Here is a 115,343-nt window from a genome sequence, read left to right as displayed (position 1 = left end):
GAGCACGCAAATGGTCGAGCACTTTTTCTACTCCATGAGTTATGCCATGGGTATTACCCTACATATCGAAACCGAAGGCGATAACGATCATCATAAAGTGGAAAGCCTATTTAAAGCTTTTGCTCGAACGTTAAAACAAGCGATCAAAATCGAAAGTGATCGATTACCCAGTTCAAAAGGAGTGTTGTAATGAACATTGTGATTTTAGATACGGGTTGCGCTAATCTTTCTTCGGTTAAATATGCGATTGAAAGATTAGGATACCAACCTATTATCAGTCTGGAACCTGATGTCGTGCTTAACTCTGATAAGCTTTTGTTACCGGGTGTTGGTTCTGCTTCTGCTGCAATGCAGAAATTGAAAGAACGCAACTTAGTTGAGCTTATTAAAGTGTGTACCCAACCTGTTTTAGGCATTTGCCTTGGCATGCAATTATTGGCTCAGTATAGTAATGAAGGTCATGTTGACACATTGGGAATAATAAACGAAAAAGTTATTAAAATTCCCGATTGTGGACTACCACTACCTCATATGGGGTGGAATAAAGTCTACCCAAAAGCCGGACATCATCTATTTCGAGATATTCCAGATGGTGCTTATTTTTACTTTGTTCATGGATACGCGATGCCATTATGCTCAGCAACTATTGCAGAAACCAATTACGGCGAAAACTTTACCGCTGCCGTGCAAAAAGACAACTTTTACGGTGTACAATTTCATCCCGAGCGTTCTGGCTTAGCCGGTGCAAAATTACTCAAAAACTTTCTGGAGATGTAGTCATGAGTGCCTATCCTACTATCATACCTGCACTGGATTTAATCGATGGCTCCGTTGTTCGATTACATCAAGGTGATTATGATCTTAAACGTGATTATGGGAATAACCCATTATTAAGATTTCAAGATTATCAAAATCAAGGTGCTAAATTATTACATCTAGTTGATTTAACGGGTGCAAAAGATCCCAATGCACGCCAAATATCTTTGATTAAAACCTTAATTGCGGGTGTACAAGTTCCTGTTCAAGTTGGTGGTGGTATCCGTACAGAAGAGGATATCAAAGCCCTACTTGCCGCAGGCGCCACTCGAGTAGTCATCGGCTCAACAGCCATTAAACAACCTCAACTTGTTAAGCAATGGTTTAACACCTATGGTGCTGAAGCATTAGTGTTAGCGCTCGATGTACGAATTGATGAGCAAGGTAACAAATATGTGGCTATTCATGGTTGGCAAGAGAATTCGAATCAAACACTTGAGCAGGTCATTGAAGATTATCTACCTTATGGTTTGAAACATGTGCTTTGTACCGATATATCTAAAGATGGGACACTTAGCGGTTCCAATGTGAAACTTTATCAAGAAATAAGTCAACAATTTCCACAAATCGCATTTCAAGCATCGGGTGGAATCGGACAATTAACGGACGTACAAGCACTACAAGAAAGTGGTGTTGCCGGTGTAATTGTCGGTCGTGCATTGCTTGAAGGTAAATTTACAGTTCAGGAGGCAATTTCATGCTGGCAAAAAGGATAATCCCTTGTTTAGATGTTCGTGACGGTCAAGTGGTCAAAGGGGTACAGTTTCGCAATCATGAGATCATCGGCGATATTGTACCACTAGCAAAAAGATATGCTGAAGAAGGTGCTGACGAGTTGGTTTTTTATGACATAACAGCATCTTCTGACGGGCGTGTGGTCGATAAAAGTTGGGTTGCCAAAGTTGCAGAAGTGATTGATATTCCTTTTTGTGTGGCTGGAGGTATTAAAACCGTCGAAGATGCCGGGCAAATATTAAGTTTTGGTGCGGATAAGATATCAATTAACTCCCCTGCTTTAGCTAACCCCGATTTAATTACGGAGTTAGCCAATTGTTATGGTGTGCAGTGTATTGTAGTTGGAATAGATACTTGGTACGACCAAGAAACTGACAACTACCATGTCTATCAATTTACGGGCGATGAAAAACGTACCGTTGCAACAAAATGGAATACCCTAGATTGGGTTAAGGAAGTGCAGAAACGAGGCGCCGGTGAAATCGTTCTCAATATGATGAATCAAGATGGCGTTCGGCATGGCTATGATCTTAAACAACTCAAAGCGATACGCAAAATTTGTCATGTTCCATTAATTGCTTCAGGTGGTGCAGGCACAATGGCGCACTTTTTAGATGCTTTTCAAGATGCTGGTGTGGATGGTGCTTTGGCTGCGTCAGTATTTCATAAACAAATTATCAATATTGCAGAACTTAAACAGTATTTAGCTAACCACGGAGTAGAGATTCGATTATGTTAGTTTCCAATTCAGACAACCAATTAGACGCGAGTCAGCTTGATTGGCAAAAAGTAAATAACTTAATGCCTGTTATTATTCAACACTATGTTTCAGGTGATGTATTAATGCTTGGCTACATGACGCCAGAAGCCCTTAAACAAACCCAAACTAGTGGTAAAGTAACCTTCTATTCACGAACTAAAAATCGACTATGGACGAAAGGTGAAACCTCAGGACATTTTTTAAATGTAAAAAGCATTTCAACCGATTGTGATAATGATACCCTGCTGATTTTAGTGGATCCAATTGGCGCTACGTGTCATACAGGTAGCAACAGTTGCTTTGCTAAGGCAAAAACGGAATGGGGGTTTTTATATCAATTAGAACAGTTGCTTGCTGCACGTAAAAATGCCGATCCTCAGTCATCGTATACCGCAAAACTTTATCATGATGGCACAAAACGTATAGCACAAAAAGTGGGCGAAGAAGGCGTTGAAACTGCGCTGGCTGCCACCGTACATGACCGAGAAGAACTTAAAAATGAATCAGCGGATCTAATCTATCATTTGTTAGTTTTATTGCAAGATCAAAACCTGTCCCTTCAAGATGTTATCGGTATATTAAAAGCCAGACACAAATAAAACGATACAATAAAGTGCGAAAACCTCGCACTTTACTCAATATTTATTCGAAATAATTTACCGAATGTCAGCCATCAATGACCTAACAAATTGGCAATTTCACACCATTAAACATCGCTTGTACTTCAACATTGTTATCACAAAGAATCAGTCTATCAACCGTTTGTCTATTTAAATGGGGTGAAAATTGACTGATGAAATCGTACATATAGCTACGTAAAAAGAGTGACCGAGCAAAGGCAATATAAGTTGTACTATAAGGAAATATATGACCAGCATTAAGCACGACAAAATCGCTATCGATGTTTTCATTGACTGCCATTTTCGCCACAATGCCAACCCCAACACCCAATTTAACATAAGTTTTTATCAAATCCGCATCGGTTGTGCTAAATACAATATTGGGTAATTGTTTGGCATTAATAAATGCTTGATTTAAATCTGATCCATCATTAGAAAAATCATAGCTGACTAAAGGATATTTTGATAACTCTTCAATTGAAATCATATTACTTTTAGCCAAAGGATGATCCTTCATGACAATCACAGCTTGATTCCAATGGTAGCAAGGTAAAGCGATCATATCATCACTTAACTGCGAAAGATCGGTAATTATCGCAAAATCAGCTTGACCGGTTTGCGCTTGCAATAGACATTGTTGAGACGATCCTTGCTCCATGTGCAAAATAATATGCGGATATTGTTGCATGAACTTTTGGATGACAACTGGCAAGGTGTAACGGGCTTGCGTATAGGTTGTTGTGATGGTTAAAGAACCTTGATTTGGCTGACTGAACTCTTTAGCAATGATTTTGATATCTTTTGATTTATTGAGGATTTCTTTAGCTAATGCAATGATTTTTTCGCCTACCGGTGTCACTTCTGAAAGATGTTTTCCTACACGGGTAAAAATTTGTACGCCTAATTCATCCTCTAATAATTTAATCTGTTTGCTTATACCAGGCTGCGATGTATAAAGTTTTTCGGACGTTAGCGAAACATTGAGATCGTTGTTTACCACTTCGACAATATAACGTAATTGTTGCAATTTCATGACAAAGGCTCCTTTAACTCTATACACTTCCCTCTTGATTAATACGTATTAAAAAGAGGGAAATTATAAGGTAATTCCTTTCACACTTTAGCACAAACAAACCCACGACTTTATACTAAAACGTATACTTAACCTGAATGATATTAACAATTATTCAGGCGTTCTTACCTATTTTTTACTATTGATCCATTTGCCGTCGACGTATTGCATTACCCATCCAGTCGATTTGCCATTTACTTCTGATGTGACATATTGCTGTTTGCTTTTACGACTAAAACGCACAATTGATGGATTACCATCTGGATCTTTACTTGGTGCTTCTGTTAAATATATAAATTTTTCCGGTAAACGATCTTTAAAACGCTGTAACTCTTCAATTAATGGTGCACGTGTTTCCCTTGATTTTGGGAAGTTGTGCGCAGCAAGAAAGATTCCCGATGCGCCATCACGTAGTACAAAGTGTGCATCTGACTTAGTACATTTAAGTTCAGGTAAATCGACCGGATCTTCTTTTGGTGGTGCAACATCACCATTTTTTAAGATCTTACGCGTATTTTTACAATCTGGATTGGTACATCCCATGTATAGACCAAAACGTCCTGATTTGAGATGCATTTCAGATCCACATTTTTCACATTCAATAATAGGGCCTTCATAGCTTTTGACTTTGAAGTTACCTTTTTCAACAAGCGATCCATCACAAATTGGATTATTACCACAAATATGTAGTTTTCGCTCATTATCAAGCAGATAACTATCCATTGCCGTGTGACATTTAGGACAACGTTTACGAGCTCTTAACGCATCAGTTTCGGCTGTTTCTGACTCTTCTAAAATATTTAGTGTTTCATGTTCAGGGATTAAGTTAATTGTTTGCTTACAACGCTCTTTAGGCGGTAATGCATAACCGGAACAAGCAAGGAACACACCCGTTCCAGCCGTTTTAATGCCCATTTCACGTCCACAATTTGGACAGGTTATTTCTGGCGTTAAGACTAAAGGATTTAATTGCATTCCGCCTTTGTCTGGCGTTTGTTCAGCAATTTCCAGATGTTTACTAAAATCACTAAAAAACTGATCGAGTACTTCTCGCCATTCTTGTTTTTTATTGGCAATTTCATCCAGCGCATCTTCCATACGTGCCGTGAAATCATAGCTCATAAGATCATTAAAATTCTCATTTAAGCGATCTGTAACGATTTCACCGATTTTTTCAGCATAAAAACGACGATTATCTAAACGTACATAGCCCCGATCTTGAATAGTTGAAATGATCGTTGCATAAGTTGATGGTCGTCCTATTTCACGCTTTTCAAGCTCTTTTACTAATGACGCTTCATTATAACGTGCAGGTGGTTTAGTAAAGTGTTGATTCGGATTTAAGCTGATCAAATCCAATTTGTCATTAACATTAACCGCCGGTAAAATTTTATCGTCACTGTTTTTTGATAATTGAGGTTGCACTTTTGTCCAACCATCAAAACGTAATGTACGCCCCTTCGCTTTTAAAATAAAATCTCCCGCTTTTACGGTGATTGTGGTGGAATTGTATTCGGCAGCGGTCATTTGACAAGCAACGAACTGTCGCCAAATTAGCTGATATAGTTTGCACGCATCAGCGTCAACATCACTAAGCTTATCAGCCAGTATTGTTACATCGGATGGACGAATGGCTTCATGCGCTTCTTGCGAATTCTTTTTACTGCTGTAAACATTGGCAGATTTTGGCAGGTATTTATCCCCAAAATTCTGACCAATATAATCACGCACCATAGTCAATGCATCTTGACTTAAATTGGTTGAATCCGTACGCATATAGGTGATGTAACCCGCTTCATAAAGACGCTGAGCTAACATCATCGTCTTTTTAACACCAAATCCTAAACGGGTACTCGCTGCTTGTTGCAAAGTAGACGTAATAAAGGGTGCTGTCGGATTGCTTTTGGTTGGTTTTTCTTCAATATTGGTAACTTGATACTGGCTTTTATTAAGTTCAGCCAATGCAATATCGATCGCAACTTTATCTTTTGGCTCAAATGCTTCATTTTTATAATGTGTCACTTGTAACGTTAATTGCGCTTTATTCTGTGTCATTAAATCAGCATACAGATCCCAATACTCTTCGGGAATAAAGGCATGAATTTCACGCTCACGTTCAACGACAAGTCTAACAGCAACCGATTGAACACGCCCTGCTGATAAACCTCGAGCCACTTTTTTCCAAAGTAATGGCGAAAGCATAAAGCCCACAACCCGATCCATAAAGCGACGAGCCTGCTGAGCATTAACCCGATCCATATCTAACATAGATGGTTTATTAAATGCATTTTTAATGGCTGTTTTCGTAATTTCGTTAAATACCACACGGCGGTACTTATTGTCATCGCCACCAATCACATCTTTTAAATGCCAGGCGATAGCTTCCCCTTCTCTATCCAAGTCGGTTGCGAGGTAAATCATATCGGCATCTTTAGCCAATTTTTTAAGTTCTGATACAACACGTTCCTTACCGGGTAGAATCTCATAATGTGCTTTCCAACCATGGTAAGGATCCACGCTCATGCGACTGACTAACGCTTCTTTTTCTGAGCGTTTTACTTTCTTCTCGGCTTTATCTTTGGTCGTTTTCTCAGCGCGTTGGCTACTACCACTAACGGGTAAATCTCGAATATGCCCCACACTTGATTTTACAATATACTCTTTGCCAAGATATTTATTAATTGTTTTTGCTTTAGCTGGTGATTCCACAATAACAAGGGATTTTCCCATAATTAAACCTATTTATCCTGTAGTTTGTGTTATTTACTGTTACGCTTCACATCAAGAAGTGACAGTAAATCATCTTTAATTGTTGATACTTTTGTCGCATATTGTTCTTTTTGCTCAGCATCTTCAATTAGTTGCGTAATGGTTTGTGACAACGTACAACCACGGCGTTTAGCTAAATTCGCTAAGCGTTGCCAAACTAAAAATTCCAAATCGATGGACTTCTTCCGTGTATATTGTTGTTCTGCGTTAAAATGTCGTTTTCGTTTTGCCCGTATAGTCTGCTTCATGCGATTATCTAAATCGGGATTCAAATGCGATTTTATCCAATCAACAACGCTTGTTGGATTATGTTCTAACAGTAATAATTCATTTACGGCATGTTGAGCAGCACTTTTTTCAATATAGCGAGTTATTGGCTCGCCCCCTAGATGTTTTTTTACTAAATAGTGCCACTTCCAACCACATTCAAGGTTTTCGAGTTGTTGATATTTCATTTGTTCACCTTGTGACGCTGTAACTATAGAGATTATATGTAGCATAATCGTTTTACACAATAAAGAAAATTATTGCATTTGACAAATTTTTTATAAATCTGGTATCGTTCACCTTTTATATCGTTCTTTATTTAAGGAATCAAAAATAATGGTTAAAGCTGATGTTATTTATATTAATGGCTATATTTATACAGCAGATAAAAAAGATACAGTTTGTGAAGCGATAGCAATCAAAAATGGGTACATAATAGCGACAGGCTCCACAGATGAAATAAATAGCCATCACTATGTTGATAATGATACAGCAATTTACGATCTTCATGGTAAAACGATGATGCCGGGAATAATCGATTCACACCTTCATACTTTTTGGGGTGGCATGCAATTGACCTCGTGTAATTTGAATTATCAAAGTTTGACCGTTGACGATACTTTAGCAATTATTCAAAAACACTTGGATAAAGACAGTCAAAATAATAACACACAATGGTTACAAGTTCGAGGCTGGTTAAGGCAAGAAGTGTTACCAATCGGTACCGATATTACCCGCTTCGATCTGGATAAACTCAATACTCAGCGACCCGTAATCCTTTTTTCTAACGATTGTCATACGTTAGTTGCTAATAGTATTGCGTTGCAAAAATTTGGTTTGGATAGAAACACACCTGAACCGACAGATGGAAAAATTGGCAGAACACAAGACGGTGAACTTAACGGCATTTTAGAAGATGCACCAGCTATGCGAGCTTTTGACAGTATATCGAAACTGACGGAAGAACAAGCCGCACATATTGCTAAATTAGCACAAGCCGAATTAAACAAACAAGGTGTAACAGCGGTTATGGACGCTCGAATAACCGAAACGCAAGCCGATGCCTTTTTAAAGTTGCAACAGCAAGATCAACTTACCATTCGGTTATTTGGTGCAAGAGAGTTACCGCCAGATGATGTGACATCCATTGAAGCTATTCCGGCATTACTCGAAAAAGTTAAACAGTTTGCAAGCCGTTATGATGATAAAAATTGGCAGCCTAAGCCCGGTATTAAAATTTCACACACTAAACTGTTTGTAGACGGGGTAATGCAAGCACCATTAATGACAGCAAGACTATTACAACCTTATCAACTTGAAGATGAAAAAGATCGTTATGGTGATTTGTACTATTCAACTGAGATGCTAAATGCTTTAATTTTAGAGTCCTCTCGTGCCGGTTTTCACCCTCATATGCATACTGTTGGTGAAGGTGCCATTGAAGTGGTGCTTAATGCAATCGAAAAAATGCGCCAAGCATTACCGGATGCCGATATCCGCCCTAGCACGGCGCACAATGAACTTAGTGCAGCACATCAATACGTAAGGTATAAGCAATTAAATGCTTGTGTAGTGTTTTCATTCCAATGGGCTGGCTGTAGCGACGCCATGGTTGAACAATACCAAACACTATTCGGCGAAAAGCGCTATAACGGTTTAGAAGCCCACGGGCAATATATCGATGCAAGTGTCAACTGCGCCTTTGGTAGCGATTGGCCAATTGATCCATTGAATGAATGGTATGATTTTCAAATAGCCATGACCCGACAAATTGATGCACAGCACCCACGTTTAAATAGTGATCGTAATTTAACTGCGACCGAAGTCTTACGCTGCGCAACCATTGGTGCTGCTTATGTGCTAAAACAAGATGAGTATATTGGCTCAATTGAAAAAGGTAAATTTGCTGATTTGATCATTCTAGATCGCAATCCATTTACCATTCCAGCAACCGATATGCAAAATGTGAAAGTGTTAACGACTATTGTCGGTGGTAAAACAGTTTATCAACAAGACTCGTAAAAACTATAGCTTTAGATAGTTTGAAAAATAGAGCCAACCTAACCGTTGGCTTTATTTTTGTTTAGTCATTACGTCTTTATCGTTTATATGAATAATAGGTACGTTAGCAAATAAGCAAGCTGTTCCCCCCACCTAGAACGGATAATTAGTTTCTTGTTAGTTTTAATAATTACTATATACATTAGCAATCAGTACTGAAAGTAAGAATAATGGTAAATGCTTTGGTTGCATATCTGTAACAAGGAAAATCAAAATTACTTTTTATTCAAATTTTCTTACATTTTAAAACATTCATCCAAAATATTACTGTTATTAGAAAAGCTTTAAAGAATAATTTTCCTATAAATATTTTTTCACTACTTTATATCAAATCCACAATAATCTCTTTTTTCTCCAATTTAAAATACAATATATTTTATGAACAAATTACCTTGGCTTTTTCAATTTTTTATCCTTCTATGCTTATCTATAATAGAACGCTGAACATAAATATAGGTCACGCCTATGAGTTTAAATAATCAATTTTTATTAAGATTTGTTTAGAAATAATTCATATTGAATGATCTAATTCAAAATTTGCATAATTTAATGTCAATATAATAAAAATTAACTTGCATAATTATAATAATATGGGAGAATTCCCTGCCGCTTTTAGCGGGTAAAAAGGCAAAACTATACTTAGTAGTTTTTTATTGTTTTTTGGGACAGAGGAGCAAAGTTAGTCATGTCCGCAATAAAAATGAAACGAGTTTTAACCACACCTGCATTGATTGCATTTGGTTTAGCTTATATGGTTCCTTTGGGGATCTTTACCACTTATGGGGAAGTCACTGTTACAAGTAATGGACACTTACCTATAGCCTATATTATCACTCTAGCAATGATCTTTTTCACAGCATTGAGCTATTGCCGCATGGCCAATAAGCTACCAATTGCTGGTTCAGCCTATTCGTATGTTCAACGTACTTTTGGTGGAAAAGTCGGTTTTTTGGTTGGTTGGGCTCAAATTTTAGATTACCTTTTTTTACCAATTTTAAATTATTTGGTTTTAGGTATTTATTTAAACGAAGCGTTTCCAGCGATTCCTGCACCCGTATTTGTTTTAGGATCTTTAATTGGCGTAAGTTTACTCAATTATTTGGGAATCAAATTAATTAACTCGGTTAATTTCACTTTGATCATCATTCAAATGATTTTTATCGGTTTATTTATCTTTTTGACATTTACAAACGTTAATTTAACGCCTGATGCTATGATGAAACCATTATTAGTTAATGCTGGCGATTTTAGCGGATTACTTTCTGGTGCAGCAATATTATGTCTGGCTTTTTTAGGGTTTGATGCTATTGCGACATTAGCAGAAGAATCGAATGATGCCCAAAAATCGTTACCAAGAGCAATTATCTGGACTGTCCTTATTGCTGGATGTATCTTCTTAATCGTTTCTTATTGTGCTCATTTAGCCTATCCAAATTGGACTGATTTTGCAGAGAATAAAGATACCGCAAGTTTAGATGTTGTTCGTCGTGTGGGCGATATTAGCCGGTTAGGTGGAGAGTTTATGTATAACTTCTTCCAAGCGGCTTATTTAACTGGTGTATTTGCCTCTGCAATGACTGCACAAACCAGTGTTTCACGAATCTTCTATGCAATGGGTCGTGAAGGTGTATTACCAAAGCAGATCTTTTATCGTATTCACCCTCGTTTTAGAACACCTTATTTATCTATAATATTTGTGGCATGTTTTTCATTATTATCGTTGGTGTTAAGTTTAACATTGGTTGTTTCAATGATTAGCTTTGGGGCGTTAGTCGCATTTACTTTTGTCAATTTATGTGTAATTAAAAGCTATTTAGGTGAAGGTCAAACCAAAACATTCGCGTTAATCATCAAATATGGCCTTTTACCGGCAATTGGTGTTTTACTTTCTTTATGGTTGTGGACTAGTTTAGATGCGACAGCCATGATAGTTGGTTTAATTTGGCTCGCTATTGGATTTTTCTATCTGATATATTTAACTAAGGGTTTTACAAAATTATTGCCATCTATTGATCCACACGAATTAAATTCAATCATCAAAGATTAGCTTAATTCTTTTAAATAGTTCTACTTAAAAGTATTCAGTTCTCGCCCTTTTAAAACCATTCCGTCGACCTAAGTCGACGGAATAGATATGTTTATAACATTCTGTTTTGATAAAGATTTATCAATTATTCACCAAAACCAGTAGCAAATAATTCGCGGATTTCATCCATTGCAGCTTGCTCGTCTTCTCCATCACAGATGATTTCAACAGTTGAACCACCTTTTACACCTGCTCCTAGCAGCCCCATCATACTTTTTAGTTTAATTGCTTTGTCGTTATAAACAAGCTCAATTGATGATTTATAGCGACCGGCTAATTTAACTAATGCCGTTACAGGGCGCGCATGAAGACCGGTTGAATTTTTTACTACCATTTGCTCTTTTAACATACTAAGTCCTTCTTTCTATCTTAAGTTAATACAATACCTAGTATTTATATCATAAAATAATCTGTTTTGCTCATTTTTAGATATAAATTTTTATAATTTATACAAAGCTTTTTATTAATTTAAACTTAATACTATTTTATGCCCAATAATATCTGACTACATGAAAGAAAACAGGCGCTGCAAAACAGATTGAATCGAAACGATCAAGTACACCACCATGTCCGCCAATTAGGTTACCCCAATCTTTTACCCCCCTATCACGCTTTATGGCAGACATAACTAATCCGCCAAAAAATCCTAGCAAGGTGATCATGAGTGAAATTAAACCAGCTTGAATAAAACTAAATGGCGTAATCCAAAACAGACAACTACCAATAAAACTGGCTGTAACTATACCACCAATAAATCCTTCCACTGTTTTGGATGGTGATAGATTTGGGCTAATTTTATGTTTACCAAATAATTTACCAAAGACATACTGCAAAACATCTGACATTTGAACAACTAACACCAAAAAAGCAATAAGTAATAAATTTCGGTCGTGATAGTTATCAATTTGGAGTGACAATAAGGCAGGCACACAAGATATATTATATACGGTGATGACTAATCCCCATTGTACTTCGGCCGTTCTGTCTAAGAATTTAAATGAGGATCCGGTAATTGTGGCTAAAATCGATAGAATTAAAAAACCGTATACTGGAATGAATATGCTAAATAGACCATACCATGAAACAGCGACTAAAATATATTGCGTTGGCAACGCTATTCCAAAAGCAAATATTAAAACATAATAATCATCTCGGCTAATGCTGGTCAGATTAAGAAACTCGCGTAATGCTAAACCCGATATCACGAAAAATAAAAAAATAACGGCTAATTTTCCTAATAAAAAAGCGATACCTAAAATAGCAACCATAACCCACCACGCTTTAATGCGAGTATTTAAATTATCAATAACGCTATTAGGTGATTGAATTCGGTGTTTTAACAGGATTCCAATTAACGAAGCTATTATCAAAAATATGCCAATCCCCAAAAATAACAATAAAGTATGGTATTGATAATTAGACATCTATTTCCTCGAATTGCTGATTTTTTAATATATTAAAGCAGAATGTTTTGACCATTTTAAAATAAATTACAAATAATATGACTGGCAAATCCGCCTATAAATAGTAAAAGTTGAATCATCACTGTCACTATTTGAATTTTGAAAAGTCTTAATGTCCCTTTTTCGCGCTCATACATTGTTCGAGATTTAGTAAGATCAGATTTAATTAAACGCAATTTTACAAGTGCATGATCTAACTCTTTTAACACGATTGACGGGTGATTGATATATTGACTCAAATATTCAAAAAGTTTTGTATCAAAATTAGTTCTAAGTGCATAATATTGACTTATTAAGCCTAAAATAAAAACAAAAAAACAGATTAAACTTATCAGATTTGAATCATTAATTGCCAAATAAGTAAAACCAATGATCAACGCAGAAATTGTTATTAACCCAGAAAAAATATTAATTTGCTTACTTAAAGAAAGCAAACTACACAATGTCACAATTTCAGTTTGGTTGGTCTGAAATTGTGTTCTATTATTTTCAGATCTCAGCATGTAGATTTCTGCTCCATTCTATTAATATTAACCGTTGTCTAGTCGAAATAACAATATTACGCCGACATAGTCTTACCTTAGCTATCGCATCATCAACATTCTTGGCTCGATGAGTCCACAATAACCATGCGATAACTGCTGTCGCACTTCTTGAATAACCTAATGCACAGCAGACTAGCAATCGACCTTGCAGTCGATATTGTTCAATGATTTCAGCCGTCATTTGACATTGCGCTTGCGTGAGCGGTGTCATATCTAAAATTGGCATTAGCGTATAATTACCTTTAAATTGACCTATCGGCAGTTCTGCACATAAATCAACAATAGATGTAAATTGAACGTGTTTCAGATAGTAGGTTGAAGGAATTCTACCTAAATAGACATTTTCATCAATAAAATTGCTTGGTTGGTGCTTAATCGTCCATAAACGGGAATTAATCCACATAATTAGAAAATAGGGCAAATATAATAATGCAATTACTAATGCATAATGCCCATTAGATTGTTTTTGAAACCCTTTTGCACCTATCAATAAATAATTAACTGCTACTAACAAAAATGCACCGGATAGCCAAAATAGCCAAAGCCCCCACCCCTTCGTATAAAAGGCTAAACTTATGGTTAACAGAGTTAAACAAAAATAAATAATCGCCCAACGGTACTGTTTTGATAAAAACGCTAATTTTAGGGGAGATATACCATCATTAGGCCATAACCATATACATAAACACCCCACCCATACACCAGTTGGGATATCAAAAAAATGATGTTGCCAGGTTGTTAATACCGATAGCGCAATTAACACACACCAAATATGCAAAATATAACGGAAAATAGTCTGAAAATAGCTAGCATAGAACTGCCATAAAATAATAAGCAATGTGATATGTAATGATGGTGCTTGATTAAATGGTTTATCAAATCCCATTAAAATATCAAAAAGTAAACCAAAAAATCCGTCCATAGCTGGACGATCAAAACTGAATTTAAGTGGGAAAAGCAGAAAACAACAGACACAAATAATTTGTGCGGTTAATAATCTAAAGCAAAGTATTTTTAATGACTGATTCGATTTTGCTAGTAATATAGCTAGTCCATACATTAAATCTATCGACCAATAGGGCACAATCGTCCATGACCAAAGTGGTATGATCGTTTCCCAATCAAAAACAATGCTACTAACATCATTACGTTCAGCTGTGAATGCATTGCTAAAATTGTAACTAGCAAAGAAAAATACCGTTAACCCGATAAGCCATAAACATTTGTTAATGCTTAATTGAATAGAACACTGCTTCATCATGGCGTTAATCAATTAATCAATGCGCTGAGCTAATGACACCGTAAAAATCCCCCACTGATCAATACGCATTGTGACTTTTCGAAAGCCTGCTGCCATGACAAGTTGATCCATTTCAAGTTGTGTCCGTCTGCGCATTACCCATGGTTGCCCGTCACGATGTGAAGTTAATGCTCGGGCAATAAACTCAAGTTGAGGATGCCAAGGTTGATTGGTATAAATTAAATATCCACCTTTGGGGATAGCATCCGCTAATCCCGATAAAGATTCACGTAATAATGAATTATCACTAAACAATTCATACAAACCAGAAACGACAGCGAGTGTTGGTTTAGGCGATAACTCAGCTAACTGCTGTCTATTAAAGGCATCGCCCTTTTCAAACTGTACAAGGTGACTTAAGCCTAATTCATTAATCAAATTTTGACCATCACGAATATTAATATCGCTATAATCTCTAAGGAGTACTGAATCAGGTTTGTTGGCTAACTGATTAATTGTCTCAAGAATATAACGTCCATGGCCTGCTGCTATATCAACAATATTGACGATATTATCGTCTTTTTGTAATTGCGATATGGCTAATTTTAATAATTCTTCAAGATGTATTTTACGTTGTCGAATTCCTCGCCACCCCATTGATTGCAAATAAATATAGTCAAAAAACTGACCTAATTTTGAACTTCCTGAAGGTTGATTACGATAAACATAATCCAATGTGCTACCTGAGTCGAAACCCGTTTCAACTCCAAGTTTAATACCATCAGAAATTTTACTGGCATATTTTAAATTAGCTTTGATGAATTTCCAGTAAAGGGGTTTAACTATTCCCTTAACAGGCAATGATAAATTATCGGCTTCTTGCTTAGTATAACCAACAAGATCTGCGTTAACCAAAGAAGGAGTATTCGGTTGATTTGCAAAGCAGCCTATAATAAAACGTCTTGCTCTTTCAATAGCAATATGGCGTTCTTGTTCACCAAATGTGTCATGATAAAAATTAGGCAAAATATGAAATTCTTTTTGAGTGGTACCTAAATTTTCATAAAACTGTTTTTGAGGTTTGCGTCTGACAACAAAATCAGAACCGGAAACAAGTATTTGAGTCGGCACTGTTATGGCATTAGCATCTTTAACAATACGATCTGCTACAGAATATAAATCAAGTAACAATCTGACTGAAATTGGTCGAGTGATTAATGGATCTTGATTAAATGATTCTGCTCGTTGTTTGTCATGAGTCAATAATCCAGATTTAACGTAACTATTAACAAAAAAATTACCTTTCAGATTATATAATAATTTTAAACCAGGCACTGCCAAAGGAACATAAAGTTTTACACGAAAAGCAGGCGCTCCTAGTACTAAGGCTCGAATATTAGGGGTATAGTCATGTGCCCATGCACTTGCAATGACAGCCCCCACACTTTGTGCAATTATTGCAATATCTTGTTGTCTTAAACTATATTCTTGGGTAATGTGTTCAATAAAAGCATTCGCATCCTTGATCAACGTGGCAAAATTTGGGGCATCGCCTCGTTCACCTTCTGATTGTCCATTACCTCGAGCATCCCATGCGAAAATTTGAAAATTAGGTAATTCAAGTTCGTCGGCAAGATGCGCTATTCGACCAGAATGTTCATGTCCACGATGAAAAAGCACAATCGCTTGTTTGGGTTGAATATCGCCATCTATTGCCGGCCAATAGCGATAAAATATTTGGCATCCATCATGGCTTGTGAATGTTTTTTGTTGCTGTTGACGCATCGACAACTCCTTGTTAAATTTTAGCTTCTTGCAAACCTTTTCGAATTCGATTTACAGTCGTCCATATGAGTAAAAAAATAATTATCCCTAATAACGTATTTATCCAATTCAATGGTAACAAACCGGTAGCAATGCCTAAACTGATTAAACTAAAAATAAAAGCTCTATCGCTTTTGCCCATTGGACCGTCATACCGTCTGGATGCACCAATAAGTAACCCTAAAACGCCACTATATTCAGTTAAAAAAGACAGTAACACAATCAATATCACTAAACCAGTATAGACACTTGGCACCTGAATAAAGACCAATAATAGCGCACAATCGGAAATAACATCCGCCATCTCATTTAAATAAGCGCCTAAATTAGATTTTTGATGATACTCTCGTGCTAACATGCCATCTATGGCATTGAGCGCCATTCGAATAAACATCCATACTGGAATCAAGAAAAATATCCAATGATATTCAATAAAATAACTCACAATTAAGGCGATAAAAATAGAGCCTATACAAGCGAATAAGGTGACCTGATTAGCGGTAATGTTCGCATTATAGAATTTCTCAACGCAGGGACGAAGTAACGATTGAAATCGGGATTTTAATTGATAAATTGATAACACAAACAATCCTTTTATAAATTATCTTTTTACTATTACTTACACTGAATCGTCATGTACTTTAACATTTAAACAATCCGTTGTAACTGGGTATACTTTAATGAACTTACCATAAAATGCAAACGATTAAGCACATTTACTTCGCCTGCGCCATCATCAAAGTCTAAATAGAGTAAGTTAAGTTTTGGGTTAAGATCTCGCATTCGTTTTTCAACGCCTTTAGATACAACATGATTTGCAATACAACCAAATGGTTGCAGGCTGATAACATTATTAATTCCCTGTTCAGCAAATGTCATAATGCCAGCAGGAATCAACCAACCTTCACCATATTGATTCGCCAGATTTAAAATTTCTTCAGCCTTTTTAGACATATCACGTATACTATGGAAAGGTTGATAATACTTAAATTGGGACAAAATTTTATTTGTTTTATCAATATATCGATGTGCAATCTTTTCAAAAAAGGACATTAGATAAGAGATATAACTCTTTGATGAGAGAAAATTATTGACATTACTATCATAATTAACAAAACATTGCGCAAAAAACTCAATCATTGGAGGAATAACCGGTTCAATACCCTGCTCGACTAGCCATTCAACACTATGTTGATTACCAAAACTATTATATTTAACGTAAATTTCTCCCACTATACCGATTTGTGGACAATCTTTAGGGTGTGTTTCAATTTGATTAAAATCCGCAACAGCTCGCGTTAATAGTTCAAATATGGCCTTTTTACCTTGCTTTTGTTGAATAAGTTGTTGCAATTTATGCATATAAAGCGTTTTAAGCTGATTAGCTTGTTGTTTAACTTTCGCTCTTGGCGCAATGGCGTAATACATTTTTGATAGTGAATCAGCAAAAAGCATCGCAAAAAAAGTTATAGGTAATGTTTTAAACCAATTTAGCTTAAAGCCAGGTTGTTCTATTTCATTAATATTTCCTGTACTAAGTGAAATAATGGGAATATCTTCAAAACCATTACTAATCATCGCTTTTTTGATCAACGATAAATAACTACTGGCTCGACATTGTCCACCCGTTTGAGTTATCCCTATTGCCACATCATTACGATCATATTTACCTGAATGCAGTGCTTTAATTATATCCCCAACAATAATTGTCGCCGGATAACAGATTTCGTTATTGCTGTATTTTAATCCCCATTCGACTGAACGCTTATCTGGTTTAGGTAAGGTTTCCAGTTTATAACCCGATAACGCAAAAATAGGCGTTAAAAGCGGAGAATAAAAATCGGAGATAAACGGCGCTAAAATGGTTCGACGCTGCTTATCTTGCTTGCTAAAAATAGCCGTTTTTTTACGTTCAACTGTTTTTAGCGGTTGCTGATGATTCATTCGTATTGATTCAATAATCGATCGTAAACGTAATCTGACAGAACCCGTTGCAGTAATTTCGTCAACACGAATTATCGTACCGGTTTTACCTTTTGATTCTAAAATTGCTTTACACTCATCGGTCACAATAGCATCAGGCCCACAACCAAATGAATTAAGCTGAACAAATTGGATATTATTGGGTTGCTCTGCAACGAATGAAGCGGCTGCATATAAACGATTCGGGTAGCTCCATTGTGAACAAATTTGAAGTTCTGGCGATAACAGGCTAATGCCACCTAATACAGAATCTTCAGTAATCACATCACAACCAAGCGCATTTAAGATTTCAGGCGTTTTATGGTTTATTAAACTATCACTATGATAAGGCCGTCCTGCTAAAATAAATACATATCGCCCTGTTTGTTTGGCATTATCTAATACTTCAATCGCTTTGTTGTAAAGATTCTGTTTAAACTGGGACTGTGCCATTAATGCTGCCGAAAAGGCGTTATCAATGACTTTTTTCGCTATACCTAATGACCGTAAATATTGAACACAACTTTTTTTGAGTAACTTCACATCCGTGAAATTCATCACAGGATAATCAATCGGAATACCATATTTTAATTCTGGATTGATAGCACTATGTATGACTTCTGCATAACTACTCACAATAGGACAATTATAACTATTTACTGCATTATCAAACTGGGATGATTCAAATACCACCATAGGCATAAAAATACGATCCACTTTTTGATCGACCAATTCCATAATATGCCCATGTACTAATTTAGCAGGAAAACAGATACTATCAGACATCACTGTACCTGCTCCTTGTTCATAAATTTTATGGGTCGAATATGGTGAAAGTATTACGTTGATACCACTTTGGCTCAATAACGTATGCCAAAAAGGAAAATTTTCATACTGTCCAAGAACGCGAGGTATACCTATATTAATTTTTGCTTGAGGATTTTCGACAGTGATTCGATCAAACAAAAGCGCATTTTTATAATCAAACATGTTAAATGCATGATTATCTTTATATTGATTATTACTTAAAAATCGTTCACATTTATTGCCGGAATAATATTTTTGCCCATTGGCAAAACGGTAGATCATAATATCACAATTATTTTCGCATCCTTTACATCGAGAAGGTTTAGCTTTGTTATCTTCAGCTTTTGCTAAGTTATCCAGCCCAATAAATTGTGAAGGTGTATTATTTTCTAAAAAATGATTTTTTGCCACTAAAGCTGAGCCATAGGCGCCCATTAATTCAGGGATATTTGAGCTGGTAATTTGCGCACCTGTTAATTGCTCTAAGGCTCGAAAAACAGCAGGATTCTTAAAGGTTCCACCTTGTACGACGATATTATTACCTAATTTACGCATATCGTGCAGTTTGAGCACTTTATGAATTGCATTTTTAATCACTGAAAAAGCAAGTCCAGCCGAAATATCCCCCATGCTGGCATTTTCGCGTAAGGCTTGTTTAACCTTAGAGTTCATAAACACAGTACAGCGTGTACCTAAATCACAAGGATGAGTTGATTGACAGGCAGCATTGGCAAAATCAATGGTATTTGAGTTTAATGATTTAGCAAAAGTTTCAATGAATGAACCACACCCTGATGAACAAGCTTCATTAAGTTCGATATGATTAACCACACCATTAGCAATAAAAATGGCTTTCATATCTTGACCACCGATATCCATAATAAAACTGACATTTGGATCAATATGCTTAGCTGCGGCAAAATGCGCCATTGTTTCAACTAAACCATCATCAATACCAAATGCAGCTCTTAATAACTCTTCTCCATAACCAGTGACACCCGTCCGCAAAATCACAATATCTTTATTGGATGTCTCAATTTCTTTTTTTAATAGAGATAATCCTTTAATCAGTGCACTAATTGAATGACCGTTATTGGGGGCATAGTAAGTAAACAGTAGTTCATCATCTTCACTAATTAACGTAATTTTGGTTGTCGTTGAACCACTATCTATACCCAAAAAAGCATTTTGTTTTTTATAATCAGCGATGTTTAATCGTGGAATATCGATATATCTTCGTTTTTTTTTCCAGTCGTCAAATGATAAGGCTTCATTAAAAAGGGGAGATAATCGAAAAGATTGATTCACTGCAATTTTTGTTGAAGCATTTAATTTCTCGATAAAACTATTAATTGAAAGCTCAGCACGTTCAATGGGATGAATTGCCGCCCCCCAAGCAGATAACAATGTTGGATAAGGCGTTTCAACTAGCTGGCTTTCATCTAATTTCAACGTATTAAGCGCTGCTTTACCTAAGGTTGGAATAAAAGAAAATGGACCACCAATTAACATCACTTTTGGAACGATATCATAACCACGTGCTAAGGTATTAACGAGTTGAATACAAACAGCATGTAAAACAGAATAGGCGATATTTTCTTTTGAGACGTTACGACTAATGAGATTTTGGACGTCGGTTTTGGCAAAAACGCCACAACGAGAAGCTATAGGAAAGATTTTGTCATGATGTAGAGCGAGTTGATCAAATTGTTGAACAGGCGTGTTTAATAAGGTTGCCATTTGATCGATAAACGCCCCTGTCCCACCAGCACAGCTTCCGTTCATTCGAATATCGGGCGGGCGATCGGGAAAGAAGAAAATCATCTTACTATCTTCACCGCCAATATCAATTAACGTTCTGACTTCGGGATAGTTGCGCTGCACGACTTCAGATGCCGCCACCACTTCTTGGATAAAAGGAATATCGGCTTTTTCAGATATTCCCATGCCAGCCGAACCTGTTACCTTAACAGATAGACAAATATCATTGCCAAACTTTTGTTTAATTTCATTAAGTAAATCGAGGACTGTCGCCACAATATGTGTATTATGACGAACGTAATTGGTATAAACAAAATTGTTATACTCATCAAGTACAACACATTTCGCTGTTGTGGAACCCACATCTAAACCAAATTTAAATAATTTTGACATAAGCAGCACATAATCCCCAAAGCATCCATTACTTTTTAATCGATATAATAAATATCGCTTTATTTTTTATGTGTAATAATTATAGCCGAATCTTACTTCTTTTTAATCAATTTGGTTAAAAAATATCTTGTTTTAAAGTTGCGTTTTTGAAATCCTATTGATTTAATCCCTAATATAGAAAAGAGTTAGCTACCAACCATTTTTAATGGTATGAAGTAACTAACTATTTTTTTGCGTCTTTTAATGAGGATAATAATATGGATTAACTCATTTTTTCTAATCCCTGCTTGGCGATCGCGATAACATTTTTTAAATCGACACCTTGCGCTTTAGCAGCAAAAATACAACCACAATAACATTGTCGATAAACATCATATTCTTTGCAAAGCTCGATAGAACGTTTATAACCATTATTTTTTTTAAAATCGGAAGGGAGATAATTCACCGAAAAAATTTCTTGAATTTCAAAACCCAGTTGATTGATTTTTTGGCTATTTTTTTTAGGACTTAACGTCAATGCACTCGCAAAATAATCAAATCCCAATTCTTGCGCTTTAATCGCTGCCAAATCTAACCGCATTTTATAGCAGAGATGACAACGCTCTCCTCCTTCGGGTTCATCACGCAAATGCCCAACTTGTTTAACAAACTCTGCCGGTTGGTAAGGCGCTTCTAAAAACTGGACATTATGCCCTGTTTTCAGATTAAAATCGTTGATGAATTTTTGTTGAACCAAACTACGATGTTCATATTCAACTCTTGGATGAATATTCGAATTGGCAAAATAGATAGTAATATCAGCATACTGCGCTAAATACTCTAAAACATAGGTACTACATGGTGCACAGCAACTATGAATCAATAATTTAGGGCGAACAGCTTCTTGCTGCCAATCCGCAATGACTTCTTGTAAAACAGAATCGTAATTGATTTTGTTATGAGGATTTAATTTTTCCAGTATATTTTTAGCATTAATTAACATGATGACTCGTTTATAATTTTGATGATTAAAGTCTTTTAAAGCTGCGCTATGATATAGCGATAAACGTAACCATTCAAGCTTAGTATGTAATTTTTTATACTGAAACAAAGGTAATAACCAAAACTTTTTGACAATCTAATTATGACGTCAATACCGCGCTTTAACTCAAAAGTCCTTAAACGTGAAGATTAGTCAATTAACTATCCTTATTTATTGGTTATCTTAATGAAAAACAATCTGTTAAACTGAATAATTATTCATCTCAAAATCGAGATAAATAATATTAGTGCCCTGATACTTTAGAAAATAAGTTTATAATAATTACCCCAAACATGATAAATCCCATACCGATTACTGCCGCTAAATCCAAAGTTTGTTTCATAAAGATCCAAGCAATTAAACTGATAAGCACAATACCAATTCCTGACCAAATTGCATAGGCAATACCTACGGGAATGGTTTTTAATGCTAAGGAAAGAATATAAAATGATGCGCTATAACCAACAATTGTAATAATAGAATAGATAAGATGGGTAAACCCATTCGATAATTTTAATGAAGATGTGGCGATAACTTCACAAATAATAGCGAAAAAAAGATAAAGATATGCATTCATAATAGTACCTATAGTCATTTGAAAAACAAATTTATTGGTTAAGTCTAAAACCTTAACGTTTTGATGTTTTATTAACCTATCACACCTTAATCAATAATATTAAAGCTTAATTATGGTTTCATTTCATCATGCTAATTTGAACAAACAGGTAAACTTGAAAGCTATCAAAGCTAGAAAATTATGAAAAAGGAATATTAAATGGTGGGTTGTGAGGGGATCGAACCCGCGACCAATTGATTAAGAGTGTCGAATTCTGGAAAATCAATAAACCATTAAATTAATATAAATCAATAAACTATAGAGGTTAGCCACCCCGGAAAATGTAAAGTTTTAACATTATTTTAGTTTATTTTATATTATTTACGACACAAATGTGTCACACACTCTAAATTATCCTATCAATAATCCTTTCAAATTTACTCATCAATTTTATCACCACACCAATAAAATATCATTTACATTTACATTATCATTCTTTACATTGCTAACACGTGCGCCTTTCTAAATATATCATCTACAAAACCATCTGATAAATTTAAAACCTGTTGAACGGTTTTGACAATAGCAGAATCCCGATCAAAATCGGGGAGTGTATCCCACGCTGTTTTTAGCAATATTGCCGCGTCATTTTCGCCGATCTGATTTTTCAAATGATCATCAATAATTTCGTATAACGTTTTACCCTCAGACGATTTTGTTACCATTAATATAGCCATCATCTGGAATCTGCTAATGGTATACGGCACAGTTTTAATTTCCTCTAACAACCGTTTTTTAGCAGTTGCTAACAGCGTTGACTTAGCAACCGCTGCCGTAATGGGGGTATATTCTGGTGGGGCGATTACATCATCTTCGTATATAAATATCTGGTTATCAGCGCTTTTATAGTATTTCATGTGGTCACCTCAATTCTGCCCAATAAATTATATTCTCGCATTCAGTTTTATACGATGAGCCGTCCGGGATTATCAATGAAGTTGAAAAACTTTCGCCAGCTTTTAGTCCTTTGTCATTCCCTCCGTGGTTGTAAAAACGACAATCGTCTATAATTATAGGCACACGCGATTTATAAGAATTTGCCGGGCGACTAACTGTAATGTTAATCATAATAGGCTTTCCTGTATTATTCGTGTATGTTGCTTCAGACAACCGATCTCTTGTGACTTCATACCAACGTTGACCAACCCCTAACCCTGATGATGGGACACTGCCCCGTATGAGCTTGCCATCTCGATCAAATAGAAATGCCCAATCATTTTTTGGGGTATACCAAACCCCACACGATCCATCATTACGAACCTGTAAAAATGCCTCTCGGTTTTCTGATGACATCTCAGTACGTCCATGCTCCCGATCATTAGCCACATAAATATGGTCGCATATCGGATTAACTCGCTCGTTTAAAATTTTCACAGCACGAGAGGTGGCGGCTGTGGTTATTGAATCGTTATCTAAAGCGGAGCTTAAAGGGATGGCAGGTCCCGGTATTCCTTGTGGACCAGGATCGCCCTTTTCCCCCTGCGGACCCTGCGGACCTTCGGGACCTCGCTGTCCGGGTATCCCTTGTGGTCCGGGTATTCCCTGTGGTCCTTGTTCGCCTTGTTCGCCTTGCGGACCTTTCGGACCCTGTGGACCATCCAGACCGCGAACTCGTCCTAAATTTATTACTTTACTCATATTTATTATCCTAAACTGTATATATTAAATCACCATCGACGATTGAGAAATTGGGAGGATTATCTCCATCAGCACAACGCAATAATAAATCTCCTCCGTCCGATATTGAAAAAGCGATGTAGCCGTTATTAATGGGGGTCATAACGCCGCTTTCACCACGATCACCCCTATCTCCTTTATCCCCTTTGTCCCCTTTATCTCCCTTTGGACCCCTTATACCTTGTGGACCTTGAGCGCCCGGCGGTCCTTGTAGATAATCTAATTGTGTTATTTGATTATGTAATGACACAAAATAATCATCTAATACGCGTTTCGTTACTGCATCCTGAGGACCCTGTGGGTTTGCCAGATTGACTATTTTTCGGTTTTCAGCATTATACGCCCCACCACTGAGGGGGTGCAGCAATGCGCAACGAATATCAGCATCTGTACCTTGCAATGCCTGCCATATGCGATCAAAGTCGCTGTTGACGGTTGAGGCGATAAAATCCCCATTAGTTTGGTATTCTGTTTCCCGAAGTAGTGAAACTCGACGAAACAGTATTACCCGGCTTCCCTGTTGAGGAGGAACGTCAAAAATCACATTGCCCCCTCGCTCTTCATTAATTCCGGTTATTATATAGTTGTTGACATGGTGGTCATCAACAGTTACAAACAAATCGGATTCACGAATCACACGACACAGAAACGGGAAAAGCCGTGTATTCCCGTCCGCTCGGTATTCGAAAATAATTTGTTGGACAGATACAGCCATTAATCACCTCGTTTTTCACACATAAATAATGTATTGTTTTTTGGCGCTATTTCACCGCAATAATATTTTTGCCACCCCTCAATTAGGGTTTGGTTATATCTAATTGCATTGGTGAGATGGTAATAATCTTGTTCAACAGATCTTGCAAGTCGTAGGGCTTTGTTAGCAATATCGCCGGTGGCGGTACTATCTCGTTCGACGGATTCAACTTTGATGCGCAACTCGACAAGACCGTTATCAATATCATTGCGCAAAGCATCTGTTTTAGCATACCCATTTTTTATTGCCTCAATAATGTTTGATTCAATTTTTTTTACCTCGTTGTTGTCTGACAAATATTTTTCATGCTTAGCTTCTGCTCTATCTGCTCTAATCACGGCACGCCTTTCATTTAGCCAACAGTGATAGGAAAAATATAACGCCATGATAGTAATACATGCTAAGATCAACGGCGATAATTTATAAATCAGTGTAAGTTTCTCTTTCATACCAGCCCGTTTTTATAAATTGTTTTACCATCATTCTTAATCGCTGTTAGGACGATTTGACGATTGTTTGTTGGACTAAACCCGATATGAACCCACTGATTATGCTCCTGAATAAGCTTATCAAACTGTATATCGGCATCTATCAATCGTTGACAGATTTGTTTCGGTGTGCCGAATGGTGAACGAAAATCAACGGCTAAGCCTTGGGTGTGTGCACTCGTAGACACGCCACCAACACAGGCATTTAATTTAGGGCAACGATACCCGGATGTGATAATAACAGATCGCCCTAACAATGCTGTTCGTACCTCCTCCAACTTGCGGGCTGTCAATTGAATATTATTCATTAATTCTTCCGGGATCGTATTGTCGATGTTTAACCGCTCCGCTGTTGTTGATCGGGTAAATTCGTCAAGATTAAAATGTTCGGTTAGTTTCATTGTTCATTGTTTCCTTTAGCTTTCTTTATCAACCGCTCCTCAAGTGCTTTAATTAAATTTGCACCCGACCAACCAGCTAAACCGGCAACACCGCCGGCGAGTTCAAACTCCCAATTAAAAAAGCTGGCAGCCAGCACCACCAGTGCCCCGGCAAATGTTGAAATAAATATCTGAGAGATTAATGTCCCTATTCGAAATTTGTCACCATTTAGAATGTGATAGCAGTAACTCGCCAATGAACCTAATGTTGTGACGAGAAATAAATATACGATAACTGTCCATTTAATGTTATCCGGATCTTTAATTGGCATGGATTTGCTCTTTAATAATTTATTTTTGCTTTTAATTGACCGCTATTAGGTCGCCAGTCACCAATACTAATTGATTTTCCGGTGCGTTTTTGCACTGATTTAGCAATTCGTATTGGCGTGTTGAGTACCGCACCAGCCAAACAATCGATATAATCATCTGGCTGATCTTTAATTTCGGGGTTAAAGTCCCGCATCTGATCAAATGCTGGACAGGTGTCTTTATCGGCGACACTCACATGCGCCCACAAGAACCGCGATTGTAGCGGAGCGTCTAATGCTTCCAAAATTCTAATTTGTTTGTTACGGGTTTCATGGTGTTCAATAACCCCACAATTCAGACCGCGAAGTTTTAGCGCCTGCCTTAACAGGGTAGGTGCAAACCCCCCTATGCCATTTGTTTCGATAATGACAGACGGAATACTATACTTAGCAACATAATCACAAATCTGCATTACCTGCCCGCCGTTTATTCGCCCCCCATCAAGTCGCTCATTTTCAAAAGTCGCAATCTCGCCTTTTAACCCTGCGCAGACATGCCAATACAAATGCCCTGAGGCATCCGTAAACAACAGGCTAAATGCGCTCGCATCTGATTTGATTTTACCGGCTGACGGGTCCCACACCGCAGACGCGCCTATTATTCGGGTGTTGCCTAACATCATAGTCACTTCGCCGTTAGCATCGATAATGTGAGGCTCGACATCATAAAGCCGAATACGATCAGGATCTAATCGTTTCTTTGTGATAGGTTTTGCATGTAGTTGATATTGGCTATCCCATGCGTTTATTGTACGCGTTTCACGACGACGGATTAAAATATCAGCACGCGTAAAACGCTCAGCCCATGACACCCCAGCATAACAATCGATGATACCATTATAATCGGCGCCAAAAGTAATATATTCTCCCTCTACACTATAATGTACAGTCTCCTCTAATAACTCGGCAGTCTCATATATTCCAATAAAAACATATTCAGCCTTAAAACCGATACGATATCTTTCACCAGCTTTTATGCAAGTAAGACGCTCTTCGCTAGAGAAAAGACGAATGGTTAATACATCCGCCCCTTTGCGTTCATAATCGACATATAATGAATCATAGGTGTGTGGCGTCCCTATGAAAAGCTTTTCTCCTCCCGGTTTGAGTATATGGGTTTGCTCATCCAGACGATCGCGTAACTTTTCCCTAAGTTCTGGGGTTGCAATGTTTCGTGGCACTTCGACATCATCATTTTGCGCTTGATCGGCACGTGACCCTGTTACATTTGACAACACCCCTTTTGCCAACATGCTACTATGCAACGGATCGGATAGCGTATCAACATCGTTAATGTTCCAACGCTCCACATCCATTTTGCCGGAGGGGATCATGCCTTTTGTTAATGGGTGCCTACGCAAAATACTTTGCGTTGCCCGGCTTATTTTTCTGGCAGATGGATCGGATTCCGATTGATGCATAATCTGAAAATTAGGATCATTATAAAATCGCCATGCGTTATAGGGTGCCAGCGTGCTTGATTTGCCAATACCTCGATGACATAACAATACCTTAACAGGTGCAAATTTATTTAACCAATCAGCCATTATAAGATGACAATCCGGTGTGTCTCGATTTAGGTGTTCATTCCACATCATGAGAAACGCCGGAAATGAAATTTTACCCAATGCCTAAACGCTCCAATCGTTTTTTTGCCGCATTCTCAAACTGAATAATTTTACTCTCTACATTCTGCACAACCTCAGTATTGGGCGTCGTATTTTTACGTTCACATAATGCGATCAATGTTTCTAATTTAACAGCGGTGGTGATAGCCTGATTCGCATTTTTTTTGCACCAATAGCGATCCCCTCGTTCCTGATCGGTCATTTCGTCAAGAGTTTTATTTGCACCAGCCCAAGTGCTTGGATCAGCCTCAGCAATAACTACATCTATCATTTTTTCTGACAATTTTTTTAATTGCTCAATCTGATTCATTATTTCGCTCCCGGTATAACTTCATCGGGACGCCACCAAAACTCACGCCCATACGTGGACTGTTGCCGTTTGGTGTATTTTTTGAGATACCCCGGACTAACTGCCTCTTGTAATTGGTTAAATAACAAATGATCGGTTACCGCCTTTGTGTACCAAAGGTTAGCGCCCGGTGTAAGCCCTTTAACAAATCTGACTGCATCCGCGCCCACATGAGTGTCCTCACCCGATAATGCCCGTCTGGTATTACCTAACGTTAGATCGGCTAACTGGGCTAAGCTTGACCCTAACGGACCTATCGCCATTTCTCCCATAGTTGCACCATAACTATTTTTATCGGAAAAGATAAAATCCCCAAAAACACCAAGCGCCCCACCTTTAAGCATAGCCTCGATCCAGAAGCTGGTATCACTCATATCTTGCGGTTTTCTGCCTGAAAAAATATTGTTCAACTGTAATGCGGCTGCACCGAATAATGTTGTAGCTAAAAGCAAAGCACCGCCAAAATACGATTTTTGTAATCGATTGGGTAGTGCATTACCTCGCGCCCACATTCTGGCGACCAAGGCAAAAGGGAACGCCTTAAACTGTGCTATAGAGCGAGCGATTTCTCCGCTTGCAGTACCGCGTTGTAATCCTGCCCCTGTTCGTAAACGGTCACGGGTCCCCGGCGTAATTACCGCCATGTCCGCCTCCTCCGCCAACATACCGATAAGTTTCCGGGTTGCATCAAACTTAATTTTTTCCGGATCTCCAAGGTGGGCCAGTTTTTCATTTTTGATGGCCATAATACTTTCGGGTGTTAATAAGTTTTTAACCCCTGCATGTGTATCTAGCTTGGCTTGTTTCCACACGTTAAAATCGGTTTCGCTTACGCCATGCCGCCTGATCAATTCGGCATCAAATTTACTGGTTTTAGTTAACATAGCTAAATCGCTATTTGAGCTAACGACATGGCCAAGCGATGACATCATCGAGGCGGCATACCCTTCTTTTGCGGCGTCGGAAATTTTCATTAATCCTGACAGGCGTAACACGGTCGATGCGGCCTTGCTCGTCCAATTAGTTTGCATATTATCTATACTCCACCGATTCATGCTGGATAACGCACTTTCCAACGCAAACCCGTTGCGTAGAGCGAAACGTTTATCTCTTTGATTAAATGGGTTAAGCGACGATAACATGGCTTTATACATCGGACCAAGAGCCATACCATTAGTTATGGCCATTAATAATAATGTTCCCTGATCCGTGATGGCTGTGATCGCTGCACTGCCTAATCGTGACGCAGTGAGAAGATTACGTAGACTGTCAAAAAATCTAGCTATTAGTGAGCTGGCAATGGGTTTGTAGTTACCCGTTACAAAGTCGTAAAGATCGCTAGTTTTTTTCGCATAGTTTTTCAACTTGCCTTCATTAACCCTGTTCGCCAAAATTGACTTTTGGGTGACATCCTCCAATATCGATCTAAATGTCAAGTTTGGATTGGGTCCGAATGTTTCTATAGCAGAAATATCACGACTGAGACTAGTTATATGCCCCACCATAATATCAAATATGCCTCGGTCACCGTATTTTTCATGGTAGCGCATAAAGCTATCAGCATCTTTGAAAAAAATTTGACGAGATTCACCATGTCTATTAGCCGTCATGCTGGAGCGCTTTTGACCTGATGCCTGGAGTTTATTAACTCCTCCCGTTGAAATGGTATCGTAAATAGCAGTAAATAGCGTTTTAACCTCATCATCGTTCATCAGCTCGCCATCAGATTTGACATATTTGTTTCGGTCTATTTCGGGTAATATATCGTCCAGCCATTGATCCAATCCCGCTCTTGCCGATTTAATTTGTGAATGCTCCTGTGGCAGGCTCCAGTTATCTAATTTACCAATATCACCGCCGGCGTTATTAAATGCTCGCCTGAGCTGGTCGGCGGATTTAGCCCATATCTCGGCGGCTTTTTTTGCGCCTTCGTTGCCGGTGCTCTCTCCATACATTTCTCGGACAAGATCTTTTATTTGTCCTTCTTTTTCAAACAAACTTAACAGCCCTGCTTCATCCATTTCAGCCAGCAATGGACCCAGAAACATATTCTTGGTTGAGTTAGCCCGTGTGTCCATAGCCTGAAACCCGGTTTTATTATCGGGCTGATAGGCTAATAATCGATTGAGGGCATCAATATGATTTTTAGCATCGCCTCTATTCACCATATCATTAATTTGTTTATCAATTCGATTACGGGACATAATAGTTAATGCGGCTCGCTGACGTTTTAATTCCTGTTGATGCAGGGCTTCATTAACCCCATATTCCGCAGCCTGTCGCAATCGTTCCTCGGCGGAGTAGGTGTGCCAGTCGGGATTATTTCTCGCTAACAATTCCTGATTTTTAAAAATATTGTCAAATATATTTTGAATTTCTGCCTTGCTTAAATTACGCCCCGATGCGGCATTAATAACGGATTGATAACATCTTTTCATTATATGCTCCCCAATATGCACGCCACAGCAGCGTCATATAGTTTTTTATCTGATTTAGTTTTTTCAATATCCCGATCTATTGATTCGATAAGATCTTTGGCATTTATCATTATTTCATTGCCGCTTTCATCCAAATAATTGATATGCATGTTGGGATTGTCTTTAAGGATCTGACTGACAATATCCCCCCCTGATTGATCATCGTAGGTCGCATTTTGGCGCATAGATTCAAATTCAATATCGCTAACCTCGGCTTGACGTTGGTAAATATCGAAAGATTCGGAAATGTCGCTAGCTTTAAGACCGGTTTTATCCATGACTTTTTGGGTTAAATGTTTCGGTATTATGCCGTTATTTAAATTAGCAATATCCTGTTTGTCTCGACGACTTAACTTAGGCTTGTTTGTTATTTCGGTTTTAATCTCATCAATGATCTTGCCGGGTATAGGTGTTCCGTTTTTTGTGTAATAAATAGCTTCATCGGGAAAATGTTTAACAATGGCTTGGGTTAGTGCATTTTGCCAATCAACATCGTGTTTGATAATAAATCGACCATCGCTTAGAATAGCAGACACATCAACAGGGCGATCATTGATCATGTCATCAAACGCCTTATTAAAGGCTTTATCATGCATATTTAGAGATTCGATATCTGACGGCACACCCATAGCCGCATCGTTTTGGTGCAATTGATTGTTTTTAGCGAGAGCAGCATCTAAATATCGTTGCTGTTTGATTTCAGCGAATTTACCCACACCACCAAAGAAAATGCCCAGTATTGCATCAACAGTTATTGCCTCAGTATCCAGCGCGTGGTACTGTGATGCCATTTCGTGATAACCGTTCGACGCCAATATGTCATGAGTAAATCCCCGATAACCTGCGCCAGTAGCAACATTCGCCCCGGTGGTATACATAATGTCCTTTAGTGCAAGCCTGCCATAGGCATAGGTTTTCGACAGTTTAGTCTGCGCATTTATAAAGCTTTTCATTTCTGATGTGAACCGAAAGCCCATTGTCATGGGCATATACCCACCTAATGCAATTGAACCGCCATGTACAAACGCTTTTTGTGCCGCGGTGTGATTATCCAAACCTTCAGACAATCCAGCCTCATAATCTGCATACCCCTGTATGCCACCAGCTAATAATGCCGTTCCTCCCGTTGATTTGGCAAATTTACCCAGTCCCACAAATGAACTGATCACATCAAACGCAGAAAATAATGTTGCGGATAACATCCCGGAATTTTGAGCAGTCTCTTGCATGAGTTGGGTATGTTTGACTGTGTCCGCCAGCGAATTTTTTAGGTACTGTGTTACTGCGCTATCAGTAGGCTGATCCGTTAATTGGTCGATTTTCTCCATCGTATAAACCATTGCCCCACCTAAAACCGTAGAGGGTTTGGCTAATAAACCGACGTACGCCCCGGATAATGCCGATCTGGCTCCGTTCCAAATGTGGTCTGACAGGGTGGGAGTGTAATCATAAAAATCAACACCGTTAGCGATAGCTTCATTGTATAGTTGTTTAAATGTCATTCTGGTATGCTCTTTATTTCACGATAGGGTTGTAATGTATTAATAATGACGGGTAAGCCGTTGTTATCTCTCAAAAATCCGTTACCAGCCTTGAGAAAATAACGACCATCTGGTAAGCCGTTAGTGTTTGATGGTATCAACCGAAATCGGTCAATTAACTGCCTGCGTGTTAGCCTATACGGATCGTGTGGGTCATGAAGATATTTTGTTAACGTTTCAGATTCTACCCACCCATTTTTGACTGCAATTGCATCGTACTGTTGCTCTATATGATTTGAAAAAGTATCCTCATCCATTCCCCACGGCATACGTACGTTATATTTTCTCGATGTTTCGCCTGCTACTGCGTTAATTGATTCCTCTAAAAGATCGGGGTCTATTTCACGAGTGTTTGCGTAATTTCCCTGAGAGATGGATTTACCTACATAGTAACTCATCGCAGCACTGTATACTTGCTGTCTAACTTTCGGAACGTCAGCGAAAAACTCACCCGTCAATTTATCAAACTCTTCAAGAGATTTAGGCGGTAGTGTAATGTCCTTGATAGACGGATCACCTTTTTTAGAAGGTTTAAGCGCATCGGCTCCCTTCAATATAAAGTTCGCAACCGTCTGCCGATCCCTTACTTCATTAGCTGTAAATATGTTTTTTTCAACAACAACACTTCGCCCAGCCGGGCTATTAAGCATTTCACCAGCAAGAGCAAACCCGGGATTTTCTAAACCTACAGTCTTCAAAATGGCATTATACGCATTGTTATCATCGTCGGTTGCCTCTGAAAAAACTTTCAAAAATTGAGACTGTTGATCCGCACCCGCATCTTCTAATACTCGTGTTAAATTATCCGCCTCCGCATTTGAAAAGATTTGTAATTCAGTACCATAATCTTTACTGATTCGGTTAGCCTGTACCACGCGCGCTCGCAAACTTTCCAGTGTATATTCCAGATCATTTACTTCGCCCGCTTGCTGTGCCGCTGCAATAGGATCTTTACGCCGTTTATCTAATAATATTGCTGCCGCCCTCGCCCTCGTTTTTTGCAGCTCTAGCCTTTGAGCAAAGTTAGTGGCGCTTGGATCTGCGGTCAAATCTGATAATGTCTTATCCCCTTGCAAGATATCCTCTTCTTGGGTAAAAGCTAAAAGATCCTTGCTCGGCATACTTTTCATTGCATTGATATTACGCGCTAACGTTTGACCATCTTGATATGCGTCATATGCTTGTTGTCCTTTTTCCCCAAAAACCGTATTGAATCGGCTAAGTGGAATGTCGGGAGCAACAATACCCCTTTCCTGCATCGCCTTAGCATTTGTCAAATCAAGGCTTAAGCTATCCCTATTTGCATTACCTTGATGTCTTATTAGACTATCCACCTTGAGCATATACTTAGCTTTGTTCGTTTCGGTAAGTTGGTTGTATGCATACGATTTTTTCATGTTTGCAGCAAGCGCCGAAAAACTACCCTTCGTTATTTCGGTATGCGCTACCCACCCATCTAATGCCGATGAGTAGTATTGTTGTGTAATTTGTTCTCGTTGTTGTTGGCGCACCTCATTAGGCACTCCGCGCTCATGAGAAAACTCATCAATACGTGACAGCAAATTATCAAACCCCATGCGAAGCGAAGTATTATCGTTATATAAGCCTTCGGCATTAGACATGGCTAAATTGATACTTGATTGAATAGTATTAGCAGCGAGCGCGTCTTGCTCCCTGCTTTCATGCATCATCAATTGCCGGTTATAGGCTATATGCATGTCTTGGGTTTGGAGATCAAACTTATTTAAATAACTATTTCCTCGCAACGTTTCCCTAATTTCTGCAATCTTATCGGTATAACGTTGGTTAACGTTCCCGGCTTCATTAAGGGCATTCTCGCCTTTCAGATTTAAATAGCCGGTTTCCGGGTTGTTAAGTTCGTCATTAGCAAATTCATCTAAATCCAATAGGGCTTTTTGGTATTGAAGTTGATCATCCTCTTGTTTTTTTTGTAGCATCAAGTTAGCAATAGCATTTAAGCCATCGCCAAGCTTACCAAGCCCTGGTCCAATTGAGATGCTATCCGGAAGTGTAGCGTTACTCCCCCCAAGCCGTATATTGCCAAATGCTGGGATTTTAGCCATTAAGAGCCTCCTCCGCTTAACATGCTTGATGCCGACATAGAATTAGCTGCATTATTTGCCCATGTGCCAATGGACTTGAATATAAAACCTTTCTTTAGTTGCTTTACATTGTATTTAGCCATTTTGGCGTTAATGGTTTGTTGATTAGCCTCTTTTGCCGCACTATACATTGTTGCAAAAACATCATCGTTAACCGCCTTCTGTAGGCTGCGTTGCGTACTGGCTACTGTTTGAGAATCATTAACATCAACGCCTGATGCCCCGAAATCCGATCGTACGGTCCCTTGAGCCTGATCGCCCTCACGCGAAATCTTATCGGCGTTTTGTTGCCCCTCCCAAATCGTGCTTTTAGCATTCATTTTATACAGCTTTGCTTGTGCCTTTAATAACTGGCTTTGCGTTTTGTAGTCTATAAAATCCGCTGTATAGTTAGCCGCGTCTGCTGTGCCTTTTGCTGCCCAATACCACCACATATTACACCTCTTTTGTATAAGTAACCGATAAGGGTCTGTACCCTAAAAATGCATATAAAGATAAGGTTTTCTCATGATCTATACCGGATGATACGCCCAGCTCAATATGTTTAGCCCCGTTCTTTTTAGCCCAAGATTCATATTTTTTTATCAACCTGAATGCCGTTAACGATCCTCTATGTTCGGGTAATACATAAAACGCCACATCAGTAGCAATGATATCTACCCCACCAAGCGGCGCAGTTAATTCAGCAATAAGAAAGCCTCTTATTACTCCGCCCTTTTCATCAATCAAAACAGTTGCGCCATTACACAAAATAAAAATTTTTAACGACGAAATGGCTTTTTCTTCATCCCATGCATATAATCGTTGATGATTACTTGATTCCGCGTATGCCTTTTTACAAAGCTCAAACACCGCTGGTATATCTAAAAAAGTTGCTTCTCTAATCATCCTGCTGTCACCAAATAGGACACAGCCATAAGATGAAATGGCAACGGCTGTGTTTGTTTTATAATCAAGTTGATTTCGTTAACATCCCACCCCAGTGAATCCAATTTTTCAGACGTTGATAATTCGGGTGGGCTTTCGTCTAACAGGTTGTTACCAAATTTTCTAGCTGTTAATATTTGTTCACTGTCCGATCCGTATAGCTCGACCGTCGCCCCAATAGTTTTATGAAATTTAAAAATGACCTCGCTCAATGTGACTTGGGATCCAACCAATGTGCCATGTGCTGTTGGGAAATCCTGAAACAACAATTCAAGTCGTGTTTCATAGTTGATCCCCACTTCAATTTTTTTGGCGTCACGATTTAGGTGGATAGCCCCATTAACCACGGGCATGTTAGGCATAACTACACCGTCGGCAACCACTGAAACCGTATGACCGTTAAGATGTTCAAAACCGCCCCACTTTCGCGCACCGTTTTCATCATAGCCTGACAGCCCACAATCGGTATTCAACTCCGAATCAAAAATTTCGATACAAACCACATTGTTATTATTGATACGGCGACGAACAGCGGTATAAACCACATCCCGCGTTTTCTCCGGTATACAACATGCATAGATGTATGCCCCGTCGGTTTCAACAGATCCCCAGCCCATAATCTCCTGCTCTGAGTTATAGGTTAACGCTGCAATTTTTCCGTTATTACAAACAACATAAATCATTGAATTTGGATCTTGCTGGTAGGTCATGGCTTTTATACCGCTGGTCAATAAATGTCGTGATATCTCCGATAACGTAGACCACTCTACCTCAGTGCCGTAATAACCCCCGTTAGAAACGGCTTTTAATTGTTTTCCTGCTCGCTGAACAAATAGCATTGATGCATCAATATTGATAGGGCGCACATGAGAGCAGCCGAAAGAAGATTGCAATCTGATGTTTACATTGCTTGGCTTAATGCCGTTTTCATAACCGCCAGTAATAGAAAATTCATTACCGGCGGTTAACGCTAGTAATACCTGATCCTGTGTTATGTGAATTATTTTATTACCCTGATTGTCATCAATACCGATCGATAGAGCATCATCATCACTACTATCCGCTGTATCGAAATTGTAGGGGTTGCCTGTGGTAGACATCCAAATTTTACGCGGAAATCGTTTTGATGCCGCAAAGATTAACCGTTGTTGATGTAGGTAGGTTGCTGAGGGGTAGCCCAGCTCAGCGGACCAGCAGGGATGTAACAGCGTCCACGAATTCGGTATTGCGGTTATCGTTGACGATAACGCATACACAACCCTACCCTTGGCTGTAGAGAAATTCCCATCCCGTTCGTCGCCTAACTCGTTGATGAGCAGAACGCCACTATTAACCGAAATACGGGCGCTTATATCATTTTTAGTAAATCCGTAATAGCGATCCTTTCCGGCGTCATCATTAAAAATTGATACCGATATTGATTTGCCAACATCTTTATCGGATGTGTTAAATTTTAAATACGCTCTTGGTGTAGGTACGGTCTCCTCAAACGGAGGCGGATCAAACTCCGCATTTTTGAGCCCCCAATTATGATCGCCATAACGTTTGAGTTCCTGTATTGGGTAATTCTCATGGACCAAAAACATCGTATCTTGACGCTGAGTATATTTAATATCGTGTAAATCGCCTGCATTATATGGCGTTCCTATTTCGTAAATGTCGCCCCTGTCATCACGGATAATGTGACTATTGATATAAAAACGCATATATTTATGACCCAGCTCGATCATGTATGACTGATCCACACTGAAAACAAATTTAATCAAAATGACATCTTTATCCGCATATTTGGCATGACTAACAAATCTGGAGCCGTGCCGTCTCACTGCACCACCAAATGGAGAGATAAACGTGTTAACAGATTTTTTTAATCCGTTTTGATGTTTGGCTGTATCGGTGCGCCCCAACATCTCCGGCGATATTTCACCAGCAGAAAATGACGTTTGAGCAAATCTAAATTGAGTAGGCATAAATCAGTATCTCGCCTGCATCAACGGATTACTAATTAATCGTTGAGATGGATTTTCAAGACCGTTATTAGCTTTAGCGATCTGGGTTTTAAACAGTACCTTTTGCTCAAGCGTTTGTCTGAGTGAATCAGATTTAGCTATCGGGTAGGCAATTAATGATGCAAGGGTATAGGTAACCACAGCGACAAAATCGGGGGACCACGTGGCGACGTCCTCGTTTTTAAACACATAGCGAAGGTTTAATGAATCCGTATTAGCTAAAACACGTCCCCCCTCGATTCTAAAATCAGATGACACCAACGGGTAATCAATACCCAACACACGGAGACAATCAGCCGGCAGGTTGTATTCATACAGATAACCATAGGCTGGTTGCGAGGTTAGGGGCGATAATTTCACTCGTTTCGTGGCAAAATTCCACGGGTGAGCGCGGAGTAAATCATCCCTGACATGATCATATAAATTGAATGTTAATCGTGCCGCCGTGGTGTTATCTGTCGGATTGGCAATTGGAGCCGCTCCGACTAACAGGGCTGCGTTAGAACATATTGAAATTTTCGTAGCCATACGCGCCCTAATGTTTATGCTGCGATTTGGATTTCAACAACTTTTTGTTCGTTAGCTCGTCCGGCAGCAAATGAGGCATCGACAAGAATTTGATGCGTGTTGTTTTTATCGGGACGCTTAGAGATGTCTACGTCATAAGCTGAACCCTGCCCGAAGTGCACTGAAGTGCCGGTATACATGACTGATTTTTTATGCAAACCACCGTCATCACTCACTTTCAGACTGTTGTACGGTATCCAATTAATGCCACACCATTTAGTACCGACCTTACCTTCTTGGAGCATTTGCAAGCTCATAAAATCAGCGCTTGTTAAGGTTGTATCGCTTAATATCTGGCTCATCATAATTGCATCGTATAACATGTAAATTTCTTCGCCGTTATGTTCATCACACTCGTTATCTCTAAAAATAGATTTAGCTGTGAGAATTTTTGATTTAGTAATCCCGTCGTTATTGTGCAAAATGACCTGAGTGTTAGGTAGAGAAACCTTAGTTACGCTCCCGTTGTACTCGTTAATGCGTTCAATTTCGCCCAGTAATGCATTATAGATGGCTTTGTCAACTTCGCGTTGATACGCAAATAAACAGGCGTTCATGTAGGGACCCTGTACACTGGCGAGCAATTTTGGCACGTCCATTTTGTCAACAGGTACAGCCATGGATTTATCGGCAAGGTATACCCTGCGTGTCCCTGAATCTGGTAAATCCCATTGAGTATCACCAAATCGGACACGATCACGCATTTCGAGGTTGCCCATGTCGTTAATTGTAAACATATTACCGGTAATAGATCCCCGGTTGTGAACTGTTTTTAACAACCGTGATTCTTTTTGTTGGCACGTAATTTCAAACGAATCATGAAACTGTGTTACATACGCGGATGTGATTTTATTTTGGTTAGCTGCAAATGTCATATTGCAATCCTATGATATAAACCGATATAAAGAGTTGTCGCAGATTAGCGGCTCTGTATAAACATAACGCGTCCGGCTTGGCGTTATGTGCGTCTTATGAGTGTCCGACTGCCATCGGGTCAATTGGTTTGAATATAACATTGTGCGCGGTGCGATTTCGCACCAAATGAAATGAGATAAAAAAACCGCTACAAAAGCGGTTTATGCGGTTTAATCATCACCAACGGCTCGTTGGTAGTAGTTGGTAACCTGTCGATACACGGCATCATGTTCGGGGTGTTTAGGATTCATGTACGCCTCAGATGACATTAATGATGCAATAGTTTCTCTCGATTCCATCGGCTGGGCATTTCTAACGGGTGAATCCTCGCGCATAGTAGCCCCGATATTTGCCAACAGACGTACCACTATTGGATTATTCCCTATGACATCAATCAGCCCTCGATCCTGCTCTGAGGCAAAATGATTAAACGCTCTCACGGCATTTTTTAGTCCTGCGTCAAGTTCGCCCTGATTAGTCCACGTTTTCATCAATTCCTCTCGGCAGGCGTTCATATCATTTTCATCTCGACGATCCAGCGCACTATTAATGACCTCTAAATATTTACTAGCAACCAGATTAATCTGTTCATTAGTAAAACCTAACCCGTGAGCCTGCTCAGCGAATTTTTTAAAATCCTCATCGTTTTTTACCATTTCGGGGGTGAGGTTTTCCGGTAATCCTAGATCCGCTGGTTTGAAATCGATTTTATACCCGTCCGGATTGTCTGGCACAATTCCGCCAGTTTCGCCCATTTTTTTAGATAGGTGTTTGTATCCCTCTAACAGTTTACGGGTCGATTCGTCGCGGTTAACTGTTCCGTCCGGGTTTTTTACAGTATATTTATCCGGGAACGCGAGGAGTTCATCCGTGGTCTGATTTTCTCCAGCCTGATCATTTTGAGCCGATGAGAGCATCGACGGTTGAGTTTCTGGCGCTGGTTGCCCCTGAGCCTCACCAGTAGATAGCGAATTATCCACCGTGGTGGTGTCAGTAGACACGGCTCCCATCCCCCCAGCATCACTACCGCCGACATTATCCAAATTTTGTAATTCATATTTAATTCCTGTAAACATTTTTATTTTTCCTCAGTGTTTTTTTTTGCTATATTGATTTGAGCAATGATGTGTTTGATAACGGATGCCTGCCCCAATCTGTACGCTGTTTCTCGTCCGCCCGGATCGTTTGCAATAAATTCACCGTTGGCGTGTCCGAATTTTTTCATCAGATCATGCATTACCTCTAAACCTGCCGACTGAGGTAACCCGAATAATTTCTCGTATTCAAAACAAATTTGATTAATTGGCATGAGCATCAGCCCTCGCCTGTTCGGTTGCGCTAACCATACCTATCTGATTTTGCATTGCCTGCATCTCCTGCGCCTCTGCTGCTCTGGCTCTCTCCTCTCTCAATTTTTTTACCTCCTGCGGATTTCGTATAATATCTACAATATTTTGTTTTTCGGCTAACTGTCGTACCGCCTCGTCAGTATCAATGTTATCGACCGCCGACGGGGCTATCTGCATAACACCGCCAACCTGCCCAATAAAACGCTCTATTGCTGCAATTTGTGATTCTCGTTGCGCCTGTGCCAGTGGGGATAAATATTTTATGTTGTAGGCTCGTTCTGATAATGTTTCCGGTAACTCTATCCAACCGTTACGAAACGCTATACCAAAACAACGCAGAACTAAAACCTGTAACCACTCAGAATTGAGCCGACCAAAAACGGGTCCTAACAACTGTCGCAGATATTGCAATCTAACGTGAAACTCAGTGGCTGTACGTACACCACTATCAATCGGGGGGAGTTGATCCGCCATCAATGTAGCTCGTATCTCGTTTTGTAATCGATCCTCCTGTGAGAACGTCACATTAAAATTACTCGACGATGACAGTGGTTTGATGTGATCCGTTGATGCAGCTAACACTATGCCGCCACCCTCAATAGACATCATGTCGGGGTTAAATACACCATCATCCTGCGCAACCCACATACCAGCAGCGGCAATACTTAAACCTAACTTTTCTAACCGTTTTAGCTCATTTAACTCTTTGATAGCGGGCAGCGCATCATAGACCAGCCCGACACCGTACGCGCTCTCTCGTTGTCGTTGCCAGCGAGGGAAACACACGGGAAACTCATGATATCCGCTCTCCCGTATAATTTTTTTATTATCAACGTCAATATGGTAGCTGAGAAACGGCATATCGCGTTGAAACGGCGACCCCGGCACATAATCGGTACGAGGTGCGATATAGTGAATAAATTTGTAAATCGTATTCGGTTTTTTAGCTGCGTCCGATTGAATTTTAGCGCTAACCTCGTTACCAAATTCAGTCACCGCCTGCTCGGCAGTCATTGAGTAACAATGATAAATCGTATCGATAACGCCGTCCCGACGCGTTGACGAAACAAACACATCGGCTAGATTCCACTGTTCAAACGAGTATCCCGTACCGTCCTCGTTATCCGTGATATAGGTTGCAGATTGACCGGCGACAACATTATCGATCATACTCTCCACTGCCTCACTGTCGTAATTAGAGGAGTGAATTTTTTTAAATATAATTTCAGACGCTCGTTGTAGCGCCTCTGCCTCGTCGTTGTCCACGTCGTCAATAACCAAATCAAACCAACGCGCATTAGCTGGGGTCATGCCTCCAACAATGATTGAGGCAATATCTCGTGTGCCTCGTGTCCCCTCGGTGGTTAGCAGATCGGCGACCCTGTTTTTGGATTGGTCAGCACTAAAAACATGACCCGACAAACCCGACGCCCGTATCGGGAACGTATGGTTATAGCAGTCAAGCCAAACTGTTTCTAATGCCGCTCTCTCACTGCGCAGTTTGTTGGAGCGCTCAATAATTTTATCCGCTGTCTGCTGGGTCATCTATTCACCTAGTAATTTTTTAGCCACCTGCGCCGTTCCGACATCTGATGTTGTCGCACCCGTAGATAACAAACTACGATTTTTTTTTCTGGCTAACGCGGCATTTGCAACCATCTGTTTTTTATCAACTTCTTCTTGAGCGGTATCCTGTGGGGGCGTGATATTGTTAACAATTTTAGCGGGTCCGTTGCTGCCGCCTCCTAACAATTCGTTAGCCATTTTACCGGCTGGTCCCAGCATTTTGCCTACCACTCGCCCAATTCCTCGACCGCTCATGATTTTTTACTCCCGTTTTTAGAGCCGACAACATAACCTCGTTCTGTTAATTTCACGCCCGGAGAATTGAGAGGGGTGTTTTTACGTTCATTAACGTTGATGCCTGTCAAATCGATATTACGAGCATGTGCCGCCTGTGTCTGCACCTGTGATTTAATTGCGTCCAGTGCTGCGGTAGCCTCACCTAACGAGTTTTCGATTAGCGATTTTGTATCGAGTAAATCATTGATACACGTCTGCGCTCGCTGTTTGTCCTCGTCTGTTGCTGTCTCACTATCAACGGTCAATTGGTATTTAGCGATAGCCTCGTCAATCGTTTTTATTTTGTCCTCAATTTGGGTTACCTGTTCCTGTGAATGATTTAACTCGTCACTGGTCGAGCCGGGAGTTTCAATGCGTTGTGTTTGCTGTTTAGACATGGTTTTTTCTCCTGTTAAATAGCGTCGGCGGAGTTGCGTTAGGGTGGTTGATTGATTTACGCCACTGTTCAATTAGTGCTACACCTGTAGAATATTTAGGCTCAATATCAAACGATCGCATACGTATAACTGACGTTTTACTAATCCCTATCCGTCGGGCTATTCGTTCGAACGTCATTGAGCTATCGCTACGCAATATATCGTTGATTATACGAGACCAATCTATCCTCACTCACACCCCGTCCTCGGCTATATTTTTAATTTGCAGGGTGTTTATAACACAACGAGCCGTTCACAATCCCGATCGTTTTCGTGTGGTGCATGGGTGAATTACAGGGTGGGGTAAATTAGATTAGTGATTAACTGATGATTGGATATAAAAAAATGCGCATAGGTTAATATGCGCATGAAAAAAATGGAGTACAAAAAACAACAGCTATACCTAGTAAAATCTGCTATTTAATGTCTAAACCATATTATCGGATATTCTCGTTATGTCAATTTTTATTTTCAGCCAATAGAGAATATAAATATTCGGCTCTAATCATGGCGGCTGTTTTACCAGCACCTCGTCCCCGAAACGGATACCTAACGCGCGCGCGTGCGAGAGACGAGTGTTTTATTGTGTTATTGTTATTTGTTATCCTCTAGGCTCTGTCCGAATTTTATAACCCACCGCGCATGACCGGGTGATTTAGGGTATAGGATTTTAGTTTTCAAACAAAACAACTGATACACCGCTCTGTTCATTTTTCTCTCCCCTAACTCCCATTTTTGCCACGTTCTAACATCTACGTAAACCATATCGGCGCATTGTTTCTGAGTTAGTCCAAAATCCTCACGAACCGATTTTACCTCCTCGGCAGCAATGTGTCTCGCCGCAGCCCCGTCCGTATACTCGCTCGTTCCAATATTGAACTCCAACCCTATATGAAATCCCCAATCCCATATCGTGTGAAACGGAGGCGGGTCTGTTAATTCGCGGCACATTAACGAAATTTCGTCACAAAAATACGATAGGTTGATTTTTTTGTTAGCGTAGGCGATTGCCTCGATTACACCGACATAATTCGAATAAATTTTAAATATATCGCCGTGCCGCTTGGCGTTAAATAGTTCATTCAATCGGTTACGCGCATGGTTACCTACAGCTCTATTAGCCATAAAAATAGTCCCGACCGCATAACCAACCCCGTAGCTGTTGGTATCGTTAATATTTTTTATAATTGCGTATTTGACCAGACCCAACAAACAACTCAAATAAACAAAATTATTCGAACCCGAATCAATGCCGTTTGATAGTAAAAAATTCACGATATCACTGTCCGCCTGAGCGTCATCTATAGTTTTTGGTTTTTTCTGCGTAAAATTGATAGAACAAAATTTTTTCAAAACGTCGTCATCTATCAAATTATGATCATTAATTTTCATAATAAAAATCTCCATGTTATATAAATTCCCCTCCAATAATATGCCCGTTGGGCGTTAGTGTCAACAAAATTTTTACAATTTTTTTACAGCACAAAATGCTAAAAAATAATTATTGACACACGCCCAATGGGCGTATAAAATTCACTCCAACATCAGATTACGCCCATTGGGCATATTAATAAAATGATATTACATCGCTAACTATACAGTGATTTATTTAAAATTTGAAAAATGGAGATTGAATTATGAACACACAAATAAACGAGGTTTACGGAAAATTAAACGCAGACGGTAATGTTTCGCTACTATACGCTAACGATGGTTACCCCGTTACACGTCTAGATACTGCGGGGTTTGGAACTCTCTATCCTGTTGATAGTGACGTGAGTACCTGTTATGAGCATCCTGAGGGGATAGTTGTAACACTGTCTGACTGTCACCGCCTAAAAATTGACGTCGAGAACAAAATAGGCAATTTAGTTGTAGATTACAACGAACGTTGGCGAAATTATTAATATCAGATATCAGTCCCTCGTATAGCGAGGGATTTTTTTTGCATTCAAATTAGAGAAATTAACACCGTGATTGTTCCCACATTTCAATTAGCCTAACCCCCCGATCGTAGCTGGGTGTAGATCCGTTTTTCCACAAAATAACGGTTGAGGCGCTAACGTTTAAACGTCGAGCCACCTCGCGCCCCGATATCCCGGAGCGGTTTAAATCGTTCAAAATGTCAAACCAGTTAATTTTTTTCATGTAAAAATCTCTAATTTATTTGTATTTTTCGCCCAAATCCATCAACAGGAAAATAATCGACATTAACAACGCTACAATAACCTGCCCAAATTGCCTATCGTCTGGCAATAGGTTGGTGACTGAGGCAAAAATTAATAGAATAATTGCTAAAATTTTGTACATAACTAACGCCTATCGATTAGTTGTTTTTATCACGTCTATTAAACTCAATAAACGCCAAAAATACCGTTATTGGTAACGTGACAATAAACGCCAAACACTCCAACACAACAATAACCGTTGACATAAAAACAACAAACCCAGTAATAAATGTCACTATTAGCAACGTTGCCAACATCTCCAACACTGAAAATATAGAAACTATAAAATTTTTCATCACGAAACCCTCACACATTGAAAATTACGCACCTCAACCGGCACTCTATTACGAGCAAACCCCTGCCCGACAACCCCTAATGATTTAATTAATGATTTTTCAGTCATTTTTTCGTCACTACAGCGCCAAATATAGCCCCACTCCTGCCAGTTTTTTTTGACGTCTGCCGTGATTATATATTTTTGTTTTTTTGCCATTTTTTGCATCCTCATTATCATTATGTTTTTTTGATTTTTTTTATTGGTTTTCTATCTATTAACAACGCAATAGCATTGTATGTTGCAATCAGATCATTTAAATTTTCATTCCACCGCCCACATTTTACGTAACCGTTAAATTTTTGTTTATAATCAGCGATTAATTCATCTAATCTATCTGCAACATCGTGTAATAAATCGATATTAACTAGGATTTCATTTTGCTCAGCCATTTTTGTATAAAACCTCTCAATTTTTCTCGTTCAATTTCTGTTAATTTTTCAGCCCGTGTTTTCATGTCGTATTTAATTTTTGCGACATTCGAGCCGGGTTTTCTAATCGCTACCACGTAGTCGTGGGCGATTTTGTCCAGCATGTGATATTGCCCCAGTTTGCAATGATTCACCCAGTTTTTACTGCCTATAACTCTCCCAGTTGAAGACAATTTCCACCCCTCCACCGTCCCGCATTCGGTCAATTACTCGCTCGCCGATAATTTCGGCTAGTCGTTCACGTGTCTCGTTGCTAATTAGAATTGTCGGGCGCATTTGTTCGTAGCGAGTGTTAATAATCTCGAATATGATCATCTGCTCTGAGTTGGTCCCGTACTGTACGCCCACCTCGTCAATAACTAACAATTGAGGGGTTGAAAAATGATTAATTACATCGGTTTCAGATTTCGCGGAGTTGCTCCCCCACGTCGATCGAAACTCCCGAATAATTTTATTTACTGAGGTTATTACCGCACTGTGTTGGTGTTTCTCAATCACTGTTTTGACAATTGATACAGCCAGATGATTTTTTCCTGTACCGGGAGAGCCGATCATTACCATCCCGCCACCGTTTTTTAATCGGTCCAGCCATTTATCGGCGAACGCTCTACACAGCCGTAGATTTTTCTCCGCAGACGGGTTAGGCGGATAATAATTTTCAAACGTGCAGTTTTTAAATCTGGGCGTAATATTTGCCAACGACATTAGGCGATCGATTTCTAAATTTTTGGTTTGTTTCAGCTCGTCGTCGATCTGCTGTTTAATCAGATCAACCCTGTTTTTGGCGCATTTCGGACAAACGGTTTCGGTTTTTATTGAGGACAAAACAGCCAATTTTCTAGACCATTTTTTGTACTCTCCATGTTGTTCACAATGACCTACCGATTCAACAACCGTAACCCCGTCCAATCTACCTAAACCGTTAACGCTGTTTTCGAGGTCAATCTCTGCCAGTTTTAGAGATTTTAATAAAACACTGCTCATTGGCTCACCTCGTTAAACCACGTAGGTACGGTTGTTTCACCGTAATCTAGATTTTTAAAATTACTGGCGGTCACGGTGGTTTTATTGGATGTTGTCGAGGATTTGCACGGGAATAATCCCTGCCACCCGTTCATGATCGATTGATTAATTACCGCCTCAGCGTCTGGCTGAGATTCCAGCATTTTGGACTGTGCAATCCACGATTTAGGCAGTAATTTTTGTTTTTTGGTGTTTTTGTATTCAATCCAACTAACCCAAATTTCACGCGATACGTTTTTGGGTTTCACGGAAATCGGATCGAACGAATTTTTTTTGTTTGTTTTTTTATTATTATTCTCTGTAGTAATCTCTGTAGTAATCTCTGGTAATGGTCCGGTCAATTTGACCGGTTGCATTTGGTCATTTTGACTGATTGCATTTGTGCAATTTGACTGATTGCATTTGTCAATTTGACTAAATGCATTTGTTGAATCTGTTGCATCAGTGCAATCTGATAAATTGCAAACGTCAATTTGACTAAATGCATTTTTCACTACACGGTCGAGCGATTCGTAATCAATTGAATACCAGCGGGTCCGATCTCGTCTGTCCCGATTATAGTTACCAATAAATAACAAACCCTGCTCGTTTAAATTTTTAATAGTTCGGTTTATTGTCGATTCGCTCCAGAATGGGAATTGTTCGCGCCATTGGCTGATGCTGTTATAAATCCACGTTTTGCCGTCAATATTGTGCTCAGATTTTCTAATCCAATAATGCATTTGCTGCAAAATCATAGCCTCGTTTAAACCAATAGCAACGGCTAATTCGCGGTCAATCACTAATGGGTTTTCATTAAATAAATATTTCATTGTGTTATTCCTGGTCTACAGCCTAATAACGGATTGATTTTGATCTTTCTTTAGCGTATTCACGAGCCTCACGTAAACAATCGTCAAAAATTCGTCCCCGCCGTGTTGCCTGTACTCGATTGTTATATTCATCAACGCCAGCATGAGCTGCTGCCGATGCAATTCTGTTGCTGTAGCCCTCGTTTTCTAAAATTTTTTTTATGTTTTTGTAAACAAAATCATTTGGACCCATTTTTTACCGTCCTCAACGTATAGTAAAAACAAATTTTTTTGGTATTTTCATTAGTTTTGTGATATTTGTGTTTAACGTAACCCAGTTTAAATAAACGACCGGTTTCGCGTAGTCTCGCGCTAATTGCTGGCGCAGTATCAAACTGATTAAATCGCCGTTTAATTTCGTGCTGGATGTTGTCGAGCGTTCGATATTCTCCGTCACTACAGACGGCAATAACGCGTTCTAGCTGTGATTTTGGGTTGGTTGTTTGCATGGTTATTTGCCGTCACTCAACCATTTGGGAGAGCAACCTAATGCCTGCGCAATTTCTACAATATATTTAGGTTTAGCAACGCGCCCTCTTTCAATAGAATTGATTGCCTGTTGTGTAATTCCTGCTCTAGATGCGAGCTCTCGTTGTGTTAACCCACGTTTTAATCGAATTTTTTTTAATTTTTCTGCGATATTCATAATCCCCTCGTCAATACAATTCAAATACATCTACAGTTGTATGATATATACAATTACAATTGTTTGTCAAATACAATATTATTTGTATTCTATTAATAACCAAAACGTGGAGATAAAAATGGATCTGGCAAACAGAATAAAAACAAGGCGAACACAATTAAATTTAACACAAACTGAATTAGCCAAATTGGCTGGCACAACCCAACAAAATATTGCAAAAATGGAAAAAACACCGGGGGAACAAACAACATCCCTGATTGTGCCCCTGTCTATTGCACTAAAATGCGATGCGCAATGGCTTGAATACGGTACGGGAGATACCTCTAATTATCTAATAAAAAAACCGAATTCGTTTTATATTGAGGTTCTCGATGTTACCGCTAGCGCAGGCGTTGGCTATCTAAACTCGGATGTTGAACAGGTGATTAAATTAGTTGAATACGATTCAGAACAGGCAAAAATATTATTTAGGGGAGTTGACGCGGATAATTTAAAAATTATCAATATTTCCGGGGATTCCATGCAAGGCACTTTCGATAGTGGCGATTCAATTTATGTGGATGTTTCTAAAAAAGAATTTAATGGTGATGGCATATATGTATTTACATTTGGTAAAAGTTTATATGTAAAACGCCTCCAAATAATCAAAAATAAACTAATAGTTATATCTGATAATAAAAAATACAAAGAATGGGACATAACAGAAGAAGAAATCGATCAACTTTATATACATGGGAAAGTCATGTTGAGCCAATCAATGCAATTAAAGAAGCATGGATAATTTAAAATCAAGTTAAAATCAATTTAAAATCAAAACACTAAATACAAGATTTTATAAAAATCTTGTATTTTTCTTTGCTCTCACACCTCATAATCGCAACACAAACCGCACAAAAAATAATCAATTAAACATAAAAACAACTAAAAATACAATTATAGTTGTTTACAATATACAATTATAGTTGTATTATACACCCATCGAAACAAATCGAGTTAACAACAAAATTAAACAATACTACGAGTTATTTAATTAGTTAATAAGATTCAAGTAGCTAGCCGGGGCATATGAAAGTACGGCGGTTTTGGAAGAAATTTTTAATCACAATTTTATGTGATCGCTCTTTAAAAATTAGGAAATACAGAACAGTGCAAAACAACCAGAAAATAGAGGCGGCTACTGGTTTAGGGGAGATTCCGCCTAGTGGGTGACTGGATGAATTGTGCAGGTAAACCACCGCGCAGGCTGAAAGGTCTGCACCTCACCTATTTAAATTAAATAATTTTCAACGAGAATTATTTAGTTTGAACGGATTTATGACTGACAGCTCGGAAAGACGGCGCTCCTTTTTTTCATTGCCCTCTATTGAGGGCTTTTTTACAGAATATTTTTAAAACAAATGAGGTGATTTTTATGTTTAGAGTAGGCGATAAAGTTTTTTTAAATAAACATTACCAAGCTGAAGCGTATAGTGAAACAAAGAAAGTGTGGCAAAATGAATCAACATTGTTAGATGTTGATGAAGTTAATGAAACCGTCAGTGGTTGCAAAATCATCGTAAGCGATGGGCGTCGTACGATTGGATGTATACCGCAAGAGTTGATATTCGCAACAAAAGAAGAAATTGAGGCGGACAGAGATAAAAAATGTCTAAACTTCGATTTTGAAAATAATTTCTATGTTTTGGAGCTTAATGACGGTAGCGTTTTTATTGCCACATATTTTTATAACGATAATTTTTATGGGTTAGGGTATGAGGATGATGAAGACTCTTCTTGTATCCTTAAAAAAGATATTAGAAAAATTATTTCAACAATATCAAAGGTATGATTTCAAATCAAAGCGCATTTTTATTGTGAAGTGCGCTTGAGTTTGAATAATGACAGCTCGGAAAGACGGCACTCAATTAGAAATCCTTGCCCTCTACGTGAGGGCTTTTTTTACAGAATATTATTAACAATAAACAGATGCGAGGACATGAACAATGGATGAATTAACACCAAAAAACGCAGAGCAGAAGCACATGATTCAAATTTTATTAGCAAAAATGCAAGGGGTTGATGTTGAAGTTCAAAGGTCAGATGGTGGTTGGTCAACGAGTACCCATGATGTTATCAGTATAGATTTAATCTACCGTATCAAACTCCATGAATTACCAATTAGCAGCGAAATGTGGGCGATGATAGATAAAAAATGGAAATGGGCAGCAAAAGACTATGGCGGTCATGTGTTTTTTTATACAGATAGACCATTTATTTTTGAAGAAGATCTCGATTGGACTTATGAATCTGGTAATGCTTGCGAATGTGCATTAGCGATCAACACAGATGGTATAGACTGGCAAAAATCCCTAACAAAACGCCCTGAGGGGGTATAAATGAAAAAAATACCGATTGACCATGTCGGCTGTAACGTTAATGAGGCAGACCGATTCGATATCGATTACGAACTGAATAGGGCTGAAAAAATATTCAGCTTTTTTTGTATCCTAATTTTAGCGTTCGGTGGATTATTTATGATGTTTCATTGGATGTTTGATATTGCTACGAGGTGAATATGTTGTTAAATACATTAGTAGAAAATTCATCCGAAAAAGCTTATTGCGAAATGATGAAGAATATTGAAAAACAAGATGCCAAAGATGAATGGATTGAAAAAAGAGCTGAAAAACTAATCAAAAACTTTGGTAATGAAAATGATTGGCAAATTATCGAGCAGCTAAAAATAAAACTGGAAAGTAAAAGCATCGATGATGATATTTACAATAAATTTATAACGGATATTTGTTACTCGCAAGCAAAAGCCGACTACACGAAAAAACAAAACAATAAATATTATTAAGGGTTTGAGTATGAACGAAAAAACACATTTTAAAAAAGCTTTTAAATCGCCTTACCTAAGTAGTGCGGATGTTGTGGATGGAATCAATCTAACAATAGCTTGCGTAAAATTAGAAGCTGATAAAACTAAGAAAACAAGAGATTTATTTAATACAGCTTATTTTATTGAAAAAGAGATTAGAAAAGGCGAGCCTTTAAAGCCTATGATTTTAAATGTAACTAATAGCAAACAACTAAGAAGAATTACAAATTCACCATTTATTGATGATTGGGTAAATGTTCCAGTTTATATATATGTTGACAATCAAGTTAAGTTTGGACGTGAAACCACTGAAGGATTAAGAGTGATGCCCTGTAACAGTATCACTATAAAGAAAGAATTAACCCCAAATTCTCCAAGTTGGAATAATGCCAAAGCCGCTTACAAACGGGACGGGAATTTGGATAAAGTTTTACAAAGAATGAATATTTCAGTAGAAAATCAAGAGTTACTAATCAATGAATGCAATAACGAAATGGCATGATGTAAAACAAAATGGTGAAGAATGGGACATCTTAAGGCTTGGGAAAATTACATCATCTAACTTAAGTTTAATAATGGCTAATTATCCTAAGGCTTTCGGTGAATCAGCAAAAAAATACGCAATTAAACTCGCATTAGAGCGCATAAGAAATTGCAAATCAGATAACATTTACACTAATCAACATATGGAGCGAGGGCTTGCACAAGAGCCTATCGCAAGGATGTTATATGAGAATTTGTATTTTACAGAAGTCACAAATGGCGGTTTTTTTGATTGTGGTTATTACGGTGGCAGTCCTGACGGTTTAGTCGGTACGGACGGTGTTATCGAAATAAAATCAGTAATTGATACCGTTCATTATAAAAATCTAAAAAGAGGAGCTATTGACCCGGCTTATAAATGGCAAATTGTCGGCAACCTTGATTGCACAAGCCGCGAATGGTGCGATTTTATTAGTTATTGTTCCGATTTCCCTGAACTTTCACAAATAATTGTTTATAGGATATACAGGGAAGATGTAAAAAAAGAACTTCAAATTCTTTCAGAACGCAGGGAATTATTTAATCGACTTATTCAAAAAATAATCAACGAAATACCACATTATCCGTCCTTGTGACGGTTTTTTACGGAGAATTTTATGGTTTGGTTTAAAAACGCAATTATCTATCAGATTGATAATGATAATAACACATTGCTTAATCGAGATAAGCTTAAAGAAGCTGTCAAGTCGGTACCTTTTACCCCTTGCAGTAGTTTAGATACCGAAAAAATAGGTTGGGTTTCACCGTATAACGACAAGAATCAAAACGATTTTATCATTGATGTGCAAGGTCAACTTTTATTGCGTATAAAAAAAGAAACAAAACTTTTACCGGCTACCGTTATCAAACAAGCTCTACTTGAAAAAATTGATAAACAAGAGCAAGCACTCGGTAGAAAGCCAACTAAAAATGAAAAGGCAAAGTTAAAAGATGAAGTCAAGATCGACCTTATTGCTAGAGCATTTAGCAAATGTACGCATTACTGGGTATGGATAGATACCATAAATAAACGAATTATTCTTGATGCTAGTAGCTTTAAACAAGCGGAAGATATTTTAGCTATCTTACGCAAAGAAATGGGAGCACTTGCACTTTCATTAACGCCACTATCCATTGAAAAACCACTTGAGCAAATCATGACTATTTGGGCAAGGGAAAAGCTGAAATTTGCCCATTTTATATTGGGCGATCAAGCTGAATTAAAAGACCCACTAGAAGGGAACGGGATTATTAGCTGCAAGAATCAAGAAATCACCAGCGACGAAATGATGATACATTTTGATTCGGGTAAATGGATAACAAAAGTAAAAATTTTCGATGAAAGAGGTGTGAATTTTAGCCTTTGTAATAACTACACTTTTAAACAAATCAAATTTGAGCCTAGTATTTTAGATGAAAATGAAGATATTGGTGCGGATGAATTTGATAAAAAATTAGAAGCCGATTTTTTTATCATGGCGAATGTACTATCCAAAACTATCGAGGATATAAAAAATATCCTGGTTAGCATTCCGTAATTTTGATTTGCGTCTGGTATATGCGCGGATAATTAATGTTAGCCATAATGACCCCTCCTTAGGGTTTAGCCCATTAATTTGAAATATACAAGCCCCCCTTTCGTTTCCATGTGACGGTAGTCACGCCGTTGGCGACAGAGTGACACCCGCCCTACTACATCAGAGGTACATTTAAAATATGGCAATCATAAACAAATCACAAACAGATAAACAAAGTAAAGATTTTTGGCGAACGCCACCAGAATTAATCGATGACGCATTGAATCTAATCGGTGCTAGAGGGTTTGATATTGATGTTTGTTGCTCAGATGAAAGCGTTCAAATACCAAGAAGCAGTTGGTGCTTGTTAGAAAATCAAGATGCGTTATCCGATGTAGATTGGTTTTCGGATAATTATTCCGATTGCTCCGGTCCAATTTTCACGACGTCATTTTGTAATCCGCCATTTTCCAAAAAGTGGGAATTTTTTAAGAAAGCGGTTGAGCAAGTGAGCAAGTGGGGGAAGCAGGTTTTAATGGTCTTGCCGTACACTCCAATAACCAAACAATGGCATGAAAACGTACACGGTCAAAACTGCATTATTTATGTTCCTGACGGGCGTTATCAGTATTTATTACCTGACGGCACAAAACCAGTTAATAGCTGTAATTTTGAAACATGTTTAATTTTAATTGTACCGTTTAAATGCGGAAATGTAATAGTTAATTATGAGAGAGGCTTAAATAATGTCTAAATTTATTGAGGTAACAGAAAAAGGCAAAAAAATAGTAATTTGCGTAGGCGTGGGAATGGATATTATTCCGCCTAATGAGTATTTCGATCAGGTAAATATTATGGATCACAATATTGGTCGAAATATATTTGTCGATGAATCCTATGAGGAAATAAAAGCTATGTTGGGGGTGGTTAATGGCTAGATTTACAGGCACTTTTTTAATAACTACAGAAGCAAAATACCAATTTGAAATTGAAGCTGAAACTCAAGAATCGGCATTGTGTCAGTTAGAGGATGAGCCGTTTAGTTACATATCCTCACAAAGAGCTATCAGCGAAACAACGTTTGAAGTAAGCGAGGTTAATTTTGAGAAGCAGGGCAAAATAACTTTTGTTGTATATGCGCAGATTGGCTCATTAAAAAATGAAGAAAGGATTGAAATTGATAAAACTGAATATGAAGCGGTAGGAGATAAGGATGCGTACCAGCAAGAACTGATTGATGCTAATCTCCCTAATCTCGTAGACAGCGGAATATATATAAAGGAGTAAATCATGATTGTTGTAAAAATTGAAAATAAAAATGGTGAAGTCAAATTTACGTTTAATAAACGCGGTAACTCAAACTTTATAGAGGAAAAGGCGCTCTTCGCAATGCTGGAGGGATTAGAAAATTCTAAAAATTTTCATTCTGAAGAGCCAATAACTCAACTGCTGGAGAGTGACAAAGAACAATGATTATGAAATATTTTAGTTATGACCATCACGGTAATGGTGTTGAATATCACGATACAGCAGAAGAAGCGAAAAATCACGCTCAAGAATGCTTGGATTCATATACGCAAAATGGCGGCATTGATGATATTGATATTTGTTGGGGTGAGATAAAAGAGAGAGTACACTCAATCGATGCTGTTCTGGAATTAAAACCAATTGGTGAGGCTGGATGTAATTTTGACAATCTCGATGAATTGAAAGAATCGCTTCTTTTAGTGCTGAATGAGATGCACAAGGTGATGGAGAAGGAGAGAAATTCTTATTCTGTAGACCAAACAATTCAACAGCCGGAGAATAACAATGGCGATTAACACTTTGACAGCAACAGGACACGCCGGACAAGATGCGACATTACGGTATACACAAAACGGTACGGCGATTGGCGAGTTTAGTTTACCTGTTAAGTCCGGGTATGGTGACAAACAAAAAACCGCATGGATAAAATGTGTAATGTGGGGGAAAGTTGCAGAAGGTTATGCTCCGTATATCAAAAAGGGGGATTTAGTTGCGGTTAGCGGGGAGTTCTACATTGAGGAGTGGCAAGCTGAGGGGGTTACCCATTCAAAACCATGTTTACGAGTTTTACAAATCCAAACCTCTAAAAAAGTAAATGCAGAGCAGGACCAGCAAACACCAAACACTCAACCATCGCCACCGCCCGCAATGGAATTCGACGACGATATACCTTTTTAATTCTATTTAATTGCTAACCCAGCCGCTCATGTAGCGGTTTTTTAATTTTTCAAAAAGGTTTTATATGAATGTACTATCACTATTCGACGGCATGAGTTGCGGTCGTGTTGCGCTCGAACGTGCCGATATTCCCGTCTCTAAATATTATGCTAGCGAAATTGACAAATACGCAACACAAGTTAGCCAAAATAATTACCCAGACATAATCCGGCTTGGCGATATAAATAACTGGGAAAACTGGGATATTCCCTGGTCCGATATTGATTTGATATTAGCGGGCTCTCCCTGTCAGGGGTTCTCGTTCGCGGGTAAACAATTAGCATTTGACGACAAACGCTCAGCGTTGTTTTTTAGATTTGCTGAAATATTGGCACACGTTCAGTCTCTCAATCCTGATGTCAGTTTTCTGCTCGAAAACGTTAGAATGAAAAAAGAGTATGAAAACGTGATTACGTCAATTGTAGGCGTTGAGCCGGTCATGATTAATAGTGCGTTGGTATCAGCGCAAAACCGCCAGCGATTGTATTGGTGTAACTGGAATGTAGAACAACCCGCAGATAAAAAAATTTTGTTAAACAGCATTTTGCAAAACCTACCCGACTGCCCGATTGGCATTCGGGTTAGAGATAAATCAAAATCCCTACGAGTTGGGGGGGTAAATTCGCCTGTAGGCAGTAGGCAGGAATGGGATTCACCATACCAAATAATATCAAAAAAAGGCGATTTGAAATTAAATCAGGATAAGTCCGGGTGTTTAACTGCCGGGGGGCATTCAGGTGGAAATCATTCTGATATGGATGTCGTCCATGCTCCACTATCAACGCGCAGGTACTCAACTATCGAGTGTGAACGCCTCCAAACATTACCAGACAACTACACAGCAGGCGTTAGCAATACCCAGCGTTATAAAATGCTGGGTAACGGCTGGACGGTTGATGTTATAGCTCACATTTTAAAACATATGAACAGTATAGTTATTTAGAGAAAGAACACGATGGTAAAACAATTAAACAATAGAGAAACAACACACAAACTGAAAATATTACCAAAACATTTTAGAGATGTAGTAAGTGGCAACAAAAAATTCGAAGTACGCTACAACGATAGAGATTATCACGTAAACGATATATTGATTTTACAAGAATGGAACGATGAAAAATCATTGTTTACAGGTAATTTTATTAGAGTGTGTGTAACTCACATTCTAGATGATGAAAAATATTTACAAAAAGGTTATGTAATACTGAGTATTGCACGAGTTTTGAATCTAACCCGCGATAAGGCGACAGTGGCAAAGGAGAACGAACGTGATCAGTAACACATTAAAAAAATATCAAACTCAGCTAAAAAAATTAAAATCTAAACAGGACGTTATAGGCGCGGAATTAGCGGACTGCCAACAACGTTACAACCAGATTAAAACAGAAATTTTAGAAACGCAAACAAAAATCAACGAGCTATCACACAATAATCAATTAATAGTTAGTGAACATGCAACTATTAGGGTGCTGGAGCGTTTATTTGGAATAGATTTAGGTGAAATTAATCAACAAATAATTGATGACGTTCTGCCGATTTACACAAAATTGGGTGACGGGATTATACCGGTTAAATGCATTGATATGCGTGCGGTGATAAAAAACGGTGTGATAGTAACAATTAAATGAGGTGATTAATGGAAATTATAACCCTAAAAGAAGCTTCACAAATTTCGAAATTATCGTACTCATACCTTTATGAACGAAAAATTGAGTACGGTTTTTCGTCTCAATCTGAATCTCAATCTGAATCTAAAAGAAAAGTTGGCAAATGGTTAGCCTATAAAAAAGAATTTGAAGAAAAGTTTAAATCAATTCATAATGCCAACCGGCTAACCTCTAAGAAAAAGGAGGTAAAAAAATGTCAATTAAAAAGCGAGGCGATGTATGGCACATTGACATCGTCGCACCGGGTGGCAAAAGAATTAGGCGATCTACTGGCACGACCGACAAAAAACAAGCGTTAGAATATCATGATCGATTAAAGGCTGAGTTGTGGGAGATGTCGAGATTAAATAAAAAACCAGAGCGACTTTTTGAAGAGGCGGTTATTTTATTTTTACGAGACGGTCAAGATCAAAAAAGTTTCAAAACAAAACAGTCACGGGCTGAATATTTTTTGAAGCATTTTTCTGGTCGAGAATTATCATCAATCACAGGTGAGGAAATCCGTGAATCTCTACCTGTGAAAGTTGAAAGAACGGGTAAGCCCGTCTCCAATGCGACATTAAACAGATATCGAGCGGACATAATGCGCATGTTTTCATTGGCACACAAATCGGGCTGGATCGTTGCCGTCCCGTATGTACCACGATCCAAGGAGCCGAATGTACGGGTTAGGTGGATAACACGAGAAAAAGCGGTTTTGCTCATTCAGAATCTAAGTCTGGACTGGATGAAAGACGTATGCTCGTTTGCGTTATCAACTGGTGCACGTATGACCGAAATTTTTACGATGACATGGCATAATGTGGATGTAGTTAACAGGATAGCATCAGTCACAAATGATAATGCAAAATCCAGTAAAGCGCGTCCACTGATATTAAACTCCGACGCATTAGCGTTGATACGAAAACGACGTTTAAAAAATGATTGTGAGTATGTTTTTACGCGAGAAACGCTAAAACGAGTTTATGACATTGATCGTCGTGATTTTAATAAGGCGTGTGAATTGTCCGGTATACAGGATTTCACATTTCATGATTTACGTCACACGTGGGCAAGCTGGCATGTTCAAGCGGGTACACCACTCTATACGCTCAAAGATCTTGGCGGATGGGAGACGATAGAAATGGTGAAAAAATACGCCCACTTGAACGCCGAACACTTGCTACAGTACGGCAGTAATGTCACATTTGCGACACAAAGCACAATTGACATTAACGGCACAATTTTACATACAGCATAAAATACTTATAAATCATAACTTTATGGTGGGTTGTGAGGGGATCGAACCCGCGACCAATTGATTAAGAGTCAACTGCTCTACCGACTGAGCTAACAACCCATAAAGTATTTCGAAGTATATAGTAAACTTAATTCAAAAGCAAATTAGCAACACCAATTTTTTTTGTAAAACATTGATATTAATCTTAATATATCGTTTCTTACTTTAACGCCCATATGTTTTAATTGCAAATACAACATATATTATTTTATAGTGGTGGTACTTTATCAACCTTAATAGTGCTCAGTTAATATACAATTTTAGCTATCATCGATAAGCAGTAATGGAGCTAGGTAAAAAATCTCTCGCTAAATTAGCGAGAGATTTTATTGGCAAGATTATAAATTTTTTATCGCAAGATATTGTTCTTGCAACTTGGTTTTATCATCAATATAGCCTTGTTGTTTTTCTTTCTCTTTGGCAACGACTGCTGCCGGTGCTTTATCTACAAAACTAGCATTTGATAATTTACCGGTAATACGGGCTATTTCACCGTCAATACGGGCTATCTCTTTTTCAAGACGCGCTAATTCATCGTCTTTATTAATTAAGCCAGCCATTGGCATTAATAGCTCAGCGCCATCCACCAATTTAGTTACTGACAATGGCCCCGTTTCACCCTCATCTAATAATACTATTTCGGATAATCTGGCTAACGATTCAATGAAATTGATATTATCACTGATGATTCGATGAACTGTAGGCGAAGCTTTACGAATCAATAGTTGCAATGGTTTACTCGGTGCAATATTCATCTCAGCACGAATATTACGAACAGCAATAACCACATCTTTAATCCAGTTAATATCCGCAACGGCTTGGTCATCCGTATGCTTGCTGTCAAATGTAGGCATCGGCTGTAACATAATGGTATCGGCTTCAATCGCCATTAACGGTTTAACACTTTGCCAAATCTCTTCTGTAATAAAAGGAATAATTGGATGCGCAAGTCGTAATAATGCCTCAAGAACGGTGACTAAGGTATGACGGGCAGCACGTTGTTCAGATTGTCCACCATTGGCTAATACTGATTTAGTCAATTCTAAATACCAGTCACAGAACTGATTCCACGTAAATTCATATAAAATATTAGCAGCTAAATCAAATCGATAGGTATCAAAAGCTTCACGATAAGATTTTACAGTTTGGTTAAATTCAGCTAATATCCATTTATCCGCTAATGAGTAAGCCAGATCGCCACCTTTGAAACCACAATCATGTGCTTCGGTGTTCATTAGCACATAACGACTAGCATTCCAAAGTTTATTACAAAAGTTACGATAACCTTCTAAACGTTTTAAATCCCAATTGATATCACGCCCAGTTGATGCAAGCGCCGCTAAAGTAAAGCGTAGTGCATCGGTACCATGTGCTTCTATCCCGTTTGGAAACTGTTTTTCCGTACGTTTGGCTATTTTTTCAGCCAATTGAGGTTGCATCATATTACCCGTACGTTTTTCCAGTAAATCAGCAAGTGATATGCCATCAATCATATCTAAAGGATCAATAACATTTCCTTTAGATTTAGACATTTTTTGCCCTTCTTCATCACGAATCAAGCCTGTCACATAGACTGTTTTGAACGGAACTTGAGGTTTGCCGTTTTTATCTTTAATAAAGTGCATGGTCATCATGATCATTCTAGCTACCCAGAAGAAGATGATATCAAAGCCTGTAACTAAAACATTCGTTGGATGAAAGGTTGCTAAATCATCTGTATTTTCTGGCCAACCTAATGTTGAGAATGTCCAAAGCGCAGATGAAAACCACGTATCAAGCACATCTTCATCTTGAGATAAAATAATATCGTCAGATAAATTATTTTCACGTCGGACTTCTGCCTCATCGCGTCCAACATAAACACGACCTTGCTGATCATACCAAGCAGGAATACGATGCCCCCACCATAATTGACGTGAAATACACCAATCTTGAATATCATTCATCCAAGAAAAGTACATGTTTTCGTACTGTTTTGGTACAAATTGAATATCGCCATTTTTCACCGCATCAATAGCTGGCTCAGCTAACACTTTAGCTCGAACATACCATTGGTCAGTTAACATTGGTTCGATAACAACGCCACCACGATCGCCATAAGGGATGGTTAAATCATGCGGTTCGATTTTTTCTAAAATGGCTTGAGCTTCACATGCAGCAATGACCGCTTTGCGTGCTGCAAAACGCTCTAAATTTTGGAACTCAGACGGAATATCAGTTGAATAGATATCGCTTGTTTCACCATTGGTATCAAAAACTTCAGCTTGTGCACGAATATCACCGTCAAATGTAAAAATGTTGATCATCGGTAATTGATGTCGACGACCGACTTCATAGTCATTAAAATCATGCGCAGGTGTAATTTTTACACAACCTGTACCTTTGGTCATATCAGCATGTTTATCACCAACAATCGGAATACGACGGTTAACAAAAGGTAATATCACATAGTGACCAATTAAATCTTTGTAACGCGGATCTTCAGGATTAACAGCCACACCGGTATCCCCAAATAGCGTTTCGGGGCGAGTAGTTGCAACCACTAAATAGTCTTTGCCATCAGCAGTTTTTGCGCCGTCAGCTAAGGGATAACGCAAATGCCACATAGACCCTTTTACTTCACGATTTTCAACTTCTAAATCTGAAATAGCTGTACGTAACTTCGGATCCCAGTTTACTAAACGTTTACCTCGATAAATTAAATCCTCTTGATAAAGCCTTACAAATACCTCTTTAACGGCATTAGATAAACCTTCATCCATGGTAAAACGCTCTCGATCCCAATCAACCGAATCACCCAAACGACGCATTTGCTTAGTAATGCTTCCCCCTGATTCGGCTTTCCATTGCCAAATTTTTTCAATAAAGGTTTCACGACCATAATCATGACGGGTTTTACTTTCTTCGGCGGCGATTTTACGCTCCACCACCATTTGCGTTGCAATACCGGCATGGTCAGTACCAGATTGCCATAATGTGTTATGACCTTGCATACGATGATACCGGATCAACGCATCCATAATCGTTTGTTGGAACGCATGTCCCATATGTAAACTACCTGTCACATTAGGAGGTGGAATCGCTATGCAATAGCTAGGCTGGGATTTATCACCGTTGGGTTTAAAATAACCGCTCTGTTCCCAATGTTGGTAAATGGGCTGTTCGATTTCTTGTGGATTATAAGTCGAATTTTTCATATAAATGCATTAATCCTAATTCAAGGCATAAAAATGGAACTATTTTACAATAAAATAGAAAAACAATAAATTGGCTTAATACTATCATAAAGTATTAAATTTGCTGTTTGAAAACTTAATGACCAAGCATAATAATACTAGCCATTATGTACATAATATGGGTATTGTTTTCAGATTAAAACCACTTTCTTTATACGTTTTATACCTGTTTCTGGCTAGGGATTTCAATCGTTCATCAACAGGCACAAAATCAATAATATCATGATATAATCCAGAAAATTCAGGGAATTGTTCCTGCAAATTAATCAATAATTGGCGATTGCCACTACTGCGTTTTTGAGGCCAGCAGATTTCAACAGGTGATCCCCCTTTCATTCCTTCGCCGACTAAATTATGTGGAACAAAATTATCGGTATCCAGTTGCCAAAGGTATTCATCGATACGTTCAGCTTGAACTTGATCTTGGCAAGCAACCAACACTCTTTGTTTTGCTTGCCATGCCTCGACAATTTTTTGGCAAGCAAGTTTTTCATAAAACAATATGCCTGTTTCGCTTGCTTCTGTTTGGTTTTCTAACAGATAGAAAATCACTTTTTTCATAAAAATAGTAATGTCGTCTTATTGATCTAACAAATATTGAATCAACATAGCAACCGGTCGCCCTGTCGCACCTTTGCTTGCACCTGATTTCCATGCTGTACCCGCAATATCTAAATGTGCCCAATGGTATTTTTGAGTAAACCGAGATAAAAAACAAGCCGCTGTAATCGTACCACCATCACGCCCACCAGCATTAACAATATCGGCACACGTTGATTTAATCTGATCTTGGAAATCATTATCCATTGGTAAAGCCCATGCTTTATCATCCGCTTTATTGGATGCATTCACCAATTGGGATACTAACTTTTCATCATTTCCCATAACGCCCGTATAATGATGCCCTAAAGCCACAATACAGGCACCGGTTAGCGTTGCAATATCAATCACCGCTTTTGGATTAAATCGCTCAACATAAGTTAGTGTATCACACAAAACTAAACGACCTTCTGCATCGGTATTAATCACTTCAACCGTTGTACCTGACATTGTCGTTAAAATATCGCCAGGACGATAAGCATTACCATCGGGCATATTTTCACATCCAGCCATAACACCCACCACATTAATTGGTAAATTTAATTCTGCTACAGCTTGCATTACGCCATAAACAGTCGCTGCACCACACATATCGTATTTCATTTCATCCATACTTGCAGCTGGTTTTATTGACAAACCACCGGAATCAAAAGTTAATCCTTTACCAACTAAAACAATAGGTTGCGCTTTTTTGTCTTTTGCACCGTTATATTCGATAACTGTCATTATCGATTCATTCTGTGAACCTCGACCTACAGCTAAATAAGCATTCATACTTAATTTAGCGAGCTCTTTTTCACCTAAACATGTCGTTTTCAATGATTCATAGGTTTTATCGAGCAATTTACCTTGTTCTGCTAAATATTTTGCATTACAGATATTTGAAGGCATATTAGCCAGCGTTTTTGTAGCCAATATAGCATCAGCAATAATTTTACCCTGTTGTAAATTGCAACTAATCGATTGCGTTTGTTCTTTATCACCATAAATCAAATTAACTTTAGCAAGATTCAGTTTGGTTGCTTTTTCAGTTTTGAATAGATCAAAGTGATAGGTTATATCGTTCACAATTTGCGGTAATTGTTTTGCAATGATTGAACTATAAGCAGTATTGACTGTTAGTAAATCCCAAGTAACGCTCTTAATATTTTTAGCAACTAACTCTTTTACCACATTTTGAATCATTTTTTTGGCTTTAGAAAAGTCAAAATCTTTACATTTGCCACAGCCAACCAATAATAATTTTTGTGTAAAACCAGTTATACAAGGGTACAACAGAGTGGTTTTTCCTAATTCACCACTAATATCACCACTTTTAATAAGTTGGCTAATCATGCCATGAGTCAATTCATCGATTTCATTAACAATGTCTGATTGTTTCTTACCTGAATCTATTGAAATAACTAAACATTCTGTTTTTTGATTCGTTAAAGTATGACTGTTTTTGATTAAGAATTCCATAATGTTTCTCATGTAAAAGATAATGCGAATAGTAATATTTTATCGATTCATCATGGGATAGCAACAAAAAGATAACTAATTACTCTTATTTCAGTTTATAATAATTAGATCTGAAAAAACGTTTAATTTTGTATAGGTAAAATGTGATAATTCGTCGATATTTAGTTAAAGAGACATTGAAAACACAAGGTGCTATTTTGTTTATTTTGCTCCTTATTTTCTTTTCTCAAAAATTAATTAAAATTTTATCGAGCGCGATCGAAGGAAATATTCCTCGTGATTTAATCATGCCCTTGTTAGTCTTGGGTATTTCTAATATGGCTGATTTGATTTTACCATTAAGTCTTTTTTTAGGGGTGCTTATTACATTTGGTCGCTTATATTCAGATAGTGAAATGGTTGCTATGCATGCCTGCGGCGTGAAAAAAAATGTCACTTATCAAGTCGTTTTTTTACTATGTATCTTCACCTGCTCGTTAACAATGCTAAATACTTTATGGTTCGGGCCTTGGTCAAATATCAAACAAAGTCAATTAATTGAAAATGCCAAATTAAATCCAAGTTTAGCGGGATTATTATCAGGACAATTTCAACAAACTCCAGACGGAAATTCGGTCATCTATATTGGTAATGTCAATAATAACAATTTAGAAAATGTATTTATCGCTAAAGTCAAAACCAAAGATAACGAAAGACCTTCGATCATAATTGCGAATAAAGGCAAAACCGGTCATGACAAAGAAGGCAATCAAATTATTACGTTAGAAAGCGCCAATCGTTACGAAGGAAACATACAATTACAAGATTTTCGTATATCAAATTTTCATAATTATTTGGGAATTATTAAACCTAAAGAATTAGATATGAATAGTGATGATGAAAAAATTGATGTACAACAGCTTGGATTAACTGAATTGCGAACGCTGAAAACGCCCAAAACCAAAGCTGAATTTTATTGGCGGTTAACACTGATTGTTTCTGTTCCATTAATGGCTTTTTTAGTTATTCCACTGAGTGTCACAAATCCAAGACAAGGTAGGCTTTCGCAAATATTACCCGCTTTACTGCTCTATTTGGTCTATTTTCTGTTAGCCAGTTCAATAAAAGCAAATGCTGGAAAAGGCCGTATGGATGCTGAATTTTGGTTTTACCTAATCAATATTACCTATTTTATTATTGCATTGATATTAAATTGCTGGGATAGCATCTTCATGCGTAAACTTCGTCTAAAATTCAGTAAATCATAAAGGGGAAAAAGGTGTTTTCGATTTTAGATCGCTACATTGGTAGAACAATTTTAAGCTCTATAGGTCTGAGCCTGTTTTTACTTATTAGCTTGTCAGGAATTATTCGTTTTATTGATCAACTCAGAAGAATAAAAGGTGATTATGATGCTTTTTCAGTTGGTATATATACGGCCTTAATGACACCTAAAGATCTGGAAACTTTTTTTCCAATGGCAGCATTGTTAGGCGCCCTAATTGGATTAGGGTTGCTGGCATCTCGAAGTGAGCTTATCGTTATGGAAACATCTGGTTTTAGCCGTTTTAAAATTGCTAAAGCCGTTATGAAAACGGCTATACCATTAGTAATTATTACTATGGCAATCGGTGAATGGGTAGCCCCTGAGTGCGAACAAACTGCCCGTAATATGCGTTCAGTAAAAATATATGGCAATTCGTTATTAGCTGAACAAGGTAGTTTATGGGCAAAAGATGGAAACAATTATATCTATATTGGTCGTGTGAATGACGATAATTCCATTAACGATATTTCGATTTATGCGACAGATAATAATCAATTATTGTCCATAACCCATGCTGATTATGGCATATTTAAAAAAAATGAATGGACATTAACGCAAGTTGAAAAAAATGATTTTAGTGATCCGGTTAAAGTAAATGGGACAAATCTGATGTCCATGAAATGGGAAACCAACATTACGCCGGATAAATTGAACATTGTTGCTTTTGATCCTGACTCGCTTTCCGCTACAGGACTTTATAAATATTCACAATATCTGCACAACTCGGGACAAGATACGAGCTATTATGATTTACTTTTCTGGAAAAAAATCATAAAACCGGTCTCAGTTGCTGTCATGATGTTACTTGCCCTATCGTTTATATTTGGCCCACTGCGAAGTGTGTCAACTGGTGTTAGGGTCATCATCGGCATTAGTTTTGGGTTTATTTTCTATATCGCCGATAACTTATTTGCTCAAATGAGTATTGTTATTGGTATCTATCCAATCATAGGATCGTTAATAACCAGTTTTGTTTTTTTACTGATAAGTTATGCACTATTTAAAAGAAGAAATTAAACCAACACACCATTAATGTTTGTTGACTTTATTACTTACCATTTAACGCCTATCATTCAATAAATGAATGATAGGAAATCAGGATTTATGTTTTTCAAAAAGGGATAAATATTCCCCATATCCCTCTTCGTCCAGTTTATTAACCGGAATAAAACGTAAAGCTGCAGAATTAATACAGTAACGCAATCCACCTAACGCTTTAGGCCCATCATTAAAAACATGCCCAAGGTGAGAATCCCCTTTTACAGATCGGACTTCAGTTCTATGCATACCATAACTATTATCTGCTTTTTCAAGAATATGATGATCATTCACAGGACGGGAAAAACTTGGCCAGCCACACCCAGAGTCAAATTTATCGTAAGAAGTAAATAAAGGTTCACCGGATACAATATCGACATATAATCCTTCTTCATGGTTATCATTAAACTCATTTTCAAACGGGGGTTCTGTGCCATTTTGTTGCGTCACATGATATTGCATAGCGGTCAATTTAGAAATGGCTTGTTCTTTCGTTAGTTTATTCATAAGTCACCTAATAGCGAATATTGAAGAACTTAATTAGCAAAACAGCTTTTAAAGCTAACTATTTTGCCAACATTGATTGTAAAACTTTATCTTTAAGCCAAAAGTAATGATATAAAGCCCCGAGAATATGTACCAAAATTAATACGGCTAACAAATATGAACTGATTAAATGTGTGCTATGGAAAAACAGATAAAATTCATTTGGCATATCGATAGCAGGGATGGAAACAAGACCAAAAACATTGAGCGGACGACTACTCATCAAATACCCAGATAGCGGAGCAATTAACAGAAAAATATAGATAAAGCCTTGAGTGGATTTTGATAAAATTCGCTGTAATCTTTGATGTTTATCTAAAACCTCTGGGATACCATATTGGATAATTACTTTAATACGCCATATTGTTACAATGAAGACTAAAACACCTATTGATTTATGTAACAAATAGATATTTGGCATTCCTCCCAAAAAATGAGACAGAATGATCTTAAACATAATCAGTAAAAACGCTAATATAACTAACACTGCTGATAGCCAATGTATTAATTTTTGTTGACTACGATACTGAGGGTAATCTTGCATAACTTACTCACTTTTAAGTTTAGATTTATCTTGCCAATGCTGTGACAAAAATGACGAGCGCCCGGACAATTGATAATAACGATTGTAATGCTGTGACTGTTTTTTATAAAAGTCTTGATGATACTCTTCAGCCGGATAAAAAACGACGGCGGGTTCAATCGCGACTTGAATCGGGTGAGTAAAACGACCGCTTGCCTCTAACTCTTTTTTCGATTCCAGTGCTAAATTATGTTGGAATTGATTATGATAAAAAATAACCGGACGGTAAGAATCACCTCGATCAGCAAACTGACCATGTTGATCCGTAGGATCAATTTGTTGCCAAAAAATATCTAATAACTTTTTATAACTGATTTTCTTGGGATCAAACGTAATTTGAACAGCTTCAGTATGTCCTGTATCACCTTGACATACTTGTTCATAGGTAGGGTTTGCTACATGGCCACCCGTATAACCCGACACCACACTAATAACACCTTCGTATTGATCGAACGGTTTGACCATACACCAAAAACAACCGCCGGCAAATGTTGCTTGCTCATATTGTTGCATAATAATCTCCAATAAAAATGATTTTAAAAGACACCCCTTGAAAAAGCTTAAAAAATCACCATTTCACAAGCTAACCATCTCAGTTTTAGGAGGATCGAATATGGCTAGTGGTTGGGCATCTGACGATGCCGTTAATCAACAAATTGAAAGCACCATTGCTGATGCTATCGAAAATGCTAGACGCCAACTTAAACAAGGTGCTCAAAGTGCTGATTTCTGTATTGAATGCGGTGATCCTATTCCAAAAGCACGAAAGCTTGCATTACCTGGCGTACAATATTGTTTAAACTGCCAACAAGAACTGGATAAACAGTCTGCTAAAGCGGCGATTTTATATAATCGTCGAGGCAGCAAAGACAGTCAACTTCGTTAATATTTTGTTTATTGCCTAATTATTAAATTCATTGGATGTTGAAATCTGAAAATCGGCAACTATTTGGATTTAACAAAATCGTTATCTTATAAAAGATAACACGTTTTGCGCTTATTAACACCTTTAAGTTAATCACTTTTTTAGTTCAGCTTACATGTAAAGATAGAGATTAAAAAAGGATTAGAGCGTTACTGATTTTATCATGCAGCTTTCACAAGTAGAAAAACAAGCAACGCTCCTTTTTTTATACTCTTAATAACCAAAACACATAAATAGTGAATGTATTTTAGCAATGCTTGTCTACTTTTTTTTATCCGGATGAGGATCTTTTACTGAATCGCCCTGTCCTGAAACAATATACCAACCATTTTTGATATGAGGTTTTTTGTTATGATCCGGACATGGTGGCAAGGATTTTTTACTTTGATTGGAAAAAGTATAACCGCAATCAGCACACTTATAGGTGCCTGCTGAAACATCACTACCGTATGAAGCAAATTTTTGTACCATTATTAGCTCCTCGTATGTTATAGGTTAGTGATAAGCACATTACTTATCACTATTATATATAAACGTCTATCAGTAAAAAATCAAGTTTAGATTTGATTAATTTACAATCCAACTGACAATAATTTTCTCATTAATTTTTCAAAAATCAGTTATAATAAAACCTGCATCTCAAGAAAAAACACGTTTTTAACAAAAATTCTTCATATATTAGAACTCACTAAATTTAATCTCGACCATTTAAATTTAATTTTTTATTTCTCTAAAAAGGCATGGATCAATGCCACTTAAAATAACTTTTTAATTTGGAGGTTGGAAATGTATTTACTACAAATGGCACCGAAATTTTTACTTGCACTAATCATTTTACTTATTTACGTGAAACTATCAGGTAAAAGTCAAATTGCCCCAATGTCTCAGTTAGATCAGGTTGGTAGTATGGTAATCGGTGCGTTAGTCGGGGGAGCTTTACTCAGTCCAACCGTTTCAGCTTGGGAAGCCGCTGGTCTTGTCGCAATTTGGGCAGCGTTATTAATTTTAATTCGCTTTATAAAATCAAAAAATTCTCGATTAAGAGATGCGATTGACGGTGAAGCAATACAATTAGTTAAAAACGGAAAATTATTAACAGATAATTTTGCCAAAGCAAACTTGCCTGTACGTGATTTTGAGACTTTAGTGAACATACAAGGAATATCCTCATTTAGTCAATTAAAACAAGTTTGGTATGAATTAAATGGTTCGCTAACCATTATTAAAAAAGGTGAAAAAGATATTGCTGAACTGATCATCGAAAATGGCTGTATTAGTCAAGATAATCTTGAACAACTCAAAAAAGATGAAGATTGGCTCATGCAGGAAATCCATAAACAAGGATATGAAAAAGTCGAAGACATTTTTTGTGCAGAATGGTTTGATAATAAACTCATTATCTACCCATATGATAAAACTGAAGATAAGTCAGCTTAAAACTCACTTAAAAAAATAATCACCTAATTAAATTAACTTTAACTAATTAAACCTGCTAGTTAAAGTTAGTTAATTGTATATTGGGATCCACAATATCTTCTATCGTGTACTTTTCAAGCTCTTTCAAAAATGCTTCTTTAGCATCCGAAAGATAGTATTTTAAACGACAAGCAGGACTGATATGACAAAATGATAAACTGCAATTAAGAAGATTTAGCGGTTCTATTTGTCTAACCACAGTACCAATATTAATCTGTTTTTTTTCTATTTTTAATTTAATGCCACCATTTTTTCCTTGCTTGGTTTCGACATAACCTAATTTACTTAAATTATAAACGACTTTAACTAAATGATTTTTAGAAATTTTAAAATAATGACTAATATCTGCGATACTGACTAGCTGATCACCATTTACCGTGGATAAATAAAGAAGCACACGTATACTGTAATCGGTAAAACTTGATAATTGCACTGATTTTTCCTATCTACTTAAAAAAACTTATCATCTCACATTATAGGCAATATCAATGATTAAATTAACCTTCTTTTTATGACTAATTGAATTTTTATTACCAAGTTAAAAACTAAATTATCATGGTGTTATCCTCATCAACAAAATGAGGATAACTTCCAATTTAAGTTGTGTTATGCTGCGCAATAATTTAGTATTTGATTCAGATCTTTACTGACTTGAGAAGTCATACGAAGATCAAATTTATCTTGTAAAATAGTCAATATATTGTCGGTTAAAAATTCAGGCATTGAAGGCCCTGCATAAATCCCCTTGATACCAAGCGATAATAATGTCAATAATATAACAATGGCTTTCTGTTCAAACCATGATAAAACTAATGTTAATGGTAATTCATTCACGCCACATCCAAAAGCTTCAACCAACGCCAATGCTAATTGCACTGCGGAATAAGCATCATTACATTGCCCAATATCAATTAATCGAGGAATACCGTTAATATTGCCGAAATTTTGCATATTAAATCGATATTTACCACAACCTAAAGTTAAAATAACACTATCATTAGGGACTTGATTTGCCATTTCGGTATAATAATGCCGTTCACTTTTACTGCCGTCACATCCACCAATTAAGAAGAAATGCTTGATATTGCCTGCTTTGACTTGTTCGACAACTGTTGGGGCTACATTTAATAAAGTATTACGTGCAAAGCCGACAGTAATAAAATGCTCTAATTCCGTGTAATCAAATCCGGGTTGATTCAACGCACACTCTATAACGGGACTAAAATCATCTGTTTCAATATGCGTGACACCTGGCCAACCTACCATGCTTCGGGTAAAGATGCGCTCTGCATAGCCTTTAGTAAAAGGATTAATAATACAGTTAGATGTCATGACGATAGCGCCGGGGAATTTAGCAAATTCTGTCTGTTGATTTTGCCAAGCTGTACCGTAATTTCCAACTAGATGTGAATATTTTTTTAATTCTGGATAAGCATGAGCCGGTAACATTTCACCGTGTGTATACACATTAATGCCTTTATCTTGAGTCTGTTCTAATATCAAACGCAAATCATGAAAATCGTGACCAGAGACAAGAATACATTTACCTGCAACAGGTCTTGTATTGACTTTAGTCGGGATAGGATCGCCAAATGTATTGGTAGCGCCGGCATCTAACATTCCCATTACTTTATAATTCAATTGTCCTATTTGCATGGATAATTGAAATAATTTATTGATATCAGATGGATTATCACCAAGATAACTCATCATTTCATGATATTCGGTATAAATATCTTGGTTAAATTGCCCTAAAACTGCTGCGTGTTCCATATAAGCAGCCGCCCCTTTCAATCCATATAGTGCCAATAAGCGCAGTCCAATGACATCCTTTCCGACTTTATCTTGGTCTTGCTTCAACATGACTAAAGAAGAAAAATCCAATAATTCTTGCTTAGTTTTAGGAAAATTTAATTGGGCTACATAGGTTAACGCAGGTAAATGTTCATTAAATTGTCGTACAGCAACTTTGGCAAGCTGTTCTAATTTTTGAGAATAGATATCGGCTTCTGCAAGATACGCCAACATTCTGTCTGCATCAAAATTCACATTAGTTAAGGTTGAGAAAAATGTTTGTGCACACCATCTATCAATCTGTCTATCCACAATGTCATGTCTACGACAAATGGCAGCCCAAAATGAAACCTTTTGCAAACTGGCGACTAAAACATCTTGAAGATCAGAAACTTCTGCTGTTTTACCACACATTCCTTTAGAATAACTACACCCTTTTTCATTTGATTTTATTATTGTTTGCTCACATTGAATACAAAACATTATTACTCCTGTTTTCTTTCCTCTTACTAAAACAGGTATATAAAATACATGTTTAAAATAAAAAAGAAAAGTGAATTTACCAATTTAATTTTTTTAATAATCATGAAAAATTTGAACTTAATATTAAAACTAAGTGTCATGATCTAATCATGTTATGCCACATAGAAGATAGACAGTTTGATAAATACAATTAAGGAATATTAGAACGCTTCGCTTATCTTAAGCCTAGCTAGAATGTTGTCTGATGAATTCGATAAATATCGGTTTTTGAGCCAGATCGAAAATTTGCTTTTCTATTTATTTCTTAAATAAAAAATTAAAATCATTTACTTATTTTTACTTAATTCAATAAGTTACATGTAAAAACATCTAATATTAATTGTCAAAATAAATTTGATTAAATGAGAAAAATCAGAAATAATGCTAAACCGATTATTTTAATCATGCATAATAATTGATTAAGTATTAATTGATATTCATGTCATTATAAAAAAGGTGAATGACAATATACTTAGACGGGTAAGCAGTTTGTTATAAATACAAACCATAAAATATGACATCATGTATGGCTTTACTCATTGAACAGAGGATTCAAATTAATAAATGACATCAAATGTTAATGGAGTAAATATCCTTGGTTGTTCCTCAAGTTGATCGAACCCAGTCAAATGACAAGTAATTGTTGTTATTTAAGCATCAATTTAATGCCATTAAAATCAAAAAATAATCTCAACAATAAAATCTTAACCTAGCATGCGTTAATCTATTAAGGAATAGAGGTTAAAATCTTAAAATTAATAAAGTTTTAACAGGAAAGAAATATGTTTACTGATTCAAACACTAAACAAATAAGTTTTTGTTTTCATACCCAGAAAAAAAAATTTATAAAATGGAAAAAATTAGCCAAAAAAGCTAATATGACGTTATCAGACTGGATTGTAAAAAAACTTAATTCAGACATCGATATTGTATTACGGGACATTGTTCTTCCTAATGATATCGAAAAAGATGACAGATGGCTGATAAAACTAACCATACCTTCTGTGATAAAAGGTTATTGGGTCTATTGTTCAAGAGAAAGGAAAATGAAATTAGTCAAGTGGATCACCAATAAATTAGATTCCTAATAAGGAATTAATCAAGACCAACGTTTATAGAATAATTCTATAACGCAACGATAAGATTATAGAGAAACAGACTAAAATAAAACAGAAATATGATAAACATTGAGCGGTTAATCAATTTTTTTTAATTTTCTATTGACGTAGAAATTAAGATGGGTAAAATGCACTGCATTCGAAACGCATTTACTTTTAACGAATTCGTTTTGAGCCCGGGTGGTGAAATCGGTAGACACAAGGGATTTAAAATCCCTCGGCCTTTTTGGCCGTGCGAGTTCAAGTCTCGCCCCGGGCACCACTTTTATCTTTCTTTTTTTATCCTTCTCTCATCGACTTATTTTATCACTGTATTAACAATACCTTGTACGCATGTTATTACTAACCTGTATCAACCTTTTACTAAAAAACCTTATCAATCATTTAATTAAAGTTGTTTTTTAGTTGTCTAATAAAATTCAATTTTTAGATAAGTCAGATTCACTGCCAGAACAAAAATAATATAATCATCCATACTGTTTTAATGGATAAGTAGCTAACGGCAAAGTATGCTGAAAAAATAGCGCTATAATTGAACTTTTTGGTGACAAGATTAGTTTAGTAAGGAAATGTTATTGTCGTGACTTTTATCTATGATATTCACAAGTCTAAAATGAATTTTTGCTTAGAACGCAGACCCAAGATTTTTGGGTCTGAAGATTAAACACTAAATGAAGAACCACAACCACAAGTCGTTGTTGCATTAGGATTATCAACCACAAAACGTGAGCCTTGTAATCCTTCTACATAATCAATGGTACCGCCAACTAAATATTGTAAACTCATGGGATCGATAACTAACGATACCCCATTTTTTTCTATGGCTAAATCATCTTCGTTTACTTTTTCGTCAAAAGTAAACCCATATTGAAATCCACTACATCCCCCACCTGTGATATAAACCCTTAATTTAAGATTTGGGTTTTCTTCTTCGGTGACTAATGCTTTTACTTTATTCGCTGCAGCATCAGTAAAGTTAATTGGTAAAGCATTGCCCATTTTATTCTCCTACTGTCTTAATCTGTTTATTATATACTGTGTAAAAAAGAAATTACAAAATGAAAAATTCTATTATTTAAATTTTTGTTTAGTTGCTTGAAATAAGTTTGAAACTATGAATAAATACCACCATATTTCTTCAAAGAGAATTCAACATATGTTTACAAAATCATTAAAATCCGAAATATTCTTTCATCAAGCTTTATCCGTTTTACCTGGTGGCGTGAATTCACCGGTACGGGCTTTTAATGGCGTGGGTGGAATACCCTTATTTATTGAACGTGCCAACGGTGCTTATATTTATGACGTTGATGAAAAAGCCTATATCGATTATGTAGGTTCTTGGGGACCAATGATTCTTGGACACAATGATCCAGACGTGGCTGATGCTGTCATTCATGCAGTTCGTAATGGACTCAGTTTTGGTGCGCCAACCGAAATTGAAACCAAAGTCGCCAATTTGGTCACTGAACTTATGCCATCGATTGAGATGCTACGCATGGTCAACTCAGGTACCGAAGCAACCATGAGTGCAATACGCGTGGCACGGGGTTTTACCGGGCGTGATAAAATCATTAAATTTGAAGGATGCTATCATGGTCATGCTGATTATCTATTGGTAAAAGCAGGATCAGGTGCCCTTACTTTTGGACATCCAACGTCACCCGGCGTTCCTAATGATTTTGTTAAGCATACTTTAGTGTGCGATTATAACAACCTTGAATCAGTTAAAAAACAATTTGAACAATACCCAAATGAAATTGCAGCGATTATTATCGAGCCTGTTGCAGGTAATATGAATTGCATCCCTGCTAAAAAATCGTTTTTACAAGGACTAAGAACACTTTGTGATGAATATGGGGCATTGTTAATTATTGATGAGGTGATGACAGGATTCAGGGTAGCACTAGGTGGAGCGCAAGATTATTATGACATTGTCCCCGATTTGACTTGCCTAGGTAAAATCATTGGTGGAGGAATGCCTGTGGGCGCATTTGGTGGACGTGCAGATATCATGCAACAATTAGCGCCAACTGGACCAATTTATCAAGCTGGCACGCTTTCAGGTAATCCTGTTGCCATGGCAGCCGGTTATGCAACCTTAACCAAATTGATGGATGTAGGTATTTATCAAGAATTAGAGGAAAAAACCAAAACGCTAACAAATGGACTTTTATCCGCTGCCAGACAGCATAAAGTTCCTTTTGCGGTCAATCAAGCGGGTGCGATGTTCGGAATTTTCTTTACAAATGCTTCCGAAGTAAGCAGTTATCAAGATGTAATGAATTGTGATATTGAATTATTCAAAAAATTCTATCATCATATGCTCACTGAAGGTGTTTACTTTGCACCATCAGCTTTTGAAGCAGGTTTCATGTCACTTATGCACACAGATAAAGAAATCAATCATACTATTGATGCAGCAAGTCGTTTTTTTAGTAAGATAAGTTAAATTGATGACACAAAGTTTTTGATACCATTAGCGAATTAAAATATTAAACTATTAACATAGGTAATTAATTTATGGTTAATCCACTTAAAGAAGGTGAAAAAGCACCTCAATTTTCGTTGCCTGACCAAGATGGAGAGCTAATAAGCTCTAAAGACTTTAAAGGTCAACGTATGTTAATCTATTTCTATCCCAAAGCCATGACACCTGGCTGTACAGTTCAAGCTTGTAATTTACGGGATTGTGCTGATGACCTCAAAAAATATAATGTGGTAATCATTGGCATTAGTACAGATAAGCCAGAAAAGCTATCAAGATTTTCAGAAAAAGAATTATTAAACTTTACGTTACTTTCTGATGAAAATCATGAATTATGTGAAGCTTTTGGCACATGGGGTGAAAAGGAGTTTATGGGAAAAACCTATGACGGCATTCACCGTATTAGTTTCTTAATTGGGACTGATGGAAAAATCGAAAAAGTCTTTGACGATTTCAAAACCAGTAATCATCATGAAGTGGTTTTAGATTACCTCAAAAACCACTCAAAATAGATATCCTAAAAGCAGATTAACCTAATCTGCTTTTACTTTATCTAAACTATTTATCTCACCCGGATTTGGCCAAGCATTAATAATTGCTTTGACTAAAGTGGCGAGTGGGATAGCAAAAAATATTCCCCAAAATCCCCATAATCCACCAAATACAATCACCGCTAAAATAATAACTAACGGGTGAAGATTCAATTTTTCGGAAAACAGGCAAGGAACTAACAAATTACCGTCTAAAGCCTGAATAAGCACATAAAAGAACATCAAATACCCAAATTCTGGACTGATTCCCCATTGGAACAGTGCAATAAGAATAACCGGAATACTTGAAATAATAATCCCAATATAAGGAATCAGCACCGAAAACCCAACAATCACGGCCAATAATAATCCATAATCTAAACCAAAAAACCAAAATGGAATATACACGCTAACACCAAGAATAAGAATATGCAAAACATTGCCTACAATATAGTTAGCAATTTGCATATCCATTTCCGCGGCGACTTTATTTAACACACCTCGATTTTTAGGCAGAATACGGGAACAATATCCCCATATTTTTGCTTTATCTTTCAAAAAGAAAAACATCATAATGGGTACTAGCACGGCATTTATTGCAACTGAAACAAGTCCAAACAGGGAAACAATCGAGAATTGTAATAACGAATTACCGGTTTGCACGACTCTGCTAGTGATACCTTGAATAATAGAATCAAATAATCCAACATCAATCAATTCGGGGTAATGTTCTGGCAATGATGTCAAAAACTTATTAGCAAAATTGAGCATGTTTGGAATATTGGTTATCAAACTAATACTTTGTTGCCAAACTAAAGGTACCAGAATCATAAAACAAGCTAAAACAACAAGCAGAAAAATGAGTAATACAATGATAACCGCAAAAGTGCGTGGAATGCCCTTTCGATGCAAAAAATTGACTGGTGTATCAAGCAAATAGGAAAGCACAATTGCAATGAAAACAGGTAAAAGAATTTTATTAAAAAAATATATAATTAAAAACAGGAAGACTAAAACCACTATCAACGATACCACATGCGGATCACTGAATCGTCTTTTATACCATTCCACAAACAATTTAAACATTGCAAACACTCCTATTTTGCTGTTTTATATTCGATTAAGTTTTGATACGATAAACATAAGACCAATGGGTTTATCGTTTAAATCCACCTAAAATGCCACGAGTAATTCGTCGACCGATTTCATTGGCTACTTGACGCGTTGCGCTTCGAGCAACTTTCTGCGCAAAACCATCTTGCTGCCCACCTCTTGGACCTTTATGACCAAAAAACAGCGAACTTAACATATCTAACCAACCACCACTGGATTTCTCAGCTGGTTCTGTTGAATTATCATCATCAGCTGATTGAGTATTAGCTGAATTATCCAATGAAAATCCTGCTTTTATTTTCTCATAAGCGGATTGCCGATCGACAGTTTTAGCATATTTATCATAAAATAGCGATTGTTTAATAATCTCAGGAATTTTTTCAGGTGTAATTGGACCAATTTTAGAATTTGGAGCGATAACAAAACCCCGCTCGACCATATTAGGACGCCCTTTCTCATCTAAGAACGAAATTAAGGCTTCGCCGACGGCTAATTCCATAATCACTTTTTCAGTATCTAAATTAGGATTAGCTCGCATAGTTTGAGCTGCGGCTTTTACTGCCTTTTGATCTTTAGGCGTAAATGCCCTAAGCGCATGTTGGACACGATTGCCAAGCTGACCAAGAACGGTATCGGGAATATCGGTAGGATTTTGGGTAACAAAATAGATACCAACGCCTTTAGAGCGAATCAGTCTGACTACCTGCTCAATTTTTTGTAATAAAGCGGGTGTAATATCGTTAAATAGTAAATGCGCTTCATCAAAAAAAAACACTAATTTAGGTTTATCAGGATCACCAATTTCAGGCATATGCTCAAACAGTTCTGACAGCAACCACAACAAAAAAACAGAATACAATTTAGGTGAGTTATATAATTTATCGGCAGCTAAAATATTGATCATGCCTCGACCGTTGGCATCGGTCTTCATTAAATCTTGAATATCAAGCATAGGTTCACCTAAAAAATATTCAGCCCCTTCTTGATCAAGCGATAATAAACTGCGTTGTATGGCACCAATCGACGATAAGGAAATATTGCCGTATTCAGACGTAAATTTTTTTGCATTATCACCAATTAACTGCACTAAGGCTCGTAAATCTTTAAAATCCAGTAATAAAAGATTATTGTCATCGGCAATTTTAAATACCAGTTGTAATACATCTGATTGAATATCATTAAGATTTAATAATCGTGCTAATAAAATTGGACCAATATCCGAAACGGTACTTCGCACCGGAATCCCTTTTTCGGCAAACACATCCCACAGTTCAATGGGCGAGGCTTCAGGTTGCCAATCAGTTACCCCAATGCTTGTTAGTCGTGCGTTAAGTTTATCTGTTAAAATCCCTTTCTCACCCAAACCGGTTAGATCCCCTTTAACATCAGCCAAAAATACCGGTACACCAATATGAGAAAAACTCTCTGCCATTTTTTGAAGCGTTACTGTTTTACCGGTACCTGTTGCACCAGAAATAAGACCATGACGATTGGCTAATGCGCTGATAATAGATAAATCCTTGCCATTGCTTTTGGCTATAACGATAGATTCACTCATACATTAAATCCTCATTAAATTGCTATTAAAACAATCAGTAATATTGTAAGCTAAGAATGCAATATCGATGATTTAACCATTCATTAGCCAACATAAGGAGCCACTATGTTTCCAGAATATCGAGAATTAATTTCAAAATTAAAAAATACAGATTTACGATTTCAAAAATTATTTGATCAACATAATGCTTTGGATCAAAAAATCAAAAACATTGAGTCAGGTATTGAAATCGACACATCCGAAACTATCGAAAACTTAAAAAAACAGAAACTTAAACTCAAAGATGAAATACACACAATCTTAAAAAATCAGGCATAAATACGGGATAAAAAACATCAATAGCGTATTAGTCAATCGTTATTCAATAAATTTGTGCTTAGAAAACAATGTTGATGTCGGTGCTTTTATCAAAGGCAATAAATATAAATAAACCCCAAACAAGGGGTTTATGATGATAATGGATAAAACAAAAACTAAAAAATTTAACAATAAAGCGAATTTTTACTTGTTTATTGTTCTTTTGTTGTTCTTTTTTTACGATTTTTAATCAATACGATAATATTTTTATGTGGAGTTTTCATATTTTAATTTCCTCTTTTTGTTATAGTTATCACACCACGAAAATGTATGGAATTTTTAAAGAGTGACTAGCAATATCCTTATCAGGTATTTTGTATAAAATACTCACCATTTCCAATAATGGTAGTTACTTTAGCATAAATTAACGGTATTACCAATTTTTTTGGTTATTTAGTAGGCGACTTCCATATCGCCTACTTGCGTTACCAACAAATTTAGAACCATTGCCCAAAACGTTTTATATAAATTCGTTTCATTAATTGCGCAACAAAACAATAAGATAATAGTGTGGCAATTAACCATGGGAAATATGACCAAGGTAAAGGTGCAAGACCAATCAAACTTCCTATTGGTGAAAATGGAATATAAATACCTACGATCATTATCAATAAAGTCATCACAATGACCGGGAATGCTGCCGTACTTTGAACAAATGGAATTTTTTGTGTTCTTAACATATGCACAACTAAAGTTTGTGAAAGTAATCCTTCAATAAACCAACCCGAATGGAATAATGATTGTACTTCGATACTATTTGCACTGAACACAAACCACATTAACGCATAGGTAGTAATATCAAAAATAGAAGATGTTGGTCCAATCCAAATCATAAATCGTTTGATATTTTGCGCATCCCATTTACGAGGTTTTTGTAAAAATTCATCATCCATTTTATCCCAAGGTAATGATAATTGTGAAATATCATACAATAAATTTTGGATCAACAGATGAATTGCTAGCATTGGTAAAAAAGGTAAAAATGCACTGGCAACTAACACCGAAAAAATATTACCAAAGTTTGAACTGGCAGTCATATTCAAATACTTCATAATATTACCGAATGTTTCTCGACCGCAAATTACCCCTTCTTCTAACACCATTAAACTCTTCTCAAGCAAAATAATATCCGCTGATTCTTTTGCAATATCGGTTGCGGTATCCACCGATATACCAACATCGGCGTCACGTAATGCAGGCGCATCATTGATACCATCGCCTAAAAAGCCCACTGTATGACCATTTTCTTGTAATAACCGGATGATTCTTGATTTTTGTAAAGGTGTTAATTTAGCAAAAATAGTACGTTGCTCAATTTGTTCTTTGAGTTTATCATCATCCATTTTTTCAATTTCGGTACCCAGTAAAGGCGTTCCTGGCTCTAGCCCCACTTCACGACACACTTTTATAGTAATAATTTCATTATCACCGGTTAAAACTTTTACCCCTACACCATGTTCATTTAACGCAGAAATAGCTTCGTATGCGCTCTCTTTAGGTGGATCTAAAAACGTTAAAAACCCTCGAATTGCAAGGTCAGTCTCATCTTGGACACTGTATTGCGTTTTTGTTTGTGAAGCAGAAATATTTTTTAATCCCACCGCTAAAACTCGGAATCCTTCTTTATTGTAGTTATGAGCAATTTCGATTAACTCTTGTTTGCGATTTTCATCTAATGGCAAATATTCACCGTCTTGATAAACATAACTCGAAATAGACAGCATCTCTTCAACGGCACCTTTGCAAATCATCAAATGATCATCATTACCATTTTGCACCACCACCGATAAACGACGACGAACAAAATCAAATGGCAATTCATCGATCTTTTTATAAAGTCCAACCCCGACTTTTTTAACACTGGTTTTCTCTTCAGTGAAACGGATGATGGCTTTATCCATCAGGTTTTTCATACCACTTTGATAATAGCTGTTTAACCAAGCCAGTTCTAATACAGCAGGGTCAACTTGACCATGGCTATCAAGATGATGTTCAAGGATAATTTTATCTTGTGTCAATGTTCCCGTTTTGTCGGTACATAAAATATCCATTGCCCCAAAGTTTTGAATCGCATTAAGACGTTTAACAACAACCTTGCGTTTAGCCATTCCAACCGCACCTTTAGCCAGATTAGCACTGACAATCATCGGCAACATTTCAGGCGTTAACCCAACCGCTACCGCCAAAGCAAATAAAGCCGCATCGCCCCAATCCCCTTTTGAAATACCATTTATCACAAAAACAATGGGTACCATAATAAGCATAAAACGAATCAGTAACCAACTAACACTATTCACCCCCCGATCGAATGCTGTTTCAGCACGGGAACCAACAATGGATTTCGCTAATGACCCAAAATGCGTGTCCGCACCTGTGGCAACAACAATTGCCTTAGCTGTACCACTTACCACATTTGTTCCCATAAAACAGACATTATTCACATCAAGAACATTATCTTTATCAATATCCGATGCATTAATTTCATCCGTTGTTTTTTGTGAAACAGCACCTAAAGTGTCATATTTTTCAACAGGTATAGACTCACCCGTCAATACCGCTTGGCTAACAAAAAGATCCCGTGATTCAATTAAGCGTATATCCGCAGGAATCATATCCCCTGCCGACAAAAAGACGATATCGCCGGGCACAATCTCGCTTAACGGAATTTCAAAATGTTCAGGATTCATATCTTTATGCGGACGTCTTAATACCGTTGCTGTTGTTCGAATCATCGATTTGAGCGCTTCAGCGGCTTTATTAGATCGAAACTCTTGCCAAAAACGCAATAAACCACTTAATGAAACCATGGTTAAAATGATAATAATACTGGTTAGATCGGTTTCTTCTCCCTTTTGTAAAGGTAACCAGAAATCGGTCACAAAACTAACCACCGCTAAAATAAGTAACACAAAAATAAATGGATTATTAAACGCCATTAATAATTGCATGAACACTGAAGGGACTTTTTCGCGGGCTACTTCGTTTTTGCCATACTCTTCTAATCTAGATTTTGCATTTTCTTGCGTTAAACCGGACAAGCTCGATTGAAATTTAGATAAAATGCTATCTAAGCTATGTTGAGCTTCATGAATTGCTTTAATATCTGAGCTTGTTTGTGAATTAATTTTTGAAGTGTTTTTGGTCATCTTATGTACCTATATTCTTAATTTTTTGGACAAAAATATGCCTACTCACTGTTAAAAATAACAATAAGCAATATAACTGATTGAACAGCTAAGACTTTAATGCCACAGCATGACCGCACTCAAAGCGATGGCTGAGCAAAAAATAATTTAGCGAGATAATTTAATTAAGAATTAGATACAACTCGGTGGTTCTAAATGTTTTTCTGAAAAAAGTAATGAACACAACATTAAGATGTGCGCAGCATGATGTTTTGAATTTGTGTGATAGCGTGTAAAAAATTGCATATCGTTCACCGTTACCGTTTGATCACTTTCGGCGTGTGAACTGAAAAAATGATTATTTAGACAGGTTCATTAACCGATAATGATTTGTGTTTGAATACATCTCCCCATATATGGGGTGACCCGATTGAGCGTCCATAGTTCTCCTGTAAAATTGAACTCAACACTTTGTATTTCAACTTTTCTTAACCCTCATTTTTAACCACCTAATAGTTAAAAAAGTAAGAAAAGCTCAAAGGCGGGCAATTTATACGCCTTTAGCCAAAATAAGTCAATCAATAATCCTTTAAAAACGTCATAACAGCCTAAAAACAGCACTTATCGCCCCAATCAATACTTTTTTTGTATATAAATAATACACACAAAACTTAATATCATTTACAATAACTAATACTGTTCAACGCAAGGAAAACGAAAGTGGAACTCATAACATTACTCGACACTAATTGGTTAAATTTCTTGATCATTTTCGCACTTTCATTTTTGTGGTTTTTCAATCGAAAAAGATCATCCAATCAATACTTTGATAATATCATTAAATATGCCGATATTTTAGAAAAGACACCTAAACCAAAATACCAAAAGGATTATTTGAATAATATTAAAAGTAAACTTCTTTGGGACAAGGTCTGTTTTTATCAAACCGGTGACATGAATAAAGAAAGAATCGCTATTTCGTTAATTAATGCTGACATTAAAAATGTTATCAATTTATTACAATTAAATTCACTAACCCAATATTTTTGCATCAGACAAAATAAAATAACACCAGTCAATCCTTTTTTAGTTAAAGAAGTTATCCTACTATGTGTTGGGTTTATTCTCGCTTTTATTATGGTGATATCGAATCTTGATACCGTTTTTAGATCAAGTTCAATGATTAATATAATCATTGCCGCGATAACAATTTTTATTATTTTACTGATTGCAACTCAGTTCGCCATAGCGCCTTTAAAAAGGCTTAATACCTATCGATTGATTTTGAAAGACGACACTTTTTTAAAGCGGGCTAATGACCAACTAATTTGCATCATTCAAGAAAATAATAATAGTAATTCTAGTTTTGAATAATCCATGATGAATAAAGAAGATTCGAATCAATCATAACCCAAATTCGAAAGCTTTATGTGCTATGGTAATGAAGAAGGCGACAAATCTAGTCTTCACGTCGCCTTATTAGTTATATGGTGACTAAACACGTATATTTAAACGGGCATTTTTAAGCTGCTCTACAAGTTCAAGCAATGATTGATTTAACTGATTCATAAATTGTTGATAAGAAAACGCCTTTTTACTGATCTCATCTAATTGTCGTTCCCAATGCGCGGTCATATCGGGGATAGACATAATATCCGGTAACGATAAAATTAACTTACGTCCAACAGGAGTGGCACGAATTGTTTTGCCTTGTCGAGTTAAAAATTGACGTTTAAATAACAGTTCTATTATTCCTGCTCGAGTTGCTTCTGTGCCTAAACCATCGGTTTCTCGCAATATTTTTTTAATCTCTGGATCTTTAACAAACCTTGCAATGCCTGTCATTGCGGAAAGTAAAGTTGCATCATTAAAGGGCTTAGGGGGCTGTGTTTCTTTACTGATAAGTTCAGCATCGATACACTGTACTGCCTCCCCTTTTTTCACTAATTTAGTTAATAATCCATTATTCGCTGAGTCTTCATCGGCTTTATCAACTTGTAAAGATTTTGTTCCATACAACGCTTTCCAGCCTGCTTCAAGCATTTGCGTTGCTCTAGCTATAAATTTTCCACCTTTGATATCAACATCAATTTGTAATTCAGCGTATTTATATACCGGATAAAATTGTGCTAAATATTGGGTTGCAATCACCTGATAAACTAATTTTTCATTATCCGATAAATTGTCCATTTTAGCCTTGCGCTGTGTTGGAATGATGGCATGATGCGCTTCAACTTTTTTATCGTTCCAAACTTTTGTCCGCAAACTAAAATCAGCATTTTCAATAGCAGGCTGCAAATCCGGGCAATTATTTTCCATTGCTAATTTTACACTGATTATTTGGTTAAGATGCTCTTCGGGTAAAAAACGGCAATCGGATCTCGGGTAAGTGATCAATTTATGCTTTTCATATAATGACTGGCAAATATCCAGTACATCTTGTGCACTTAACCCATTTTTTTTTGCCATCTCGATTTGGAGAGCGGATAAATTAAATGGCATAGGTGGTGCAACTTCTTTCTTTTTGTTACTAACTTTTTCAATAATGCCGGTTTGATCTTTAATTCTTTGACAAACATTTTCGGCTAATGCTTTAACTAAAACTCGCCCTTCTTCATCTTGATAAGGGGCGCAGGCTTCGCTGGGTTGCCACTTAGCTTTAAATAGTTCATTATGCTGAGTTTGAAGTACAGCAAAAACTTCATAAAACGGTTTCGCAACAAACTTTTCAATATCTAAATCACGCCTGACCACTAAACCAAGAATAGGCGTTTGTACCCGCCCAATAGATAAAACCCCTCGATACCCACCTCGTTGCCCCACCAGCGTACAAAGACGACTCATATTAATGCCATACAACCAATCAGCACGGGCTCTTGCAAGCGCTGACGTAGAGAGCGGAATAAAATCTTGATTACTGCGTAATTGTTCAAGCGATTTTTCAACTGCACTGGCATTTAAATCACTAATCAAACAACGCTTAATTGCTTTGCGTTTATCGGGTGTAAGTTGACAATAATTTAAAACTTCATCAACTAATAATTGCCCTTCTCGGTCTGGATCGCCTGCATGAACAATCTGATCGGCTGATTTAATTAGCTCGACTAAAATATCAAATTGGCTTTTTGTACTCCCTTTTGGTATCAAGATCCATTTTTCCGGAACAATAGGAAGATCATTAATCACCCATTTTTTAAAGCGATCATCATACACTTCTGGGGTGGCTTGTTCTAAAAGATGTCCGATACACCAACTCACAATATCGCCATTAGCGGCTTTGATAAAACCCGTTCCTTTTTGATGCGGTTTAGGCAAAACATCAGCAATAGCCCTAGCTAGACTGGGCTTTTCAGCAATAAACAGACGATAAGATTGATTAGATTGCATAATTATTAGTCTTAATCATAAATTTGAAACAAAATAAGTTTGATAGGATGATTTAACGCTAAAATTTAAATGATTTAATATCTTTAAAGACAATGCCTTGTCAGCATCCCTACAAGGCAGAATGCGACAATAAAGATAAATTAAAATAAGTTTGTCTAAACACATCAAACCTTGTTCTTTTCGACTTTTTTGCTTTGTCGTGTACCATTCAATCTTAAAACCAGTGTGAAAGGCCAAATACGGTAAGGCTCCATAAATTATCATATTATCCTTTAAAATTTCCAATCCTGCTGAGTCTGTTATTAATGCTCAATAAGATTGAAAATTGTTACATAAGTCTTCACTCCATTCAAGCGCAATAATTTACAGAAAACCAATCTCAACAATAAACTCAAAAATAACCTATCTATACAATGCATTAAAAGAATAAAACTAAGCTTAGCCTGCTTAAGTAATTCTAATGCCCAATAAGAGCCGTCATTACTTACTATGTTATCGTAAGGCTGAAATCAATTAAGATTGCAGGCATAAGACTTATAACCTTGCTAATAGATCGTCAACAAAACGTGATAAAGCTTTTAAAATAGCATTTAATTGATCAATTATGTTACAAAATTCAGCTTGATCATTTTTTAATTACCGTGATTTTAAAACGTTTTTTACCACCATTTTTTGAACTTAAGCCAAATGGCAGAAACAATAGAAATAACAATAAGAATCAAGATTAAGCCAACGAAAGACCAAGGATGCTCACTAAACGGAATTCCGGCAAGATTGACACCGAGTAAGCTAGTTATAAACGTGATTGGTGTAAATATAATGGTAAATAGTGACATTAAATAGATTCGCTTATTAGTCGATTCTGCCAAAAAGCTATTGATTTGCTCCATAATCGAGGCAAGACGCAATAAGCAACTATCGATATCTGACACATAGTGACTTTGTTGATTCGAAATATCATGCAGACGTTGGCGATCGTTATCATCGATCCAAGAAATCCTTTCTGTTGAGATTTTAACAAAAATATCCCGCTGCGGTGATAATAATCGACGAAGTATGATCAACTGTTTACGTACTCGACCAATTTCTTTGTGTGAAAGGATTCGTTGATTTAATACTAAATCTTCAAGTTTAACAATTTTATTATGCACACTATCAAAGGACAAATTGACTTGATCACTAATAAGTTCAGATACTTGAATTAACCAATCAGCAACATCAACAGGCCCTATCCCTTTTTCTAAATTATCTTTTAATTGGAAAATCGCATCGATTTGTTGATGTCGTGTCGAAACAATTAAATTATCGGTAATGTAAAAACGGAAGGTTACAATCGGATCGGGTAATTCATTTGGTGTATAATTCACGCCCTTTAAGACAACTAAAATACCCGTATCAAAACGAATTTCTTTTGATATTTGGTTGGGTTTAATTAACTCATTTTTCACTAAATCTGGTATCAATTTGGTCTGATTAATCCACTTAATCGTTTCGGATTTAGCAAAATCCAGATGGATCCAACATGGCTTTTGCACCGTCGCTTGGCAATCATTACTTAAAGGATTGGCTTTACCTTTACCATCAAATTGACAACTAAAAACAGGTTTTGCTGATATAAGATCTGAAACAGGAACTGAATTTTCACTATTTTCATTCGTCATTATAAGCCCCATTTGTTAAGTTTTCTTAATTATATACTGAAATTGCTTAAAAATGGAGCGATTGATTTACTTAATTTATCAAAATTAAGGCATTAAATAGAGTTGCGGAACCAAAGCATTACTAGGGTGCGGAATAATCCCTAATTCAACCCCATACCATTGATTGATATTTTCAACAGTTAATACTTCAGCAGGTGCACCTTGCTTAACGATTTTTCCCTGACTAAGAAGCAATACTTTATCCGCATACAAGGCAGCCAAATTTAGATCATGTAACACACAACACACTGCCAGTTGCTGTTCTCCAGCGAGTTGTTTTAATAATCGCAATGTATGTTGCTGATGATACAGATCTAATGCTGAAGTGGGTTCATCTAAAAAAAGTAGCTTTTTAGTTGGCTTTTCTTGCCACAATTGGGCCAAAACGCGAGCCAATTGTACACGTTGCTGTTCTCCGCCTGACAAGCTACGGTAATCACGATTAGCCAACTTCAAACAATCAGTTTGTTGCATAGTTTCGTGAATGGCTTGCTCGCAATGAAGTTTACCGTAAGGTGCTCGCCCCATTGCCACAACCTCTTTTACCGTAAAAGGAAACGTCATCTGGCTATGCTGTAACATAACCGTTCGCACTCTAGCTAATTGCTTAGCAGACCATTGTGTCATCGCTTTATCAAAAAGATAAATTTTGCCAGATGATGGTGTCTGATAACCCGTTAAAAGCCGTAATAAAGTTGATTTACCTGCACCATTGGGACCAATAATAATGGCAATCTCGCCAGCTTGAATATCTAAAGACACATCATCGATTAAACACCGAGTACCACAATGAAAAGTTAAGTTTTTTGCTGTCAACATCGTTAAATTATACCCGTTATTTGTGCCTTAAAATGAGCCAAAGAAAATAAGGTCCACCAATTAAACTTGTCAATAACCCTACCGGTATTTCAGTAGGTGCAACAACCGTTCTTGCCAGAGTATCGGCAGAGAGTAATAAGCACCCACCTGCCAATGCCGATGCAGGCAATAACACCCTATGATTAGCCCCAATACGTAATCGAATCATATGAGGAACCACTAAACCAACAAAGGCAATAATGCCACTTACTGCTACCGATGTACCGATTAAAATAGCACTAAGCACCAACAAATATTGCTTAATACGAATAACATTAATACCTAAATAGTGCGCATCTTCATCCCCCAATTGCAATATATTGAGCTGATGAGAAAGTACCAAAATGGCTAACAAAGCAGGGATAATTAACGAAGTAGCAACTAACACTAATTCCCATGACCCTTTACCCAAATGCCCCATTGACCAAAGTGAAATTTGGCGTAATTGTGCTTCATCACTAACATAACTCAGGCACCCCATTACTGCTCCGATAATGGCATTGATTGCTACACCCAACAACACCATTTTAGCCAAATTACACTCGGCATGAAGACTATACAGATAGATCAGGAAACAGATGAATAAACTACCCAAAAAAGCAGCAAACATTTTTCCGTATAGCATCATAATTGGTGGAAAGATAGTCGGAAACAAAATTGACAAACCAACCAACAAACCGGCGCCACTACTAATGCCCAACAAACCGGAATCCGCTAAAGGATTACGAAATAATCCTTGCATAACAGCGCCTGAAGTTGCTAGTGCCATACCGACAATCACTGCTAATAAAATACGAGGTAAACGTATATTCAACCAAATATGCATCAATGGATCATCAAATGATAACGACAGTAACTGAGAAATTGGAAATGCTAACGCCCCCGTATTAGCTGATAAAACCATTAAAACTAACAAAACGGTAAACAGTCCCCATAACAATGAACGATGACTATAACGTTGCACTCACTATCCTCGCTAAAAATATGGATTTAATTACATTCATGCTATTTTAATGTTCAAATTTAAGACTTGGATCAATAACAGTATAAGCTTTATTATCAAGTTGCTGATGCGCTATTTTATCAATAATGACTTTCGCTAAATCAATACGATGAATCAGACCATGTACCTCTTGCTGAAAATAACATTTTGCATTACCTGTTAGTTCGCCATTTTGCAGTCCACCCGGTCTTAAAATAAGATATTGTAGCGTACTAGTTTGTAACCAAACTTCCGCTAACGATTTTTCACGTACCGCATGTCCAAACGCTTGTTTAGCTCGCAGCGACAATGTTGGCCATGTGTCACCACAACCTAATGATGTGACTAACACCATCTGCTTTATATTGGCTTGTTCAGCACAATCAATAATAATGCGTTGTGCTAGATAATTTCCGGTTTCTCCACCTAGTGTTGAAATAATTGTAGCGTCAGAACCGGCTAATGCACAAAGTTGGCTAACCATGGATGAGTCGGTCGCATCACCGACGTGACATTCAATACCTTGCTCAGTTAACTGCTTGGCAAAAGTTTCATCTCGTACCAATGCAATACAACGCCAACTTGGTTGGCACTGTTTGACTAACTGACAAATCTGATAACCCGTACCTAATTTTGGACTGACACCAAAAACTAATATTGTTTTCATGCTATTATCATCTCAACATTAGTTAATTTTATTTGCTAATGCTCTAAATTTTTCTAACTGATCCTGTTTTAACTGATGTTTTTCATCACGACCCACAAAAATTTTAAACATCGATTGTCCCATATGATTAAGAAAAATCATTGATGCTGTCGACATTTTCATGAATTTACGTTCAATAAAAGCAATATATTGACAATGTTCAGCTTTAATATGACCACTTAATCCTTTTTGATGACGTAGATTGAAATATTTTTGACTATGCGAACCTGGCGGTAATTCACCTGAAATCTCAGCAATCACATCACCGGTATGGATCAAAAATAGCACATCTCCCCAAGTTGTCACTTCATCCCAAATCATGTCAAAATAAGAACCATCAACAATTTTCGCATCCGGTAAAGCTTGAATAACTTGCGTCAAAGTCACTTGATGATCTTGAGCAATTTTTTCTAATAACTCTTCTGGATTAGTTTGCATATAAGTTGAAAGATTACTGAGATGAGTTTGCTTATCTACCATGTTAATATCCTTTAATGATGTGAAATAGGTTGATTATGTTTCTTTTCAGAATGAGCCCCAGGCATAACAGGATGACCTTTCATTGCTTGTTTAGCCTGTGCCATTTTATTTTGTAATTCAATATGTTCTGGATTGTTCAGTTGTAACAACAACTGCTGTAAAGCTTGTAAAATATTACTTGACCAAAAACGACCAGATAATGTCAATCGTAAACAATGCTCCTCATCTTGAAGTAAACCAACTTGATGCCACTGTTTAATCAAAGGATCAAATAAATCACTATGGTCAGTCAATTTAATTAGATCCACTCGACCTTTCTCAATACCTGCTTGTAACTGATGTAACCAATCACCTAATAATGATTTACCTGTTAACATCATTAAGGGTTTTTTGCCCTGATCAAGTTGCGTATAATACTGGTTTAGGTCACGATGAAGCATGTATGAATGGGTATCTAATTTACCACCGGCACACGACCCAAAGCCAAAAAAATGCGAACCTTGCTTAATCAAAAAATTGTACAAATTACGTTCACGGCTGGTTTTAGCCCAATGCGCATTGGTCAAATGAACCCACCCTTGTTTAGCTAAAAACTCAGCGCCTTGATGATAAAAATGACATTTATCACTTATTGACGGCAATTGAATACGGTTATTTTCTACGCCTTTAGCTAACGGTGTAGTAGGAAGTAAATTTAATGAATAGAGATCAACACCATCTAACGGGAGATCATTGACGATTTCGAGATCACGTTGCCAAGTTTCAATAGTTTGATTAGGTAAACCAAACATCAAATCACAGACTAATGCCACACTATCACGTGAAGCAATACGTTCAAAATTTTTGATAATTTCTTGTTCTGTTGATTGACGACCTAACTTTTGTCTGATTGTCGTATTAAAGGTTTGTATGCCAATCGAAAAACGATTAGCACCAGCCTCAATATAGCTATCCACTTTTTCATCATCAAAATCAGAAATACGCCCTTCTACCGTAATTTCGCAATCAGGTGCTAAAGGCGCATATTGTTTAAGATACCGGATAACGCGTGCTAATTGCCCGGCAGCTAAAGCCGAAGGGGTACCACCGCCAAAATAAATGGCATGAATGGGTGCTGACTGCATCGCTTTATTATTAATTTCGAGTGAAATTTCTTTCAATAAATAATCGATATAAGTACTTGTATCAAATTTACGCAATGGGTTTTGATAAAAACCACAAAATTGACAATGGATATCACAAAAAGGAATATGAACATAAATAAGACGCTTTCGACCGCGCAAATCAGCATTCTGAATTTCTTGCCAATTGTGTTCAATTTCGTGTGGGGCAACGGGTAAACTTGCTTGTAACGGCATAACAGCCCAGCGATCCTTAAAAGGAAGTGCTGAATTTAACGCATAAAAAGGACTAACATCTAAAGATTTCATAACTGCCATTCTGATTAAATATTCTGTAAAGATTAAATAATAATTATTATCATTTATCAATATATTTTATTATTTTTTTTATTAAACAATTGATAATTAGATAGATATTTTTATTTTTTCAATAAGTGATGAGATTCTTTAATGACCAATTTGAATCTCCTTTTTTCAATTTTTTGCCAATTTTAACAAAATAATCACTTATAATATTCATTGTTCTTACTCTATTTCCCCCCTAGTTTTAAACCGGCTATCCAACTAAAACGTAAAAATATCAGCGCACCCCTATTGATAATAGTTCTCATTTTCAATATAGTGTAATGCAACTGCATTTTAGCTATAGGAATTATGTAATGATTAAAAAAATTTATACAAACCTGAGTGTTATTTTACTTATGCTTACTTTGTCAGGTTTAATAAACATCAGTTCAGCTAACCAAAGAATTGTCATTGCTGGGGGCTCGTTAACAGAGATTGTTTATGCATTGGGAGAAGGTCAACAAGTGGTCGGTGTCGATAAAACCAGTACTTATCCGTCAACAACTCAGCATCTACCCCAAATTGGATATTGGAAACTGCTCAACATAGAAGGGATTTTATCGCTTAAACCAACGCTATTTATCGCCTTTAATGATATTGAACCCGACAACGTTTTAACACAAATGCATCAAGCTAACGTTGATGTATTGGCATTACCACGTGTCCCAGGCACAGTTGAATTACTTTATCAAAACATTGAAAAGATTGCTCAAAAACTCAACAAGCAACATGAGGGTAATCAATTAATTACCAGAATAAAAACCCAACTTTCCCAGCTACAAGACAAGATTAAAACGCATCCCCAAAAAACCAAAGTATTGTTTATGATGACAATGGGCGGAAGTAACGCCATTGCCGGTAAAAATACCACCGCTGACGCATTAATCACCATTGCCGGTGGAGAAAATCTTGCGACGCATAACAGCTATAAAAGCTACAGTGCAGAATCGCTAATTGCAATGAATCCTGATGTTATTTTATTAAACAGCCATTCCATACAACAATTAGGCGGTATGGATAAATTGCAAACAATAGCTGGCATAACCGAAACGTCGGCTTACAAAAATAATCGAATTAAAACCATTGATGACAGTTATCTTTTTGGCATTGGGCCACGAGTGGATGAAGTTGCAACCCAGCTTTATCAAATTTTTTACCCTAAATAATCAGTTGAAATTACATTAGATTATTTAGGCATAAAAGGCATTTAACAGTAAAGATAAAACAATCAAATACCAAGAAAGCTGTTTTTAACGAATTAAAAAAACATTTTATTTAGATTAGTAAGATTGAAGGTTAAACATGTTATACATTAAGAACTTAAAAAAAACGGGTACATTAGCTTTAGGCTTAACATTCGTAATGCCTGCCATAGCAACTGACAAACATGATGATGAAAAAATCAACGACATCATGACAGTAACAGCACACGAATCAATCAAACAACCGGGCATCAATACGGAAATATCTGAACAAGATATTCGTCGAGACGGAGGCAACAATTTTGGCACGCTTATGCGTTATCAACCATTGATTTCAGCACCAGGCAACATATCGGGTTCAGGTAGCGGTAAAAGTAGTTGGGACCGAGGGGGCTTTACTGGTTACAACATTCGAGGATTAGATGCTAACCGAGTTTCTATCGATATTGATGGAATGCCGCTTCCCATTGCACAAGGACGCGTCAACTCTGTCGGGCGAGCGGGTTTTGGCTCGTATGGCATAGGACGCGATTACATCGATACCTATATGTATAACAAAGTCGATATACAATCTGGCGCAACTTCGGTAAGTAATGCCAATAATGCACTTGGCGGATCGGTATCGTTTCAAACTAAAACCGCTAGCTATTACCTCTATCCGGGAAAAACAAGCTATTTTGGATTCCAAAACAATTATGACAGCACCGACAGAAGTTATCATCAAGGTATCACATTAGCAGGTGGTGATGATGAGCTTAACGGAATTATTGTATTCAGTCGTCGTGACGGACAGCAAGGAAGAAATTACGGAGACTCAATTAATAACTATCCAGAAAACAACCATTCAAATTCAATACTTGCTGGTTTCAGTTGGCAAATGACCGATGAGCACCAACTTAATACGACCATTGATTACAATAACAAAACCAAAAATTCGCATTATGATACATGGGACAAAAATGGTAAAAAAATTGAATCGCATGATAAGCAACGAAGTAAAAACAACCGCTTCAATTTGGCGATTAAAGATCACTGGACGCCAACCAATATTAATTGGATAGATAGCCTCACCACACAATTAAATTATCAACGTACTAATGTTTATGACAGCACCAATCTAAATCACACAACTAACGGTAAATACAATATTCAAACCAATTATAATACTAAAGCCTATAATTTTATTACCACTTTGCTTAAACAATATAATAATCAAAAAATAAGTGCAGGTTTAAATGGAAAATGGAGTGAAGACGAATCGCCATTTTATACTTCAGCCAAACCAAGATATGGCAAACTATTTCCTGACGGAGATTATACAAAACCTCAAGCTGACAGCCGCACTTACCAACTCGGTGGATTTATTGAAGATCGAATAAGCTTTAATATCAATGACAATCATACTTACTACTTGGTACCTGGCATCCGTGCTATTTATCAAAAAACAAAGCCACGTCATCTAGAAAATATGGCTGTCACCATTGCAGATGCATCTAGACTAAGCCAACAATATAAAAGTAACAGTGATTTTCAACTATTACCATCACTCGCTTTGATGTACGACATCAATCCTAATTTTACAGCTTACCTGCAATATAAGCGTAGCGCACAAATGCCAAATCAAAATCAACTTTATGGCTCTTATTTAGCGCATAGCACCATGTACGTACTGGTTGGTGATTCAAATCTTAAAACCGAAACAAGTGATAATTTCGAATTAGGCGTTAAAGGTCATCCTATGACAGGAATAACCTTATCAACGGCAGCTTTTTACAATAAATACAAAAACTTTATCGCTTACACTCGCTATAAAAAAGATTTTGTCGGAACCGGTAATCGACTGGTTTATCAAGCTGAAAACCGTGATAAAGCATATATCTATGGTGCTGAATTAAGCAGCGAATTTAATTTTGGCTCATGGTTCGACCAAGCTAATGGCCTAACAGCTAAATTTGCAATTGGCTACAACCAAGGAAAATCAAAATCGAGCTATTTAGGTGATAAATATATTGAAATGGACTCTATTGCCCCACTCAAAAGCACTATTGGTTTAGCATGGGATGATCCAAATAAGTTTTATGGAATTGCAATTAACGCAACTTTCCAAAAAGGCAAAAAAACCACCCCAACTTCACGGGAATCCTATAACAATGAAGGTAAACCTATTCCTGACTCAAAAGAAGAATATTTTAGAATTGCAGGACATGGTGTCATTGACTTAACCAGTTATGTTAACATCACCAAAAACGTCAAGTTAAGTGGCGGTATTTATAATCTTACCGACCAAAAATACTGGGATTATTTAAGTAATAACAAGTTATATCGTACATCCGATCGTAAATACCTCGACCTATTTACTGCACCGGGTCGAACATTCCAACTCGGCTTAGATATCGATTTTTAAAACAGCCTTGTTACTACATAACATTGACAACTAACCCGCTTGTGCGGGTTTTTTTATTAAAAAATGATTAATATAATTTAAAACTCTATTAAACAAAAAAAACAACAAATTAAATTGAACACTTATTAAATATATTTGATAATACTGCGCTTAATAAAGATTAATTATCCTATCGTTAATGACTACTCAACAGACAACCATTAATAAAACACAATTAATCAAATAATTAATTAAAAAAACTAAATTTTTCATAAATAAATAATCATCAAAAAAATATTACATGTAATATTTACATGTGATGTTTTTATGATAATATTGTTCACATTAAACACTAACAAAATCTTAACTAATTTTTATGAAAAAAATGAAAGAGACAAAAAGCTCGGCTTATTATCAGCAGCAGTATCGACAACGTCTGCGGGATCAGGGCTTAATCAAAAAAGAAGTTTGGATTTTGCCAGAAAATACTTCAAGGTTACTCGACATTGAAAAGCAATTTCGACAACCTTTGGTAATAAACAACCAGCGTTTTAATGATAAACAGGAATATAATGAAATGAAAAATAATAAAGTTTGGTTAATTACAGATCTTTATGATGAATTAAACAATTCTGAATTAGTTAAACAAGGTTCTGCAAGTATCGAAATCATTGATGGTGTTGATGCTTGTTTGCATATTATCATGCATGAATATGGTGACTTACCACTATTTTTAAGTGTATCAAATCAACAAATTATTGTTGAAGCGCTACTTTGGCCTGTTGATATAATTAAACAACAATCCCAATTCAACGAAGAGATTTTATGCACTCGTAAACTTTTCCCATTATCAACCATTGCTATTGAAAAAACGGGAGATGGCTCAGTTAACTATATTATGTATGGTGCGCTCAGTGCGACATCGATACTGAGTAATGTCATTTACGAATTAGAAACCTTATCTGATAATGTGATCAAAGCGACCGAAGCTTACGAACATTACTTTAATATTTAATTACAGAATAAATATCAACAATAAGGAGATTAAACAATGACCATTTTTAAAAAACTGATTACGGCAATACGAGGCGGTATTAACGAAGCCGGTGAATCCATTATCGACACCCAAGCTTTGCGCATATTGGATCAAGAAATACGAGACGCCGATGCAGAACTCAAACAAGCGAAAGAGTCGCTAGCTAACGTCCTTGCTCAACAAAAAATAACGGAAAAAGAAGCAAAAAGAGTTCAAACTCAAATTACTGAATACGAAGGCTACGCAGTTAAAGCATTAGATTCAAACAATGAAGAACTTGCATTAGAAATTGCCGAAAAATTGGTAACACTTGAAAACGAACATGATAACTACCAAAAACAAGTGACCTATTTTTCTGACAGTGTAAAAAACTTGCGTCAAACCATTTCGCAGACTGAAATTAACATTCGCAATTTAAAACAACAAGTTGATATTGTCAAAGCGACCGAAAGCGTGCAAAAAGCTCAAACTGCGATTGCTCAACGTTATGGAAGTTCGACCGCTAAATTACAAACGGCGTTAGATTCTTTAGAACGTATCAAAAAACGTCAGGAAAAAAATGCTGCCATTATTGAAGCAAAAAGTGAACTTGCAACAGCAGAAAATGAAAGTTCACTTGATAACAAGCTTGAAGCAGCAGGAATTAAAACAGGCAATCAAAGCGCGATGGCAATTTTAGCCAAATTAAAAGAAAAACAAACAAACTAAAATAGTTATTCATTTTTTAAATCTTAAAATTATAATTATAGCTATTTGGAAGAATGAAATTTAAGGAAATATAATGGATCTTTTCTGGGGAATCTTTTTTTCTTTTCCAGTCGTCATCTTTAGTGGACTAGTCACGATTTGCGTACTGTATTGGTTGGTTGCATCAATTGGCGTTTTGACGGTTGATTGCTTAGACATAGATTTTGATATAGATGTCAAACAACTATCAACTGATAATCCAGCTTCAGGATTTAGCGGTTTACTCATGAAGTTAGGATTCAACGAAGTCCCCATGACATTAGTCATTACCCTAATCTCTTTATTTGGATGGTCAATCTGCTATTTTTCTTTTCGTTTTTTCATGATACCAATTAGTCATTATGCGCTAATTTACTATTTATTAGGATTAATAATTTTTATAACTGCCTTCATCGCGGCGGTTTACTTAACCGCATTTACAATAAAACCTCTACGCCCTATTTTTAGCAAACTCAATACAGCCAATAGTCATCAATCATTATTAGGTCAAACTGTAGAAATCCGTTCCAGTACAGTCAGCGAAACCAAAGGTGAAGCAACGTATGAAGACGGTGGAGCAGGTCTAATCTTACAAGTTAGATGTAACGAATCATATCAATTCAAACGTGGTGATAAAGCCATTTTGCTAAGCTATGATAAAACAAATAATAGCTATGAAATTATTAGCCTCGACGAGTTTAATGGATAACAAAATTATTTTTTTGGAGAAAAACAAATCATGTCAATCAATCAAGATACAGTCATATTTTTCTTGTTAACAATCGGAATTGTATTCCTTGTTATTGTTGGATTTTTCTTATTATTTAAAGCATTTTATATAAAAGTGCCGCAAGGTACTGCACTTATTGTTAACGATATGACGTCAAGACCGAAGGTACACTTTACCGGAGCGTTAGTCTATCCCGTAATCTACAAAAAAGAATTTATGAAAATATCATTAATTACTTTTGATGTAGAACGTCGAGGCAAAGACGGATTAATCTGTAAAGATAATCTACGAGCAGATATCTGTGTAGCCTTTTATTTACGTGTTAACGAAACCACTGAAGATGTGTTAAAAGTGGCAAAATCGATCGGCGTTGATCGTGCGTCAGATCAAAAAGCGGTCAGCACCCTATTTAGTGCTAAATTTTCGGAAGCGTTAAAAACGGTTGGTAAACAATTCGAACTCGCCAAACTCTTTGAAGATCGGATGAATTTCCGTGAACGAATCATTGATGTAATTGGGAAAGATCTTAACGGATATGCGTTAGAAGATGTTGCTATCGATTACTTAGAACAAACACCAATTAAATCACTCGATCCCGATAATATATTTGATGCGGAAGGGATTAACAAAATCACGGCTATCACCGCTATTCATAAAGATGAAACCAACAAACGGGAAAGAGATCTTGAATTAGCTTTAAAGAAAAAAGACACAGAAACGATTGAAGCTAAATTAGAACTTGAGCGTCAACAAGCCGATGCCGAAGCCCGTCAAAAACGTGAAATTGAGACTATTCGAGCTCGTGAACAAGCTGAAACATTAAAAGTTCAAGAAGAAGAGCGATTAAAAGCCGAACAAGCAAGAATTCAATCGCAACAAGAAATTGAAGTTCGTGAAGAAAATCGTCTACGTGAAGTAGAAGTTGCACAACAAAACCGCTTACGTGCAATTGCCATTGAAGAAGAACGTGTGGAACGTGCTCGATCACTTGAAATCGTTGCACGTGAACGTGAAGTTGAATTACAACGAATCGAAAAAGATAAAGTTCTTGAAGAAGAAAAGAAACATATCGCTAATGTGATTCGTGAACGTGTTGCCGTTGAAAAAACCGTTGCGATTGAAGAAGAAAACATCAAAGAAGTACGTGAAGTATCCAAAGCGGATCGAGAAAAACAAACAACAATTATCGAAGCCGAAGCACGAGCAGAGCAAGAATTAGTCAAACAAGTTAAACAAGCCGAAGCGGATGAACAAGCATCGAAACATCGTGCGGTCGAACTTAGCACCATGGCACAAGCCGAACTTGAAGCTGCTGCAAAACAAGCCGAAGCGAAAAAACAACTTGCTCAAGGTATTGAAGCAGAAGAAGCAGCAATTGGACTTGCTGAAGCAAAAGTACGTAAAGCACGAGCTGAAGCAGAAGAAAAAGAAGGATTAGTCAAAGCCAACATTACCGCTGAAACCTTATTAGCAGAAGCAAGAGGAAATCAAGAAAAAGGATTATCTGAAGCTAAAGTCATTGAAGCGAAAGCGACAGCAACTGAAAAACAAGGTCTGACCGAAGCAAAAATATTGGAAGAAAAACTATCTGCTCAAGCACGTGGTGATGAACGCATTGGATTTGCTAAAGCCGCTGCAATGAAAGAACAAGGTCTGGCTGAAGCAATGATTATACGTGAACGCCTAACTGCTGAAGCAAATGGTTTAATTGAAAAATTCCAAGCAATGGGCACCATGAGTGAACAATCTAAAAATCACGAAGAGTTCCGCTTGGCACTTGAAAAAGGCTTTGAACAAGCAATGGCAGCAATTGCAGCGAATAAAGAAATCGCTAAAGAACAAGCAGACGTACTTGCAGCTGCATTTAGTAAAGCAAATATTGAAATTGTTGGCGGTAATGACAACTTCTTTAACAGCTTCTCTAAAGCCATTAGCGTAGGTAAAGCAATTGAAGGAACAGTTAACCAAAGCCCTGTTCTGCAATCTGCTCTACAATCAGTCTTATCACGTCTATCCGGAAATAAAGACATTGATATCAAAGACACATTAAAAAATACTGATTTAAAAGCACTAGCTAAACAATTTTTACCATCGGAAAGCAAAAAAGAAAGTGACAGCTAACCCAACTGCACATTATTGATAATGATTAAAACAACATTATCACTATCACCTGTTTTCGGTAAGGTAATAATAGCCTACCGAAAACAATCGCCTTTCTGGATAATGATCAAGAGTTAAAAATGGCAGAAATAGAACAAGAAAACGAACAACAAACAACACTCGATAAAGCGGTCGCCGAAGGCGGTGCTTATGAAATCCTTCGTAAACGTTTGACTTCGCTAGGACAAGAACTAAACCAAAAAACCGAAGCCCTAAATCAACAACGACTGACCGAATTTGGCAAAAGTGACATGTCAATTATCGGACGTATTCGCATCAGAACTGAAAATAACTGTATCGCCAGAGACATAGTTCGATTTGGTGATTGGTTACTTTTTGGTTACAACGTCTTTTTAGGATTAAAAAAAGAGACCAAAATCGAAGACGTATTCTCGCTTTATCAACTTGTTGAACGAGATGGCAATTACGAAGCCGATTCGGTTGATCTATCCAATACCTTTTTAAATATTGATCGCTTTGTTCAAGATTTTAATGAACTCTACACCTATTATAAAAATGCACAATTACTCCAATTAGTTGAACGAGATGGAAAGCTACTTGCCAGTTTCCAAATTGGTGAACGAGTCAGTGACATTCGTGTATTTCGTTGGTCAATATCAAGTGACAAAAAAACCATTGATTACATCGATAATCGTGGTGAACGTGATATTGCGCTACCACCTGCTTACGATTTTGAATGGATTGAAACCACACGTGACAATATCGTCAACGGTCGATTCCCGCATGTAAATATTTTAGATACTGTTTTTGTTGAAACCATTGGCGGTGACTTAACCATAAAATGTGAAAACAACACCAATGATGGGCTGGGAATCTACAGTGAAGAAGTACTCGACAAAAATCAATCCATTAACGATGCCAAAATTGAATACGCAAAAGTCGGATCCTTAATTCTGCTAAAAGTTTTACCGTATCGCGAAGAAAACTGGCGTTATTTAATTTATAACACCCTCACCCAAAAAGCCCAACGAATCGATTTTATTGGACAAGCCTGTATTCAGCTACCTGAAGATCATGGTGTGATCTTCCCTGGCGGTTACTATCTACAAAATGGGGAATATAAAACTTTCGATCAATCCATGTCGGGGATGCGATTTAGACGAATCAGACGTTCACCCAATGGCGAAGATGTCCTTTACATATTTTATGATCCGAGTTCTGGTCGTTTAGCACTATTTAACTACAATATGATCGAACGAAAACTTGATAATCCTATTTTAGGTCATGGTTATGCCGTGTTTGAAGACGGTCGAATGGTTGTATTTGAAGGTGAAAATAACGACCCGACTCGCGTTCATCCAATGCAAATTTGGCAAACACCGTTTTATAGTGACGAATTTGCAGCGACGCAACCAACTAACAATAGTTTTTTAGGCAAGATAGGCAATGCGGAACTAGTCAGAGGGATTTCAGATCTTTACTTTATTGCTCGTGAAATTGATAACCAATCGGTTTCATCCCAACTATACAGCAAACTAAGTGAAGACACAAAACGGTTATTTGACAGCTATTTTTGGCTCAACGACGAGAAAAATCTATCTTTTACGCCGGTATTACGTAACATTATACAAACGAGTGAATTAGTGATAGATGAATATGAAAAAGTGGAAAGCATACGCCGACAATCTGAAAGCGCCATGCGTGAAGCAATTTCAAACCAACAAGACTTATTGACTAAACTCTATCCCGATAGCTGGCAAGAAACACAACAATACGTAGATGCACTAAATGCAATTAAAATGCAGCTAGGTAGTTTAGTCACATTAAGAACTTACCGTTATATAGATTTGAATCAGATCGACATAATGGAAAAAGCCTTAAAAGAACGCCAATCTATCGTATCATTAGCGACAGCCGAATTTTTAGGCAGTGACAAAGCGCTCGAACCGTTCATCACCCAAATAGATGAAATTGAAAAGTATCTTACTAAAGCGGACACAGTCGCCAAGCTTATCGAACCGATAAAAACCGCTGACCAAATGTCTGAAAACTTAGATATGCTTTCACAATTAATGGCATCATTAAAATTTGATGACGTAACACTACAAACCAAAATCATTGAATCGATCGCCGAAGTTTATGCCAAACTCAATCAAACCAAAGCACGCATTAACCAAAAACGAAAAAATCTATCCAGCGTTGAAATGGTGGCGCAATTTGGTGCGCAATTCAAACTATTTAGTCAAAGTATTGCCAATGCATTAAGCTTAGCTACCACGCCAGAAAAATGTGACGATGAACTATCAAGGCTATTAGTTCAACTTGAAGAACTGGAAAATCAGTTCAGCGAAAGTGAAGAGTTTTTAAATGACATACTGGCAAAACGTGAAGAAATCTTAGAATCATTCGAAACACACAAACAAGCACTACTTGAAGATCGAACAAGACGAACGGAATCCCTACTGACTGCTGCTGATAGAATTTTAGACAGCATTCCAAGACGAACCGCTAAATTTTCAGATCAAAACGAACTCAATGCCTTTTTTGTTGCCGATCCTTTAGCGCTGAAAATTCGTGAAATAGTTGAAAAATTACGTGCACTTTTTGATAATGTCAAAGCTGATGATATTGAATCACGCTTCAAAAGTGCCAGAGATCAAGCAATACGTTCTTTACGTGACAAATCCGAAATCTTTGAATCGGGTGGAAATGTCATAAAATTAGGACCAAGACATAAATTTAGCGTCAACACACAAGAACTTGACCTAACCATTGTACCAAAAGAACATCATCTTTACTTACAATTGACCGGTACCGATTATCAAGAAAAAATAGACCATCCAAAATTAGAAAGTTATCAACCTTTTTGGACTATCTCGCTTGAGTCTGAATCGCCAACCGTCTATCGAGCAGAGTATCTAGCCTATTCGATCATCAATTCGGCGCTAAAAAAAGAACATGATTTAAGTTATGAAGATTTAATCAGCCAACTGAATCAACCCGAAATGTTAAACAAAACAGTACGGGATTATGCTGCCCTACGCTATCGAGAAGGGTATGAAAAAGGGATTCACGATCACGATGCGGTAAAAATATTATCGAAAATAGTTCCACTTGGTGAAGCCGCCAAACTACTCAGATACAATCCTTTAGCACGTAGCTTAGCGATACTATTTTGGTATCACAATCAAAAAAATGATATCGTCAGATTATGGCCAGAACGAGCCAAAACATGTAAGGATATACAAGCATTATTTGGACATGAAGAGGGATTAAAAAATCTACAACACGAAATATCGGTTGAACTCACTCAATTTTTACAAAAACAGCCAATCGACCATGAACCTTACCATATTAAACAGGCAAGCGAATACTTAAGCTATGTCTTAGCTGAAATACCGCAACAATTTACCTTAAGTAAATATAGCCATTCTTTATATGAAGGATTAAATACACGATTAGAAGAATCGCACATGTGGAGTGATTTTAATCAATCGCAATTAAATCTCAAAAAACGACTGGCTGACCGTTGGAATCTTATTGAAAGTTGGTTCAAAGGACTTTGTACCCTACCCCAATATCAAAAATTGAGTGAATACATTGCCGAAGCCACTTTACTATGCATGTTGGATAAAGAAAGTAACATCACTTTAGCAATAAGTGAAATTGAACTAGATATCACAGTCAATGATTTATTAGGTGAACACCCTTCAATTACACAAGGGGTGTTACAAATCAACCTTGACGACTTCTTTAGTCGCATGCGTAAACAATCACGTGTTGTTATTCCACAATTCCAACATTACCAAAGCCTGCGTCAAGAAGTGCTGGATGAACAACGTGAACAATTACATCTTGAAGAGTTTAAAGCTAAACCACTCAGTTCATTTGTGCGTAATAAACTGATCAACCAAGTTTATTTACCAATCATTGGAGACAATTTAGCAAAACAAATGGGGACCGTAGGTGAAAATCGCCGTACTGACTTAATGGGGTTATTACTACTCATCTCGCCACCAGGTTACGGTAAAACAACCCTAATGGAATATGTGGCTAACCGACTTGGCTTAATATTTATGAAAATTAACGGCCCGGCACTAGGTCACAGCGTATTATCATTCGATCCACAGCAAGCGCCAAATGCCACCGCTCGTCAAGAACTTGAAAAACTCAATTTAGCGCTCGAAATGGGTAATAACGTCATGCTTTATATAGACGATATTCAACACACTAACCCCGAGTTTTTACAAAAATTTATCTCGTTATGTGACGGTTCTCGACGAATTGAAGGGGTATGGAAAGAAAAAACCAAAACCTATGACCTGCGAGGTAAAAAATTCTGTGTCATTATGGCTGGCAACCCTTATACCGAATCGGGTGAGGTTTTCAAAATCCCTGACATGTTAGCCAACCGTGCAGATATTTACAACTTAGGTGAAGTTTTAGGTGGCATGGATGAAGTGTTTGCATCAAGTTACATTGAAAACTGCTTAACATCAAATCCAATATTATCGCCATTAGCACTGCGTGATCTTAATGACCTATATCAGTTTATCGACCATGCACAAGGAAAACCGCTTAACACCAACGAACTTAGCTATGCCTATAGCCAAGCGGAAATTAGCGAAATTGTAGCCGTACTGCGTCATTTACTGAAAATTCGAGAAGTAGTCTTTAAAGTCAATCAGCAATACATTATTAGCGCAGCGCAATCCGATAAATACCGAACAGAACCGCCGTTCAAGTTACAAGGTAGTTATCGAAACATGAACAAACTTGCTGAAAAAGTTTCTTCCGTAATGAATGATGAAGAACTCAATCAAATTATTGAAGATCACTACTTGGGCGAGGCACAACTGCTGACCAACGGCGCAGAAGAAAATCTGCTTAAACTTGCTGAAATTCGAGGTGTGTTAACAAAAGAACAAACTAAACGTTGGCAACAAATCAAAGCTGACTTTATGCGCAATAAATCACTAGGTGGTGACGAAGCGAATACCGGTAACCAAATTGTTACCCAATTAGCTGACTTAGTACAAAGTGTACAGGCATTAAAATTATAAAGTGGTTGTTTTATCAAAAAAGCGGAAATTTAATTTCCGCTTTTTCTTAGAGAATGATGATCATGAGTTAGTTAAGTTAAAATAAAATAGATAAGCAATTAAACCAGACAATAATTTGGGGATGGCTAAAATAACGATAAAAATATACAAATGAGTATTAAGCAAAACATATAACTTATATAAAGAAAACTCATTACATTATATGATGAAAGAAAAATTTATAATTCCGGAAAAGAATACATTGTAGTTATTTAAAAAACTTATTATTTGTATAACCTATTTTGAGGATCGGATGCAATCAAGTCCTGCAACCAAAAAGTTCTAAAATCATCAATGGAAAACCTTTTGATATTAGACACCTCGATTTTTCCGTCCCTATCGATATCTTTTCATCTAAATTTAAGGGTAATTATAATTAAGAATCTTTAGAAAAAATGACGTCTCCTTATGAGGATGAGGTATTTTTTTATATATGCCACAAGGTAGCAATGAGTTGAAGGTATGGTAACGATGAAAAAATTAATCAGAATATTTTTACTTAGTTGTTTTCTGTTTTCTTGCGGACAAGCACAAAAAACAGATAAACAAATAATTCAAGAAACTATCTATACTTTAAAAGTTACTTCCGGAAATCCGTATGAATCTTACGTAAATAACATGGTTTTGGAAAAAAATTATTTAGCAGGTTCGAGTGATAGTGAATTAATTATTAATGATCTTATATTAAAATCGGGAAAACAAAAATTACAAATTGTCTTATTACCAAATGTTGGAAATAAAACGGTAGATAAATTGGGTATTGATTACCTAACATTAAGTATTTATAGATATAATAATGGATATTCATCTTATTTAGAACAAAAATCGACTTTAATTTACGAATTTAAATTGGATGATCCACATGCAGAAATGCCACTAATCACCAAAGAATGGATTTTCAATATTGATGTTCCGTACAAACTAAAAAATTGGGAACACAGCATAGATTTGAGAAAAGAAAATGAGGATAAGTTACTTAAAGAAGTCGTAGATTATTATAACCATTTAGCTAATATAATTAATAAAGGCGATAAAAAATCTTTCTTGGCCATTATGAAAGTAAGAGATTCCGAAGTCTTTAAATCATTATATAATGATACTGAATTAATTAAAGAAGATGAACAATATATAGACAATAGATTATCTAAAAGTATAGGAAATATACAACCAATCAAAAATTATAATATTATGTTTTATGGAAATGGAAGAATAGTGACATTAGAAGACAAAAAAGGCGAAACTCCGCTGTTTGCAGAAGATAAAAATGATATTTACTCATATCAAATCTATCTCCATCGCCCTTATCCTAATGCACCATTAGAAGTAATAAGATAGGTAATCATGACAAAATTATATATTTTTACTTTTTAGTCATTTATTTTTCCCAAAAAAGCTCGCATTTAACGAGCTTTTAATCTTTTACTATGGTTGACTTTTGCTATACTCTTTTAGGATTTCTTTTGCCGTTTTACCATCAAGTTTTTCTTTCAATATTTGCTGAATTTTAGCCTCATCACCTCCAGTTTCAAAACTAGCGGCGAAAACAATGTTAAATATTGCCTTTCTGAAATTATCGCTATCCTCTCCCTTTAAAGTTTCAGATATTTCTTTCATTGACGTTTGAAATGCTGACTTAGATGAAGCATCAACTTTAGGTGAACCATCACCACATCCAACTAAAACAAAACTAACAACAAATACAGCTAGTAACTTCTTGAACATGTATAATTTCCTTTTGTTAATTGATTTTTTTGTAATTATACACAATTAGCCATCGAAGGAATACCGATTATTTTATCCAACAAAAATGAATAGGTAATAATGCCCTTATCATTGTATTATCATCGAAGAAAAACGCAAATTCATGCACCAAATGCTCGGCGGACCAAAATTAACGGCAGTCAATCAGCCTCAACTGTTGGCTTAATATTTTAGGGAACTGCTGGTAATTGCGATTTATAACACTTCAGTATGTTTACAGGTTAAAAAACACAGATGTAAACGGTTGCAAGGCTACTGCGTAACTAAATGTAGTATGTCGCAGCTGTCATCATATACTGAATATGCTGTCGCGCATAACCAAACAACCAAAGCTATCACTCTCCAATAAGTAACGCCACCATTTTTTAATAAATTAAATAAACCGGCAAGAACCAGAATCGAATTTAAAAAATTAATTGAATAAATAAATAAGATTACGCTAATTCTAAACGATGTTGGAACGTGATATGCGTTGAAAGTAAAAGTCATTGCAAAGAAAATTGCAGCTAATATCACACTAAATAAAACACCGAACACCCAAAAAGTTACAGCTAGGCCTAGATCGCCTTTAACTAATCTCTTAAATATATTCATATCTGTTTCTCGTGTATAAATAAAATACAATATACAGCCAAATACATTATTCACAAAATTATTTACGGGTGAATTTATGAATATTGACAACTCGGAAAGACGGCAGATTGCTACATCTTAGTTAATAGATTGGCATTGTATATCTAATAAATGTCGTATTAGGTCGTGTAAAAAAATTCTAAAAAGCGAGTATAAATGGAATTTAATCGTGGTCGGTCGTTGTGAGTCATTGATGAAATGGCGTCCCCTACAGGATTCGAACCTGTGACCTACGGCTTAGAAGGCCGTTGCTCTATCCAGCTGAGCTAAGGAGACATGTTATCATTGATTTGTTGATTTAACGCTGTGTATTATATAAAGCTATTTCGATCCGTCAATGATTTTTAGTCGTTTGTCTGCTTAGATTATCAAAATATCATCAATTTATCGTTTTATTTGTCTATATTTGCTAATCGTTATAACGGTATTTTTAGGTTACCTGTTTATCGGTTTTATTTAACTTCTATCGATCACTTAAACATTTTCTATTTGGAAATTTTAATTCTAAATTTCTATCTGCTTATTCTTTCCGCCTGTTTTTAAATTTTCTTCAAATTAAGTTTAATTGTAATTGATATTTATTTAGCATTAGCTATCTGCGCTTTTAACATAGCAAGCCTGCTTTGTCCTTGTTGCATATTCTTCTCAGGGGATAATTTTATTCGTTCATCTATCCAATTGAGATCATCTTGAGGAAGTTCCAGCAAAAAACGGCTTGGTTCTACGTAGACTGTTTCGCCAAATTGTTTGCGTTGACGACTAAAGGAAAATGTGAGTTCTTGTTGTGCTCGGGTAATGCCAACATAAGCAAGACGACGCTCCTCTTCTATATTGTCCTCATCAATACTGTTTTGATGCGGTAAAACCCCTTCAGACATGCCGACCAAATAAACATAAGGAAATTCTAATCCTTTAGATGCATGAAGCGTCATAAGCTGAACTTGATCGAGCTCTTCTTCGGATTCGTTGCGTTCTAGCATATCCCGTAAGGTAAATCTTGCTACGGCTTGTTGAAGTGTCATGCCTTCGTCAATGTCATCACCTTGTAACATGTCATTTAACCAACTGATTAATTGCTCTACATTACGCATTCGCATTTGTCCTGCGGTTGGTGAAGGCGATGTTTCATAAATCCAACTTTCATAATGGATTCCATGCAGTAATTCATGAATAGCTTCCATAGGTTCTGTATGAGATTTTTGAATTAATGAATCAAACCATTGAATAAAGAGTTGTAGCGTTTCCATTCGTTTGCCAGATAATACTTCAGTAAGTCCCATATCATGACTTGCTTGATATAAACTGACAACTCGATGATTTGCCCATTCTCCTAGTTTTTGGATGGTGACTGGCCCTATTTCACGTTTTGGCGTGTTGATAATGCGTATGAACGCATTATCGTCATCGGGATTTGTCAATAATCGCAGGTAGGCCATGAGATCTTTAATTTCAGTTCGAGCAAAAAAGGAAGTGCCCCCCGAAATTCGATAAGGGATCCGGTATTGCATTAACATTTTTTCGATCAATCTGGCTTGATGATTTCCACGATATAAAATTGCATATTGACCATATTGGCTGTTATTCGCAAATCGATGACCAATTAAATCATTGATCACCTTTTCGGCTTCGGACTCTTCACTATCGGCAGAGATAACTTTAAGCTCTTCACCATAACCCAGTTCTGAAAATAGTTTTTTTTCAAATATATGGGGATTATTTTCAATTAAAATGTTTGCAACTTTTAAAATTCGCCCGGAAGATCGATAATTTTGTTCGAGTTTTATAACTTCTAGATTAGGAAAATCTTGTTGGAGTAAAACTAAATTTTTAGGGCGGGCTCCTCGCCATGAGTAGATCGATTGATCATCATCGCCTACAACAGTAAATTTGGCTCGATTACCGACTAATAATTTAATAAATTCATATTGACTGGTATTAGTATCTTGATATTCATCAATGAGAAGATAACGAACTCGATTTTGCCATTTTTCTCGAACTTCTTCATTATTTTTCAATAATAAGGTAGGCAATAAGATAAGATCATCAAAATCCAGGATACTGCAAGCTTTTAATTGTTTTTCATAAAGCTGATAACAATGAGCAAATAATTTTTCTTTATTGGTTTGGGCTCTAGCCATGGCTATTGTTGAGTCGACAATATCATTTTTCCAATTCGAAATAGTTGAACGTAGTTGGTTAATGAGATCTTTATCGCCATCTAACCATTGTTGAGTCAGTTCTTTGAGTAATGCAGTTTGATCATGATCATCAAATAAAGAAAAGTTAGCTTTAATGCCAAGATGTTTATATTCTCGACGAACGATATCCAAACCCAGTGTATGAAAAGTCGAGATTTTAAGCCCTCTTGCCTCTTGTTTGCTGAGTGATTGAGCAATACGCTCTTTCATTTCACGCGCGGCTTTATTAGTAAAAGTCACAGCAACAATATGGCGTGGCAAATATTCCTTAACACGAATTAAGTAAGCAATTTTGTTTATTATAACCCGTGTTTTTCCCGAACCTGCACCGGCTAAGACCAGGCAAGGGCCAGAAACATATTCAACAGCTTGTTGCTGACTTGTATTTAACCGCACAGAATTTAGACCTTCATGAAAATGGCTTAATAGTATATAACGATTTGCTTGTCACCTGCAATTACGCTTAATTTTTAAACAAACATAACAACAGGATGACGCTGGCAATGTTACTGAATAAAGTTTAAAGCATGTTCGACAACTTCAATCCCTGCCCCTTTTTTATGTGCATTTTCGCTAAGATAGCGTCGCCATTGTTTTGCACCTTTTTGTCCATTAAAGATACCTAATGTATGGCGCATAATGTGGTTAAGTTGAGCACCTTGTAAAAGTTGCTGTTCGATATAAGGATAAAGACATCGTATTGCCGCTATTGGATCTATGGGTTGCGTATCTAAGCCAAAGATTTGGGAATCAATTTGTGCTAATAACATGGGATTCTGATAGGCTTCTCGTCCCACCATGACGCCATCAACATAATTTAAATGGTGTTTTATTTCGTCGATCGTTTTAACACCACCATTGATGGCTATAGTTAAGTTAGGGTAATCTCGTTTGAGTTGATAAACTCGTTCATAGTCAAGTGGTGGAACTTCACGATTTTCTTTAGGGCTAAGTCCGGATAACCATGCTTTACGTGCATGTACAATAAACGTGTAAGTATAAGGTAGAACTGTTTCAATAAATTGGCATAAAAAAGCGTAGCTATCTAAATCATCGATCCCGATTCGGGTTTTAACCGTTACGGGGATATCAATTTGTTCTTGCATTGACGCAACACATTTAGCCACTAAATCAGCATTTCCCATTAAGCACGCACCAAACATGCCATTTTGAACGCGATCTGAAGGGCAGCCAACATTAAGATTTACTTCATCATAACCATGATTTTGAGCTAATTTAGCGCACTGTGCTAATGCATTGGGATCACTTCCGCCAAGTTGTAAAGCAATAGGATGTTCATCGACATTAAAATCAAGGTAATTCCCTTTACCAAATAAGATTGCTCCTGTTGTTACCATTTCGGTATACAGTAAAGTTTGTTTGGTCAATATCCGATGAAAATACCGACAATGTTTATCGGTCCAATCGAGCATGGGCGCTACAGAAAATTTATTGTTTGTTGATTTCATTTATGTACCAGATTTAAAGCGGTAATTAAATTATGAAGCAAATAACTAAACATATATTCTATCATAAAACATAGAATACAATGATGTTAGGGTTTTGTGTTTAATTTAGAAGTGTATCAATAAAAAGTACATAATTTAACTTGTTTTTTATCTTGTTATATTGGATTTTAATTTATAAAGATATATTATTTAATTAATTCAATAGTTTTGTTAAATCTTTAAAAGATTACTTGTTAAAAGTCTTAAAGTTATTAAAAGTATCATATTTATACGAGTAACCTATCTATTCATCGTAGTCTTTATTTGCTGTAGAATTTTAATTTGTTGCGCAATAATGATAACTATTTATGAAAGAACAAACTATAACAATAAACCCCAGTTAAATAACTGAGGTTTATTTGGTTAGATTAATCAAATTTCAAATGGTCAAAAATGTACACTAATACAGCAAGTGCGAATTTGCCTATAAGATAAACAGAAATACACACTAATCCTATTAGGAAAAGAAACGCCAAAGTAGTTGCAAGTGCATCTACGATTTTATTTTGAATCCGTAGATGATCATTAGAATTTGAACTAATTTCATTTGTGGTTTCATCAGATGAATCAGAATATAATACATTGTAATCCACTTTACACATGCCATAGACATGATACTTACGTTTCTTTAGATCAGGATAATCATCTATCAGTCTATCAAAACGCTTTGAAGTTAATTCAACTTCATTGGTACCTTCAATTTGTTCGCCGTTTCGCATTGCTACTAATTTAACAATTGAACGATCAGGATCCATCAATATTGCTATTGATACTCCCCTTTCACTGTTTTCGGATAAAAATCCGATGATTTTACAATCTGACATAATGCAATTTTTTTAATTAGGCATGTGAATTACTTCACCAGTAGGTAGTTATATAATTCATCATTGTGAATTAGACTAACCTGTTTTTATGTTAGACCGATAATCGTTAAATTTCAATATTTTTTTAATCCCCCAAAGTGTTTTACTCAATTCTACAGTAATAATTTTTTTATCTCTTTAGTTAGTTTATTAAACTATATTGAATCAATTTAGCTTTTTATCAAAACACCATCAGCGTTAATATTAACTGTATTACCCAGTTATCATCCCAATTGATTTTAATTAATCATAGATTTCCAGCTAATTAAATAGCTTTTTTATTGAAAGAGGAGTGAAATGAATTGCGTAAAATTTATAGATAATTTTATTTTTTATATCTAGGTAACTTTGGGTTAATTAGATGCAATATGATTGATAATTTATAAAGATATATTATTTAATTAATTCAATAGTTTTGTTAAATCTTTAAAAGATTACCTGTTAAAAGTCTTAAAGTTATTAAAAGTATCATATTTATACGAGTAACCTATTTATTCATCGTAGTCTTTATTTGCTATAGAATTTTAATTTGTTGCGCAATAATGATAACTATTCATGAAAGACCAAACTTTAATAATAAACCTCAGTTAAATAACTGAGGTTTATTTTGTTGAATTAATAAAATTCCAAAACTATGGCCAAGAAAATAATTCTACTATATATAGAACAAATTTACCTAAACCAAAGAGTAAACAAGCCAGAATTCCAGATATACAAATAAGGAAGAGTATATGTATAAATACATGTTCTAGCGTTCTATGATTTCTCGGTACAGTACGAAACGTATTAGGATATAATACATTTTTATTTACTTTACACAAGCCATAGACATAATACTTACGCTCTGTTGGATCTGGATAATCATATAACAGTCTATCAAAATCCTTTGAGGTTAATTTAACTTCAATAGTACCTTCAATTTTCTTGCCGTTTCGCATTGCTACTAATTTAACAATCGAACGATCAGGTTCCATCAATATTGCTATTGATACTCCCTCTTCTTCTTGTTCGGATAAAAATCCGATTATTACAAAATTTGACATAATGGAATAAATTAATTAAATTTGTGAATACTTCACCAGTAGGTAGTTATATAACTCAACATTGTGAATTAGACTAACCTACTTTTATACTAAACCAATAATTCTGAAATTTCAATATTTTTTAATACCTAAGGTTTTTTACTCAATTCTACAGTAATCATTTTTTTATTTCTTCAGTTAGTTTATTAAACTATATTGAATCAATTTAGCTTTCAATCAAAACGCAATCAGCGTTAATATTAACTGAATTAGCCAGTTATCATCCCAATTGATTTTAATTAGTCATAGGTTTTCAGCTAATAAAATAGCTTTTTTATTGAAAGTGGAGTGAAATGAATTGTGTAAAATTTGTAGATAATTTTAGTTTTATATCAAGGTAACTTTGGGTTAATTAGATGCAATATGATTGATAATTTCAAGGCAATGAACCCTTATATCATTCAATAAAAACCCCAGTTAAATCAATAACTGGGGGGTAAAATAAATTAAAAATTTAATTTATTTTTTGGATTGAGACCATGTTTGATGTAAATCGCGAATCTTATTTAAATCTAATTTCATCAACTTCAATGCAATATGAAACTTCGTATAAGAATCAAAATAATCTTTGAAATTATCAAAATAATCACTTCCACTTATAAAAGTTTCAGTTTCATCAACAATGATATCTTCATCAAAACGAAGAACCAATGAGTATTCAAAGTCAGGTAAATAAGTATAAACTAAGATTTCACATCCTTTTACCTCTTCACTAGAAAAACAACCATACTTAAATTTTCCTCTAGGCATACGTCTAAATCTTTTTTTCATGATTTAAATATTTTTTAGTTAATAAAATTTTTAAATTCATTAAGGCATAGGTAAATTATACTTTTGTAGTAAATTAATTTTAAAAATTAATTCTAGATTAGATTATATAGATAATCGGATTAAGTCAATTACATTCCTAAAAGTGATTAATTGTGAAAGTCTATAATATTGATATCTGAATTCATAATATTTTTGCTCTCTATTAATAAGGAAGTTGTGAGTTTCATAAACTTTTAAATAATTCTTTAGTTTTAAATCAAGATGACTCTGGATTGATTAAATGCTTTATAATTGATTATTCAAGCTATTTCATGACGATTTTCGTTTATATCATGCAATAAAAACCCCAGTTATACCAATAACTGAGGGGTAAAATAAATTAAAAATTTAATTTTTGAGAACAGAAGAAAATTTTATAAGAAAGAGTATCATGCGTGCATTGATATTACACAATCCCACAGCGTTAACAAACAAGGTTTCAAGAGTAAAATCACCCGCTAGATTGTCAATAAAGACTTATTCACTTATCGTAGTTTCTGTTGATTTAACTGTTTTTCCATCAATACGAAGTACCAATAAGAACTTCTTAATTTCTTCAATTCGATAAACAAAGATGTCAATTCTTTCTTTCAAATTTGGACAGGAAATATAACCTAATTCGGTTAATTTCTTGTCGTCACTTCTTTTTTTCATGAGTTTAATATTAAAATTTAACAATAATTTAAATTCATTAAGGTATAGATAAATTATACTTTTGTAGCAAATTAATTTTAAAAATTAATTCCATTCTATACTATATAGATTATCAAATTAGGTCAATAACACTTATAAAAGTTATTAGTTAATAAAGCCTATAATATTGAGATTTGAATTCATAATATTTTTGCTCTCTATTAAAAAGTAAGTTGTGAGTTTCATAAACTTTTAAATAATTCTTCAGTTTTAAATCAAGATAGCTATGGATTGATGAGATATTTTATAATAGACTATTTAAATTATTCCATGACGACTTTTACTTAAGTCAAGCAATAAAAACCCCAGTTAGATCGACAACTGGGGGGTGAATTAAATTAAAATTTAATTTTTAAACATAATATAACTTTTTAAGAAAGACTATTATGCGTGTAAAGACATTACACAACTTCACTGTTTCATCAAACAATTCAAGACCTGAAATACCAGATAAATGGTCATTAAGGACTTGTTGACTTATTATCGTTACTGTTGCTTTAATGGGATTTCCATTAATACGAAGTACCAATAAGTACATCTCAGTTTCTTCGATTTCATAAATGAAGATGTCAATTCTTTCTGGCAAATTTAGACAAGGAATATATCCGAATTCGATTAATTTCTTGTCGTTGTTTGTTTTTTGATTCATAAATTTGTAATTAAAATTAATTATTAATTTAAATTCATTAAGGTATAGGTAAATTATACTTTTGTAGTAAATTAATTTTTTTAAAATTAATTCTATTTAATATTATATAGATAATCGACTTAAATCAATAAAAAGATTAAAAATTATGAATTGAATAAGTCTATAATATTGTTATTCCAATTCATAATATTATTACTTTCTATAAATATAGATATATCTTTATTAAATATCATTTTA

General features: G+C 36.6%; 113 protein-coding genes, 3 tRNA genes and 1 pseudogene (1 of these 117 running past the window's edge). 42 read left to right on the top strand and 75 right to left on the bottom strand.

Going from position 1 to position 115,343, the window contains the following annotated elements; all coding sequences use genetic code 11:
* The 5 genes in view from hisB to hisIE are tightly spaced (at most 2 nt apart) and all read left to right on the top strand, a layout consistent with a single transcriptional unit that may run on beyond the window.
* Positions 1 to 190 carry the 3' portion of a bifunctional histidinol-phosphatase/imidazoleglycerol-phosphate dehydratase HisB gene (gene hisB, locus A9G10_RS03465; protein ID WP_065558290.1) on the top strand. It extends 878 nt beyond the left edge of the window, so only the last 190 of its 1,068 coding nucleotides appear in the window; its start codon lies beyond the left edge, outside the window; its stop codon occupies positions 188 to 190.
* Positions 190 to 777 carry an imidazole glycerol phosphate synthase subunit HisH gene (hisH, locus tag A9G10_RS03460; RefSeq protein WP_065558289.1) on the top strand — a complete coding sequence of 196 codons (588 nt, stop codon included), beginning with the start codon at positions 190 to 192 and terminating at the stop codon, positions 775 to 777. Before hisB ends, hisH begins: the two co-directional genes overlap by 1 nt.
* A 2-nt stretch (positions 778 to 779) precedes the next feature.
* Positions 780 to 1,532, top strand: a complete 753-nt coding sequence (gene hisA / locus A9G10_RS03455) for a 1-(5-phosphoribosyl)-5-[(5-phosphoribosylamino)methylideneamino]imidazole-4-carboxamide isomerase (RefSeq protein WP_065558288.1) — start codon at positions 780 to 782, stop codon at positions 1,530 to 1,532.
* Entirely contained in the window at positions 1,514 to 2,290 is a 777-nt protein-coding gene (hisF, locus tag A9G10_RS03450) for an imidazole glycerol phosphate synthase subunit HisF (RefSeq protein ID WP_065558287.1), read from the top strand. The genes hisA and hisF overlap by 19 nt, the downstream gene beginning before the upstream one ends.
* Positions 2,284 to 2,910 (top strand): bifunctional phosphoribosyl-AMP cyclohydrolase/phosphoribosyl-ATP diphosphatase HisIE, encoded by a 627-nt coding sequence (gene hisIE, locus A9G10_RS03445; protein WP_065558286.1) that lies wholly within the window; start codon positions 2,284 to 2,286, stop codon positions 2,908 to 2,910. Before hisF ends, hisIE begins: the two co-directional genes overlap by 7 nt.
* Positions 2,911 to 2,992: 82 nt before the next feature.
* Here the strand turns inward: hisIE and cysB are convergent, their stop codons facing one another.
* The 3 genes from cysB to matP all read right to left on the bottom strand — a co-directional run bounded on the left by cysB (position 2,993) and on the right by matP (position 7,227).
* Complete coding sequence (gene cysB, locus A9G10_RS03440) at positions 2,993 to 3,964, bottom strand: HTH-type transcriptional regulator CysB (protein WP_065558285.1); 972 nt, start codon at positions 3,962 to 3,964, stop codon at positions 2,993 to 2,995.
* 168 nt (positions 3,965 to 4,132) lie between these two features.
* On the bottom strand, positions 4,133 to 6,733 hold the full coding sequence (gene topA, locus A9G10_RS03435; RefSeq protein ID WP_065558284.1) for a type I DNA topoisomerase: 2,601 nt from the start codon (positions 6,731 to 6,733) through the stop codon (positions 4,133 to 4,135).
* A gap of 29 nt (positions 6,734 to 6,762) precedes the next feature.
* On the bottom strand, positions 6,763 to 7,227 hold the full coding sequence (gene matP, locus A9G10_RS03430) for a macrodomain Ter protein MatP (RefSeq protein WP_065558283.1): 465 nt from the start codon (positions 7,225 to 7,227) through the stop codon (positions 6,763 to 6,765).
* Positions 7,228 to 7,375: 148 nt separating this feature from the next.
* Here matP and A9G10_RS03425 point away from each other — a divergent pair, with 148 nt between their 5' ends.
* Both A9G10_RS03425 and A9G10_RS03420 read left to right on the top strand, forming a co-directional pair.
* A complete protein-coding gene (locus tag A9G10_RS03425; RefSeq protein ID WP_065558282.1) occupies positions 7,376 to 9,061 on the top strand; it encodes an amidohydrolase in 1,686 nt (561 codons plus the stop codon).
* Between the two features lie 724 nt (positions 9,062 to 9,785).
* Positions 9,786 to 11,147, top strand: coding sequence for an APC family permease (locus tag A9G10_RS03420; protein ID WP_065558281.1), 1,362 nt, complete (start codon positions 9,786 to 9,788; stop codon positions 11,145 to 11,147).
* A gap of 124 nt (positions 11,148 to 11,271) precedes the next feature.
* Here the strand turns inward: A9G10_RS03420 and A9G10_RS03415 are convergent, their stop codons facing one another.
* The 42 genes and pseudogenes from A9G10_RS03415 to A9G10_RS03220 all read right to left on the bottom strand — a co-directional run bounded on the left by A9G10_RS03415 (position 11,272) and on the right by A9G10_RS03220 (position 48,165).
* Positions 11,272 to 11,535, bottom strand: coding sequence for an HPr family phosphocarrier protein (locus A9G10_RS03415; protein ID WP_065558280.1), 264 nt, complete (start codon positions 11,533 to 11,535; stop codon positions 11,272 to 11,274).
* 136 nt (positions 11,536 to 11,671) lie between these two features.
* On the bottom strand, positions 11,672 to 12,610 hold the full coding sequence (locus A9G10_RS03410; protein WP_065558279.1) for a phosphatidate cytidylyltransferase: 939 nt from the start codon (positions 12,608 to 12,610) through the stop codon (positions 11,672 to 11,674).
* Positions 12,611 to 12,666: 56 nt separating this feature from the next.
* A complete protein-coding gene (locus A9G10_RS03405) occupies positions 12,667 to 13,152 on the bottom strand; it encodes a hypothetical protein (RefSeq protein ID WP_065558278.1) in 486 nt (161 codons plus the stop codon).
* Positions 13,139 to 14,455, bottom strand: coding sequence for a phosphatase PAP2/dual specificity phosphatase family protein (locus tag A9G10_RS03400; protein WP_065558277.1), 1,317 nt, complete (start codon positions 14,453 to 14,455; stop codon positions 13,139 to 13,141). Before A9G10_RS03400 ends, A9G10_RS03405 begins: the two co-directional genes overlap by 14 nt.
* A 12-nt stretch (positions 14,456 to 14,467) precedes the next feature.
* Positions 14,468 to 16,219: a bifunctional alpha/beta hydrolase/class I SAM-dependent methyltransferase gene (locus A9G10_RS03395; protein WP_065558276.1), complete on the bottom strand. Its 1,752-nt coding sequence runs from the start codon at positions 16,217 to 16,219 to the stop codon at positions 14,468 to 14,470.
* A 13-nt stretch (positions 16,220 to 16,232) separates the two neighbouring features.
* On the bottom strand, positions 16,233 to 16,841 hold the full coding sequence (locus A9G10_RS03390; RefSeq protein WP_065558275.1) for a CDP-alcohol phosphatidyltransferase family protein: 609 nt from the start codon (positions 16,839 to 16,841) through the stop codon (positions 16,233 to 16,235).
* 65 nt (positions 16,842 to 16,906) lie between these two features.
* Positions 16,907 to 21,181, bottom strand: a complete 4,275-nt coding sequence (locus tag A9G10_RS03385; RefSeq protein WP_065558274.1) for an acyl-CoA dehydratase activase-related protein — start codon at positions 21,179 to 21,181, stop codon at positions 16,907 to 16,909.
* Between the two features lie 262 nt (positions 21,182 to 21,443).
* Positions 21,444 to 22,163: an epoxyqueuosine reductase QueH gene (locus A9G10_RS03380; protein WP_065558368.1), complete on the bottom strand. Its 720-nt coding sequence runs from the start codon at positions 22,161 to 22,163 to the stop codon at positions 21,444 to 21,446.
* Positions 22,164 to 22,446: 283 nt separating this feature from the next.
* On the bottom strand, positions 22,447 to 22,779 hold the full coding sequence (locus tag A9G10_RS03375; RefSeq protein ID WP_065558273.1) for a DMT family transporter: 333 nt from the start codon (positions 22,777 to 22,779) through the stop codon (positions 22,447 to 22,449).
* Between the two features lie 476 nt (positions 22,780 to 23,255).
* A complete protein-coding gene (locus A9G10_RS03370) occupies positions 23,256 to 23,675 on the bottom strand; it encodes a hypothetical protein (protein ID WP_065558272.1) in 420 nt (139 codons plus the stop codon).
* Positions 23,676 to 23,679: 4 nt separating this feature from the next.
* Positions 23,680 to 24,252: a phage tail protein gene (locus A9G10_RS12740; RefSeq protein WP_257006719.1), complete on the bottom strand. Its 573-nt coding sequence runs from the start codon at positions 24,250 to 24,252 to the stop codon at positions 23,680 to 23,682.
* Between the two features lie 3 nt (positions 24,253 to 24,255).
* Positions 24,256 to 24,426: pseudogene (locus tag A9G10_RS12975) on the bottom strand (collagen-like triple helix repeat-containing protein); the annotation flags it as partial.
* Positions 24,427 to 24,466: 40 nt separating this feature from the next.
* Complete coding sequence (locus tag A9G10_RS12885; protein WP_065558270.1) at positions 24,467 to 25,210, bottom strand: phage tail fiber domain-containing protein; 744 nt, start codon at positions 25,208 to 25,210, stop codon at positions 24,467 to 24,469.
* Positions 25,210 to 25,698, bottom strand: a complete 489-nt coding sequence (locus A9G10_RS03355; RefSeq protein ID WP_065558269.1) for a lysis system i-spanin subunit Rz — start codon at positions 25,696 to 25,698, stop codon at positions 25,210 to 25,212. Before A9G10_RS03355 ends, A9G10_RS12885 begins: the two co-directional genes overlap by 1 nt.
* Positions 25,695 to 26,138 (bottom strand): D-Ala-D-Ala carboxypeptidase family metallohydrolase, encoded by a 444-nt coding sequence (locus A9G10_RS03350; RefSeq protein WP_065558268.1) that lies wholly within the window; start codon positions 26,136 to 26,138, stop codon positions 25,695 to 25,697. The genes A9G10_RS03355 and A9G10_RS03350 overlap by 4 nt, the downstream gene beginning before the upstream one ends.
* Positions 26,135 to 26,449, bottom strand: a complete 315-nt coding sequence (locus A9G10_RS03345; protein ID WP_065558267.1) for a phage holin family protein — start codon at positions 26,447 to 26,449, stop codon at positions 26,135 to 26,137. Before A9G10_RS03345 ends, A9G10_RS03350 begins: the two co-directional genes overlap by 4 nt.
* 11 nt (positions 26,450 to 26,460) lie before the next feature.
* The gene (gene terL, locus A9G10_RS03340; protein WP_065558266.1) at positions 26,461 to 28,116 is read right to left on the bottom strand and encodes a phage terminase large subunit; all 1,656 of its coding nucleotides are present in this window, start codon (positions 28,114 to 28,116) and stop codon (positions 26,461 to 26,463) included.
* Positions 28,109 to 28,426, bottom strand: coding sequence for a hypothetical protein (locus A9G10_RS03335; protein WP_081298996.1), 318 nt, complete (start codon positions 28,424 to 28,426; stop codon positions 28,109 to 28,111). The genes terL and A9G10_RS03335 overlap by 8 nt, the downstream gene beginning before the upstream one ends.
* Positions 28,426 to 30,903: a hypothetical protein gene (locus A9G10_RS03330; protein WP_081298994.1), complete on the bottom strand. Its 2,478-nt coding sequence runs from the start codon at positions 30,901 to 30,903 to the stop codon at positions 28,426 to 28,428. Before A9G10_RS03330 ends, A9G10_RS03335 begins: the two co-directional genes overlap by 1 nt.
* A complete protein-coding gene (locus A9G10_RS03325) occupies positions 30,903 to 32,444 on the bottom strand; it encodes a hypothetical protein (protein ID WP_065558264.1) in 1,542 nt (513 codons plus the stop codon). The genes A9G10_RS03330 and A9G10_RS03325 overlap by 1 nt, the downstream gene beginning before the upstream one ends.
* On the bottom strand, positions 32,441 to 34,567 hold the full coding sequence (locus A9G10_RS03320) for a hypothetical protein (protein WP_065558263.1): 2,127 nt from the start codon (positions 34,565 to 34,567) through the stop codon (positions 32,441 to 32,443). Before A9G10_RS03320 ends, A9G10_RS03325 begins: the two co-directional genes overlap by 4 nt.
* Positions 34,567 to 35,040, bottom strand: a complete 474-nt coding sequence (locus tag A9G10_RS03315) for a hypothetical protein (protein ID WP_065558262.1) — start codon at positions 35,038 to 35,040, stop codon at positions 34,567 to 34,569. The genes A9G10_RS03320 and A9G10_RS03315 overlap by 1 nt, the downstream gene beginning before the upstream one ends.
* Position 35,041: 1 nt before the next feature.
* Positions 35,042 to 35,494, bottom strand: coding sequence for a GNAT family N-acetyltransferase (locus A9G10_RS03310; protein ID WP_065558261.1), 453 nt, complete (start codon positions 35,492 to 35,494; stop codon positions 35,042 to 35,044).
* Complete coding sequence (locus tag A9G10_RS03305; protein WP_065558260.1) at positions 35,491 to 37,503, bottom strand: hypothetical protein; 2,013 nt, start codon at positions 37,501 to 37,503, stop codon at positions 35,491 to 35,493. The genes A9G10_RS03310 and A9G10_RS03305 overlap by 4 nt, the downstream gene beginning before the upstream one ends.
* Before the next feature lie 3 nt (positions 37,504 to 37,506).
* Positions 37,507 to 38,070: a hypothetical protein gene (locus A9G10_RS03300; RefSeq protein ID WP_065558259.1), complete on the bottom strand. Its 564-nt coding sequence runs from the start codon at positions 38,068 to 38,070 to the stop codon at positions 37,507 to 37,509.
* 14 nt (positions 38,071 to 38,084) lie between these two features.
* A complete protein-coding gene (locus A9G10_RS03295) occupies positions 38,085 to 38,984 on the bottom strand; it encodes a phage capsid protein (RefSeq protein WP_065558258.1) in 900 nt (299 codons plus the stop codon).
* Positions 38,985 to 39,194: 210 nt separating this feature from the next.
* The gene (locus tag A9G10_RS03290) at positions 39,195 to 40,100 is read right to left on the bottom strand and encodes a hypothetical protein (RefSeq protein ID WP_065558257.1); all 906 of its coding nucleotides are present in this window, start codon (positions 40,098 to 40,100) and stop codon (positions 39,195 to 39,197) included.
* Between the two features lie 2 nt (positions 40,101 to 40,102).
* Entirely contained in the window at positions 40,103 to 40,333 is a 231-nt protein-coding gene (locus A9G10_RS03285) for a Bbp19 family protein (RefSeq protein WP_143425942.1), read from the bottom strand.
* Positions 40,323 to 41,918: a portal protein gene (locus A9G10_RS03280; RefSeq protein ID WP_065558255.1), complete on the bottom strand. Its 1,596-nt coding sequence runs from the start codon at positions 41,916 to 41,918 to the stop codon at positions 40,323 to 40,325. The genes A9G10_RS03285 and A9G10_RS03280 overlap by 11 nt, the downstream gene beginning before the upstream one ends.
* Positions 41,919 to 42,194 (bottom strand): hypothetical protein, encoded by a 276-nt coding sequence (locus A9G10_RS03275; protein WP_065558254.1) that lies wholly within the window; start codon positions 42,192 to 42,194, stop codon positions 41,919 to 41,921.
* The gene (locus A9G10_RS03270; RefSeq protein ID WP_065558253.1) at positions 42,191 to 42,613 is read right to left on the bottom strand and encodes a hypothetical protein; all 423 of its coding nucleotides are present in this window, start codon (positions 42,611 to 42,613) and stop codon (positions 42,191 to 42,193) included. Before A9G10_RS03270 ends, A9G10_RS03275 begins: the two co-directional genes overlap by 4 nt.
* Positions 42,606 to 42,845: an AsnC family protein gene (locus A9G10_RS12570; RefSeq protein WP_143425941.1), complete on the bottom strand. Its 240-nt coding sequence runs from the start codon at positions 42,843 to 42,845 to the stop codon at positions 42,606 to 42,608. Before A9G10_RS12570 ends, A9G10_RS03270 begins: the two co-directional genes overlap by 8 nt.
* Before the next feature lie 401 nt (positions 42,846 to 43,246).
* Positions 43,247 to 44,044 carry a transcriptional regulator gene (locus tag A9G10_RS03265; RefSeq protein WP_065558252.1) on the bottom strand — a complete coding sequence of 266 codons (798 nt, stop codon included), beginning with the start codon at positions 44,042 to 44,044 and terminating at the stop codon, positions 43,247 to 43,249.
* 771 nt (positions 44,045 to 44,815) lie between these two features.
* Positions 44,816 to 44,962, bottom strand: coding sequence for a hypothetical protein (locus A9G10_RS12730; RefSeq protein ID WP_179855804.1), 147 nt, complete (start codon positions 44,960 to 44,962; stop codon positions 44,816 to 44,818).
* 16 nt (positions 44,963 to 44,978) lie between these two features.
* Positions 44,979 to 45,176 carry a hypothetical protein gene (locus tag A9G10_RS03255; RefSeq protein ID WP_065558250.1) on the bottom strand — a complete coding sequence of 66 codons (198 nt, stop codon included), beginning with the start codon at positions 45,174 to 45,176 and terminating at the stop codon, positions 44,979 to 44,981.
* A complete protein-coding gene (locus tag A9G10_RS03250) occupies positions 45,176 to 45,373 on the bottom strand; it encodes a hypothetical protein (protein WP_065558249.1) in 198 nt (65 codons plus the stop codon). Before A9G10_RS03250 ends, A9G10_RS03255 begins: the two co-directional genes overlap by 1 nt.
* 20 nt (positions 45,374 to 45,393) lie before the next feature.
* Positions 45,394 to 45,606 carry a hypothetical protein gene (locus A9G10_RS03245; RefSeq protein WP_065558248.1) on the bottom strand — a complete coding sequence of 71 codons (213 nt, stop codon included), beginning with the start codon at positions 45,604 to 45,606 and terminating at the stop codon, positions 45,394 to 45,396.
* Between the two features lie 180 nt (positions 45,607 to 45,786).
* Entirely contained in the window at positions 45,787 to 46,629 is an 843-nt protein-coding gene (locus tag A9G10_RS03240; protein WP_065558247.1) for an ATP-binding protein, read from the bottom strand.
* Entirely contained in the window at positions 46,626 to 47,480 is an 855-nt protein-coding gene (locus tag A9G10_RS03235; protein ID WP_065558246.1) for a hypothetical protein, read from the bottom strand. The genes A9G10_RS03240 and A9G10_RS03235 overlap by 4 nt, the downstream gene beginning before the upstream one ends.
* A 22-nt stretch (positions 47,481 to 47,502) precedes the next feature.
* Complete coding sequence (locus tag A9G10_RS03230; protein ID WP_065558245.1) at positions 47,503 to 47,712, bottom strand: hypothetical protein; 210 nt, start codon at positions 47,710 to 47,712, stop codon at positions 47,503 to 47,505.
* On the bottom strand, positions 47,699 to 47,968 hold the full coding sequence (locus tag A9G10_RS03225; protein ID WP_065558244.1) for a hypothetical protein: 270 nt from the start codon (positions 47,966 to 47,968) through the stop codon (positions 47,699 to 47,701). Before A9G10_RS03225 ends, A9G10_RS03230 begins: the two co-directional genes overlap by 14 nt.
* A gap of 2 nt (positions 47,969 to 47,970) precedes the next feature.
* Positions 47,971 to 48,165: a helix-turn-helix domain-containing protein gene (locus A9G10_RS03220; RefSeq protein WP_065558243.1), complete on the bottom strand. Its 195-nt coding sequence runs from the start codon at positions 48,163 to 48,165 to the stop codon at positions 47,971 to 47,973.
* A 118-nt stretch (positions 48,166 to 48,283) separates the two neighbouring features.
* On the opposite strand from A9G10_RS03220, the gene A9G10_RS03215 reads away from it, so the two are divergent.
* From A9G10_RS03215 to A9G10_RS03135, 17 genes are all read left to right on the top strand, one after another.
* Entirely contained in the window at positions 48,284 to 48,946 is a 663-nt protein-coding gene (locus A9G10_RS03215; RefSeq protein WP_065558242.1) for an XRE family transcriptional regulator, read from the top strand.
* 630 nt (positions 48,947 to 49,576) lie between these two features.
* Positions 49,577 to 49,993 carry a hypothetical protein gene (locus tag A9G10_RS03210; RefSeq protein WP_065558241.1) on the top strand — a complete coding sequence of 139 codons (417 nt, stop codon included), beginning with the start codon at positions 49,577 to 49,579 and terminating at the stop codon, positions 49,991 to 49,993.
* A 193-nt stretch (positions 49,994 to 50,186) separates the two neighbouring features.
* Positions 50,187 to 50,540 carry a hypothetical protein gene (locus A9G10_RS03205; protein ID WP_143425940.1) on the top strand — a complete coding sequence of 118 codons (354 nt, stop codon included), beginning with the start codon at positions 50,187 to 50,189 and terminating at the stop codon, positions 50,538 to 50,540.
* 179 nt (positions 50,541 to 50,719) lie between these two features.
* Positions 50,720 to 51,004: a hypothetical protein gene (locus tag A9G10_RS03200; RefSeq protein ID WP_065558239.1), complete on the top strand. Its 285-nt coding sequence runs from the start codon at positions 50,720 to 50,722 to the stop codon at positions 51,002 to 51,004.
* Positions 51,005 to 51,014: 10 nt separating this feature from the next.
* Positions 51,015 to 51,527, top strand: a complete 513-nt coding sequence (locus A9G10_RS03195; protein WP_065558238.1) for a hypothetical protein — start codon at positions 51,015 to 51,017, stop codon at positions 51,525 to 51,527.
* Positions 51,502 to 52,143: a lambda exonuclease family protein gene (locus A9G10_RS03190; protein WP_065558237.1), complete on the top strand. Its 642-nt coding sequence runs from the start codon at positions 51,502 to 51,504 to the stop codon at positions 52,141 to 52,143. The genes A9G10_RS03195 and A9G10_RS03190 overlap by 26 nt, the downstream gene beginning before the upstream one ends.
* 21 nt (positions 52,144 to 52,164) lie before the next feature.
* The gene (locus A9G10_RS03185; protein WP_065558236.1) at positions 52,165 to 53,085 is read left to right on the top strand and encodes a recombination-associated protein RdgC; all 921 of its coding nucleotides are present in this window, start codon (positions 52,165 to 52,167) and stop codon (positions 53,083 to 53,085) included.
* A gap of 178 nt (positions 53,086 to 53,263) precedes the next feature.
* Positions 53,264 to 53,818, top strand: coding sequence for a DNA N-6-adenine-methyltransferase (locus tag A9G10_RS03180; protein WP_065558235.1), 555 nt, complete (start codon positions 53,264 to 53,266; stop codon positions 53,816 to 53,818).
* Complete coding sequence (locus A9G10_RS03175) at positions 53,811 to 54,002, top strand: hypothetical protein (RefSeq protein WP_065558234.1); 192 nt, start codon at positions 53,811 to 53,813, stop codon at positions 54,000 to 54,002. The genes A9G10_RS03180 and A9G10_RS03175 overlap by 8 nt, the downstream gene beginning before the upstream one ends.
* Positions 53,995 to 54,351, top strand: a complete 357-nt coding sequence (locus A9G10_RS03170) for a hypothetical protein (protein ID WP_065558233.1) — start codon at positions 53,995 to 53,997, stop codon at positions 54,349 to 54,351. Before A9G10_RS03175 ends, A9G10_RS03170 begins: the two co-directional genes overlap by 8 nt.
* Positions 54,352 to 54,354: 3 nt before the next feature.
* Positions 54,355 to 54,537, top strand: coding sequence for a hypothetical protein (locus tag A9G10_RS03165; protein WP_065558232.1), 183 nt, complete (start codon positions 54,355 to 54,357; stop codon positions 54,535 to 54,537).
* A gap of 2 nt (positions 54,538 to 54,539) precedes the next feature.
* Positions 54,540 to 54,887 (top strand): hypothetical protein, encoded by a 348-nt coding sequence (locus A9G10_RS03160; protein ID WP_065558231.1) that lies wholly within the window; start codon positions 54,540 to 54,542, stop codon positions 54,885 to 54,887.
* A complete protein-coding gene (locus A9G10_RS03155) occupies positions 54,877 to 55,269 on the top strand; it encodes a single-stranded DNA-binding protein (protein ID WP_065558230.1) in 393 nt (130 codons plus the stop codon). The genes A9G10_RS03160 and A9G10_RS03155 overlap by 11 nt, the downstream gene beginning before the upstream one ends.
* A 64-nt stretch (positions 55,270 to 55,333) precedes the next feature.
* The gene (locus A9G10_RS12880) at positions 55,334 to 56,251 is read left to right on the top strand and encodes a DNA cytosine methyltransferase (RefSeq protein ID WP_065558229.1); all 918 of its coding nucleotides are present in this window, start codon (positions 55,334 to 55,336) and stop codon (positions 56,249 to 56,251) included.
* 12 nt (positions 56,252 to 56,263) lie between these two features.
* Complete coding sequence (locus A9G10_RS03145) at positions 56,264 to 56,587, top strand: DUF3850 domain-containing protein (protein ID WP_065558228.1); 324 nt, start codon at positions 56,264 to 56,266, stop codon at positions 56,585 to 56,587.
* Positions 56,577 to 56,936, top strand: a complete 360-nt coding sequence (locus A9G10_RS03140) for a hypothetical protein (protein ID WP_065558227.1) — start codon at positions 56,577 to 56,579, stop codon at positions 56,934 to 56,936. Before A9G10_RS03145 ends, A9G10_RS03140 begins: the two co-directional genes overlap by 11 nt.
* Positions 56,937 to 57,168: 232 nt before the next feature.
* Positions 57,169 to 58,215, top strand: coding sequence for a tyrosine-type recombinase/integrase (locus A9G10_RS03135; RefSeq protein WP_065558226.1), 1,047 nt, complete (start codon positions 57,169 to 57,171; stop codon positions 58,213 to 58,215).
* Between the two features lie 23 nt (positions 58,216 to 58,238).
* Here the strand turns inward: A9G10_RS03135 and A9G10_RS03130 are convergent.
* From A9G10_RS03130 to A9G10_RS03115, 4 genes are all read right to left on the bottom strand, one after another.
* A tRNA-Lys gene (locus tag A9G10_RS03130) sits at positions 58,239 to 58,314 on the bottom strand.
* 278 nt (positions 58,315 to 58,592) lie between these two features.
* Positions 58,593 to 61,451 carry a valine--tRNA ligase gene (locus A9G10_RS03125; protein ID WP_065558225.1) on the bottom strand — a complete coding sequence of 953 codons (2,859 nt, stop codon included), beginning with the start codon at positions 61,449 to 61,451 and terminating at the stop codon, positions 58,593 to 58,595.
* 144 nt (positions 61,452 to 61,595) lie between these two features.
* Positions 61,596 to 62,051, bottom strand: coding sequence for a DNA polymerase III subunit chi (locus tag A9G10_RS03120; protein WP_065558224.1), 456 nt, complete (start codon positions 62,049 to 62,051; stop codon positions 61,596 to 61,598).
* Positions 62,052 to 62,069: 18 nt separating this feature from the next.
* The gene (locus A9G10_RS03115; protein ID WP_065558223.1) at positions 62,070 to 63,551 is read right to left on the bottom strand and encodes a leucyl aminopeptidase; all 1,482 of its coding nucleotides are present in this window, start codon (positions 63,549 to 63,551) and stop codon (positions 62,070 to 62,072) included.
* 143 nt (positions 63,552 to 63,694) lie between these two features.
* Between A9G10_RS03115 and lptF the strand changes: the two genes are divergently transcribed.
* Entirely contained in the window at positions 63,695 to 64,798 is a 1,104-nt protein-coding gene (gene lptF / locus A9G10_RS03110; protein ID WP_065558222.1) for an LPS export ABC transporter permease LptF, read from the top strand.
* Between the two features lie 11 nt (positions 64,799 to 64,809).
* Positions 64,810 to 65,874: an LPS export ABC transporter permease LptG gene (gene lptG / locus A9G10_RS03105; RefSeq protein WP_065558221.1), complete on the top strand. Its 1,065-nt coding sequence runs from the start codon at positions 64,810 to 64,812 to the stop codon at positions 65,872 to 65,874.
* A gap of 78 nt (positions 65,875 to 65,952) precedes the next feature.
* Here the strand turns inward: lptG and msrB are convergent, their stop codons facing one another.
* From msrB to msrA, 3 genes are read right to left on the bottom strand one after another with little or no spacing between them, the layout of a single operon-like run.
* Positions 65,953 to 66,402 (bottom strand): peptide-methionine (R)-S-oxide reductase MsrB, encoded by a 450-nt coding sequence (msrB, locus tag A9G10_RS03100; RefSeq protein ID WP_065558220.1) that lies wholly within the window; start codon positions 66,400 to 66,402, stop codon positions 65,953 to 65,955.
* A 58-nt stretch (positions 66,403 to 66,460) separates the two neighbouring features.
* Positions 66,461 to 66,985, bottom strand: a complete 525-nt coding sequence (locus A9G10_RS03095) for a cytochrome b (protein WP_065558219.1) — start codon at positions 66,983 to 66,985, stop codon at positions 66,461 to 66,463.
* 3 nt (positions 66,986 to 66,988) lie between these two features.
* Complete coding sequence (gene msrA / locus A9G10_RS03090; protein ID WP_065558218.1) at positions 66,989 to 67,537, bottom strand: peptide-methionine (S)-S-oxide reductase MsrA; 549 nt, start codon at positions 67,535 to 67,537, stop codon at positions 66,989 to 66,991.
* A 100-nt stretch (positions 67,538 to 67,637) separates the two neighbouring features.
* Between msrA and A9G10_RS03085 the strand changes: the two genes are divergently transcribed.
* Positions 67,638 to 67,910, top strand: a complete 273-nt coding sequence (locus A9G10_RS03085) for a DksA/TraR family C4-type zinc finger protein (protein WP_065558217.1) — start codon at positions 67,638 to 67,640, stop codon at positions 67,908 to 67,910.
* 300 nt (positions 67,911 to 68,210) lie between these two features.
* Here the strand turns inward: A9G10_RS03085 and A9G10_RS03080 are convergent, their stop codons facing one another.
* Entirely contained in the window at positions 68,211 to 68,420 is a 210-nt protein-coding gene (locus A9G10_RS03080) for a hypothetical protein (protein WP_065558216.1), read from the bottom strand.
* 315 nt (positions 68,421 to 68,735) lie between these two features.
* Between A9G10_RS03080 and A9G10_RS03075 the strand changes: the two genes are divergently transcribed.
* A complete protein-coding gene (locus A9G10_RS03075; RefSeq protein WP_081298988.1) occupies positions 68,736 to 69,386 on the top strand; it encodes a DUF421 domain-containing protein in 651 nt (216 codons plus the stop codon).
* Between the two features lie 55 nt (positions 69,387 to 69,441).
* Here the strand turns inward: A9G10_RS03075 and A9G10_RS03070 are convergent, their stop codons facing one another.
* Entirely contained in the window at positions 69,442 to 69,858 is a 417-nt protein-coding gene (locus A9G10_RS03070; RefSeq protein WP_065558214.1) for an Rrf2 family transcriptional regulator, read from the bottom strand.
* A gap of 173 nt (positions 69,859 to 70,031) precedes the next feature.
* Entirely contained in the window at positions 70,032 to 71,702 is a 1,671-nt protein-coding gene (hcp, locus tag A9G10_RS03065; protein WP_065558213.1) for a hydroxylamine reductase, read from the bottom strand.
* Positions 71,703 to 72,523: 821 nt separating this feature from the next.
* On the opposite strand from hcp, the gene A9G10_RS03060 reads away from it, so the two are divergent.
* Positions 72,524 to 72,829 (top strand): hypothetical protein, encoded by a 306-nt coding sequence (locus A9G10_RS03060; RefSeq protein WP_065558212.1) that lies wholly within the window; start codon positions 72,524 to 72,526, stop codon positions 72,827 to 72,829.
* 204 nt (positions 72,830 to 73,033) lie between these two features.
* Positions 73,034 to 73,121 (top strand) — tRNA-Leu (locus A9G10_RS03055).
* A gap of 398 nt (positions 73,122 to 73,519) precedes the next feature.
* Here A9G10_RS03055 and erpA read toward each other — a convergent pair.
* Positions 73,520 to 73,858 (bottom strand): iron-sulfur cluster insertion protein ErpA, encoded by a 339-nt coding sequence (erpA, locus tag A9G10_RS03050; protein ID WP_065558211.1) that lies wholly within the window; start codon positions 73,856 to 73,858, stop codon positions 73,520 to 73,522.
* A gap of 157 nt (positions 73,859 to 74,015) precedes the next feature.
* Between erpA and hemL the strand changes: the two genes are divergently transcribed.
* Entirely contained in the window at positions 74,016 to 75,311 is a 1,296-nt protein-coding gene (gene hemL, locus A9G10_RS03045) for a glutamate-1-semialdehyde 2,1-aminomutase (RefSeq protein ID WP_065558210.1), read from the top strand.
* A gap of 71 nt (positions 75,312 to 75,382) precedes the next feature.
* Positions 75,383 to 75,859: a thioredoxin-dependent thiol peroxidase gene (gene bcp / locus A9G10_RS03040; protein WP_065558209.1), complete on the top strand. Its 477-nt coding sequence runs from the start codon at positions 75,383 to 75,385 to the stop codon at positions 75,857 to 75,859.
* A 21-nt stretch (positions 75,860 to 75,880) separates the two neighbouring features.
* On the opposite strand, the gene A9G10_RS03035 is transcribed toward bcp, so the two are convergent.
* Positions 75,881 to 76,963 (bottom strand): AI-2E family transporter, encoded by a 1,083-nt coding sequence (locus A9G10_RS03035; protein ID WP_065558208.1) that lies wholly within the window; start codon positions 76,961 to 76,963, stop codon positions 75,881 to 75,883.
* A 70-nt stretch (positions 76,964 to 77,033) separates the two neighbouring features.
* The gene (locus A9G10_RS03030) at positions 77,034 to 78,548 is read right to left on the bottom strand and encodes a helicase HerA-like C-terminal domain-containing protein (RefSeq protein ID WP_065558207.1); all 1,515 of its coding nucleotides are present in this window, start codon (positions 78,546 to 78,548) and stop codon (positions 77,034 to 77,036) included.
* Between the two features lie 105 nt (positions 78,549 to 78,653).
* Here A9G10_RS03030 and A9G10_RS03025 point away from each other — a divergent pair, with 105 nt between their 5' ends.
* Complete coding sequence (locus A9G10_RS03025) at positions 78,654 to 78,866, top strand: YdcH family protein (RefSeq protein ID WP_065558206.1); 213 nt, start codon at positions 78,654 to 78,656, stop codon at positions 78,864 to 78,866.
* Between the two features lie 476 nt (positions 78,867 to 79,342).
* Here the strand turns inward: A9G10_RS03025 and mgtA are convergent, their stop codons facing one another.
* Entirely contained in the window at positions 79,343 to 82,051 is a 2,709-nt protein-coding gene (gene mgtA, locus A9G10_RS03020) for a magnesium-translocating P-type ATPase (RefSeq protein ID WP_065558205.1), read from the bottom strand.
* 699 nt (positions 82,052 to 82,750) lie between these two features.
* Between mgtA and A9G10_RS03015 the strand changes: the two genes are divergently transcribed.
* Complete coding sequence (locus A9G10_RS03015) at positions 82,751 to 83,404, top strand: hypothetical protein (protein WP_065558204.1); 654 nt, start codon at positions 82,751 to 82,753, stop codon at positions 83,402 to 83,404.
* Positions 83,405 to 83,524: 120 nt separating this feature from the next.
* Here the strand turns inward: A9G10_RS03015 and A9G10_RS03010 are convergent, their stop codons facing one another.
* The 8 genes from A9G10_RS03010 to hutW all read right to left on the bottom strand — a co-directional run bounded on the left by A9G10_RS03010 (position 83,525) and on the right by hutW (position 91,582).
* Entirely contained in the window at positions 83,525 to 85,417 is a 1,893-nt protein-coding gene (locus A9G10_RS03010) for a DNA topoisomerase III (RefSeq protein WP_065558203.1), read from the bottom strand.
* A 15-nt stretch (positions 85,418 to 85,432) separates the two neighbouring features.
* Positions 85,433 to 85,702, bottom strand: a complete 270-nt coding sequence (locus tag A9G10_RS12970; RefSeq protein WP_442903216.1) for a GNAT family N-acetyltransferase — start codon at positions 85,700 to 85,702, stop codon at positions 85,433 to 85,435.
* 374 nt (positions 85,703 to 86,076) lie between these two features.
* Positions 86,077 to 87,078 carry a zinc transporter ZntB gene (gene zntB / locus A9G10_RS03000; RefSeq protein ID WP_065558201.1) on the bottom strand — a complete coding sequence of 334 codons (1,002 nt, stop codon included), beginning with the start codon at positions 87,076 to 87,078 and terminating at the stop codon, positions 86,077 to 86,079.
* Positions 87,079 to 87,162: 84 nt separating this feature from the next.
* On the bottom strand, positions 87,163 to 87,936 hold the full coding sequence (locus tag A9G10_RS02995) for a heme ABC transporter ATP-binding protein (protein ID WP_065558200.1): 774 nt from the start codon (positions 87,934 to 87,936) through the stop codon (positions 87,163 to 87,165).
* 16 nt (positions 87,937 to 87,952) lie between these two features.
* Positions 87,953 to 88,879 (bottom strand): iron chelate uptake ABC transporter family permease subunit, encoded by a 927-nt coding sequence (locus A9G10_RS02990; RefSeq protein ID WP_081299014.1) that lies wholly within the window; start codon positions 88,877 to 88,879, stop codon positions 87,953 to 87,955.
* Positions 88,880 to 88,985: 106 nt separating this feature from the next.
* Positions 88,986 to 89,624: an NAD(P)H-binding protein gene (locus A9G10_RS02985; protein WP_065558199.1), complete on the bottom strand. Its 639-nt coding sequence runs from the start codon at positions 89,622 to 89,624 to the stop codon at positions 88,986 to 88,988.
* Positions 89,625 to 89,642: 18 nt separating this feature from the next.
* On the bottom strand, positions 89,643 to 90,143 hold the full coding sequence (gene hutX, locus A9G10_RS02980) for a heme utilization cystosolic carrier protein HutX (RefSeq protein ID WP_065558198.1): 501 nt from the start codon (positions 90,141 to 90,143) through the stop codon (positions 89,643 to 89,645).
* An 11-nt stretch (positions 90,144 to 90,154) separates the two neighbouring features.
* Entirely contained in the window at positions 90,155 to 91,582 is a 1,428-nt protein-coding gene (hutW, locus tag A9G10_RS02975) for a heme anaerobic degradation radical SAM methyltransferase ChuW/HutW (protein ID WP_081298983.1), read from the bottom strand.
* 341 nt (positions 91,583 to 91,923) lie between these two features.
* On the opposite strand from hutW, the gene A9G10_RS02970 reads away from it, so the two are divergent.
* From A9G10_RS02970 to A9G10_RS02935, 8 genes are all read left to right on the top strand, one after another.
* Entirely contained in the window at positions 91,924 to 92,775 is an 852-nt protein-coding gene (locus tag A9G10_RS02970) for a heme/hemin ABC transporter substrate-binding protein (protein WP_065558196.1), read from the top strand.
* A 136-nt stretch (positions 92,776 to 92,911) separates the two neighbouring features.
* Positions 92,912 to 95,215 carry a TonB-dependent receptor domain-containing protein gene (locus tag A9G10_RS02965; RefSeq protein ID WP_065558195.1) on the top strand — a complete coding sequence of 768 codons (2,304 nt, stop codon included), beginning with the start codon at positions 92,912 to 92,914 and terminating at the stop codon, positions 95,213 to 95,215.
* A gap of 364 nt (positions 95,216 to 95,579) precedes the next feature.
* Positions 95,580 to 96,209 (top strand): YjfI family protein, encoded by a 630-nt coding sequence (locus tag A9G10_RS02960; protein ID WP_065558194.1) that lies wholly within the window; start codon positions 95,580 to 95,582, stop codon positions 96,207 to 96,209.
* Between the two features lie 36 nt (positions 96,210 to 96,245).
* Positions 96,246 to 96,938, top strand: a complete 693-nt coding sequence (locus A9G10_RS02955) for a PspA/IM30 family protein (protein ID WP_065558193.1) — start codon at positions 96,246 to 96,248, stop codon at positions 96,936 to 96,938.
* Between the two features lie 73 nt (positions 96,939 to 97,011).
* Positions 97,012 to 97,665 (top strand): OB-fold-containig protein, encoded by a 654-nt coding sequence (locus A9G10_RS02950; RefSeq protein ID WP_065558192.1) that lies wholly within the window; start codon positions 97,012 to 97,014, stop codon positions 97,663 to 97,665.
* Between the two features lie 30 nt (positions 97,666 to 97,695).
* On the top strand, positions 97,696 to 99,807 hold the full coding sequence (locus A9G10_RS02945) for a hypothetical protein (protein WP_065558191.1): 2,112 nt from the start codon (positions 97,696 to 97,698) through the stop codon (positions 99,805 to 99,807).
* Positions 99,808 to 99,926: 119 nt separating this feature from the next.
* Positions 99,927 to 104,870, top strand: coding sequence for a DNA repair ATPase (locus A9G10_RS02940; RefSeq protein ID WP_065558190.1), 4,944 nt, complete (start codon positions 99,927 to 99,929; stop codon positions 104,868 to 104,870).
* 510 nt (positions 104,871 to 105,380) lie between these two features.
* Positions 105,381 to 106,244: a hypothetical protein gene (locus tag A9G10_RS02935; protein WP_065558189.1), complete on the top strand. Its 864-nt coding sequence runs from the start codon at positions 105,381 to 105,383 to the stop codon at positions 106,242 to 106,244.
* 87 nt (positions 106,245 to 106,331) lie between these two features.
* Here A9G10_RS02935 and A9G10_RS02930 read toward each other — a convergent pair whose 3' ends face one another.
* From A9G10_RS02930 to A9G10_RS12555, 8 genes are all read right to left on the bottom strand, one after another.
* On the bottom strand, positions 106,332 to 106,631 hold the full coding sequence (locus A9G10_RS02930) for a DUF6694 family lipoprotein (RefSeq protein ID WP_065558188.1): 300 nt from the start codon (positions 106,629 to 106,631) through the stop codon (positions 106,332 to 106,334).
* A gap of 871 nt (positions 106,632 to 107,502) precedes the next feature.
* A tRNA-Arg gene (locus tag A9G10_RS02920) sits at positions 107,503 to 107,579 on the bottom strand.
* Between the two features lie 302 nt (positions 107,580 to 107,881).
* A complete protein-coding gene (gene rep, locus A9G10_RS02915) occupies positions 107,882 to 109,897 on the bottom strand; it encodes a DNA helicase Rep (protein WP_065558186.1) in 2,016 nt (671 codons plus the stop codon).
* Positions 109,898 to 110,007: 110 nt separating this feature from the next.
* Positions 110,008 to 110,970, bottom strand: a complete 963-nt coding sequence (dusA, locus tag A9G10_RS02910) for a tRNA dihydrouridine(20/20a) synthase DusA (protein WP_065558185.1) — start codon at positions 110,968 to 110,970, stop codon at positions 110,008 to 110,010.
* Between the two features lie 407 nt (positions 110,971 to 111,377).
* Entirely contained in the window at positions 111,378 to 111,833 is a 456-nt protein-coding gene (locus A9G10_RS02905; RefSeq protein ID WP_143425938.1) for a hypothetical protein, read from the bottom strand.
* A 671-nt stretch (positions 111,834 to 112,504) separates the two neighbouring features.
* Positions 112,505 to 112,846 (bottom strand): hypothetical protein, encoded by a 342-nt coding sequence (locus tag A9G10_RS02900; protein ID WP_143425937.1) that lies wholly within the window; start codon positions 112,844 to 112,846, stop codon positions 112,505 to 112,507.
* A 567-nt stretch (positions 112,847 to 113,413) separates the two neighbouring features.
* On the bottom strand, positions 113,414 to 113,704 hold the full coding sequence (locus tag A9G10_RS02895; protein ID WP_065558182.1) for a hypothetical protein: 291 nt from the start codon (positions 113,702 to 113,704) through the stop codon (positions 113,414 to 113,416).
* A gap of 1,105 nt (positions 113,705 to 114,809) precedes the next feature.
* Positions 114,810 to 114,995 (bottom strand): hypothetical protein, encoded by a 186-nt coding sequence (locus tag A9G10_RS12555; RefSeq protein ID WP_143425936.1) that lies wholly within the window; start codon positions 114,993 to 114,995, stop codon positions 114,810 to 114,812.
* Between the last annotated feature and the right edge of the window lie 348 nt (positions 114,996 to 115,343).

The organism is Gilliamella sp. wkB308 (genome assembly GCF_001690185.1).
In the GTDB taxonomy this organism is placed as follows: Bacteria; Pseudomonadota; Gammaproteobacteria; order Enterobacterales; family Orbaceae; genus Gilliamella; species Gilliamella apicola_I.
The sequence above is the reverse complement of the archived record's forward strand: the minus strand, read 5'-3'. Positions and strand labels throughout refer to the sequence as shown.

Coding starts and splice junctions, on each gene's coding strand:
- hisH (WP_065558289.1), top strand. CDS start 190: ATGAACATTGTGATTTTAGATACGGGTTGCGCTAATCTTTCTTCGGTT.
- hisA (WP_065558288.1), top strand. CDS start 780: ATGAGTGCCTATCCTACTATCATACCTGCACTGGATTTAATCGATGGC.
- hisF (WP_065558287.1), top strand. CDS start 1,514: ATGCTGGCAAAAAGGATAATCCCTTGTTTAGATGTTCGTGACGGTCAA.
- hisIE (WP_065558286.1), top strand. CDS start 2,284: ATGTTAGTTTCCAATTCAGACAACCAATTAGACGCGAGTCAGCTTGAT.
- cysB (WP_065558285.1), bottom strand. CDS start 3,964: ATGAAATTGCAACAATTACGTTATATTGTCGAAGTGGTAAACAACGAT.
- topA (WP_065558284.1), bottom strand. CDS start 6,733: ATGGGAAAATCCCTTGTTATTGTGGAATCACCAGCTAAAGCAAAAACA.
- matP (WP_065558283.1), bottom strand. CDS start 7,227: ATGAAATATCAACAACTCGAAAACCTTGAATGTGGTTGGAAGTGGCAC.
- A9G10_RS03425 (WP_065558282.1), top strand. CDS start 7,376: ATGGTTAAAGCTGATGTTATTTATATTAATGGCTATATTTATACAGCA.
- A9G10_RS03420 (WP_065558281.1), top strand. CDS start 9,786: ATGTCCGCAATAAAAATGAAACGAGTTTTAACCACACCTGCATTGATT.
- A9G10_RS03415 (WP_065558280.1), bottom strand. CDS start 11,535: ATGTTAAAAGAGCAAATGGTAGTAAAAAATTCAACCGGTCTTCATGCG.
- A9G10_RS03410 (WP_065558279.1), bottom strand. CDS start 12,610: ATGTCTAATTATCAATACCATACTTTATTGTTATTTTTGGGGATTGGC.
- A9G10_RS03405 (WP_065558278.1), bottom strand. CDS start 13,152: ATGCTGAGATCTGAAAATAATAGAACACAATTTCAGACCAACCAAACT.
- A9G10_RS03400 (WP_065558277.1), bottom strand. CDS start 14,455: ATGATGAAGCAGTGTTCTATTCAATTAAGCATTAACAAATGTTTATGG.
- A9G10_RS03395 (WP_065558276.1), bottom strand. CDS start 16,219: ATGCGTCAACAGCAACAAAAAACATTCACAAGCCATGATGGATGCCAA.
- A9G10_RS03385 (WP_065558274.1), bottom strand. CDS start 21,181: ATGTCAAAATTATTTAAATTTGGTTTAGATGTGGGTTCCACAACAGCG.
- A9G10_RS03380 (WP_065558368.1), bottom strand. CDS start 22,163: ATGTTAATTAATGCTAAAAATATACTGGAAAAATTAAATCCTCATAAC.
- A9G10_RS03375 (WP_065558273.1), bottom strand. CDS start 22,779: ATGAATGCATATCTTTATCTTTTTTTCGCTATTATTTGTGAAGTTATC.
- A9G10_RS03370 (WP_065558272.1), bottom strand. CDS start 23,675: ATGAAATACTATAAAAGCGCTGATAACCAGATATTTATATACGAAGAT.
- A9G10_RS12885 (WP_065558270.1), bottom strand. CDS start 25,210: ATGGCTGTATCTGTCCAACAAATTATTTTCGAATACCGAGCGGACGGG.
- A9G10_RS03355 (WP_065558269.1), bottom strand. CDS start 25,698: ATGAAAGAGAAACTTACACTGATTTATAAATTATCGCCGTTGATCTTA.
- A9G10_RS03350 (WP_065558268.1), bottom strand. CDS start 26,138: ATGAAACTAACCGAACATTTTAATCTTGACGAATTTACCCGATCAACA.
- A9G10_RS03345 (WP_065558267.1), bottom strand. CDS start 26,449: ATGCCAATTAAAGATCCGGATAACATTAAATGGACAGTTATCGTATAT.
- A9G10_RS03335 (WP_081298996.1), bottom strand. CDS start 28,426: ATGAATCAGATTGAGCAATTAAAAAAATTGTCAGAAAAAATGATAGAT.
- A9G10_RS03330 (WP_081298994.1), bottom strand. CDS start 30,903: ATGAAAAGATGTTATCAATCCGTTATTAATGCCGCATCGGGGCGTAAT.
- A9G10_RS03325 (WP_065558264.1), bottom strand. CDS start 32,444: ATGACATTTAAACAACTATACAATGAAGCTATCGCTAACGGTGTTGAT.
- A9G10_RS03320 (WP_065558263.1), bottom strand. CDS start 34,567: ATGGCTAAAATCCCAGCATTTGGCAATATACGGCTTGGGGGGAGTAAC.
- A9G10_RS03315 (WP_065558262.1), bottom strand. CDS start 35,040: ATGTGGTGGTATTGGGCAGCAAAAGGCACAGCAGACGCGGCTAACTAT.
- A9G10_RS03310 (WP_065558261.1), bottom strand. CDS start 35,494: ATGATTAGAGAAGCAACTTTTTTAGATATACCAGCGGTGTTTGAGCTT.
- A9G10_RS03305 (WP_065558260.1), bottom strand. CDS start 37,503: ATGCCTACTCAATTTAGATTTGCTCAAACGTCATTTTCTGCTGGTGAA.
- A9G10_RS03300 (WP_065558259.1), bottom strand. CDS start 38,070: ATGGCTACGAAAATTTCAATATGTTCTAACGCAGCCCTGTTAGTCGGA.
- A9G10_RS03295 (WP_065558258.1), bottom strand. CDS start 38,984: ATGACATTTGCAGCTAACCAAAATAAAATCACATCCGCGTATGTAACA.
- A9G10_RS03290 (WP_065558257.1), bottom strand. CDS start 40,100: ATGTTTACAGGAATTAAATATGAATTACAAAATTTGGATAATGTCGGC.
- A9G10_RS03285 (WP_143425942.1), bottom strand. CDS start 40,333: ATGCCAATTAATCAAATTTGTTTTGAATACGAGAAATTATTCGGGTTA.
- A9G10_RS03280 (WP_065558255.1), bottom strand. CDS start 41,918: ATGACCCAGCAGACAGCGGATAAAATTATTGAGCGCTCCAACAAACTG.
- A9G10_RS03275 (WP_065558254.1), bottom strand. CDS start 42,194: ATGAGCGGTCGAGGAATTGGGCGAGTGGTAGGCAAAATGCTGGGACCA.
- A9G10_RS03270 (WP_065558253.1), bottom strand. CDS start 42,613: ATGTCTAAACAGCAAACACAACGCATTGAAACTCCCGGCTCGACCAGT.
- A9G10_RS03265 (WP_065558252.1), bottom strand. CDS start 44,044: ATGAAAATTAATGATCATAATTTGATAGATGACGACGTTTTGAAAAAA.
- A9G10_RS12730 (WP_179855804.1), bottom strand. CDS start 44,962: ATGTACAAAATTTTAGCAATTATTCTATTAATTTTTGCCTCAGTCACC.
- A9G10_RS03255 (WP_065558250.1), bottom strand. CDS start 45,176: ATGAAAAATTTTATAGTTTCTATATTTTCAGTGTTGGAGATGTTGGCA.
- A9G10_RS03250 (WP_065558249.1), bottom strand. CDS start 45,373: ATGGCAAAAAAACAAAAATATATAATCACGGCAGACGTCAAAAAAAAC.
- A9G10_RS03245 (WP_065558248.1), bottom strand. CDS start 45,606: ATGGCTGAGCAAAATGAAATCCTAGTTAATATCGATTTATTACACGAT.
- A9G10_RS03240 (WP_065558247.1), bottom strand. CDS start 46,629: ATGAGCAGTGTTTTATTAAAATCTCTAAAACTGGCAGAGATTGACCTC.
- A9G10_RS03235 (WP_065558246.1), bottom strand. CDS start 47,480: ATGAAATATTTATTTAATGAAAACCCATTAGTGATTGACCGCGAATTA.
- A9G10_RS03230 (WP_065558245.1), bottom strand. CDS start 47,712: ATGGGTCCAAATGATTTTGTTTACAAAAACATAAAAAAAATTTTAGAA.
- A9G10_RS03225 (WP_065558244.1), bottom strand. CDS start 47,968: ATGCAAACAACCAACCCAAAATCACAGCTAGAACGCGTTATTGCCGTC.
- A9G10_RS03220 (WP_065558243.1), bottom strand. CDS start 48,165: ATGAATATCGCAGAAAAATTAAAAAAAATTCGATTAAAACGTGGGTTA.
- A9G10_RS03215 (WP_065558242.1), top strand. CDS start 48,284: ATGGATCTGGCAAACAGAATAAAAACAAGGCGAACACAATTAAATTTA.
- A9G10_RS03210 (WP_065558241.1), top strand. CDS start 49,577: ATGTTTAGAGTAGGCGATAAAGTTTTTTTAAATAAACATTACCAAGCT.
- A9G10_RS03205 (WP_143425940.1), top strand. CDS start 50,187: ATGATTCAAATTTTATTAGCAAAAATGCAAGGGGTTGATGTTGAAGTT.
- A9G10_RS03200 (WP_065558239.1), top strand. CDS start 50,720: ATGTTGTTAAATACATTAGTAGAAAATTCATCCGAAAAAGCTTATTGC.
- A9G10_RS03195 (WP_065558238.1), top strand. CDS start 51,015: ATGAACGAAAAAACACATTTTAAAAAAGCTTTTAAATCGCCTTACCTA.
- A9G10_RS03190 (WP_065558237.1), top strand. CDS start 51,502: ATGAATGCAATAACGAAATGGCATGATGTAAAACAAAATGGTGAAGAA.
- A9G10_RS03185 (WP_065558236.1), top strand. CDS start 52,165: ATGGTTTGGTTTAAAAACGCAATTATCTATCAGATTGATAATGATAAT.
- A9G10_RS03180 (WP_065558235.1), top strand. CDS start 53,264: ATGGCAATCATAAACAAATCACAAACAGATAAACAAAGTAAAGATTTT.
- A9G10_RS03175 (WP_065558234.1), top strand. CDS start 53,811: ATGTCTAAATTTATTGAGGTAACAGAAAAAGGCAAAAAAATAGTAATT.
- A9G10_RS03170 (WP_065558233.1), top strand. CDS start 53,995: ATGGCTAGATTTACAGGCACTTTTTTAATAACTACAGAAGCAAAATAC.
- A9G10_RS03165 (WP_065558232.1), top strand. CDS start 54,355: ATGATTGTTGTAAAAATTGAAAATAAAAATGGTGAAGTCAAATTTACG.
- A9G10_RS03160 (WP_065558231.1), top strand. CDS start 54,540: ATGAAATATTTTAGTTATGACCATCACGGTAATGGTGTTGAATATCAC.
- A9G10_RS03155 (WP_065558230.1), top strand. CDS start 54,877: ATGGCGATTAACACTTTGACAGCAACAGGACACGCCGGACAAGATGCG.
- A9G10_RS12880 (WP_065558229.1), top strand. CDS start 55,334: ATGAATGTACTATCACTATTCGACGGCATGAGTTGCGGTCGTGTTGCG.
- A9G10_RS03145 (WP_065558228.1), top strand. CDS start 56,264: ATGGTAAAACAATTAAACAATAGAGAAACAACACACAAACTGAAAATA.
- A9G10_RS03135 (WP_065558226.1), top strand. CDS start 57,169: ATGTCAATTAAAAAGCGAGGCGATGTATGGCACATTGACATCGTCGCA.
- A9G10_RS03125 (WP_065558225.1), bottom strand. CDS start 61,451: ATGAAAAATTCGACTTATAATCCACAAGAAATCGAACAGCCCATTTAC.
- A9G10_RS03120 (WP_065558224.1), bottom strand. CDS start 62,051: ATGAAAAAAGTGATTTTCTATCTGTTAGAAAACCAAACAGAAGCAAGC.
- A9G10_RS03115 (WP_065558223.1), bottom strand. CDS start 63,551: ATGGAATTCTTAATCAAAAACAGTCATACTTTAACGAATCAAAAAACA.
- msrB (WP_065558220.1), bottom strand. CDS start 66,402: ATGAATAAACTAACGAAAGAACAAGCCATTTCTAAATTGACCGCTATG.
- A9G10_RS03095 (WP_065558219.1), bottom strand. CDS start 66,985: ATGCAAGATTACCCTCAGTATCGTAGTCAACAAAAATTAATACATTGG.
- msrA (WP_065558218.1), bottom strand. CDS start 67,537: ATGCAACAATATGAGCAAGCAACATTTGCCGGCGGTTGTTTTTGGTGT.
- A9G10_RS03085 (WP_065558217.1), top strand. CDS start 67,638: ATGGCTAGTGGTTGGGCATCTGACGATGCCGTTAATCAACAAATTGAA.
- A9G10_RS03080 (WP_065558216.1), bottom strand. CDS start 68,420: ATGGTACAAAAATTTGCTTCATACGGTAGTGATGTTTCAGCAGGCACC.
- A9G10_RS03075 (WP_081298988.1), top strand. CDS start 68,736: ATGTATTTACTACAAATGGCACCGAAATTTTTACTTGCACTAATCATT.
- hcp (WP_065558213.1), bottom strand. CDS start 71,702: ATGTTTTGTATTCAATGTGAGCAAACAATAATAAAATCAAATGAAAAA.
- A9G10_RS03060 (WP_065558212.1), top strand. CDS start 72,524: ATGTTTACTGATTCAAACACTAAACAAATAAGTTTTTGTTTTCATACC.
- erpA (WP_065558211.1), bottom strand. CDS start 73,858: ATGGGCAATGCTTTACCAATTAACTTTACTGATGCTGCAGCGAATAAA.
- hemL (WP_065558210.1), top strand. CDS start 74,016: ATGTTTACAAAATCATTAAAATCCGAAATATTCTTTCATCAAGCTTTA.
- bcp (WP_065558209.1), top strand. CDS start 75,383: ATGGTTAATCCACTTAAAGAAGGTGAAAAAGCACCTCAATTTTCGTTG.
- A9G10_RS03035 (WP_065558208.1), bottom strand. CDS start 76,963: ATGTTTAAATTGTTTGTGGAATGGTATAAAAGACGATTCAGTGATCCG.
- A9G10_RS03030 (WP_065558207.1), bottom strand. CDS start 78,548: ATGAGTGAATCTATCGTTATAGCCAAAAGCAATGGCAAGGATTTATCT.
- A9G10_RS03025 (WP_065558206.1), top strand. CDS start 78,654: ATGTTTCCAGAATATCGAGAATTAATTTCAAAATTAAAAAATACAGAT.
- mgtA (WP_065558205.1), bottom strand. CDS start 82,051: ATGACCAAAAACACTTCAAAAATTAATTCACAAACAAGCTCAGATATT.
- A9G10_RS03010 (WP_065558203.1), bottom strand. CDS start 85,417: ATGCAATCTAATCAATCTTATCGTCTGTTTATTGCTGAAAAGCCCAGT.
- zntB (WP_065558201.1), bottom strand. CDS start 87,078: ATGACGAATGAAAATAGTGAAAATTCAGTTCCTGTTTCAGATCTTATA.
- A9G10_RS02995 (WP_065558200.1), bottom strand. CDS start 87,936: ATGTTGACAGCAAAAAACTTAACTTTTCATTGTGGTACTCGGTGTTTA.
- A9G10_RS02990 (WP_081299014.1), bottom strand. CDS start 88,879: ATGGTTTTATCAGCTAATACGGGGGCGTTAGCATTTCCAATTTCTCAG.
- A9G10_RS02985 (WP_065558199.1), bottom strand. CDS start 89,624: ATGAAAACAATATTAGTTTTTGGTGTCAGTCCAAAATTAGGTACGGGT.
- hutX (WP_065558198.1), bottom strand. CDS start 90,143: ATGGTAGATAAGCAAACTCATCTCAGTAATCTTTCAACTTATATGCAA.
- hutW (WP_081298983.1), bottom strand. CDS start 91,582: ATGGCAGTTATGAAATCTTTAGATGTTAGTCCTTTTTATGCGTTAAAT.
- A9G10_RS02970 (WP_065558196.1), top strand. CDS start 91,924: ATGATTAAAAAAATTTATACAAACCTGAGTGTTATTTTACTTATGCTT.
- A9G10_RS02965 (WP_065558195.1), top strand. CDS start 92,912: ATGTTATACATTAAGAACTTAAAAAAAACGGGTACATTAGCTTTAGGC.
- A9G10_RS02960 (WP_065558194.1), top strand. CDS start 95,580: ATGAAAGAGACAAAAAGCTCGGCTTATTATCAGCAGCAGTATCGACAA.
- A9G10_RS02955 (WP_065558193.1), top strand. CDS start 96,246: ATGACCATTTTTAAAAAACTGATTACGGCAATACGAGGCGGTATTAAC.
- A9G10_RS02950 (WP_065558192.1), top strand. CDS start 97,012: ATGGATCTTTTCTGGGGAATCTTTTTTTCTTTTCCAGTCGTCATCTTT.
- A9G10_RS02945 (WP_065558191.1), top strand. CDS start 97,696: ATGTCAATCAATCAAGATACAGTCATATTTTTCTTGTTAACAATCGGA.
- A9G10_RS02940 (WP_065558190.1), top strand. CDS start 99,927: ATGGCAGAAATAGAACAAGAAAACGAACAACAAACAACACTCGATAAA.
- A9G10_RS02935 (WP_065558189.1), top strand. CDS start 105,381: ATGAAAAAATTAATCAGAATATTTTTACTTAGTTGTTTTCTGTTTTCT.
- A9G10_RS02930 (WP_065558188.1), bottom strand. CDS start 106,631: ATGTTCAAGAAGTTACTAGCTGTATTTGTTGTTAGTTTTGTTTTAGTT.
- dusA (WP_065558185.1), bottom strand. CDS start 110,970: ATGAAATCAACAAACAATAAATTTTCTGTAGCGCCCATGCTCGATTGG.
- A9G10_RS02905 (WP_143425938.1), bottom strand. CDS start 111,833: ATGTCAGATTGTAAAATCATCGGATTTTTATCCGAAAACAGTGAAAGG.
- A9G10_RS02900 (WP_143425937.1), bottom strand. CDS start 112,846: ATGGAACCTGATCGTTCGATTGTTAAATTAGTAGCAATGCGAAACGGC.
- A9G10_RS02895 (WP_065558182.1), bottom strand. CDS start 113,704: ATGCCTAGAGGAAAATTTAAGTATGGTTGTTTTTCTAGTGAAGAGGTA.
- A9G10_RS12555 (WP_143425936.1), bottom strand. CDS start 114,995: ATGTACTTATTGGTACTTCGTATTAATGGAAATCCCATTAAAGCAACA.